This window comes from Cryobacterium inferilacus (assembly GCF_019599185.1).
Classification (GTDB): Bacteria; Actinomycetota; Actinomycetes; order Actinomycetales; family Microbacteriaceae; genus Cryobacterium; species Cryobacterium inferilacus.
Genome location: NZ_JAIEUL010000006.1, coordinates 56,811 through 164,777, shown reverse-complemented (window position 1 = coordinate 164,777; position 107,967 = coordinate 56,811). Strand labels below are relative to the sequence as shown.

Here is a 107,967-nt window from a genome sequence, read left to right as displayed (position 1 = left end):
GCAACTGTCTTCTCGCGTGTGGGGGATTTCGCGAGAGGACACTTGAGGCCCGTTGCGGTCTGGTTTATGGGCCGCAACTGTCTTCTCGCGTGTGGGGGATTTCGCGAGAGGACACTTGAGGCCCGTTGCGGTCTGGTTTATGGGCCGCAAGCGTCCTTTCGCGTGTGAGGGTCGCCGCGAAAGCCCCTCGAACCTGGTTCACCCACGCGGCGCGCTTGTGGGGTGCGGATGCCCGGCCGAGAACGCGGCCCCGGCCCGCGCGGCCAGCTTCTGGGCCGGCAACTCCACCCAGCGGTACATCAGCTGCGCCAGCAGCACGCTCAGCACCACCGACACCAGTGCGCCCCACCACCAGTGCTCTGGCCCGAAGACCTGGCCGAACGTGACCACGATCGGGAAGTGCACGAGGTACAGGCTGAAGCTGATCGCCCCGAGCCAGGCCAGAAGGCGGCCGCTGAGCATCCGTTGCACCGGCGGCCACAGTGCCACGGTCGCCACGATCAGAGCCGCGCCGGGCACCCGCAGGGCCAGGGTCAGCTCGTTCCACGGTTCGGTGAGGATCGGCCGCATCAGCCAGTAGGTGATCAGCAGCAGCGGACCGAGCGCGGCGATGAGCGCCCACACCAGGGTGCCGCCGCGGCGGCGCGATAGCCGGGCCGCCCGGGCCTGCAGGGTGTCGTGGTTGGCGGCGAGCAGGGCGCCGAGGCCGAACGCGGGCAGGTACATCAGCGGTTCGCTGCCGATCAGGTAGCCACCGGTGGAGGTGGCGAGCAGCAGCGCCACCCAGGCGAGCGTCCACCGCCGGGTGGCGACGGCGAAGATCACGCCCACCGGCAGCAGCAGCGAGAACCACATCTCCCAGGCCAGCGACCACAGCGGCGGGTTCACGTCGGGCCGGCCGGTGTAGCCCAGAATGCTCGCCTCCCGCAGCAGGTTGCCGATACCGAGATCGGGGCTGCCCTGCTTCGCCATCCACGCGCCGCCGTCGCCGGTACGCGGCACCAGCAGAATCCACGCGGCGGCCAGCCCCACCGACACGATCACGGGCACCGCCAAACGGATGATCCGGCGCGGGTAATACGCCATCCAGTCGTACGCGTGCGGTGCGGTCGGTGCCGCCTCCGGGGTGGTGTGCTCGGCGGCGGCGGGCGCGGGCGCGCGGGCAGCCGCGTCGGTTGTCTGCTCGGCCGGCGCGGGGGAGTCTGCGGGCTCGGCCGCGGCGGTGCTGGGCGTGCTCGGCCTGGGGTGCCGGGCGGGGCGTTGGGTCCAGGGCCAGCGGCGCAGCGGGGTGAGCACGAGCACGAACCCGCTGAGCACGAAGAACACCAGCACGAACTCGGGGCCGGCGAAGAGGATCTTCAGCGGCGACAGGGTCACCCACCAGGCGGGGGAGAACACGGCCACGTCGGCGCTGGAGTTGTAGGCGGCGGAGATCGCCGGGGAGGTCATCGAGATGTGGTGCACCAGCACGACCACGGCCGCGACGCCACGCAGGGCGTCGAGGGCAACCAGCCGGGTCCGGGGCGCATCGGGTGACATTCGGCCTACCGTAAGTCCCCTTCGTGAACGTTTCCTCCGAGCGACTCGGTGGCGTGCGCCCGCCGGGTGCGGCGCCGGGCGCAGCGGCGCCCGACGCCTCCCGTTCTATCGCATGCTCTCCGAGATGATCTGCATGATCGATGTGTCGGCGAGGGTGGTGGTGTCGCCGATCTCGCGGCCCTCCGCCACATCCCGCAGCAGCCGCCGCATGATCTTGCCCGAGCGGGTCTTGGGCAGCTCGTTCACGATGTGGATCTCCCGCGGCCGAGCGATCGCCCCGATCTGCAGCGTCACGTGTGCACGCAGCACGGCGCTGATATCGGCGTGCGACGCCGCATCCGTCTGGCTGAACTTGATGATCACGAACGCGACCACGGCCTGCCCGGTGGTTTCATCGTGTGCGCCCACCACCGCGGACTCGGCGACCATCGGGTGCGCCACCAGCGACGACTCGATCTCCGCCGTCGACAGCCGGTGCCCCGACACGTTCATCACGTCGTCGACGCGGCCGAGCAGCCAGATGTCGCCGTCGTGGTCGAGGCGGGCGCCGTCGCCGGCGAAGTACAGCGGGCCGTTCGGCGCATCCTTGAACTTGTCCCAGTAGGTCTCGACGAAGCGCTCCGGGTCGCCCCAGATGCCGCGCAGCATCGACGGCCACGGTTCGGTCGCCACGAGCAGGCCACCGTTGCCGTGCCCCACATGCTCGCCGTCCTCGCCGATCACATCCAACGAGATGCCGGGAATCGCGACCTGCGCCGCCCCCGGCTTGGCCACGGTGAGGCCGGGCAGCGCGCTGATCATGATCGCGCCGGTCTCGGTCTGCCACCAGGTGTCCACCACCGGGGTGAGCTGGTTGCCGATCACTTCGCGGTACCACATCCACGCCTCGGGGTTGATCGGCTCACCCACGGAGCCGAGCAGACGCAGGCTGGTCAGGTCGAATTTCTGCGGTTCCTGCCGGCCGATCTTCATGAACGTACGGATGGCGGTGGGCGCCGTGTACAGGATGCTCACCTTGTACTTCTCGATGATCTCCCACCACCGGCCGGGGTGCGGGGTGTCTGGGGTGCCCTCGTAGAGCACCTGGGTGGCACCGTTGGCCAGCGGCCCGTAGACCACGTAGCTGTGCCCGGTGATCCAGCCCACATCGGCGGTGCACCAGAAGACGTCCTTCTCCGGCTTGAGGTCGAAGACGTACTTGTGCGTGAACGCGACCTGGGTGAGGTAGCCGCCGCTGGTGTGCAGAATCCCCTTCGGCTTCCCGGTGGTGCCGGAGGTGTAGAGGATGAAGAGGGGGTTCTCGGCCGGGAAGGCCTGCGCCTCGTGCTCGGCGGCGACCGCGGCGAGTTCCTCGTGCCACCACTTGTCGCGCTCGTTCCACTCCACGTCGCCGCCGGTGCGGTTGACCACGAGCACGGTGCGCACGGAGGAGTCGCCGCTGGCCAGTGCCGCATCCACCGCCGGCTTGAGCGGCGTGGCGCGGCCCTTGCGGTAGCCACCGTCGGAGGTGATGACCACGACGGCCTCGGCGTCGTCGATGCGGGAACGCAGGCTCTCGGCGCTGAACCCGCCGAAGATCACCGAGTGCACGGCGCCGATGCGGGCCACGGCGAGCATCGCCACCACGGCCTCCGGAATCATCGGCAGGTAGATGGCCACCCGGTCGCCGGCCTGCACGCCGAGCTTCAGCAGCACATTCGCGGCCCGCTTGACCTCCTCGGTGAGCTCGGCGTAGCTGATTGCACGGGAATCGCCAGGCTCGCCCTCCCAGTGCAGGGCGATGCGGTCGCCGTTGCCGGCGAGCACGTGCCGGTCGAGGCAGTTGTAGGCCACGTTGAGTTCACCGTCGTCGAACCATTTCGCGAACGGCGGGTTCGTCCAGTCCAGGGTGCGGGTGAACGGTTTGTGCCAGTGCAACAGTTCGCGGGATTGCTCTGCCCAGAAACCAAGGCGATCTGCGGCCGCTTGTTCGTAGAGGGCCTCGGTGGCCACGGATGCGGCGGCGAACTCCGGCGAGGGCGGGAATCGGCGGGACTCGTGGAGAAGATGATCGATTTGCACGCTCATGGTCTGTCGCTCCTTTGCGATTACAGGCGGTGTCGAGGTGCCGCTGGCGGCCTCATCCCTGAACCCTACACGGCGAGGGTGCGCGAATCGGGGTTGTGCCGCAGCGGAATAACCGGCAATTTTCTGGTCCGGATATTTTCGCGAAATGGCCTCTCACAAGCAATTCTTTCCGTGTCCTCATTTAGGGGGACCCAGAGGACTTGCGCATTCGATTTTCCCAAGTATGCTTATCAATGTCTGAACGAAAGTTTTGACCTGTAGTGCGTTCGGTTCCCCCCAATCAACGCACTGCCGAGGCGGCACCTGTTCCCCCCAATAGGTGCCGCCCCCCTTCTTTTAACAGCACGATTCGCGCCTCTCAACGACGCGCTCGCGCTTTCCCCGCCCGGCTCTGACGCCCCCCGCGTGAACCAGGCACCCTGCGTGACCAGCTGTACCGCATCATCGCTGTATCGGCCCCCTCCAGGCAGAACTGTTGCCCGGCCGGACACTTGCGCCCCGCACGCCGGGCGCAGAAGTCCGTCCGGGCAACAGTTGTCTACGGCGCCGGATCGCGGATGCGGCTGCGTCTCTGCGGCGCCGGCGCTGGCGCTCGTCGGGCCCGCGCACCGCGCATCCGTCGCCCCGGTGCTCGCTGCGCCTCGTATGGCTGGATGCGCCCGCTCTAGCGGGTGCATCCACCGACAGGAGGTGCAGCGAACCGGGCGAGACGCGGCCGGGGCCCAATGGGTGCGTAACCCAGCCGCGCCCAGCGATACCGCCCATCGGGTCCGCCCGTCGGTAGGTAGCCACAGCCCCGCCCCCCCCTGAAGGGGAGTGATGCTCCGGAACGTCAGATGCCAGACTCAGACATGACATATCCAGAGCCGGGGGCGGGGTCGACACTTCCGCCTGCCTACGAACCCCCCACCCAGACCCACACCGATCAGCCGGCCACGGCTACCAAGCCGCCGCGCAAGAAGCTCGCACTCGCGGCCCTGATCGTCTCGGTGCTGGGCTTCATCTTCGCCTGTATCCCCGGCGTACTGATTGTGGGTTGGGTGCTGCTGCCCGTGGCGTTCATCCTCGCGATCGTGTCGCTGTTCGTCAAGGGAAGCGGCAAGGGTTTGGGCATCGCCGGGCTGATCATCTCGATCGTCGGAACGATCGTTGCCGCCGTGGTCTTCTTCGCGGTCGTCGCCACCACCTTCAATGACGCCTTCAGCGACGAGAGTGTCGTCATCGAGGCCGGCGAGGAAGCCGCCGAGGAGGCACCCGCAGACGACGCTGCCGCCGAGGAACCGGCCGGCGACGTCGGCACCCGGGAGAACCCCGCAGCAATCGGCTCGACGATCAGCAGCGACGACTGGACCGTCGTGGTCAACGGCTTCAACGCCGACGGCAACGCCGCGGTCGCTGAGGCCAATCAGTTCAATGAGGCCGCACCGGCAGGTTCGCACTACGGCATCGTCAATTACACCGTGACCTACAGCGGCGAGGAATCTACCTACGCCGCCATGGTTGGTATTGACCTGGTGACGGCCTCCGGCAATGTGCTCAACAGCTACGACACGTTCGTTTCCCTGAACGACAGCATGGGTCTCGACGAGCTCTTCACTGGCGCATCGGCCACGGGCTCGGCCGCATTCGTCATCCCCGATGGCGAAGAGGTGGTCATCCGCGTGACGCCCGGCATGCTCGCCGACGACCAGTTCGTGACTCCGTAACTCCTTTCTCAACCTGCGACCTCGGCCTTCGGGCCGGGGTCGCTTTTTTTTTGCCTTGCACCGACTCAGCACTCCTCCACAGCACGGATGCGCGCCGCCCGCCCACAGGTCCGCCCGCCACCCGCCCGGGCCGGCCAGCCCGCGGCTAGCGTGCTCGCATGCCCGAGCCCTTCGTCGCCGTTCCCTCCTATCTGCCGCGCCCCGCCGCATCCGGCCCGGGGGAGAGCTCGACGCCCAGGGGTGCACCCCGACACGCCCATACCCGGCACCTTCGGTCGATCGAGAGGGGTGACCCGCTCGATCCCCGGGGCACGCCCGACCCCGCTGGCTCACTTGAGACGGCGGACTCGACGGCAGGTCCCGGCCGAACCCCGCCACCCGGTTCGACCAGGCAATCCGGCCGAACCACATCGAACACCGTGCCCGATTCACCCGCCCCGCCCGACTCGCCCGCCCCGCGAACCGACCTCTCCGCCCTCGGTCCACTCGCCCGGTTCGCCCACGACGCCGCCGTCACCGACCTGTTCGTCAACGGTGAGGCCGGCCTCTGGGTCGATGCCGGTGCGGGGCTGGAGCGCGCGGCCGACTGGCACGACGACGAGACGGGCATCCGTGACCTGGCCGTGCGGCTGATCGCGCTCGGCGGTCGGCATATCGATGAGGCCAGCCCGTGTGTGGATGTGCGCCTGGCCGACGGCATCCGGGTGCACGCGGTGTTGCCGCCGGTGTCGAGCACGGGCACGCTGCTCTCCATTCGGCTGCCGCGGGTGCGGCGGCTGAGCCTGGACGATCTCTGCGCTGGCGGCCTGTTCGGTTCGGGTGCCGCGGCCGCCGACCAGGTCGCCCGGCTGCGCGCCGCGGTGCACGGCCGGGAGAATCTGCTGGTGACGGGCGCGGCCGGCAGCGGAAAGACCACCCTGCTGGCCGCCCTGCTCGGTGAGGCGCCGCCGGCCGAGCGCATCGTGGTGATCGAGGACGTCGCCGAGCTGCGCATCGACCACCCGCACGTGGTGGCGCTGGAGTCCCGGCAGGCGAACCTCGAGGGCGCCGGCCGGATCGGCCTGGACAGCCTGCTGCGCGAGGCCCTGCGGATGCGGCCGGACCGGCTGGTGCTCGGCGAGTGCCGGGGTGTCGAGATCCGCGAACTGCTGGCCGCGCTGAACACCGGGCACGACGGCGGCGCCGGCACCCTGCACGCCAACTCGCTCACGGATGTTCCGGCGCGGCTGGAAGCCGTCGGCGCGCTCGCCGGCATGAGCGCCACCGCCGTGGCCCGGCAAACCGTGAGCGCCATCAACCTCGTGCTGCACCTCGAACGCCGCGATGGCGCCCGTCGACTCGCCCAGGTGGGCCGGTTTGTGCTCGATGAGGCCGACCGGCTCAGCACGGTGCCCGCATGAGCCGCCCCGCAGCGGTTCCGCCGATCGAGGAGGTGGCCCGGGTGGCCGAACGCCTGGCGGTGCTTCTCGCTGCCGGGGTGTCGCCGGTCTCGGCCTGGGACTACCTCCTTCCTGCCGACCGCGCCGACGGGTCGGGGCGCGCCGATGACGCCGGCGACAAGGACCTGGTCGACCGCCCCGCCCCGCCGCTGTCCCGCCGCGCCAGGGCCGCGGCCGAGACCGAGCGCGCGCAGCTGCGCATCCTCACCGCCGCCGGCCAGGCTGCCAGGGCGGCGACAACGTGGCCGACGCCATCGCCGAGGCCACCGCCGGTCTGCCCGACCAGCTCGGTGACGCCTGGCGCGCGCTCGCCGCCGCCTGGGATGTCGCCACCCGCGCCGGCGCCCCACTCTCCGGATGCCTGCGCGACCTGGCCGCCGCGTTCCGGGAGCTCGGCCAACTGCACCGCGATCTCACCGTGGCCCTCACCGGCCCGCGGGCCACCGCCCGGCTGGTGATGGTGCTGCCCCTGGTCGCGCTGCTGTTCGGCAGCCTGATGGGGTTCGACACCGTGCGCACCCTGTTCCTCACCGGCCCGGGCCTGGTCTGCCTCGCCGCCGGCTCCGTGCTGATGCTCGCGGCCGCACGCTGGAACCGCCGCCTGGTGCGCAACGCCCAGGCCGGCGGCCCAGCCCCTGGCCTCGAACTCGACCTCACCGCCATCGGCATGACCGGCGGCGGTTCCCTCGACGGCGCCCGCCGCACCGCCAGACAGAGCGCCGAACGCTTCGGCCTGCGCCCTCCCGGCACCCACAACACCGCCACGGATGCCGTCATCGACCGGGTTCTCGCCCTCTCCGCCCGGGCCGGCGTGCCCGCGGCCGAACTGCTCCGCAGCGAGGCCGAGCAACTGCGCCGCGACGCCCGCACCGGCGGGCGCCAGCGCGCGGAGACCCTCGCCGTCACTCTGATGCTGCCCCTCGGCGTCTGCGTGCTGCCCGCGTTCATGCTCGTCGGGGTGGCGCCGCTGCTGCTCAGCGTGCTCGCCTCCACCCTCAGCACGTTCTGACGGCCACGACCGGGGCGGCGCCCACAGCCACCCCCGAGGCAGCCCGGTCGACTCCGTTCGCTCGTAGTTCACCCGCCCGGTGCCTGACTCCGGGCAGCTGAGTCTTCCCCGCACCTCCTGTGGGCGACCGCGCCCGCTATAGCGGGCGCGGTGACCGAGAAGAGGCGCAGCGACTGGCCCCACGGGCCCGGCTGCTCGGGGGCCACCTCGCCCGGGCTCACCACGCGCCCGCCGCGGTCACCCGCCCGTGAAGCACCCTCGACCACCCGTTGAGCCGCTCCCTCCTCCACAGCGCGCACCGCCCGGCGACTGCACACCGATACCCGCGGCCCCCTAACCGGCGACCAGCCCGGCGGCAGGGTGGACGTACTCGCGCCGACCGCATCCGCGTCTTGTACGCGAAAGGAGATCCACATGTCCACCGTCAGCAGCCCGTCCATCGCCCCCACCAACCCAGGTTCGCGCACCGAGCGCACCAAACCCACCGAGCCCGACTCGATCCCACAGGCAGGCTCCGCCGCCGGTTCCGTCACCACCGTCACTTCCGTCACCACCGCCCCGCTCACCGACCCCGACATCCGCGACGTAGAAGCGCACGACGCCGCGGCTCCGGCCCGACCCGCGCCCACCCACGGCACCGGGGTGCGGCCGGGAATCATCCGCACCCGCACGGTGCAGTTCAACACCCTGCGGGCCCTGCGCAGAATGCGGGAGGACCGCGGCGCCGCCACCGCCGAGTACATCGTCGCCACGATGGCCGCGGTCGGTTTTGCGGGCCTGCTCATCGTCATCCTTCGCGGGGACGAAGTGCGCGGCATCCTCACCGAGCTGGTGCGCAGTGCCCTCACCGTCGGCTGAGCGCGCGGCGGGCGACGGCCACGCGCCACGAGCAATCAGGCCAACCCTCGCCCGCGAGCGCGGCAGCATCACCGCCGAGTTCGCCGCCGCGCTTCCCGCCGTGCTGGTGGTGCTGGCCTGCTGCCTGGGCGCGGTGCAGGTGGTGGGTCAGCAGGTGCGCATGACGGATGCCGCGGCCGACGTTGCCCGCCTGCTCGCCCGCGGTGACGGCGCGGGCCCGGCGGGCGGAGTGCTGGCCGCGGTGGGGCCGGGCACCGCCCTGGCCCAGGAGCGGCAGGGCGACTTCGTCTGCGCCCGGCTGAGCGGCCCCAGCGCCTTCGCCCCGTTCGCCGCCGCGGGCCTCACCCTCGGCGCCCGGTCCTGCGCCCTGGCCACCGACGTGGCGGGCGCCACCCCGTGAGCGGCCACCCAGTGCCGCTCCGTCTCATGCGGCGCCTCACCCGGCAGCCGAACACCCGGCGCGGATTCTGCTGCTCACACCGCAACTCCGAGCAGGGCTCCGGCTCGATCCTCGTGCTGGCGGTACTGGGCGCCCTCTTCGCCGTCACCGCGGTGCTCGTGCCGGTCCTGGCCCTACTCCCGACCAATCAGGCCGTGCAGGGCGCAGCGGATGCTGCGGCGCTCGCCGCGGCCGACACCGCCTCCGGCCTTCTGCCCGGCGTGCCCTGCGAAGCAGCCACCCGAGCGGCCGAGGTGAACGGGGTTCGGCTGAGCAGCTGCACGGTCGACGACCTGATCGCGACGGTCTCGGTGGCCCACTCCGTGGGGATCATCACGATCGGATCCCGGGCGCGAGCGGGCCCGGCACCCTAACCGAACGCCGGCAGAAGAATCGCTAGCTACTCGCCGACGGAGCGTCGAAGAGCGCCTCGAGGTAGCGGTAGTCCACGGCCGACGGCTGGTCCGGATGCTCGGACGAGTCGAATTCGAGCCCGGCGCCACGGGTGTAGAGGTAGCGCTTGCCCTTCTCGGCCGGGATCTCGATCCGAGGTCGTGGATCACCGGATGCGAGGAACTCGGTGGTGACTGTTTTGCCTTCTAGCGGGCCGTCCGTGAGTTTCGCGGTGTACGTGCCCTGCGCTGGTGTACCCATACCTCTATTGTGCGACTGCGCGGAAACGAGGCAACCCCCAAAAACAAACCCGCCAGCCCGCGGCGCCCGAACTGACCAACTGTGCAGCACGCCAATCCAGCCCGCCCACCTGCCCACCCAGCAACTCGCCGCCAACTCGCCACCAACTCACCCACCACCGCGTTTCCCCACCGGCCACGTCTTGCGACACCCCGAACGGGGACTACCGTGGAAGCAATCGGGGGCACAGTCACGCGGGCTCGATGGGCACACACTCGATTCCTGTGTGTATGGTGTGGCTTGGTCGTTACACCGACCGTTACCTATAAAGAGGAGTCTGGTGCCAGGCACTAAGAAGCTGGTCATTGTCGAGTCACCGACCAAGATGAAGTCGATCGCCGCCTATTTGGGCGACGGATACGAGGTTTTGTCGTCGGTCGGTCACATCCGAGACCTGATCGAGCCCAAGAATCTGCCGCCGGAACTGAAGAAGGGCCCGCTGGGCAAGTTCTCGGTCGACGTGGACAACGGGTTTGAACCGTACTACGTGGTCTCCGACGCCAAGAAGAAAACCGTCAGCGACCTCAAGCGAGCTCTGAAGAACGCCGACGAACTCCTCCTCGCAACTGATGAGGACCGCGAAGGCGAGGCCATTGCCTGGCACCTGCTGCAGGTCCTCCAGCCCAAGGTTCCGGTCAAGCGGATGGTGTTCCACGAGATCACCAAGGACGCCATCATCGCGGCCACCAACAACACCCGAGACCTCGACACCGCCCTGGTGGATGCGCAGGAGACCCGACGCATCCTCGACCGCATCTACGGCTACGAGATCTCGCCCGTGCTCTGGCGCAAGGTCGGCCCCGGCCTGTCCGCCGGCCGAGTGCAGTCCGCTGCCACCCGCCTCGTCGTCGACCGCGAACGCGAACGCCTCGCGTTCGTCGCCGCCGGCTACTGGGACCTCATCGCCCAGCTCGCCCCCGGCGCCAACGGCGAGAACGGCTTCCAGTCCAAGCTCGTGCGTCTCGGCGGCGAACGCATCGCCACCGGCAGCGACTTCGACGACACCGGCAAGCTCAAGCCCAAGCTCGTCGCGGCCACGCTCGACGAGGCATCCGCTCTCGCCCTCGCCGACGCGCTCAAGGTGCCCGGCGTGCCGATCACCGTCACCAAGGTCGCCTCCAAGCCCTACCGTCGCAGCCCCGCCGCGCCGTTCACCACCTCCACCCTGCAGCAGGAGGCGGCGCGGAAGCTCCGCTTCACCGCCAGGCAGACCATGAGCGTGGCGCAGTCGCTGTACGAAAACGGCTACATCACCTATATGCGTACCGACTCGCCGTCGCTGTCGCAGCAGGCCATCAGCGCCGCCCGCAAGCAGGCCGCGTCGCTGTACGGCGCCGAGACCGTGCCAGAGAACCCGCGCCTGTACAAGGGCAAGAGCAAGAACGCGCAGGAGGCGCACGAGGCTATCCGCCCGTCCGGCGACACCTTCCGCACCCCGTCGTCGCTGTCCAGCTCGCTGCGCGGCAACGACTTCAAGCTCTACGACCTGATCTGGAAGCGCACCGTCGCCAGTCAGATGGCCGACGCCACCGGTTCCACCGCGTCGGTCACCATCGCCGCGGGCCCCACCGGCACCGCGGCGCACCCGGCCGCCTCCGAGGCGCTCGCCGAGTTCGCCGCCAGCGGCACCGTCATCACCTTCCGCGGCTTCATGCTCGCCTACGAGGAGTCCAGGGACGAGGAGCGCAACGCGCCCACCGACCCCACCGAGTCGAAGCTGCCGCCGCTGGAGGAGGGCCAGACGCTGACCCTCGTCGAGGTGGAGGCCAAGGGCCACGAGACCAGCCCGGCCGCCCGCTACACCGAGGCCAGCCTGGTGAAGAAGCTCGAAGAGCTCGGCATCGGCCGTCCGTCCACGTACGCGTCGATCATCTCCACCATCGCCGACCGCGGCTACGTCACCCCGCGCGGCCAGGCCCTCGTACCCAACTGGATCGCCTTCTCGGTGGTGCGGCTGCTCGAGGAATTCTTCTCCGACCTGGTGGAGTACGACTTCACCGCCGAGATGGAGGACGACCTCGACCGCATCGCCGGTGGCACCGCCGACCGGGTGGACTGGCTGACCAGCTTCTACTTCGGCTCAGAGAAGCACCGCGGCCTGCGCCAGGTCGTCGACAACCTCGGCGAGATCGACGCGAAGACGATCAACTCGATCCACATCGTCGACGACATCACCCTGCGCATCGGCAAGTACGGCCCCTACCTCGAGGTCGTCGACCCGAGCGCGGGCCCGGATGTCACGCCCCGCCGGGTGAACATCCCGCCGGACCTGGCACCGGACGAGCTCACCCCGGCCAAGGCCCGTGAACTCGTGGACGCCCCCGTCGTCACCGACCGGGTCATCGGCGTGAACCCCGACAACGGCAAGGAGATCGTCGCCAAGGACGGCCGGTTCGGCCCCTACGTGACCGAGCTCGAGCCGCCGGCCGACACCGACGGCCCCGGCGAGACCGTCGACCCGCTCACCGGTGAGGTCACCTCGCTGGCGGATGCCGCAGCGCCGGCCGCCGCCGCAACCGGCGCATCCGCTGCCGCCGTCAAGCCCAAGAAGAAGGCCCCGGCCAAGAAGGCCGCCGCCGCGGTGAAGCCGCGCACGGCGTCGCTGTTCAAGTCGATGGACCTGGCCACCGTGGACCTCGACACCGCGCTGGCGCTGCTGAACCTGCCGCGCGTGGTGGGCCTGGACCCGGAGACGCAGACCGAGATCCTCGCCCAGAACGGCAAGTTCGGCCCGTACCTCAAGAAGGGCGTCGACACCCGTTCGCTCACCAGCGAGGACCAGATCTTCGAGATCGACCTGGCCGGTGCCGTGGAGCTGTACAACCAGCCCAAGTACGGCGCCCGCCGTGCCTCCAGCGCGCTCAAGGACTTCGAAGAGCCCGACCCGGAGAGCGGCAAGGCCATCAAGATCAAGGACGGCCGGTTCGGCGCCTATGTGACCGATGGCATCACCAACGCCACCATCCCCAAGGCCGAGAGTGTCGAAGAGGTCGACTACGAGCGCGCCGTGCAGCTGCTCGCCGACAAGCGCGCCAAGGGCCCGGTTGTCAAGCGCGGCGCCGCGAAGAAGGCGCCGGCCAAGAAGCCGGCCGCGAAGAAGCCCACCGCCAAGAAGGCTCCGGTCAAGAAGGTGGGCGCGGTCACCAAGACCGCCGCCAAGCGGGCTCCGGCCAAGAAGACCGGCACCTCCACCGCCACGCCCACCGTGCGCGCCGAGCGCACCCCGGAGCAGAAGGCGGCCACCGCCGCAAAGGCGGCCGCCACCCGTGCGGCCACCGCGGCAGCGAAGGCGGCCCAGGCGGCCTCGCAGTCGTGACGGATGCGGTGACCCCGGCCGTGCCCGACGCTTCGGCGTCCGGTGCGACGGATGCCGTGACGCCCGGCCTGTTCATCACCCTCGAGGGTGGCGACGGGTCGGGCAAGAGCACCCAGGCTGCGCTGCTGGGGGAGTGGTTGCAGGCCCTGGGGCGCACCGTGGTGCGCACCCGCGAGCCCGGCGGCACCGAGGTGGGCGTGGAGATTCGGGAGATCGTGCTGCACCACCGCGGCGAGGTCTCCCCGCGCGCGGAAGCGCTGCTGTACGCCGCCGACCGGGCACAGCACATCGCCACGAAGGTGCGCCCGGCGCTCGCTCGCGGCGAGGTTGTCATTCAGGACCGTTACCTCGACTCATCCGTCGCCTATCAGGGTGCCGGGCGGGTGCTCGGCGCACCCGAGGTGCGCGACCTCTCGCTCTGGGCGGCCGAGGGCCTGCTGCCGCACCTCACGCTGCTGCTCGACCTCGACGAAACCGCGGCGCGCACCCGCCTCAATGCCGCCAACAAGCGCTTCGACCGGCTCGAGGCCGAGAAGAACGAGTTCCACGCCCGCGTGCGGGCCGCGTTCCTCGAGCTGGCCGCGGCCGAGCCCGAGCGCTTTCTGGTGCTGGATGCGTCGCTGCCGGTCGACGAACTGGCCGCGCTGATCCGCGCCCGCGTCGCCGCCCTGCTCGGGCTCTCGCTCGACTGACAGCAGCTTGTTATGAAGCAGAACGTGCACTTCGTCACCGTCGCCACACCCGACCTGGATGTGGCGCGTGCGTTCTACGTCGCCGCCCTGGGCTGGGTGCCGCTGGTCGACGTGCCCGGTGAGATCATCTTCTTCCAGGTGGCTCCCGGTGCCGTGCTCGGCCTCTTCGACGTCGAGAAGTTTGCGCAAGACCTCGGCACCGGGCCGGCCCACTCGGTCGTGTCGGGGGTGACGCTGTCCCACAACGTGGAGAGTCCCGACGAGGTGCACGCTGTCGTCGCCGCCATGGCCGGCGCCGGTGGCACCGTGCTCAAGGACCCTCAGCCGGGTGCTTTCGGCGGTATCTTCCACGCTCATGTGCAGGCCCCGGGCGGCATCATCTGGGAGATCGCGCACAACCCCGGCTGGCAAATCGGCGTCGACGGCGCCGTCAGCTTCGGCTGAGCCCGCCCGTCGCATCCCCCCGTCGCAGGACCGCGAGAGGGCAGTTGGGGCCAGTTGCTGGGCGCTCCACTGGCCGCAACTGTCCTCTCGCGGGATCGGATGCCCGCGAGAGGACAGTTGAGGCCCGTTGTTGGGCGCTGGACTGGCCGCAACTGTCCTCTCGGTGGGTGGGGCGACCTCCCACCCGGCCGGCGCATCCGCGAAAGGGCAGTTGCGGCCCCTTCACGGGCATCCAAGGGGCCGCAACTGGCAACTCGGCGTCTGGGGGCGGGCGCACCCCGGTGTCACCGGCTGCGGGTACCCTTGACGAATGGCAGTGTGGGATGACCTGACGGGTCAAGCAGACGCGATCGCCATCTTCCGCGCCGCCGCTGAGCGCCCGGGAGCGGTCGCCACACTCGAGCGCCCCGACACGGCCACGGATGCCGCCCCCGGCGCCCCCGCGAGCACCGCCACCCCCAGCGCCGCCACCCCCAGCACCTCCGACTCGATGACCCACGCCTGGCTCATCACCGGGCCGCCCGGGTCCGGGCGGTCCAACCTGGCGTTCGCGTTCGCGACCGCGCTGCTCAGCCCCGGCACCCCGCAGGGTGACGAGACCACCAAGAAGCTCGTCGACGCCCGCACCCACCCCGACCTCACCGTGCTCAGCACCGAGGGCGTCATCATCAAGATGGACTCCGTCAAGGAGGCCGTGGCCCGGTCGCAGTACTCCCCGTCGGTGGGCCGGTACCGGGTGGTCGTGGTCGAAGACGCCGACCGCATGGTCGAGCGCACCTCCAACGTGCTGCTCAAGGCCCTGGAGGAACCGCCGGAGCGCACCGTGTGGATCCTCTGCGCGCCCAGCGAGGCCGACCTGCTGCCCACCATCCGCTCCCGGGTGCGCACCGTGCGCCTACGGGTGCCGAGCATCGATGACGTCGCGGCCCTGCTCATCCGTCGCACCGGCGTCGACCCGGGCGTGGCCGAACAGGCCGCCCGCCAGGCGCAGAGCCACATCGGCATGGCCCTGAGGCTCGCCACCAACGCCGAGGCCCGCGCCCGCCGGGAGGAAACCCTGCGCGCGGCGCTCGGGCTCACCGGCATCTCCAAGGCGGTGAACGCCGCCGCCCGGCTGCTGGCGATCGCCGGCGACGACGCCAAGGCCATCACCCTCGAGCGCGACGCGACCGAACGGGAGGGCGTGCTGCGCTCCCTCGGTGTGGAGCCCGGCCAGTCGGTGCCGCCCGCCCTCCGCGGCCAGATCAAGAACCTCGAAGACGACCAGAAACGCCGCGCCACCCGCAGCCTGCGTGACGGCATCGACCGCATCCTGGTCGACCTCACCTCGCTCTACCGCGACGTGATGATGGTGCAGCTCGGCCGCGAGAACACCATCATCAACCGTGAACTCACCAGCGAACTGCGCCAGGCCGCGGCCGCGTGCGGTCCGGCGGCGACGGTGGCCACGATGGATGCGATCGCGCTGGCCCGCCAGCGCATCGAGGCCAACGTGGCACCCGCCCTGGCGCTGGAGGCAATGCTGGTCTCCATGATCCGACGATGACGCCGACGGTGACCGCGTCAACGGTGCGGCGCATCCTGCAGCACAGAACGGCAGAGCAGAACACGGCACAGCACAGAACGCCTGAGCAGAGAAGAGGAACCCTGTGACCAAGCGCACTCGCGTATTCACGACCGTAGCGGCCGCGGTGGCAGTGACGCTCGGCCTCAGCGCCTGCACGCCCTGGTTCGTGCCGCAGCCGGCCCCGTCCACCTCCACGCCCACCGGCGAAGAGGTGGAGACCGAGCTCGACCCGTTCTACAGCCAGGTGCTCGACTGGACCGACTGCGACGACGGCATGCAGTGCAGCACCGCCTCGGCTCCGCTGGACTGGGACGACCCGGCGGCCGGCGACATCGACCTCGCCCTGGTGCGCCAGCCCGCCACCGGGGATCGTATCGGCTCGTTGCTGCTGAACCCGGGCGGTCCGGGCGGGTCCGGCTACGACTTCGTCAAGGACTCCGTCGATTTCGCCACGGATGCCGCCCTGCAGGCGCGCTTCGACATCGTCGGCTTCGACCCCCGCGGTGTCGGCCGCTCCAGCCCGGTGGCCTGCTACGACCCGGCCGAGATGGACCAGTACCTGTACGGGCTCACCGAGGCCGACCGCGGCACGGATGCCTGGATTCAGGAGCAGGAAGCCAGCGCCATCGGCTTCGCCACCGCCTGCGCCGAGCAGACCGGCGCCCTGCTGGGCGAGGTCGACACCGAGAGTGCCGCCCGCGACCTCGACCTGCTCCGCGCCATCCTCGGCGACGAGCAGCTCAACTACCTCGGCTTCTCCTACGGCACCTTCCTCGGCGCCACCTATGCCGAGATGTACCCCGACAAGGTCGGCCGGCTCGTGCTCGACGGTGCCCTGGACCCCGCCACCAGCAACTTCGAGGTCACCGCCACCCAGGCGCAGGGCTTCGAGAGCGCCCTGCGCGCCTACCTCACCGACTGCCTCGCCGGCACCGAATGCCCCTTCGACGGCACCGTCGACGACGCCATGGGCACCATCCGGGCGCTGCTCGACTCGGTCGACGCCAACCCGATCACCGCCACGGATGGCCGCCAGCTCGGCGCCAACGCGCTGCTCACCGCCATCATCTACCCGCTCTACCAGGCCACCGCCTGGCAGTACCTCAGCGACATGTTCGACACCGTGCTGCAGGGCAGCGCGGATGGCGCGATGCAGTTCGCCGACGCGTACAACGGTCGGAACGCCGACGGCACCTACGCCGACAACTCCACCGAGGCATTCATGGCCATCAACTGCGTGGACTACGCATACGACGACGACCCGGCCGCCATGCGCGCGCAGGCCGCCGAGATCGAGGCGCTGGCGCCCACCATCGGCACCTACATGGCCTACGGCGACATCTCCTGCGCCAACTGGCCGTACGCCTTCACCGGCGAGCGGGAGGAGATCCACGCCGCCGGGGCCGCCCCGATCCTGGTCGTGGGCACCACCAACGACCCCGCCACCCCGTACGTCTGGGCCGAGAACCTGGCCGAGCAGCTCGACAGCGGCCAGCTGGTCACCTACGAGGGCGAGGGTCACACCGCATACAACAAGTCCAACTCCTGCGTGAACGACGCCGTCAACAACTACCTGATCGACGGCACCGTTCCCGCGACAGACCCGATGTGCTGACGTATGGGCGCGCATCCGCACGAATTGGGCCTACGGGAACGCAAGCGGCTGGAGACGCGCCGGCAGATTCAGCGCGCCGTGCTCACGCTCTGCTCGCATCGGGGGATCGACAAGGTCACCGTGGAGGAAATCAGCCGATGGGCAGACATTTCACCGCGCACCTTCTTCAACTACTTCGGGTCGAAGGATGCCGCCCTGGTCGGCGACGAGCTCGAGCTGGCCTGCGACACCGACATCGAACGGTTCGTCGCCGCCGGGCCAGACGGTGACGTGCTGGCCGACCTGGCCACCCTCATCGGCCTGAGCCTGGCCAACACCGACGGCGACCGTGAGATCCACGAGCTGCGCCGCGCGGTGATGAAAGACAACAGCTACCTCTTCACCATGCGCATGGCGACCCTGCGCAACTTCGAAGCCGGACTGCAGCACATCGTCGAGCGCCGGTTCGCGGCCGATGACCCCCGCCTCGCCGAGGACCCCCGGGCCCTGTCCCAGCGGGCGCTGCTCTTCACCCTCGTGGCCATGGCCGCCACCCGGCACGCCTGGCGCTGTTGGGCCGAAGCGGATGACTGCAGCACGCTCTCGGCCTGGGTCGCGAAGTCGTTCCGCGAGCTGTACACCGTGACCGCCCCGATCGAGTAAGCTTGGCTGCTGTGTCACCGCGCGTCTTTCGCAAGGAAGTCTTCGGTCTCACGCCGCCTTAGCTCAGTTGGTAGAGCGATTCACTCGTAATGAATAGGTCATCAGTTCGATTCTGATAGGCGGCCCCATTCTTTCTTCCTGGTCCCGGCCCACGTCGCTGGTCGAGCCTGTCGAGACCTCGTGATCCGTCCGGCGCCGGGGGCCACGCGCATCCGCTGGGCGGTGAAATACGGCGCACGCCCGCGTGGTTGACTCAGGTATGACTGACACAGGGCGCGAACGGGTTGCAACGGATGCGCGAGCGCGCAGACTCGAGATCGACATCGTCGAGCGCCCCGCCGCCGACAGCCTCGAAAGCGCCGCCCGGCTGCTCGGCCTCGAGCCCAGTGGCATCGTCAAGTCGCTCGTGGTGAAGCGCCACGACGGCGACTACATCTTCGTGCTTGTGCCCGGCGACCGGCAGATCAGCTGGGCCAAGCTGCGCGCGCTCGTGGGCGTGAACAAGCTCTCGCTGCCGCACGAAGACCTGGCCCTGGCCGCCACCGGCTACAGCCGCGGCACCATCACGCCGCTGGGCAGCAGCACCGACTGGCCGGTGTTCGCCGACGAACGGATGCGCGGCACCCGGGTAGCCATGGGCGCGGGGGAGCATGGCTACTCGGCGTTCGTCGACGCGGACGCGCTCCTCAGCGCCTACGGGGCTACGGTCGCCGACATCACCGACGAGCTCAAGCCGCGCGCTTGATCCGGCCGTGAGAACGCCTCGGGAGCCGGCGCCCGGGGCCGGAGTCGGGGTCAGCGCGCGGTGACCGGCACGGATGCCACGGGCAGTGCACCCTCGTTCGCCTCCGCCTCGTAGAACATCGCCCGGCCGATCTCCACGACCACGCGCTCGCCCACCAGGTAGCGGCGGCCGGGCACCCGGGAGCGCACGGCGACCCCCTGCCACTGCACGATCACGTCGTTGCTCGCCCGGCCGTAGAGCGACGACGTCACCACGGCATCCGTCGCAGCCCCGGTGCCCGGCCGCAGGGCCACGTCTTCGGGTAACACGGCCAGGGTGCCCGTCCCGTGACCCCCAACGCCGCCTGTCTCGATCCACTCGGTCGGCACCGCGCACGGATGCCCGTCGGCCACGAACCCGGACGCGTCCCGCCGGCCGGTGAACAGCGTGGCGTCGGAGAGGAACCGGGCCACCGCGGCGGTCACCGGCCGGGTGACCAGCTCCACCGGGCTGCCGACCTGCTGGATGCGGCCGCCATCGAGCACCACGATACGGTCGGCCAACGCCAGGGCCTCGGCGCGGTCGTGGGTGACGTGCACCACGGTGAGCCCGATCGACCGGGTGAGCGACTGCAGCTCCAGCCGCAGGCTGTCGCGCAGCGGTTCGTCCAGCGCCGAGAGCGCCTCGTCGAGCAGCAGCACCCGCGGGCGGCCCACGATCGCCCGGGCCAACGCCACCCGCTGGCGCTGCCCGCCCGAGAGCGTGGCCGGGTTGCGCTTACCGAAGCCGGCCAGGCCCACCAGCGCCATCACCTCGGCCACCCGGGCGGCCCGCTCGGCCCGCGGCACCTTCGCCAGCACCAGCGGATAGGCGATGTTGCGCTCCACGCTCCAGTGCGGCCAGACCGCGTGCTGCTGGAACACCATGCCCAGCCCGCGCTTCTCCGGCTCCACCGAGCGGCGGGAGTCGGCCACGACGGTGTCGTCGAGAGAGATCGACCCGGAGCTGGGCGCCAGGAACCCGGCGATCGCGCGCAGCAACGTGGTCTTGCCCGAGCCGGACGGCCCGACCAGGGCCACGAACTCGCCGTCCGCGATGGCCAGGTTGATGCCTTCCAGACCGACGGTTCCATTCGGGTAGACGAGGCCCACATCCGTGAGGGTGACAGATGACATAAGAATCCTTTACGTAACGCGACTAGCGGTCCCGGCGGGCGGCCAGGCCGAGGCCGGCCAACCCCACCAGGGTGATGATGAGCGAGAGAGCCGATGCGGCGTTGTACGCCCCGGCCTGTTGCAAGCTGAATATGTTCACGCCCAGGGTCTGCGCGCCCGGGGCCAGCAGCAGCACCGAGATGGTCAGCTCGCGCACCGCGGTGAGCACGACCAGCACGCTGCCGGCGATGGCGGCGGGCACGGCCATGCGCCAGGAGATGTCGAACAGGGCGCGTAGCCGGCTCGCCCCGGAGATACGGGCGGCCTCCTCGGCCGTCATCGGGGTGGCCGACAGCGGCGCGCTCACCGACTGCACCACGATCGCGATGAACGCCATCACGTAGGCGCAGAGGATTAACCAGGGGGTGTTGAACAGGCCGATCCGCGGGGCGATGACGAGCCAGCCGACCGCGATGACCAGGCCGGGGATGGCCTGCGGCAGCATCGCCACGGTCTTCAGCGCCGTGTTCGAACGCGCCCGGGTGCGGGTGACGACGGTGCCGATGGCCAGGCCGAGCACCCCGCAGATCACGCCGGCGAGCACCGACAGCAGCACAGAGTTGGTCGCGCCGACCAGGGTGGACGGTGCGCTGGTGGCCCGCACAATGTTGTCCAGCGTGAGGTTCGCCCAGGTCAGCGGTACCCCGGGCGCCGGCAGCAACGCCTGGCTGAGCAGGGCCAGAAGCGGCAGCAGTGTGATCGCCAGCACCACCAGCCAGGTGCCCACGGTGAGCGGCAGCCGCGCCACACCCAGCGGCAGCAGCTGCACGGCGGAGGCGGAGTCGTCCAGCTCCCAGCGGGACCGGGAGACCAGCAGGTCCACCACCATCGCCAGCGCCGCCACGACCAGCAGCACCACGCCGATGGTGGCGATCACCTCGAGCGGCGACTCCACCGTGCCCGACTGGATGTACCGGTAGATCAGGGTGGACAGGGTCACATACCGTTCGGGCAGGCCGATGATCGAGGGGATGCCGAAATCGGCCAGGTTACCCACCGCGATCAGGATGAACGCCGACAGCATCGCCGGCTTGAGCAGGGGCAGGGTGATGGTGCGCACCGCCCGCACCGCGGAGGCGCCCGAGATGCGGGCCGCCTGCTCGAGGTCGGTGGGGATGCGCCGCAGCGCCGCCGACACGATCATGTAGGCGATCGGGTAGGAGTGGATGGCCAGCAGCGCGATCACGCCGTCGCCGCCGTAGATGATCCAGAGCGGCCCGCCGAACCAGTCGGTCCAGGCCTTGTTGATCGGGCCGGTGGGCCCCGCGATGCCGATCCAGGCGATCGCGCCCACGAACGGCGGTACCAGCAGCGGGGTGAGCGCGAACAGGCGCAGCACCCGGCGGCCGCGCAGGTCGGTGCGGTCCAGCAGCAGCGCCAGCGCGGTGCCGGCCGCCACGGCGATGGCGGCGGATGCGACGGCCGAGACCAGACTGTTCGTGCCGGCCTGCAGGATGTCGCCGCTGAGCAACAGCGGCAGGTGGTTGGCGCTGAACGCGAGCACCACGATGGCGCCCAGCGGCACGAGCACCACGGCCGCGCAGACCAGCCAGAGGGCCAGGCGCAGCAGGTCGATGCCGGCGACGGTGCGCCGGGCATCCGTTCGCGGCGACGGCCGTGAGGAGGTGAGGGGAAGCCGGGAGCGGGCCCGGTCGGAAACGACCGGGCCCGCCACGGGGGCTTTACTGGAAGAGCTCATTGAACCGCGCGACGGCAGCGGCCTTGGTGTCGTTGATCACGTCGAGGTCGGGGGTGAGGATGGCGATGTCGTCCATGGCCGGGGCGCCCTCGGGGGTGCCGACGTCGTTGCGCACCGGCAGGTAGGACTGCTCGACCGCGAGGGCCTGGCCGTCGGCGCTGACCAGGTAGTCCACGAACGCCTCGGAGGCGGCCTGCTCGTCGGTGTTGGCGAAGATGCCCACCGGCTGGGAGACGTAGGGCACACCCTCGGTGGGGTAGGCCACCTCGATGGGGGAGCCGGCGGCGGCGAGCTCGCGCACCAGGTAGTCCACCACCACGCCAACGGGCTGGGTGCCCGCGGCGACGGCCTGCGAGACCGGGCCGTTGCTGTCGGCGATCACCGGCTGGTTCGCGGCCAGGTCGACCAGCCACTCGTCGCCGAGGTCGGCGTTGTCGAGCCAGACGGCGGCGTTGTACGCGGCGGCACCGGAGACATCCGGGTTGGGCATGGTGATCAGGCCGGCGTAGTCGGTGTCGGTGAGGTCGGCCCAGGAGGTGGGCGGGGAGTCGATCATGCCGGTGTTGTAGGCGATGACGGTGGGGATGATGCGGGTGCCCACATAGAAACCGTCGGGGTCGACGACGTCCTGGTTGAGCGACTCGATGTCGGCGGGGGAGTAGGCCAGCAGCAGGTCGTCGGCCTTGTAGGTCTCGAAGGTGGCGGAGTCGGCGGCGAGCAGGATGTCGGCCTGCACGTCGCCGGTGGTGCGCTCGGCCTCGATGCGGGCGGTGAGGTCGCCGGTGCCGGCCCGGAACACCTCGACGGTGACGTCGGGCTGGTCCACGTTGAAGTCGGCGACGATGGCGTCGATCTTTTCCTGCGGCTCCGAGGTGTACACGGTGATGGTCGCCGGGGCGAGTGCTTCGGCGGCGGATGCCTCCGGTGCGGCCGTGCTGTCGGCCTCAGCGGTGGTGGAGCAACCGGCAAGGGCCAGCCCGAGGGCCACGAGTGTGGCGGCGCTGACGACCTGAGTAGTGCGTGACATGGGGTTCCTTATCGAGTTGTGGTGCTGGTGAGGGAGGAGACGGCAGTGGAGAAGAGGGGGTGCGCGGCCTGCAGGCTGATCGGGGCGCAGCTGACCTGGTCGGCGGTGACTTGCACGAGCGAGAACATGGCCAGGTCGTGGCCGCTGACGGTGCTCGGGCCGGCGTTCATCACCTGGTGGTACGCCAGCGACGGGCCCACCGCCACGGGGATGCCGGCGAACAGCGCGTTCATCGGGTGGTGGTAGTGCCCGGCCAGAATGAGCCGGGTGTCGGATGTCGCCAGCGCGTCGGCGAACAGCTGCGGGTCGCGCAGGCCGATCTTGGACAGGGTGGGCAACGGTGACGGCACCGGTGCGTGGTGCAGGGCCACGACGGTGCCCATCCCGAACGGTTCCGCCAGCGTCTCGCTGAGCCAGGCGCGCTGCGCGGCGTCGAGGATGCCGGAGCTGGAATCGAGCAGCACCAGGCGCAGTGCACCAACGGTGACGACCCGGTAGTGCCCGTCCGTGTGACCGCTGAGCCGGCGGGCCTGGGCGGGGGAGTCGTGGTTGCCCAGCACGGTGAACACCGGGGCGTTCACCCGCTCGCCCAGCTCGCGCAGGGCCTCATCGACCCGGTCGTACGCGGCCCAGTGCCCGCGCTGCACGAGGTCGCCGGTGACCACCACGGCCTCGGGGGTCACGCCGGCGTCGACGACGTAATCGCCCACCTGGCGCAGCCGGGCCAGGCCGTCGACCTGGCCGTAGAGCAGCTCGCCGGCGGTGGCGTGCACATCACTGAGGTGCAAGATGCTGAACTTGAACGGGTCACGCATGCGCGGCCGCCGGGAGAGTGTCGCGCAGGGCCTGCAGGTGCTCGGCCGGCAGGCCGTGCCGCAGCAGGTACGCCGCCGCCCCGCCCTCGGCGGCGAGGGTGCGCAGGGCGTGCTCCATCGCGGCGGGCGGGCTGTCCAGGTGCAGGCGTAGGGAGGAGCGGTGCAGGGCGGCGGGCAGGTCGAGCCCGGCGAGCACCGCGTGGGCGTGTTCGGCGCGGCGGGCGCGCACGACGCCGGTGGACCTGGCGTAGTCGGCCACGACATCCGTCTCGCTGTGCCCGGCGGCGAGCAGGGCCAGGGCGATGACCAGGCCGGTGCGGTCTTTGCCGGCGGTGCAGTGCACGAGCACCGGGCCGGGTGCGGCGGCGATGGCGGCCACGGCTCGGGTGAGTTCGGTGCCGCGCTGCCGCAGCAGAAAGTCGTAGACCTGCTCGAGCGACCCGGTCTGCGGCGGCCCGTCTGGCAGGAGGTAGAGCGGCACCGTCACGACGGGCACGCCGTGTTCGACCGGGCCGCGCTCGGCGTCTTCACGCAGGTCGATGACCCGGCTGAGGCCCAGTTCGTGCAGCGCGGCGGCGCCGCCCTGGCCCAGTTCGTCCAGCGCTGCGGCGCGGGCCAGCCGGTGTTCGCCGGCGTCGCTCCAGCGGGCGTTGTAGGTGCCTTCGATGGTGATGCCGCTCATGCTGTCCCGTCTGATTTCGTTGTTTCATCTGCGATGAAACGTCGTTACAGAGCAAGGTTGCTGGCGGCGAGTGAACGGGCGGTAGACGGCGGGCGACCGCGGAGGCAACATCCGGCGCATCCCCGTATCCGTGGGATGTCGGCCGCCCGACCGGCACGGGCGTCGCACGGTTGTGAGGAGATAGGGCGAAAAATAGGACCGTATGGCCGAATTCGTCCTATCAATTCCACTATCTCCGAAGAATCGGATGTCGGTCCTCAGCCCCGGGGCTATTCGTCGGCGATCAGGGCCTCGGCCACCACGTCGCGCATGGGCGCCGTGCTGCTCGCGGTGCTGCGGGCGTCGAGTGCGGTGTGCAGGGCGTGCAGCACCAGCAGGTGGCTCAGCCGGCTGAGGAACGGGTCCACATCGTGCGTGCGGGTGACCGGACCGGTGACCAGGCTGATGTCGGCCAGCTGGGTGAGCGGCGACCTGGCGAAGCTGGTCACCGCGATCAGTACCGCGCCGCCCTCCTTGGCCGCGCGGCAGGCGCGCAGGGTGTGCGCGTTCGCACCCGAGTAGCTCACGGTGAGGCAGGCATCTTGGTCGGTGAGCGAGCGGGCCGCAAACTGCTGGCCGAGCACGTCACTGGGCGCCTCGACGGCGCGGCCCAGCGTGGCGAACCGCATGGCGGCATCCTGCAGCGGCGGCGCCGAGAAGCCGGTGCCCACCAGCACGAGCCGGCGGGCGGCGGCGAGCACGTCGCCGGCCCGGTCGATGGCGGCCAGGTCGACGCTGTCGCGGCCCAGGCGAATGGCGTCGGCGGCGTCGTCGAAGATGCGGGCCAGCGGATGTGTGTCGGCCGCGGCCGCCACCGGGGGCGCGGCCCTGGCAACCTCCAGGCGCAGGTGCTGGAAGCCGCGGAAGCCGAGGTTCTGGCAGGCGCGCACCACCGTGGCGGTGGAGGTGCCGGCCTCGCCGGCGAGCTCGGCCGTGGACCACTCGGTGACGGCGCCCGGCCGGTCGAGGATCGCCTGGGCGACCCGGCGCTCGCTCGGCCCGAGCATCGGCAGCGCCGCCCGCACGCGCAGCAGCACGGTGCCGTCGACGTGCCGCGGCGAGGGGGAGTCGGGGTCGGTCATGGAGGGCAGCATAGTGACCCCGACGAAACACCAGGCGTCCGCTGGTCGGAGTGGCCGGAGCGCATCCGTCGCCGCAACTGTTGCCAAAGCGGACAATTGCGCCCGGCACACCGGGCACAATTGTCCGCACGGGGACCAGTTAGCGGGGTCCGGCCGGTGCGGGCGCCCGCCGGCAACGCGGTCCTGCTTGTGCGGGGCTGCCGGGAGCTCGCCCACCCGCCGAGGGCTCCTATGCTGGGGCCATGGATACCGGGCCCGCGCGAACCACCCCGCCCGGCGCCGTGCCCCGGCGCCGCTGGCCGCTGTGGCTGCTCGCCGGTGTGGTCGCCGTGGCCGCCGTGGGCGGCCTGGTCGCCGCGGTGGTGCTGGGCGGCGCCGAACGCAGCACCCCCGGAACCCTGCTGCCCACCGCCGGCCCCACGCCCACCATCGCCCCCGGCGACACCGCCGCCGTGTTCCTCGGCGACTCCTACACCCAGGGCTGGGGAGCATCAGAACCGGGCACGCGCTGGTCGGCGCTCGTGGCCGACGGGGCCGGCTGGGTGGAGGTCAACCAGGGCCAGGGCGGCACCGGGTTCGTCACCACTTCCGGGCTCGGCGGCTGCGGCCTGGACTACTGCCCGACCTACCCCGAGCGGGTGCCCGATGTGGTGGCCGTGCAGCCCGATATCGTGCTGATCGCCGGCGGCCAGAACGACCTCTCGGCGCTCGCCGCCGACCCCGACGCGGTGCGCGCGGCCGTCGACGAGACCTACACGCGCATCCGCGAGGGGCTGCCGCAGGCCCGCATCATCGCCGTGGGCCCCTCGACGGCGCAGCCCGGCAACGCGCTGATCGCGGAGCTGGACGGCTGGGTGCAGGCCGCCGCCGCATCCGTGGGCGCCGACTACGTGAGCCTGATCGACCCGGTCGTGATCGAACCCGAGATGGTCGACACGGATGGTGTGCACGTCAACGACGCCGGCCACCGGGCGATCGCGGAGCGGGTGCTCGCCGGCATCGGCGCCCGCTGACCCGCTGCTGCCGTCGGAGCTAGCGTGGCAGCTTGCGGTCCTTGACCACGAGCACCAGGTACACGTACACGCCCACCAGCTGCCACAGCCCCCGAAAGAGCAGGTCAACGGGGGAGTTGCGGGCGGCGAAGACGGGCTCGACCGCGAGAGTGGAGCGCGCCGGAGCGGCCGACGCGGGATCACGTTCGGCCGTGATCGGCACATCCGACCGGCCGATGCCCAACGGATGCGGTTGGTCAACGACCACGGGCTGGGCCGCATCCGCCACCACGGGCTGAGCCCGATCCGCGGGGCGCGGCTGGGCGACGGGACTCGGCTCGGCCCGCTGGTGCGGGGCCGGGCGGCGGTAGAGAAGCAGATTCGCGCTCACGGGCGCCAGCGTACGCGCGCCCGGTGACCGCGCGGCAAACGGCGGGTGACGGTTCGCTGGCCGGGCCCTCTACTCCGTGGGCTTGCCGGGGCGCACCGCCGCGGTGTCGGCGATGTCGATGCGGGTCACGCCGTCGTCGGTCTTCTCCGTGGTCACGCGAGGGGCGGCATCGCCCTCGTCGGCCTTGGGCGCGGTGGTGAGCTGATCGTGGCGCTTCTCGTCGAAGGACTTGTCTGCGGGGTCTTTTTCAGTCATGACCGGCACAATATCACGCGCATCCTGGGCTGCGCCGTGCCGGTTCGCTAGGCTCGTGGCATGACTGATGCACTCCGCTGGGGAATCCTGGCCACGGGCGGAATCGCCCACGCGTTCACCGGCGACCTGGTGAAGAACGGCCTGACCGTGCAGGCCGTCGGTTCCCGCAGCCAGGCCAGCGCGGATGCGTTCGCCGCCGAGTTCGGCATCCCCACGGCGCACCCGAGCTACGAGGCTCTCGTGGCGGACCCCGACGTGGACATCATCTATGTGTCCACCCCGCACCCCTTCCACGCGGCCAATGCCAGCCTCGCGCTCGAGGCCGGCAAGCATGTACTGGTCGAGAAGCCGATCACGGTGAACGCCGGCGAGGCACGGGCGCTCGTGGCGCTCGCCGAGAGCAAGAACCTGCTGCTGCTCGAGGCCATGTGGACGCGGTTCCTGCCGCACATGGGGCGCATCCGGGACATCATCGCCGGCGGCAGCCTCGGCGAGGTGCGCAGCCTGATCGCCGACCACACCCAGGACCTGCCCGACGACCCCAGTCACCGCATCAATGCGCTGGAGCTGGGCGGCGGCGCGCTGCTCGACCTCGGCATCTACCCGGTGTCGTTCGCGTCCGCCCTGTTCGGCCCGCCAGAAACGATCCTTGCCTCTGCCACCCTCAAAGACACCGGGGTGGATGCGCAGATCGCCACGATCTTCCGCTACGCCGGCGGCCAGATCGCGTCGCTGATCTCCGCGAGCGACACCAAGGGACCGAACACCGCCAGCATCCTCGGCACCGACGGCCGGATCGACATCGACGAGGTCTGGTACACGCCCACCTCGTTCCGCGTCTACAACGCCGCCAACGAGGTCGTCGAGGAGTACAGCACGCCCGAGTTCACCGGACGGGGCATGCACTGGCAGGCGCTGGAGGCCGAGCGTCTCGTGGCGGCAGGCCTGCTCACGAGCGAGCTGCTCACCGTGACGGAGTCCGTGCAGATCATGGAGACCCTCGACGAGATCCGCGCCCAGATCGGCCTGGTCTACCCCGGCGAGTAGCACCGCGCGCCGCCGCGCGGGCGCGAGCTGGCCGAGCCTGCCCCACGGATGGGGCGGCATGTGCCGCGAGGCGCGTGGGGCGGGCACTTTCTGGCCGGGCGCACATCCACCCTCGCTAAAATGCCCGGGTGGATACACCAGACCGGCCTGAACCCGAGCGGGGCGACCCCGCCGAGGCAGCGGCCGAGCAGTCGGCCGAGATCCTCGGCGCGCAGCCGGCCACGACGGATGCCGCGCCCGCGGCGACCGCCCCCGGCAGGCGCCGTCGGCTGACGGTGCTCATCGCCGCGGTCGTGACGTTCGTGCTGCTCGGCAGCGGAGCCGTCTGGGCGGGCGCGGCCACCGGCGGCGACGCATCCGGCACCCGCACGACCGCGGCAGACGGCGCTGACCCGGCCACCATCGCCCAGCCCGCCACACCAACACCAACACCAACACCAACACCAACCCCCACCCAAGCAGCCCGCCCGGCCCCCACCATCTCCACCGTCGCCAGCCCGCTGCGCACCTGCTCGGTCGCCGGCCTGGCCGAGGACTCCCGGCTCGGCGAGTTCCAGGCGCAGGTCGTGAACGCCGACACCGGCGAGGTGCTCTTCGACCGGGGCGGCAGCACTGCATCCCGACCCGCCAGCGTGCTCAAGGTGCTCACCTCTGCCGCCGCGCTCAGCGTGCTCGGCGCCGACTACCGGGCCACCACCGCCGTCGTCGCCGGATCCGAGCCCGGCCAGGTGGTGCTCGTGGGCGGCGGCGACCTCACCCTGTCGAGCACGCTCACCGGCGACGAGCCGTTCTACGAGGGCGCCGCGCACCTCGACGCCCTCGCCGAGCAGGCCCGCGCCGCGATGGGCGACACCCCCATCACCTCCGTCGTGCTCGACTCCGGCTACTTCGGCGACCCCGCCTGGGAACCCAGCTGGAACCGTAAGGAGCAGACCCAGGGGTACATGCCGCTGATCACCGCCCTGCAGGTGGACGGCGACCGCGACAACGCCTACAACAGCACCTCCCCGCGCAGCGACGACCCGATCGCCCGGGCCGGCGCCGCGTTCGCCGACGAGCTCGGCGGCGACCCCGCCGTCACGGTCGGCACCGCCCCTGCCGACGCGAAACTGCTGGCCACCGTGCAGTCCCAACCGGTGGGCGTGCTCATCAAGCAGTCACTCATCGTCTCCGACAACGCCGTCGCCGAGATGCTCGCCCGGCTCGTGGCAGTCGAGTCCGGCACCGGCAACACCTTCGCCGCCATCCAGCCCGCCGTGCTCGCCGGCCTGGCCGAGTACGGCATCGACACCACCGGCATCCGCATCGCTGACGGTTCGGGCCTCAGCGACAACAACGCGGTCTCGCCGGCCTATCTGACCAAACTGTTCCGGCAGATCAACGCCAGGGAGGGCAGCCTCGGCGAGATCTTCGACGGCCTGCCCATCGCCGGCGGTCCGAGTGGCTCGCTGTCCTACAGCGACAGGTTCTCCGGCGACAACGCGGATGCCGATGGCTCGGTGTTCGCGAAAACCGGCTGGATCGACACCGGCTACACCCTCTCCGGCATTATCACCGCCGCCGACGGAACCACCCTCACCTTCGCCGTATACGCGCTGGGTGATGTGGGTGATAATGCGAAGCAGGCCATCGATACCATCACGACGGGGTTCTTCCGCTGCGGAAACAACCTCTCGAACAACTGAAATCCCAACGACAGGAGTGCTTCCGTGACCCGCGCACTGATCATCATCGACGTTCAGAACGACTTCACCGAGGGCGGTGCCCTCGCGGTGGAGGGCGGCGCCGCCGTGGCCGGAGCGATCAGCGCGCTGCTCACCGAGCACGCCGGCAGCTACGCGCAGATCTTCGCGTCCCGCGACTGGCACGACGCCGAGGGCGGCAACAACGGCCACTTCGCCACGGATGCCGACCCCGACTTCATCGACACCTGGCCGGTGCACTGCGTCGCCGACACCCCCGGCGCCGAGTACCACCCCGCGCTGAGCCTGCCAGAGAGCACCGTGCACATCCTCAAGGGGCAGGGTCAGCCGGGGTACTCCATCTTCGACGGGATCGACGCGGCGGGCACCAAATTCGGCGAGCTGCTCATCGCCGCGGGGGTGACGGATGTCGACATCGTCGGCCTGGCCACCGACTACTGTGTGCGCGCATCCGGGCTCGACGCCCTGGAGCACGGCCAGCACGTGCGGGTGTTCACCGACCTCGTCGCCGGGGTCGCCGCGGACTCCAGCGACCGGGCCCTCGCCGAGCTGGCCCACGCCGGTGCGGTGCTCACCACCTCCGCCCTCGTCGACCAGCACTAGCCAGCGCCGCCCCCAGCACGCCCGCATCTGCGCGAAAGGTCACTTGGGGCCGGTCGCGCGCCGTAACACTGGCCGCAACTGCCTTCTCGCGCGCCCGGGGCACGCCAACAGAGAGCGCGCGAAACTTTTTCAGCCAGGGTGCATCCAAAAGCGGATGTCCTCCGGAAGTAACGGGTAATGGGACACCGAATTGGTTCCCGCTCTCGTTCCACTGACTGGAGGAAACCATGCGCAAGACCATTGCCGTCGGCGTCGCAGCCGGCGCCCTTGTCGCCCTGGCGGGGATCGCCCCGGCGAACGCCGCCACCGACGTCGCCCAGCTGTCCGTGCTGCACGGGGTGCCCGACCTCACCGTTGACGTGTACGTCAACAATGAGCTCACCCTGGATGACTTCGCCCCCGGCGACCTCGCCGGTCCGCTCGAGCTTCCGCCGGGCACGTACACCGTGGCGATCACCGCCTCGGATGCCGCGGACGCCAGCGCCCCCGCCATCGGCCCGGTCGACCTCCCGCTCGTCGGCGGCGAGAACTACACCGCCGTGGCCCACCTCGACGCGGCCGGGGAGCCCACCGCGACCCTGTTCACCAACGACATCAGCACCGTGGGGGCCGGCGAAGGCCGCCTGACCGTGCGCCACGTCGCAGCGGCCCCTGCCGTGGACATCCTCGCCGGCGGCGCCGCCGTGATCACGAACCTGGTCAACCCGAACGAGTCGATGCTGACTCTGCCGGCCGGCACGGTCTCGGCATCCGTCGCGGCCACCGGAACCACCGACCCGGTGATCGGCCCGGCCGACGTGAACGTGGCCGAGGGCACGAACACCATCGTCTACGCCTGGGGCAGCCTGGAAGACAGCAACCTGGCGCTCGCGATCCAGACCGTCGGCGGACTGCACTCCAACCCCGACGGTGTTCCGGCCGGCACCGCGGGCCTGGCCGCCACCAACCAGCCCGCCGATTCCGGCGTCTGGCTGATCGGCGGCGCGGCCCTCGCCCTGGTTCTGGGCGTGAGCGCGGCAGCGGTCTACGGCACGCGGCGTCTTGAGACGCGGCGCTGACGGTAGCCGGAATATGAGGCGGCGGGTCATGGTGAGCCTGTTCGGGTGGCGAACCGTGGCCCGTTCCGCGCGTCAGGCGCGGCAGCGGCCGGGCCGACGGGGTGGCCGTGTCACCACCCTGGGCCCGGTGCTGGTGGGCGGGCTGCTGGTCGCTCTGCTCAGCGGATGCGGCGCCCCCGGTGCCGGGTCGGCCGGCACTGATCCTGCCGCCGGCGGCTTCACCGGCTCGGGCGGCGTCGCAGCCGGGGCGGGTGCCAGGGGCTCCCAGATCACCGGGGAGCGGGTGCCGCCTGCGCCCGTGCCTTCGCCGGCACCTGGCCAGCCCGCCCCTGGACAGCCCGCACCCACACCGCCGGCCGTGCCCGACGTGCCCCGGCAGTCCGCGGACCTCGCCGGGCAACCCGCTCCGGCCAGCCCGCCGGTGCGGGTGCAGGTGGAGTCGCTCGGCATCGACATGTCGATCGAAGCGGTGGGCCTGGACGGCACCGCCATGGCGCTGCCGGCGAACCCGGCCGTGGCCGCCTGGTACCGGTACGGGTCGGCGCCGCACAGCCCCGCCGGAGCCACCGTCATCGCCGCCCACGTCGACTCCCTGGTCTACGACCTCGGCCCGTTCGCCCGCCTGGCCGACGCGCCCGGCGGCACCGAGATCGTGCTGACCACCGCCGACGGAGCAACGCAGCGGTACGCGATCACCGCCATCGACACCGTCGAGAAGCAGTCGGTGCCCTGGGCGGGGGTGTTCGACCGCGCAGGGCAGCCGCGGCTCACCCTGGTGACCTGCGGCGGCGAGTTCGATTACGAGGCCAAACGGTACCTGTCCAACGTGCTCGTCTCGGCGGTGCCGGTGCCATGACACCCGGGCAGGGGCGCGCAGCAGCTCAGCGGATGCCGTGGGTAGGCAGCCGTGCGGGCGTCCCGACCCGGCAGCCAGGGCACGCGGCGGTCGAGCGGATGCCGGTGACGCGCATCCGTGCCGGTGTCGCACACCGAGACCTGGCGCACCCGCCCGAACGGGGCATGCCCGGATCGGGCGGGGATGGTTATGCTGGTCGCACTCGAGGGTCGGTTCGGCCGGACCGCGAGCACTGAGATGGACACCAGCATGACGCGTGACCGATCCCGGAGGCAGCACGTCCACGTGAGCGCACCCTACGCGAACAGCACCGACGATGAACGCGACCTCGCCAGCCTGGTCGCCGGATTTCGCGCGGGCGACGAACAAGCGCTCGCCGAGGCGTATGCGCGCTGGTCGGCGCTGGTGTACACCCTGGCCGTGCGATCCCTCGGCGATGCCGCCGAGGCCGAGGACGTCATCCAGAAGGTGTTCATCGCGGCCTGGCGGGGGAGGAACGGGTTCGACCCCGACCGGGCGGCGCTGCCGGCCTGGATCGTAGGCATCGCCAGGCACACCATCGCCGACGCGCACGAGGCCCGCAGTCGGCGGCGGCGACTGGAACAGACCCTGGTCGACGACACCGACGGGTACACCGTCGATGAGTCCGCCGATGTGGCCGAACGCCTGCTGCTCGGCGAGGAGCTGAACCGTCTCGAACCGGTGCCGCAGCGGGTCATGCGACTCGCGTTCTATGACGATCTCACCCACGTGCAGATCGCCGATACCCTCGGATTGCCGCTCGGCACCGTGAAAAGTCATATCCGCCGCAGCCTCACCCGGTTGCGCACACGATTGGAGGCGAACGATGACGCATCTTGACCGCGACGCGCTCGCCCTCGTGGCGCTCGCCGAACTCGACCTCAGCCCCGCCGAATCCGAGCACCTGGCGGCCTGCCCCGCCTGCACCGGCGAACTGGATGCGCTGCGGCGCACCGTGCTGATCGGCCGCTCCGCCGGCAGCGTCACGCTCATCGAACCGGCGGATGCGGTGTGGGGCCGCATCCACTCCGCCCTCGGCCTCACCGACGCGGTGGCCACCCCGCCGCGCCTCACCGACCTCGCCGGCGCCTCCGACGCGGCCGCCCTGGCGGCGGCTGCCGCGGCCGGTGCGCCGACGCACGCCCAGCCGAGTGCGGTCGAGCCCGCCCCGGCGGAAGCCCAGCCGCAGTCGGCGACGCCCGCCCCGGCGGATGCCCCGGCGGAGTCGGCCGATTCCGTCCCCGGTTCCCCACCGACCGAGGTTCCGCCGCACCCGGTCGACACCGCTCCGGGGTCCGAGGAGTCGGGACCCACGGCATCCGTCGTCGACCTGGCGGGCCGGCGCCGGGCCTGGTTGCCGGTGGCGGCGGCGGCCTGTGCGGTCGGACTCGTCGGCGGTATCGCGGGCGGCGTCTGGTGGCAATCGACCCGCACGCCCGCCGCGGCGCCGGTGATCGCCGAAGCCCAGCTCGACGCGCTGCCCGGCTGGACGGCCAGCGGCAGCGCCTCGGTGGAGGAATCCGCGGACGGCCGCCGCGACGTCGTGGTGGACGTGTCTGGCGGGGCAGAGGCCGACGGTTTGCGCGAGGTGTGGTTGCTCACCGCCGACGCCACCGGCCTGGTCAGCGTGGGGCTGCTCGACGGCTCGACCGGCCGGTTCAGCATCCCGGCGGGCATCGACCTGGCCGAGTACCCCGTGGTAGACGTCTCGGCCGAACCGGCCGACGGCAACCCGGCGCACTCCGGCGACTCGATCGTGCGCGGCACCCTGTCGGGAATCTGACCCCACCCGCGAGTTGCCCTGCTGCGGACGAGTTGCCCCGGCACAGCGGGGCACCTCGACCGCACGCGGGCACCTCACGCCGACAGCCTCCCAGCGGCGCGCGGGTAGATTGAGGTTCACGACTTCAGGGAGGCATTTGTGACACACGTAACCGAAGCAGAGCTGCTTCAGCACGTACCCAACGAGCTCTACATCAACGGTCGGTGGGTGCCCGCCGCCGACGGCAGCACCCTCACCGTGCACGACCCGTCCACGGGCAAGGTGATCAAGACCATCGCCGACGCCGGCGTCGCCGATGGTCTGGCCGCCCTGGCCGCCGCGGCCGACGCGCAGGATGCCTGGGCGGCGACCCCGCCGCGGGTGCGGGGCGAGATCCTCCGCCGCAGCTTCGACCTGCTGCACGAGCGCCGGCACGAGTTCGCGCTGCTGATGACGCTGGAGATGGGCAAACCGCTCGCCGAATCGTACGGCGAGGTCACCTACGGCGGGGAATTCCTGCGCTGGTTCAGCGAAGAAGCGGTGCGCATCAGCGGCCGCTACGGCACCAACCCCGAGGGCACCGGGCGCATGATCGTGTCGCAACACCCGGTCGGACCGTCGTTCCTGATCACCCCGTGGAACTTCCCGCTGGCGATGGCGACCCGCAAGATCGCGCCGGCGCTCGCCGCCGGCTGCACCGTGGTGATCAAACCCGCCGAGCTCACCCCGCTCACCACCCTCTACCTGGTCAAGCTGTTCGCCGAGGTGGGCCTGCCCGCCGGCGTCGTCAACGTGGTCACCACCTCCACTTCAGCGGATGTCTCCGGGCCGATCATCGCCGACCCGCGCCTGCGCAAGCTCAGCTTCACCGGCTCCACCGCGGTGGGCCAGAAGCTCATCGCCCAGTCCGCCCAGAACGTGCTCCGCACCTCGATGGAGCTCGGCGGCAACGCCCCGTTCCTGGTCTTCGACGACGCCGACATGGACCGTGCGGTCGAGGGTGCCCTGGCTGCGAAGTTCCGCAATGTGGGGCAGGCCTGCACCGCGGCGAACCGGTTCATCGTGCAGGCATCCGTCGCCGACGAGTTCGCCCGCCGGGTGACCCACGCCGTCAGCGAGTTCACCGTGGGCCGCGGCACCGACAGCGGCGTCAAGATCGGCCCGCTGATCAACACGGATGCCGTGGCCAAGGCCGACACCCTGGTGCAGGATGCGCTGGGCCGGGGCGCGACGCTGCTCGCCGGCGGGCACGCCCTCGACGGCACCGGCACCTTCTACGAGCCCACCGTGATCACCGGGGTGAAGCCGGGCAGCGACATCCTGCGCGAGGAGATCTTCGGCCCTGTGCTCTCGATCATCCCGTTCGACGACGAGGACGACGCCGTGCGCATCGCCAACGACACCGAATACGGGCTGGTCAGCTACGTTTTCACGCGCGACCTCGCCCGCGGGCAGCGCATGATCGAACGCCTGCAGACCGGCATGATGGGCCTGAACATGGGCGTGGTCTCCAACGCCGCCGCCCCGTTCGGCGGCGTCAAGCAGTCCGGCCTGGGCCGCGAGGGCGGCGCAGAGGGCATCCACGAGTACCTCTCCACCAAATACACCCTCACCCCCGACCCCTTCATCGACTACGACTGACCCCGCCCGCCTGCCTAGCCCCGGTGCGTGGTGCATAACTCCTGCTAGATTCCGGCGAGCGGCAACGGATGCCCGGAATTCCGGGCATCCGCGGGGCCGGTTGGAGAAATTGCAGGAGTTATGCTCTCGGGGGCAGCTGCACCGGGCGGGCAACGGGCGTCGTTAGGCTCATCTGGTGCCTGTTATCGAGATCCATGACCTGAGCGACCCGCGGCTGGCCGACTACACCCAGGCCACGGATGTGGCGCTCAAGAAGGCGCGCGACACCGAGCACGGCCTGTACATCGCCGAGTCCGCGCTGGTGCTCGAGCGGGCGCTCGGCGCCGGGCACCGCCCGCGCTCGGTGCTCACCCTGGCGAACACCCTCGACGAGGCCGTGGCCCTCGTCGGCGACGACGTGCCCGTCTTCGTGGGGGCGGGCGAGCTGCTCACCGAGCTCACCGGCTACGTGCTGCACCGCGGCCTGATCGCCGCGATGCACCGGCCCGCCCTGGTCGACCCGGCGGTGCTGCTGGCGGATGCGCGGCGCATCCTGATTCTGGAGAACGTCACCGACCCCACCAATGTGGGCGCCATCTTCCGCTCCGCCGGCGCGATCGGGGCCGACGCCATCCTGGTCACCCCGCGCTGCTCCGACCCGTTCTACCGCCGGGCGATCCGGGTGTCGATGGGCACCGTGCTGCAGGTGCCGTGGACCAGGGTGGGCGACTGGCCCAGCACCCGGCAGCTCTTGAGCGAGCACGGCTTCCACGTCGCCGCGCTCGCGCTCACCCCGGATGCCGTGAGCCTGCGTGACTTCCACGGCGACCAGCACGCCCGGCTGGCGCTGCTGCTCGGCGCCGAGGGGGAGGGGCTCACGGCTCAGGCGCTGGAGGCGGCGGACTCCGTGGTGCAGATCCCGATGAAACACGGCATCGACTCCCTCAACGTGGCCGCGGCCAGCGCCGTCGCCATGTGGGCGCTGTCCGGCTGAAGATCCGACTGACTGTCCGGCTGAAGGTCCGGCCGACCGCACGGCCGACTCGCCACCGAGTTGTCAGCGGATTGTCGTTGAACTCCGAGCCCCGCGTTATCTGTTGTTTACACAGCGGGGCTCTCTGGAACATGTTCGAAACAATCCGTTGCGCGGGGTGTAACACGATCCTGTCAGTGTGTGTTTACCCGACGCGAGCCGCTGCGTCCGTGCAGAGAGGTTTTTCACAATGGATCAAGGTAATACTGCTTTCTTGCTGATATGCGCAGCCTTCGTGCTGCTCATGACACCGGGACTCGCGTTCTTCTACGGAGGACTGGTCAAGGCCAAGAGCGTCATCAGCATGATGATGATGAGCTTCGGCGCACTCGGCCTGATCGGTGTTCTGTGGGTGATTTACGGGTACGCCATCGCGTTCCCCGCATCCGAGGGCACCGTCGCACCGTTCGCGATCGACTGGGCCAACATCGGCCTCACCGGCGCCCTGGAAACGCCTGAGGGCGCGGCCTTCCCGCCGCTGGCCTTCGTCGCCTTCCAGGCCACCTTCGCCATCCTCACGGTCGCACTGATCTCCGGTGCCATCGCCGACCGCGCCAAGTTCGGCTCCTGGATGATCTTCGCCGCCATCTGGGCGACGGTCGTCTACTTCCCGGTCGCCAGCTGGGTCTTCAACTTCGGCCTGGCCGACGACGGCAGCTTCGCCTACGGCGGCTGGATCACCCACGGCCTGCAGGAAACCTTCGGCCTCGGCGCGATCGACTTCGCCGGTGGTACCGCGGTGCACATCAACGCCGGTGCCGCAGCTCTCGCCCTGGCCCTGGTCCTCGGCAAGCGCGTCGGCTTCCAGAAGGGCGTGCACGTTCCGCACAACCCGCCCTTCGTGCTCCTCGGCGCCGGTCTCCTCTGGTTCGGCTGGTTCGGCTTCAACGCCGGCTCCGAGCTGGCCGCTGACGGCACCGCCGCCCTCGCCTTCGTCAACACCATCGCGGCACCCTCCGCGGCCCTGCTCGCCTGGCTCGTAGTCGAGAAGGTCCGCGACGGCAAGCCCACGTCGGTCGGCGCCGCATCCGGTGCTGTCGCCGGTCTGGTTGCCATCACCCCCGCCTGCGCCTCGCTGCACCCCATCTGGGCGATCGTGCTCGGTGTGCTCGCCGGTGCGGTCTGCGCCATCGCCGTCGACCTCAAGTTCAAGCTGGGCTTCGATGACTCGCTCGACGTCGTGGGCATCCACCTCGTCGGTGGCCTCATCGGTACCCTCTACCTGGGCTTCTTCGCCAACGGCACCGGCCTCTTCACCGGCGGCGACGGCACCCAGCTGCTCGTCCAGGCGATCGCCGCGTTCGCCGTTCTGATCTACTCGTTCGTGCTCGCCTTCGGCATCGCGTTCGTGATCGAGAAGACCATCGGCTTCCGCGTCAAGAACGAAGACGAAGTCGCCGGTATCGACTCGGTGATGCACGGCGAAGAGGGCTACGTCCTCACCTCCACCAAGTAACACTCGGCACCGAGTTACACGACATGTGCTGGATGGTTCGATCGCGAACCATCCAGCACATTTCTGTGTCGGCGGATGCCCGCCACGACAACCGATGAGCCTCGCCGCGCATGACGGCGCCGGCGCGGACCCGGCGCAGGCGCTGCCGCGCAGCATCCGGTTCACCGAACTGCCCCGTCAGCCGCTCGACCAGGGCCGTGGCAGCGCCAGGGAGATCTGGGCCGACCTCGACCCCGACCTCAGCCTGCGCTGGCAGCTGCGCCTGATCGACATCCGGGATTCCGCCGGCCTGCTGGTGGGCCCTGCCGGCACGAATCACTTCGTGGTCGGCCTCGCCGGCCCGCAGGTGGCGGTGCGCAATTTCGGGTCCAACCGGGTGCTGCGCCGCGACCAGGTGCTGCCGGTGCCGTCATCCACCGTGCAGTTCGAACGGCCCAAACTGCGCCCGCCCGGCGCGAGTTCCCTGCTCGTGCTCACCTTCGCCGACGTCGCCCACCCGCCCGGGTTCAGCATCCACACCGTCGACCCCGACACGGATGCCACCGCCGACCTGGGCGCGGGCGCGCAGCTCGTCGTCGCCCTGCGCGGCACCGTACGGGTGCAGGGGGGAGAGGTGGGGCCGGGGTCTGCGCTGCTGCTGGATCCGGCCGAACGCTACCGACCGCTCGCCGCGGCGCACCTGCTCACCGTGCACCGGCCGGGGGCGGCCGGAGCCGAGAACGGCTGAGGTCGCCGGTGACGGGCATCCGGTCTCGCGGCCCGCATTCGTCGACGTCGGCAACGGTGCGCCTAGGCTGTGCTCATGAGCACTGATGCTGTCATCGTCGACGTTGTCCGCACTCCCTCCGGCCGCGGCAAACCCGGCGGCGCGCTCTCAGAGGTGCACCCGGCCGACCTGCTCGCCGGGGTGCTGAAAGACCTGGTCAGCCGCAACGACCTCGACCCGGCCCTGGTCGACGACGTGATCGGCGGATGCCTCACCCAGGTCGGCGAGCAGAGCACCAACATCACCCGCACGGCGCTGCTGGGCGCCGGGTTCCCCGAGTCGGTGCCCGGCACCACCATCGACCGGCAGTGCGGCTCCAGCCAGCAGGCCGCGACGTTCGCCGCGCAGGGTGTGCTCGCGGGCAGCTACGACATCGTCATCGCCTGCGGGGTGGAATCGATGAGCCGCATCCCGCTCGGCTCGGCGGGCGGTCCCTGGCCGGCCGGCGGCTCCGACGCGGCCGGCCGCAGCGAGGGCTGGGGATCGCCGGCATCCGCGATCGTCAGCCAGGATCCGCACGGCCGCCTCATGCACGCGCGCTACCCGGAGGGGCTCGTCGGGCAGGGCGTCTCGGCCGAGCTGATCAGCGCGAAATGGGGCCTCACCCGCGCGGAGCTCGACGAGTACGCCGCCAGGTCGCACCGGCTCGCCGCCGCGGCCGTCGACCGTGGTGACTTCGACGGTGCCCTGCTGCCGGTGACCCTCGCCGACGGCCGGCTGGTGTCGGCCGACGAGACCATCCGTCGCCGCACCACGGTGCAGACCCTCGCCGACCTGCCGCTCGCGTTCCGCACCGACGAGCTCGCCGCCCGGTTCCCCGAGGTGGACTGGCAGATCACCGCCGGTAACTCCTCGCCGCTCACCGACGGCGCCTCCGCGGCGCTGATCATGAGCGCCGACCGCGCCGCCGCGCTCGGACTCACCCCGCGCGCCCGGTTCCACAGCTTCGCGGTCACCGGCAGCGACCCGCTGCTGATGCTCACCGGCGTGATTCCCGCCACCCGGCGCATCCTGGCCCGCAGCGGGCTCGATATCGACGACCTCGACGCCTACGAGGTCAACGAGGCGTTCGCCTGCGTGCCGCTGGTCTGGCAACGCGAACTGCACGCCGACCTGGCCAAGCTCAACGCGCAGGGCGGCGCGATCGCCCTCGGCCACGCCCTGGGGTCGTCAGGCACCCGGCTGCTCGGCACCCTGCTCGGCACCCTCGAAGCCGGCGGCGGTCGGTACGGCCTGCAGACCATGTGCGAGGGCGGCGGCATGGCCAACGCCACCATCATCGAGCGGCTCTGATGCGCATCCACGGATGCTCCGCCCTCGTCACCGGTGCCGCCTCCGGCCTCGGCCTCGCCACCGCGCGAGCGCTGCACGAGGCCGGCGCCCACGTTGTGCTCGTCGACCTGGCCAGCTCGGCGGGGGCCGATCGGGCCGCGGAGCTGACCGCGGCGGCGGCCGCGCGTTCCGTTGCGGCGGCGGGGGCGAAGGGCTGGTCAGCAGCGGATGCGCCGCGCAGTAGCAGACGTATCGGCGGTGAGGGCCCCGGGTCGCAGGCGTCGCCATCGACCCCCGCTTCGGCCATATTCCTCGCGGGGGATGTAACCTCCGAGGCCGATGTGCAGGCCGCCGTGGCCGCCGCCGCCGCGCTCGGTCCGGTCCGCATCGTGGTCAACTGTGCCGGCATCGCGCCCGCGGCCCGCACCGTGGGGCGGGACGGCCCGATGCCCCTCGCCGACTTCGAGCGGGCGGTGCGGGTGAACCTCCTCGGCACGTTCAACGTGGTGCGCCTCGCCGCGGCGGCGATGCAGGCCACCGAGCCGGTCGGCACACCGTCCCGGGGAACCTCCGAGCGCGGCGTGATCGTGAATACGGCATCCGTTGCGGCGTTCGACGGGCAGATCGGCCAGGCGGCCTACGCCGCGTCGAAGGGCGGGGTCGCGGCGATGACCCTGCCGCTGGCCAGGGAATTCGCGCGCTCACTCATCCGTGTCGTTGCCATCGCGCCCGGCCTGTTCGATACCCCGCTGCTTCAGGGCCTGCCCGAGGAGGCGCGCGAGTCGCTCGGCGCCCAGGTGCCCCACCCCGCCCGGCTCGGCGATCCCGCCGAGTTCGCCGCCCTGGTGCGGCACATCGTGCAGAACCCCATGCTCAACGGCGAGACCATCCGGCTCGACGGCGGCATCCGGATGGGCCCCCAGTAACAGCGACTGATCCTCGCCGATCGCCCTTGACGGGGCCAGTACACTCATCAGAAAACCCCCCTCAGGGAAGGTGCCGGCGTTGACATCATTCGAGACCGAATTGCGTCGGGTCGTGCAGCCGCGCGCCCGGGTCATCATCGACAACGACTTCTCCGGCGACCCCGACGGCCTCGTGCAGCTTGCCCACCACGTGCTGTCGCCGTCGGTGCAGATTCGGGCGATCATCGGCTCGCACCTCAAGCCCGGTGACGCGTTCGACCCGTCAGAATGCACCGCCGACAACGCCGCCGCGGCGGCAACCACCGTGCTCGAACTCCTCGGCCGCGCGGGCACGATTCCCGTGCTGACCGGCTCCAACACAGGGATGCCTGACCCGCTGTCTCCGATCAGATCGGCGGCAACGGATGCCATCATCGCCGAGGCCATGCGCACCGACACCGACCTGCCGCTGTACGTGGCCTGCGGGGCCGGCCTCACCGAGATCGCCAGCGCCTACCTGCTCGAGCCGCGCATCGCCACCCGCCTCACCCTGGTCTGGATCGGCGGTCCCGAACACGACGGCCTGGCCGTTCCGCCGCCCGGGTCGCACGGCCCCGAGTACAACCTCGCCATCGACATCCCCGCCGCCCGGGTGATCTTCGACTCGTTCATGCCGATCTGGCAGGTGCCCCGCGACACCTACCGGCAGACGCTGTTCTCCTGGGCCGAACTGATCACGGATGTGCGCCCGCACGGCGCCATCGGGGCGCACCTGTACGACGCCCTCGCGCGGGTCGCCGTCATGGCCGGCAGCCACGGCCTGCCCCTCGGCGAGACGTACATCCTGGGCGACAGCCCACTCGTGCTGCTCACCGCGCTGCAGTCGTCGTTCGAGGCGGACCCCGCGTCGAGCGCGTACGTCACCCGCACGGTGCCGCGCATCCGTGCCGACGGGTCGTATGACTTCATCCCCCGGCAGGGCCCCCGGCCGATGCGGGTGTACACCCGGCTCGACCTGCGGCTGCTCTTCTCCGACTTCACCACCAAGCTCGCCGCCCACGCCGCCGGCTGACCCCGCCGCCAGCCCCCTCACCGCCGCCCCCTCACCGCAGCGCCGGGCGCATAACTCCTGCAGAATCCCAAAAACTGGCCGAAACCAGCCAGATTCGGGCCGTTTCGGAGAAATTGCAGGAGTTATGCACCCCACCCCATCGGTTCGCTGGTGGAGGGCGGGGTCGGGGCGGGCGTGCCGGCGCCTGACCCACGCATCGGCAGAACCGGGTGATCCAGCGGGTTGTTCAGCCGGGCATCCATCGGCCGGCTCGCCGGGCACCCCAGAACGGGCCCTCGAGCGTGTCGAGGCCGAACGGTGACAACGGTCACTGGGAGGATCGGAGCCATGGACTCACTGACGATCTCCGGCCCGCACGGCTCCATCCCGCTTCGTCTCTACCGGGCCGCGGCGCCGCAGGGCGCGCGGACCCCCGGGCTGGTCTGGGCGCACGGCGGCGGGTTTGCCTGGGGTGACCTGCAGATGCCCGAGGCGCACTGGGTGTCCGAGCAGCTCGCCGCCGGCGGTATCACCGTGATCAGCGTGGACTACCGGCTGGCACCGGTGTCGGCGGCCCTGAGCGCCAGCGAACCGGCCCGCCCCGGGGTGCTCTTCCCGGTCGCCTCCGAGGAGGTCGCCGCGGCCTACCGCTGGGCGTTCGACCAGGCCGAGCAGTACGGCATCGACCCCGACCGGCTGGCACTGGGCGGGGCGAGCGCCGGCGGCGACCTGGCCGCTGGCGTGGGGCTGCGGTTGCGGGACGCGGGCGGCGCGCAGCCGGCGTCGCTGCTACTGGCCTACCCGACCGTGCACAGCGCCCTGCCGCAACCGGCCGCGGAACTGGCGCGGCAGATCGCGGCGCTGCCCGCCGACGCCCGGTTCGAGCCCGACGACGTGCGCGCGATGAACCTCAACTACGTGGGCGACCCCGCCGAGCTCGGCAACCCCTACGCCTTCCCCGGCGGTCACGACCTGGCCGGGCTGCCGCCGACGTTCATCCTCAACTCCGAGCACGACAGCCTGCGAGCCTCGGGGCAGGCCTTCGCCGCCGAACTCGCCTTGGCCGGCGTTGACGTGACCGTCGTGCGCGAGCCGGGCACCCGGCACGGCCACCTGAACGAGCCGGAGAATCCCGGCGCGCACGCCAGCATCCGTCGTATGCTCGCCTGGCTCACCGGCCCGGCCGAGTCGCGCCCCACCGCCCTCGGTGGTGCATAACTCCGGCATTTTCTGCCGGCCGTAGGCACGGATGCCGGAAAGACGCGGGAGCATCCGCCGCCGATCAGGAATTGCAGGAGTTATGCAGCCGCGCCCGGGGTGAGGGCGAGGGTCAGGAAGACGCTGTGCGGGTCGAGGGCGTAGCCGGCGAAGGGTGGGCACTCGGTGAAACCGTGCCGGGTGTAGAGCCGGCGTGCCGGGGCGAAGAACTCCTCCGTGCCGGTCTCCAGGGAGAGCCGCTCGGTGCCCCGCCGGCGGGCCTCGGCCACGATCGAGCTGAGAAGTAGCCCGGCCACGCCCCGGCCGCGCGCGGCGGGCGTGGTGCGCATGGACTTGATCTCACCGTGCACCGCGGTGAGCCGTTTGAGCGCCCCACAGCCCAGCAGGGTGCCGTTCTCGCGGGCCGTCCAGAACGAGATCTCCGGTGCCGACAGGGCCGAGTGGTCGAGGGAATGCACGCTCTCGGCCGGCGACGTGGCGAACATATCGGCCAGGTGCTCGTCGAGCAGCAGCCGCACGTCCTCCCGGGTGGGGTCGTCGAGGTCGATCCGAATCATGTCTGACAATGTACCGGCCGGGTCAGGGCGCCGGAGGCAGCCCGGCGGCAATGGCCTGCAGCGCGGCCACGTGGATGCGCATGGCCGCGATCCCCGCGGCCGTGGCGGTGAGCCAGGTGCGCGGCCGGTTGCCCACATAGCCCTTGCGCACGGTGAGGTAGCCCGCCGCGCTGAGGGTGCTGATGGCCTTGCTCAGGGCCGAATCGTCGGTCTCGAGCAGCTCGCGCAGGGTGGCGAAGTCGATTTCGACATCCGCTCGCAGTGCCGCCATCACCGAGAAGCGAAGCGGGGTGAGCAGCGCATCGTCGAGATTGTGCCGGGGGTGAAGTCCGGCCATCAGGCCTCCCAGATGGGTGCGGGGCGAAACGCCGCCACGACCACCGGGGCCGCGATGAGAATGCCGCCGACGACGCTCACCACGGTGAGGTCCCAGCTGGTGCGGGCCAGCACCACCGAGAGGGTAAGTGTGAACACGTAGGAGCACCCGAACGCGGTCCACTGGGTGCGGCCCCAGTCTTCGGCGAGCCGGTCCAGGCCGATGCGGGTCGAGCGGGTGCCGAACAGAAAGAGAAAGAAGATCGTCGGCACGACTATGCCGGCGAGGCCGAAGGCGGGCGCGGTGACCACGCCGATGGCGCCCAACCAGAGACCGAGGACGGCGGTGCCCGTGCGCCCCGATGCGCTGAGGACGCCGGACAGCGCGGCCTCGGGGCGCCGGACCCCGGCGCGCTTGGCGTGCAGCGCCGACCGGATCGCCAGCACCACGACCGGTGCCGCGGCAACACTCACGACGCTCAGCGCGACAGGCAACGACGCGCCAGGTGCGAAGAACGCCAGGTAGCCGATCGAGAGCAGCGGAAGAACACTGGCGAGGCCATAAACAAAACGGCGCCGTTTCACCGTTGGACGTTTGGCTCGATGCAGGCTCTGGCCGAGTCCGTCGCAGAGCGTGCTGGCCGCCAGGAACGCCGACAGCACCAGAAAGCCCACCGACAGCCCGTCTGTGGGGGTGTGCACGATCCCGGGGATCAGTCCGGTGCCGGAGAACGCGAAGGCCAGCGCATAAAGCAGCACGGCCACAGCCAGCCACGCGTCGATGACGGCCTGCGTCCGCGTGTCGATGGCCTCGCGCACCCGGATACTGACGGCGTCGCTGGCCTGCAGCATCCGTGCGGCCGCATCCGGCTGTGGGCGGTCGTTGATGTACTGGTCGCTCATTGTGTCCCCCCGATCACCGCGACGATCCCGCCGCACGGTCAATCTAGCATCTACTTGCCATCTGGCAAGCGCCCCTCTCCTAACCCGCCGCCACGCATAACTCCTGCAGAATTTCACGGCGAGACGACGGATGCCTCGAATCACGGGGCCGGCGACCCCGGGCATCCGAGAATTGCAGGAGTTGTGCCTCGCGCTTGGGTGAGACCGCGGCGGAGGAGCCGGTTTCGGCGGGCCGGCTGCTCCCGAGGCGCCGCCGCATTGAGCGCCGCCGCTTCTGAATCGCATCGCGGATGGGTGTTGTACTTCTGGAGCGGGCCTCCGTACCGTGAGAGAAGCGCGGCCACGCTGTTGTGGGCCGTCGCCAATCGACGCCTCGCCCGCTCGCGGGCCCTGAGCGTCCAGTCGAAAGGACCCCTCGTGAAGACCTTCACCATGCCAGGCACCGACATCGTCGCCCCCAACATCCTGCTGGGGCTGATGCGCATCGCCGACAAGACCGACGACGAGGTGCGTGAGCTCGTACGCACCGCCCGCGACTCCGGCATCGACTTCCTCGACCACGCCGACGTCTACGGCAACGAACGGCACGGCTGTGAGCGCCGCTTCGCCGAGGCGCTGCAGCTGACGCCCGCGCAGCGCGACGAGTACACCATCCAGACCAAGACCGGTATCCGCGACGGCTACTTCGACTTCTCCTACGAGCACATCATCGAGTCGGTCGAGGGCTCCCTGGCCGCACTGCAGACGGACCGCATCGACATTCTGCTGCTGCACCGGCCCGACGCGCTCGTCGAGCCCGACGAGGTCGCCCGGGCGTTCGACGAGCTCGAGGCCGCCGGCAAGGTGCGAGCCTTCGGCGTCTCCAACCACACGCCGCGCCAGATCGACCTGCTCCGCGCCTCCGTGCGTCAGCCCATCGTGGCCAACCAGCTGCAGCTCTCGATCACGCACGCGCCGATCATCGCGCAGGGCGTGGCGGGCAACATGCTCGCCGAGCAGCAGTCGGTGACCCTCGACGGCGGCGGCATCGTGGACTACTGCCGTCTGAACAACATCACTATCCAGGCCTGGTCGCCGTTCCAGGCCGGCTTCTTCACCGGCGTGTTCCTCGGGTCGCCCGATCACCCCAAGCTCAACGCCGTCATCGACCGGCTCGCCGCCCAGTACGACGTGCCGGCCATCGCCATCGCCACGGCCTGGATCACCCGACACCCCGCGCAGATGCAGGTCGTGCTGGGCACCACCAGCCCCGAGCGGGTCGCGGGCGCCGCGCAGGGCTCCGACCTGGTGCTCACCCGAGCCGAATGGTACGAACTGTTCCGCGCCGCTGGCCACATCGTTCCATAGCCGGCACCGGCGTGGTCGCCCTACAGCCGCAGCTCCCCGGCGACGAGCTGTCTGGCGACCACGCTCAGTGACATCTGTTGGGCGCGTGCGTGCCCACGGATGCGTTCGAAGGCCGCATCCATCGACAGCTGGTGGGTCTCGGCGATGACCCCCTTGGCCTGCTCGATCACGATCCGGCTCGACAGCGCCTGCTGCAGCTGATCGCGAATCGTCGAGGCGTCACGGATGGTGCGCTCCTGCAGGATCCCGATCGTCGCCACATCCGCGAGGGCCTGTGCCGCCCGGATGTCGTGCCGGCCGAGTTCCCCGCGCTCGTTGCGCATCAGGTTGAGCGTGCCGATCGTCGTCTCGCGCAGTCGCAACGGGATGGCGTAGACGGAGTGGATGCCCTGGGCGCTGGCGGTGCGGCTGAAGTCGGGCCAGCGGTCGACGTCGACGTCGATGTCGGGCACCGAGACCACGGTGCGGGTCGTGAACGACTCCAGGCACGGGCCGGCGTTGGCATCCAGCTGCATGATCTCCACCAGGGTGTTCGCCTCGCTCGTGGACGCCACCACCTCCAGATCGCCGGTTTCGTTCATCAGCAGGATGCCGGCGGAGTCGACGTCGAGCAGGTCGTGGCAGTACTCCACCAGTGATTGCAGCAGATCGAGCACGTCGTAGCCGACCACGAGGGTGTCGGCGAGTGTCGCAAAGGCGTCGAAAAGTTGTTCGGTGTGCGTCGTCTCGATCACGGTGTTACCTCGTCAGTCTCCGAAAGGTCGCCGAATCGGATGCGGCGGTTGATGATGTCCTCGGCGACCTCACGCATCGGACGGTCGTCGGCGAATGCCCTGGCCTGAATGAGCAGGTAGGCATCGTCGGCGGTCGACCCCACCTGGGCGAGCACCATGCCCGTGGCCTGGTGGATCAGCCGGCGGGAGAACGTGGTCGTCTCGGGCGTGGTGGCTTCGCTGATGGCGTGCCGCAGGAGAATACGGCTGACGACCGCCGACAGCACCAGGGCCTGCTTCTGCTGCCGGGCGGTCAGGGTCCCCGGCGTGGACGAGTACAGGTCGACGGCACCGATCTCCAACGGCCCGAACATCAGCGGGAACGCGAAAATGGCGGCGACGTCCTCCTGCCGGATCGCAGGCGTGAAAGCCGGCCAGGAGGCGCTGGTGGCGAAGTCCGGCTCGAGCACGGGCGCCCGGGTAGCCAGGGCGTCCCAGCACGGTCCTTCGCCGAGGTCGAACTGCAGCTCGTCCACCCGCTGCGCCCGGGCATCCGTGGCCGAGATCGTCTCGGCGCTGAGCAGCGACCCAAAGGTCGAGACCGAGGCGCCGGTTACGGGGAGGAAGCGCACGAACGGGCGGGCGAGTTCGGTGAGGTTTCCACCGGATTCGGACAGCGCCTCGGATGCGGTTCGGAATGGGTCGACGGTCATCGCTCCACCTCGTCTCTTTTTGGCAACCCTACGCTGCGCTGAAACTGACACAAGTACTTGACTTTCGGGTGCGGATGCCTGACGCACAACTCCTGCAATTCTCGTGCCGCGGGCGACGGATGCCCGTGATTCTGCGGGTGCCGGCTCGGCCGAACCAGAAACAGCAGGAGTTATGCATCCGCACCTCGGCATCCTCGCCGGCGGGCTACTGGTCGGCGTGCGCCTCGAGGAATTCGTAGACCTCGGTGTCGTCGACGCCGGGGAAGGTGCCGGAGGGTAGCGGGGAGAGCACGTGCGCGTGTAGCCGGGCGCTGGGCCAGGCCTGCCCGGCCCAACGCGCGGCGACGGCACCGGAGGGGCGTCGGCAGCAGGACTCGTCCGGGCAGCGGGACACCGCGCGCTGCGTGGTCTCCCGGCCGCGGAACCACTTGGCTTGCGCGAATGGGGCACCGACGCTGATCGAGAATTCGCCATCCGCGGTGCTGCCGGTCTGGGTGGCGCACCAGAACGTGCCGGCCGGGGTGTCGGTGTACTGGTAGAACTCGGTGGTGCGGTTGGTGTGCGTGAATGCGCTGCGGGCGCTCCACTGCTTGCAGACCAGCTGGCCCTCGATCGAACCGGTGACGTCGGCGGGCAGCGGCAGGCCGTCGTTCTCGTAGCCCTTCTGCAGCGCGCCGTCTCCGGAGACCCGGAGGAAGTGCACGGTCATGTCCAGGTGTGTGGTGGCCAGGTTGGTCAGCCGCAGGGCCGCGGCCTCGTGGGTGACCCCGAACGCGTCGCGCAGGTCCTCCACCGAGAGCACCCGGTCGCGTTTGGCGTTCTGCAGGAAGGAGCGGGTCGCCTCGAGCGGCATCAGGCAGCAGGCCGCGAAGTAGTTGATCTCCAGCCGCTGCCAGAGGAACTCGGCGTAGCTGGCGGGCCGTTCGTGGCCGAGAAGCCGGTGCCCCATCGCCTGCAGCGCCATCGACCGCAGCCCGTGCCCGCCGGGAATCGACGCCGGCGGCAGGTAGATCCGGTGGTTGGCCAGGTCGGTCACCGAGCGGGTGGAGTGCGGCAGGTCGTTCACGTAGATCAGGGTGAAGCCGAGCTGCTCGGCCATGACGCTCACCTCGCGGTGGGTGAGCGCGCCAGAGACATGCCCGGAGGAGCGCACCCGCTCCTCGGCGAGCTTCTCGATGTCGGGCATGTAGTTGCCGCGCTGGCGCATCCGTTCACGCAGCTCGGTGTTGGCCCGGCGGGCCTCCTCCGGTGTAGCGATGGCCTCGCTGGCCCGGCGGGCCAACTCGCGATGCAGCCCCACGAGCGATTCGATCGCCGGCAGCGGCATGCCCTTGGTGATCTTCACCTGCGGCAGGCCGAGCGCCCCGTAGAGCGGGTTCTTCTGCGCCCTGGCCAGCTCGATCTCCAGCGCCGCCCTGGTGTTGGGTGCCTCGCCGCTCAGCAGCTCGGCCAGCGGCACCGCCAGGGCCTGCGCCAGGCTCTGCAGGGTGGAGAGCTTGGGCTCGCGCCGGCCGTTCTCGATCAGGGAGAGCTGGCTGGCCGCCAGGCCCACCCGCTCGCCGAGCTGGTCCAGAGTGAGCGCGCGCTCGCTGCGAAAGTGACGGATGCGATGACCCAAGGTGACGAGGTCGGAGGCCGGCGTTGGCATTCCTTAAGCATACGTAAAGAACCGTGATTCTTAACGATGTTTTTTCCGTTCTGGGCGCGGATTGGGCCGCATTCTTGAGGAACAGGACGAAATTAGCGTTCCTGCCCGACACTTTCCGCCCCGTCCGCACACTGAGGAAGGCCAGACCATGACCGTCACGCACCCCGGCCCCGACACGATCCGCGCCCACACCCCCGCCGTCCAGACCGCCGGGGGCGCGCCCCTCTACGGCGCCCCGACCGGCACGACCGACCCCGCCCTGCAGGCCTGGGTCGACGAGATGGCCCGCCTCACCCAGCCCGACGATATCGTCTGGTGCACCGGCACCGCGCAGGAGGCCGACGTGCTGTCCAAGCAGCTCGTCGCCGAGGGCAAGCTCATCCGGCTCAACCCGGAATGGCGGCCCAACAGCTTCCTCGCCCGCACCAGCCCGACCGATGTGGCCCGGGTGGAGGACCGCACCTTCATCTGCTCCACCCTGCGTGAGGATGCCGGCCCCACCAACAACTGGGCCGACCCCGCCCAGATGCGCGCCGAGCTGAACGGGGTCTTCGCCGGCAGCATGCGCGGCCGCACGATGTACGTGGTGCCGTTCTCGATGGGTCCGCTCGGTGGCCCCATCTCGCAGCTCGGCGTGGAGCTCACCGACTCGCCCTACGTGGTGCTGAACATGGGCATCATGACGCGGATGGGCCGGGCCGTGCTACACCAGATCGAGGCCGGCACCCCGTGGGTGCGCACGGTGCACAGCGTGGGCTTCCCGCTCGTCGACGCACTGGGCGCCCGCCGGGCCGACGTCACCTGGCCCTGCAACGACACCAAGTACATCGTGCAGTTCCCCGAATCCCGCGAGGTCTGGTCGTTCGGCTCCGGCTACGGCGGCAACGCGCTGCTGTCGAAGAAGTCGTTCGCGCTGCGGATCGCCTCGGTGATGGCCCGCGACGAGGGCTGGCTGGCCGAGCACATGCTGCTGATCAAGGTCACGTCCCCGGAGGGCGGCACGTACCACGTGGCCGCCGCGTTCCCGTCGGCCTGCGGCAAGACCAACCTGTCGATGCTGCAGCCCACCATCACCGGCTGGAAGGTGGAGACCATCGGCGACGACATCGCCTGGCTGCGGCCCGGCGACGACGGCCGGCTCTGGGCGATCAACCCCGAGGCCGGGTTCTTCGGCGTCGCCCCCGGCACCGGCGAGACGACCAACCCCACCGCCGTGCAGACCGTGTGGGGCAACACCATCTTCACCAACGTCGCCCTCCGCGACGACGGCGACGTCTGGTGGGAGGGCCTGACCGACACCCCGCCCGCGCACCTCACCGACTGGGAGGGCAACTCCTGGACGCCCGGGTCCGGTCGCCCCGCCGCGCATCCCAACTCCCGCTTCACCGTGCCGGCGGCGCAGTGCCCGTCGATCGCCGACAGCTGGGAAGACATCGGTGGGGTCCCGATCGACGCCATTCTGTTCGGCGGCCGCCGCGCCACCAACGTGCCGCTGGTCGCGGAGGCCCGCAGCTGGAAGCACGGCGTGTTCATGGGCGCCACCATCTCCTCGGAGAAGACCGCCGCCGCAGAGGGCACCGTGGGCGAGCTGCGCCGGGACCCGTTCGCGATGCTGCCGTTCTGCGGCTACAACATGGCCGACTACTGGGCGCACTGGCTGCGGGTCGGCCGGGGCCTTGGCGCGAAGGCGCCCGCGATCTTCCAGGTCAACTGGTTCCGCAAGGGCGAGGACGGCAGCTTCCTCTGGCCGGGCTTCGGCGAGAACTCCCGGGTGCTCGAGTGGATCATTCGCCGGGTCGAAGGCAGTGTCGACGCCGTCGACACCCCGATCGGCCGGATGCCGGTGCCCGGCGCCATCAACGTCGACGGTCTCGACCTGACACCGGATGCCCTCGAGCAGCTGTTCCGCATCGACCCGGCCTCCTGGCTGGCAGAGTGCGACCTCACCGAGGAGTTCTTCGGCCGGTTCGGCGGCCGGGTGCCGCCCGCGCTGCGCTCCGAGCTCGCCAGCCTGCGCTACCACCTGGCCACCTAGCGGCGCGTAGCCCGCGCACCTCGCGGCGGCCTGCGCTCAGTGGTTTGCCTCGGTGACGGAATAGGATTTAGTCATCCCGAGGTAAGCGATGAGGTGGATCCGTGGTTCCAGATGGTGATCTGCGGGCGCGGCGTGGCACGAACCTGCCCCGGATGGGCGACTTCAATACCGCCGTCGTGCTCGACGCGATCCGCCGCTCGGTCAACGGCCTCAGCCGGGTGGAACTGGGGCACTCCACCGGGCTGTCCGCGCAGACCGTCTCCAACATCTGTCGCCGGCTGCTGGACCAGGACATGGTGCTCGAAGCCGGCAAGGCCAGCAGCGGTCCCGGCAAGCCGCGCACGATCCTGAAGCTGAACCCCGGCGGCGTGTATGCCGTTGGCGTGCACCTCGACCCGGCGGTGATGACCTTCGCGATCCTCGACCTCACCGGAGCCGTCGTGCACCGATCGCGCAGCGCCACACCCGCGGCCAGCGACCCTGAACACGTCATCCGTCACATCTCGGAGGAGATCGAACGGCTGATCCGTGAGGCCGGAGTGGACCGCGCCAAGATCGCCGGGCTCGGCGTCGCGACGCCGGGGCCGATCGACCCCGAGCGGGGAACCGTCGTCGATCCGCCGCACCTGCTCGGCTGGCACCTGGTGCCGCTGCGTGATGCCCTCGCCCAGGCGACCGGCTTCGAGGTGCTCGTCGACAAGGACGTCACCGCGGCCGCCGTGGCCGAAATGTGGGCGGGCGGGCCCAGCGGGGTGGGCAGCTTCGTGTTCTTCTACCTCGGCACCGGCATCGGGGCTGGCGTGGTGCTGCGCGACGAGGTCGTGCGCGGCAGCTCGCACAACTCCGGAGAAATCGGCCACATCATCGTCGATCCCGACGGTCCGCAATGCGGTTGCGGGCTTCGGGGCTGTGTCGCGGTCACCTGCACCCCGCAGAGCCTGGTGCGGGCGGCGATCGGGCTCGGCGTGCTGACCGCGTCGAAGCCGAACGCGGATGCCCGAGAGACCGATGTGCAGTTCTCGGCCCTGTGCTCGCTCGCCGAGGGCGGGTCGGCCGCGGCGCTGACCGTTCTGGAGCAGTCCGCCGGCCGGGTCGCGAAAGCGGTGTCCGTGCTCACAAACCTGCTCGACGTCGACCGGGTGGTCTTCGGCGGGCCGTACTGGTCGCGGCTGAGCCGGGTGTACCTGCGCCGGATACCCGGCCTGTTGGACGAGCTGACGGTCGCCAGGAGCATCCACCGCATCGAGGTGACGGGCACGGGTGTCGGCGAGGACGTCGGCGCGGTCGGCGCCGCCTGCCTGGTGCTTGACCACGCGCTCGCACCACGCGCGGCCCGGCTGATCCTCGGTTAGTCACAGCTCGATAAAGGTGCCGCCAGGCCCTTGTGCGAATTTATCCATTCGATTTAGTATTCCTGTATGCCACCTGCCGGTAACTGGGCCGGTCAGCGTTTGGGGGGCACGAGCTGGAGCAAAGGAGCACCATGCATCGCAACGCAAAACTCGCCCTGTCCGTGTTGGCGGCAACCTCGATGGTTGCGCTGGCGGGCTGTACGGCTGCCGGGGGCAACGCCGACGGTGACAGCCAATCTCTGAAGATCGTGTACCAGAAGACCGATTCCTTCACGGCTCTGGACGAGCTGTTCACCAAGATCAAGCCGGAGTTCGAGGCCGCGAACCCCGGAGTCACCGTCGAGCTCGAGCCGATCCAGGCCAATGACGACGACTACTCCACCAAGCTCGCGCTCTCGCAGAAGTCCGCCGAGACCGCACCCGACGTGTTCTACGAGGACACCTTCCGGCTGCGCTCCGACATCGACGCGGGATACCTGCTCAACATCGACGACCAGCTCGCCGACTGGGACGAGTGGGGGCAGTTCAGCGAGGGCGCCAAGGCCGCCGGGATGGGCGATGACGGCAGCGTCTACGCCGTTCCGCTGGGCACCGACACCCGGGGCATTTGGTACAGCAAACCGGTCTTCGCCGCCGCGGGCATCGAGCTGCCGTGGCAGCCGGAAACCTGGGACGACATCCTGACCGCGGCCCGCGCCATCCAGGCCAGCCAGCCCGATGTGGTGCCGTTCAACATGTACGCCGGCAAGGGCACCGGGGAGGGCACCGTGATGCAGAGCTTCTACGAGCTGCTCTACGGCACCGGCGACACCCTCTACAACGAGGACGACCAGAAATGGGTGGTCGAATCCCAGGGGTTCAAGGACTCCCTCGAGTTCCTGCAGACGCTCTACACGGAGAAGCTCGCCCTGGACCCGTCCGAGGCGCTGGACCCGAACGTGTGGAAGAAGGTCTTCGGCGAGCTGTTCCCGCAGGGCAAGCTCGGCGGCACCGTCGAAGGCTCGTACACCCCGTCGTTCTGGCAGAGCGGCGGCTCCTACGAGTGGCCGGCGTACACCGAGGACATGGCCGTCGCGACGTTCCCCACCCAGAACGGTGAGGCACCCGGGGGCGTGAGCATGTCGGGCGGCTGGACCCTCGCCGTGGGAGCGAAGACGGCCGACGCCGACCTCGCGTTCGACTTCCTCGCCCTGGCCGTGAGCCAGGAGAACGCACTCTGGTACGCGATCAACAATTCCCAGATCGCCGTGCGCACGGATGTCGCCAGCGAACCGACCTACCTCGCCGCCAACCCGTTCGTGGCCGACGTGACCGCGCTGGTCGACGTGACCCACTACCGGCCGGCGACGAGCGACTACTCCAAGATCTCCGCCGAAGTGCAGGCGGCCACCGAGGCCGTCATCACCGGGCAGATGAGCGTGGATGAGGCGGCGGCCGCGTACGACACCGCCGTGGAGGGCATCGTGGGCGCCGACAAGGTCACCACGAAGTAGTCCATGTCAGCCGAGACCGTATCCCGCTCTCCCCGTGAGACCGCGACCGGGCCGGGACCTTCGGGTTCCGGCCCGCGCCGGCGGCCCCGGGGACGCACCCTGACCCGGGTGCTGCCCCTGGCGCCGGCCGTCGTGCTCCTCGCGATCTTCCTGCTCGGGCCGGTCATCTGGTCGTTCTACGGGTCCTTCACCGACGCGGCCCTCACCGGCTCGAGCGCGCAGGACCCGCAGTGGGTGGGCCTGGACAACTACCTCACCCTGTTCAAGGACCCGGTCTTTCCGCTGTCGCTGTGGCTGACCTTCGTGTTCGTGGTCGCCTCAGCCATCGTCGGACAGAACTTCCTCGGCCTGGGCATCGCCCTGCTGATGAACCGGGCCAGCACGGTGGTCAGCGCCGTGGTCGGCACGGCCGTCGTCGCGGCCTGGGTACTGCCCGAGATCGTCGCCGCCTTCGTCGCCTACGCCTATTTCAGCGAGGACGGCACCCTGAACCAGGTGCTCGCCGCGGCGGGGATGACCGGACCGAACTGGCTGTACAGCTTTCCGATGCTGTCGATCATCCTGGCCAACGCCTGGCGGGGCACCGCGTTCTCGATGATGGTCTACCGGGCGGCGCTGAACGATGTGCCGGTGGAGGTGACGGAGGCCGCCATGATCGACGGCGCCGACGGCATCAAGCGCCTCACCTGGATCACCATCCCGATGATCAAGAACAGCATCGCCACCAACCTGATGCTGATCACCCTGCAGACGCTGTCGGTGTTCACCCTGATCTGGGTGATGACAGCCGGCGGACCCGGCAACGAAAGCACCACCCTGCCGATCATGGCGTTCCAGGAGGCCTTCAAGTTCGGGGACATCGGCTACGGCACCGCCATCGCGACGGTCATGCTGCTCATCGGCGCCGCCTTCTCGCTGGTCTACATTCGGGCGCTGCGCCCAGAAAAGGTCTGAACCGATGACCGTCAGCACCCTCGCCAGCTCGGTCGCCTCGCCCCGCAAGGCCACCGCCGCGATCCTGGCCAACGCCGTACTCATCGTGATCGCGCTGTGCTTCCTGCTGCCGTTGGCCTGGCTGGTCCTGGCCTCCCTCGATGTCAAGGCCACCTACCAGACCCAGATCCCCGAGCAGCTGTCCCTGGCCAACTTCGCCGCGGTGTTCAACCCCGAGCTGACCTTCCTGCCGCTCTGGAACAGCCTCCTGCTCTCCGGCGGCGCCGCCGTGGTCACCGTGTTGGCGTCGGTGCTGGCCGCCTACCCGCTCTCCAGGTACACCATGCGGTTCAACAAACCGTTCATGTACGGCGTCCTGTTCGGCACCTGCCTGCCCATCACCGCGATCATGGTGCCGGTGTACAGCCTGTTCGTCCGGCTGAATCTGCTGGATTCGATTCCCGCCACGATCTTCTTCATGGCCGCGACCTCGCTGCCGATGGCCATCTGGATGACCAAGAACTTCATGGACTCGGTCCCGGTCAGCCTGGAGGAAGCCGCCTGGGTCGACGGGGCATCCGCGATGAACGCCCTCCGGCGCATCGTCGTGCCGCTGATGCGGCCGGGTCTGAGCGTGGTGTTCATCTTCGTGTTCATTCAGGCCTGGGGCAATTTCTTCGTGCCGTTCGTGCTGCTGCTCTCGCCGAGCAAGCAGCCGGCCGCGGTGAGCATCTACAGCTTCTTCGGCCAGTACGGGGCCATCGCCTACGGTCAGCTCGCCGCGTTCTCGGTGCTGTATTCGGTTCCGGTGATCCTGCTCTACGTCCTCGTTTCCCGCGGCATGGGCGGGTCATTCACCATGTCAGGCGCGATCAAGGGTTAGGGAGCGGTACCAGTCATGCATGATGACAGCACACTCGTGGAGTTGCGGATCAGCCGGTTCGTGCGGGAACGGCTCCGCCCAGCCCTCAACCGGGCCGCCGCGCCCCTGACCGTTGAATCCTGGGATGCCCCGGGTGAGCCGGTGCCGTTCGCCGACGCCATCCGCCAGGACTACAGCCCCTTCGGCACCGGCCGGGCCTGGGGCCGCCCGTGGGGGACGACCTGGTTGCACGTCACCGGCAGCGTTCCGGCCCAGTGGCCGGTCGATGACGCCCTCCGGGTCGAACTACAGGTCGATCTGGGCTTCAGCACGGCGACACCGGGTTTCCAGGCCGAAGGCCTGGTCTGGTCCCCGGACGGCGTCATCCTCAAGGCCGTCGAGCCCCGCAACCGCAACGTGCCGCTGACGACGGGACCCGGCGGGCGCATCGACCTCTACATCGAGGCGGCCGCCAACCCGGATGTCACCTCCGGTTTCACCTTCGTCGCCACCGACAAGGGCGACCCCGCCACGGCCGGGGCCACCCCGATCTACCGGCTTCGGCAGGTGGACGTGGTCCTCACGGACCAGACCGTGTGGGAGCTCCTGCAGGACTTCTGGACCCTGACGGGTCTCATGCGGGAACTTCCCCAGGGTCTGGCCCGGCGGGCGGAGATCCTGCGGGCTCTCGAACGCAGCATCGACGCCGTGGACCCGGATGACGTGGTGGGCACCGCCGAGCGGGGTCGCGCCGCGCTCGCCGAGGTGCTCGCCCGACCGGCGAACGCGAGCGCCCACCACCTGCACGCCGTTGGGCACGCGCACATCGACAGCGCCTGGCTCTGGCCGGTGCGGGAAACCGTGCGCAAGGTCGCCCGCACCTTCTCCAACGTGCTGGCCCTGATCGAGCAGAACCCCGACTTCACCTTCGCCGCCTCATCCGCTCAGCAATACGCCTGGCTCAAGGAGCACTACCCGGAGCTGTTCGCCAGGGTCAAGGCGCAGGTCGCGGCCGGCACCTTCGTGCCGGTGGGCGGGATGTGGGTCGAGTCGGACACCAATATGCCCGGCGGCGAGGCCCTGGCCCGCCAGTTCGTGGCCGGGAAGCGCTTCTTCATGGAGGAATTCGGCGTCGAACCCCTCGAGGTGTGGCTGCCGGACTCGTTCGGCTACTCGGCGGCGTTGCCGCAGATCGTGGCGGCGGCCGGGTCCCGCTGGTTCCTGACCCAGAAGACCTCGTGGAACGAGACCAACCTGATGCCGCACCACACCTTCCGGTGGGAAGGCATCGACGGCACCCAGATTTTCACACACTTCCCTCCCGTCGACACGTATAACGCGGAGTTGTCGGGGGAGGAGCTGGCTCGAGCGGAGCACCAGTATGCCGAAAAGGGGACGGCCAACACATCGCTCGTGCCATTCGGATGGGGGGACGGCGGCGGCGGACCGACCACGGAGATGATCGCCGCCGCCCGCCGAACCGCGTCGCTGGAAGGCTCGCCGACGGTTGAACTGTCTAGCCCGCGCCGCTTCTTCGAGGCGGCCGAAGCGGAGTATCCCGAACCGCCGGTGTGGCTCGGCGAGTTGTACCTCGAGTTCCACCGGGGCACCTACACCTCCCAGGCGCGCACCAAACGCGGCAACCGCCGCAGCGAGCACCTGCTGCGCGAGGCCGAACTGTGGGCGGCCACGGCAGCCGTGCGCTCGGGCGTCGCGTACCCCTACGACCTGCTCGAGCAGACCTGGCACACCGTGCTGCTGCAACAGTTCCACGACATCCTGCCCGGCTCCTCCATCGCCTGGGTGCACCAGGAAGCCGAACGCAACTACGCCGCCGTCGCGGCCACGCTGACCGAGCTGATCGAGACGACGGTGCGGCAGCTGTGCTCCGCCGGCGACGGCACCGTGCTGCTGAACGCGGGCCCGTATTCCCTCGACGGCGTGGCGGGCCTGGCCGGCGCGGATGCCGCCCACCCCGATCCGGCGGCGCCGGCGGCCGACGTCACCCTGACCCGCACGGCGGCGGGCCTGGTGCTCGACAATGGGCTCGTGGCCGTCACCATCGACGCCGACGGGCTGTTCAGCTCGGTCTGGGATGTCATCGCGCAACGCGAGCTGGTGCCGGCGGGCGCCCGGAGCAACCTGCTGCAGCTGCACCGGGACACCCCCACCCAGTGGGACGCCTGGGACATCGACGAACACTACAAGCGCAACACCGTCGACCTGACCGCGGCCGAGTCCGTCGAGGTGATCCTGGACACGCCCGAACGGGTCCGAGTGCGGGTCACCCGTTCCTTCGGTTCGTCCCGCGTGGTCGAGGACATCACCCTGTCGGCGGGGTCGCCGGCGGTGGACCTGCACTTCGACCTGGACTGGCACGAACGGCAGAAGCTGCTCAAACTGGCGTTCCCGCTCGACGTGATTGCCGACCGGGCCGCCTCGGAGATCCAGTTCGGCCACGTCTTCCGGGCCACGCACACCAACACCTCCTGGGATGCCGCCCGCTTCGAGACCGTCGCGCACCGCTGGGTGCACGTGGGCGAGCCCGGCTACGGGGTGGCCGTGGGCAACGACTCCACCTACGGGCACGACATCAGCCGGTCCCCGGACGGCGCGGGCCGGTCCGCGACCACGGTGCGTTTGTCGCTGCTGCGCGCGGCGGTGTTCCCCGACCCCGCCGCCGACCAGGGCCGGCACGAGCTGCAGGTCTCCCTGCGGGTGGACTCCGGTATTCCCGAGGCCGTGGCCGAGGGCTACCGGCTGAACCTGCCGGTCCGCACCGTGACCGGGGTGGCCGATGCGACCGTCGAGGCCCTGCTGCGGATCGACAATCCGGCCGTGGTGGTCGAGGCGGTCAAACTCGCCGAGGACCGGAGCGGCGACCTGATCGTGCGGCTCTACGAGGCGCACGGCAACCGGTCGACGGCGCGGCTCATCCGGCACTTCGAGGCGACGGATGTGGTCGAGACCGACCTGCTCGAGCGCCCGCTGGCCGAGCCCCGCGTCGAGCTCGCCGAGGGAACCCCGCCGGCCGAGGAGTCGTCCGAGCCGCAACTCCCCGGGCTGTCGCAGGAGCTCACCCTCACCCTGCGCCCGTTCGAAATCGTCACCCTGCGCTTCATCCGCCCCTAGCCGTCTCGCGAGAGCGGCGAAGTGGTTGCTTCGTGGGTGCCGAAGCAGCCACACGGCCGCTTTCGCGGGGGTGGTTAGACCAGCAGCTGGTGCTTGGCGAGGTCGCGGTACAGCGGCGTGGAGAGCACCAGCTCGGAGTGGGTGCCGGTGCCGACGACCTCGCCGTGGTCGAGCACCACGATCTGGTCCGAGTCCACCACGGTGGAGAGCCGGTGCGCGATCACGATCAGGGTGCGGTCCACCGCGACGGCGTCGATGGCCTCGCGCATCAGCTGTTCGTTCATGCCGTCCAGGCTCGAGGTCGACTCGTCCAGCAGCAGGATCGGCGGCGCCGCGAGCAGCGCCCGGGCGATGGCCAGGCGCTGGCGTTCGCCGCCGGAGAGCTTGACGCCGTCCTCGCCGACCGCCGCGCCGAGCCCGGCCGGGTCGCGGTCGAGCACCTCGCCGAGGTTCACGGCGTGCAGCACGGCCACGCACTGCTCGTCGGTGGCATCCGGCGTGGCCAGGGTGAGGTTGTCGCGCAGCGACCCGGCCAGCACGGGAGCGTCCTGCTCCACGTAGCCGATCTGCGCGCGCAGGTCGGTGCGGTCCAGGCTGCGGATGTCGAGGCCGCCGAGTCGCACCACGCCCGAGTCGGCGTCGTAGAACCGCTCGATCAGGGCGAGGATGGTGCTCTTGCCGGCGCCGGACGGGCCGACCAGCGCGGTGCGGAGGCCCCGCGGGGCGCTGAACGAGACTCCGCGCAGCACCGGCGTCGGGGCGGCGGGGGCGGCTTCAGCGGCGGCAGCCGGGCCGGCGAACTCGGTCGTGGCGTCGGGGGTGGTGCCGTCCTCGGCGGCGAGGACCGCCTGGGCGACCGGCCCCGGCTGCACGAGCGGCTCGCCGGTGACGGCATCCGTTGTGGCGAGCACGGTGGGCGCGTAGTGGAACCGTACGTCCTCGAACGAGATCGCCGGGGCCTCCGGGTTGACCTTGGCGTTGGCGGCGCCCACGACAATGGCCAGCGGCGCGATGTCGCGGTCGAACTGGTCTTCGCTGGGCAGGTCGATGATCTCCTGGATGCGGCCGAGCGCACCGAGCGCCGAGTTCACCGAGGTGATCGCGCCGAAGAACTGGCCCAGCGGCATGATCATCATGAACAGGAACAGGATGAACGAGACCAGGTTCGCGATGGTGATGCTGCCGTCCGCGACCCGGAAGCCGCCGACGCCGAGCACCACGAGCAGCGACACCTGCAGGGCGATGCCGGCGATCGGCACGACCAGGGCCGAGACCTTGGCGACCTTGATGCCCATCTGCCAGGCACCCTCGGCGTCCTTCTCGACCACCGCGATCTCGCGCGCGGTGGCGTTGGCGGCGCGCACCGTGCGCACGGCGCTGATGGCGCGTTCGATGCTGGCGGCCAGGTCGCCGACCTTGGTCTGCGCGGCCAGGCTGGCGGTGCGGATGCGCCGGGACAGCAACACCACCGTGACCACCGACACCGCGATCACGAGCACCGTCAGGCCCAGCAGCACCGGGTCGATGATGAGCATCGCGATGATCGCGCCGATGAAGGTGAGTGAGCCGCCGATGGCCTCGACCGCGCCCTGGGTGAGTACGGCGCGCAGCAGGGTGGTGTCCGAGCTCACCCGGGAGACCAGGTCGCCGGTGCGGCGGGCGTCGAACTGGCTGATCGGCAGGTTGAGCATCCGCCCGATCAGGCGGCGGCGGCTGGAGAGCACCACACCCTCGCCGGTGCGCTGCAGCAGGTAGTGCTGGTAGCCGCTGATCAACGCGGAGACCACGACGAGCGCAACGAGGGCGCCGACGATGCCGTCGAGCGGGTCGTTGGCCTCGACGAGGGTGATCACCTGGCTCACCAGCAGCGGCTGGGCCAGGCTCGCGGCGGCGCCGAGCACGCTGAGCACCACAACCACGCTGAGCACGGCCTTGTGCTCGGTCAGGTAGGGCAGCAGCTGGCTGAAGGATGCCCGCGGCCCCTCGGCCGGTGCGCCGCGACGGCCCATCCGGGAACGGGATTTCGGTGCGGGGGTCTCGGACGAGGCGGTGCCGGGGGATGTCGTACTCACCAGTCGAGCTTAACTCGCGCGTTGCGCGGTCCCGTGCGGCCTGTGCCCGGCGGTGCGCGGGCATAACTCCTGCTGTATTTCGGCCGATCCCGGTCAGGCGGCAAATCTGGAGGAGGTTTCGAGGGATCTGCAGGAGTTGTGCACCGGGGAGCCCACGAGAGGGCTGATCGGTGGCCCGTGCGGGTCGGGAAAATCAGTCCTTGCGGCGACTGCCGCCATACTTCTTGTGCACGGCCTGCCGGGAGACCTCGAGCGCCAGGGCGATCAGCTGCCAGGAGGCGTTCGCGTTGCGTGCCCGCCGCACCGCGAGGGCCTCGGCGCGGTCGAGCTCGTGGCGTTGGGCTTTGATCGCCCGCAGCACGTCGATCGGGTCGCGCGAGCCCGCGTCACCCACCAGGGTTCGTCCAGTGTCATCCAACATGTGTCAACCGTAATTGACACGGATGCCGACTGTCAACCGGCGTTGACGCGCCAGGACTGCGCTCCATTCTTCTCGCGGCGCACTTTATGTGTCGTGGCGGACCTTGTGTCTCGTGGCGCACCTTTCGTCTCGCGGCGCACCTTACGTCTCGTGGCGCACCTTACGTCTCGTGGCGCATCTTATGTCTCGCAATAACCTGCGCCGCGAGCAACAACCTGCGCCGCGAGCAACAACCTGCGCCGCGAGCAATAACCTGCGCCGCGAGCAACAGCTGCGCGCCGCGACGACGAAGTGCGCCGCGACCGAAGTCGCGGCGCACTTCAGGTGCGAACCAGGGCGGGTCTGCCGCGCCGGTTAGCGCTCGAGGTCGAGGTCGCGGGTCTCGCGGCTCAGGTACAGCGCCACCAGGGTGATCAGGCCCATCACCGAGAGGTAGATGCCCACCCAGAACGGGCTGCCCTCGCCGAGGGTCCACAGCCACACCGCGATGAACGGGGCCACGGCCGCGCCGAGGATCGAGCTCATGTTGTACGCGAACGCGGAGCCGGTGTAGCGCACCTGGGTGGGGAACAGCTCGGGCAGCAGCGCGCCCATCGGGCCGAACGTCATGCCCATCAGGGTGAAGCCGAGCACCAGGAACACCATCACGCCGAGGAACCCGGCGCCCAGCAGCGGCACGAAGAGGAACCCGAACACCACGATGCCCGCGGTCACCCAGAGCAGCGTGCGGCGGCGGCCGAACCTGTCGGCCCAGGGGCCGGAGGCGAGGGTGAAGATGCCGAAGAACACGACGCCGCCGATCATCATCAGCACGAAGGTCGTGTAGCTGTAACCCAGGCCCGCCACCGGCGCATCCGTTGCGGCACGGCCGTAGCTGAGGCTGAACGTGGTCATCAGGTAGAACAGCACGTAGGTGGCCAGCATGATGAAGGTGCCCAGGATGAGTTCACGCCAGTTGGACTTGAAAACCGCGGCGAGCGGCAGCTTGGCGACCTTCTTGGTGGTGACGATCTTGGTGAACGCGTCGCTCTCCACCAGGCGCAGGCGCACCCAGAGGCCCACGATCACCATGAACGCGCTGAACAGGAACGGGATGCGCCAGGCCCACTCGAGGAACGCGTCCGACGGCCGGGTCGGGTCGTCGGAGGGCAGCAGCACGGCGATGAGCAGGAACAGGCCGTTCGCGATGATGAAGCCCAGCGGCGCGCCGACCTGCGGGAAGGTGCCGTACCAGGCGCGCTTGCCCTTGGGTGCGTTCTCGGTGGCGACCAGGGCCGCGCCGCTCCACTCGCCGCCGAGCGCGAAGCCCTGGGCCAGGCGCAGGATCACCAGCATCGCCGGGGCGAGCCAGCCGACCATGGCGTAGGTGGGCAGCAGCCCGATCAGGAAGGTGGCGATGCCCATCGTGAGCAGCGCGCCGACCAGGGTGGCCTTGCGGCCCTTCTTGTCACCGAAGTGGCCGAAGAACAGGGCGCCGAGCGGGCGGGCCACCATGGCGGCGCCGAACACCGCGAACGAGGCGAGCAGGGCCGCGGTCTCGTTACCGGACGGGAAGAACAGGTGCGGGAAGACCAGGACCGCGGCGGTGGCGTAGACGTAGAAGTCATAGAACTCGATCGTGGTGCCGATGAGGCTGGCCAGGATGACTCGACTGCGCGGGTTCGTGGGCGCGGGGGCGGCGGCTGTGGCCGCCGCGGTGGATGCTGACATAGGTGTGGCGCTCCGAAAGAAGGGGATGGCGTGGCTGAGTCTGGGCGCGAGACGGCGGTCAGTCGTCTGGGGGCGGACGGGGACGTTTCAGGACGAGGGCGGCCGCTTGTGGCGGCCGGATTCAGCCTACATTCGCGCCGCGGCGCCCGACGAATCGGCCGCGGGGGCAGCGGCGCTCGCGATGCGCAGCGCCGGGACACGGGGGAGGGCGACGGTGACGTGGGTGCCGGTGCGTCCGTCGGACTGCAGGTCGATGGTGCCGCCGAGCCTGTCGACGAGTCCCTTCGTGAGGGGGAGCCCCAGTCCGGTGCCCGCCAGCAACTCGGCGCTGGCCGATCTGAAGAACCTGTCGAAGACCCGCTCGATGTCCTGCGGCGGGATGCCGACGCCGTTGTCGCTGACGGTGAGCAGCACGCCGTCGGCGTCGACGGTGCAGCCGACCCAGACCTGGCCGTGCGGGGGCGTGAACTTGACGGCGTTCGAGACCAGGTTCGTGAGCACCCGGCGCAGGTCGGACACCGAACTGCGCACGTTGAACGGTCCGGCACCGAACTCGGCGGTCAGACGTACCCCGGCGGCGTGCGCCTGCGGGGCCAGTTCCTCGACGCACTCGGTCACCAGCGCCGCCAGGTCAACCGGTTCGGCCTGGCCGGCGTCGGTCTGGGTGCTCATCTTGGAGAGGTCGAGCAGGTCCTCCACCAGCTGCGCCAGCCGGTGCGAGTTGCGCACGATCACCCGGGTGAACCGGGCCTGGTCGGCGTCGAGCGCGGTGTCCTCGAGCTCCTCGGCGAAGCCCAGGATGCTCGTGATCGGGGTGCGCAGCTCGTGGCTGACCGACGAGACGAAGTCGTCCTTCTGCCGGTTGAGCTCGCGCAGGGCCTGCACCACGTCCCGTTCCCGGGCGAGCAGGTCGTCCCGCTGCGCCAGCTCGGCAGCCAGCAGCAGCATTGAGCTGGCGAAGGTGACCAGGAAGATCTGAACGAAGGACCCGGTGGTGCCGATGGCGGTGCCCTGGCCGGAGGTGAAGTAGCCGATACCCATCGACGTCAGGCCCGACGCGACCAGCGCCGTGCCGCACAGCTCCCAGGCCACGATCCTGATGCCGAACCTGAATGCGGCCCAGGTCAGCAGCGGCAGGATCAGGAAGGAGATCGGCAGTGACCGGCCCGGTCCGTACGCCACGCCGAGCACCAGCAGCAGCACACCCACATGGATGAGCAGCTCCAGGCGGCGCTCCGGCCGGCCGCGGCCCTTCTGCACCAGGGCGAGCGGAACGAGCACGAAGACCGCGAACGCGTGTGAGGGGATGGCCGAGAGCAGCACCGCGCCGAAGTCGGCATCCGCGAACAGGACCAGGGTGCTCGCGGCGACGAGCCCGATGGTCACGGCCCCGCAGAGCACCGCGATCACGAAGCCGAGCACGTCGCGCACGGTGTGCAGCCGGGCCGGTTCGTCGCGGGACGCCAGAATGCCGGTGACCACGACCGCCTCGAGCGCGTTGGCCAGCCCGAAACCGAGGGCCACGGGCAGGGCGCGGCCGCCGCCGAGGTTCGAGGCCACGCTGACCAGGGCCACCAATAGCGCCACCGCCCAACGTTCCCGGCCCCTGGCCACACACATGGCGAGCACGCTAGCCGCGGCGGCGGGCCACCAGGCGGCGACCCCGAACTCGGCGTTGGGCGCGGCCAGCGCGGCAACGCCGAGGCCGTAGGCCACCACCAGCAGCAGGAGTATCGCCGCGTACCGCCACTGGCGCGGCGCGGCCCAGAGTGACGCGACGAGATTGTTCACCGGCGTGGTGTCTCCCCCTGTGAAACCGACCGCGGCGCGATTGGATAATGTCAACGTAGCGTGTCGTGTGCCCAGTGCGGGTGACAGGCGCGAAAGATCGAACGCCGAACCAGGGGACACGCCGCATGCCACGCATTTTGATCGTCGAGGACGACGAGGACGTCAGGGCCCTGATCGGCCACAAGCTGCGCCGTGCCGGGCACGAGGTGTCCGAGGCCGGCGACGGCGAGGAGGGCCTCGCGGCCGCCCGAGCCGGCTCGCCCGAGCTGATCGTGCTGGACTGGATGATGCCCAAGCTCACGGGCATCGAGGTGTGCGCGCAGGTTCGCGCCGACACCGCGCTGACCCAGCCGCGCATCCTGCTGCTCACCGCCAAGTCGCAGGACAGCGACATCGCCCTGGCCATGGCGACGGGCGCGGATGGCTACCTGATCAAGCCGTTCCGCGCCAACGACCTGCTCGAACGGGTCACCGCGCTGCTGGAACCCCGCTAGGGCCTAGCGCTCGCTCCCCGCTCCCCAGTCCCGCCCAGTGCTCTGCCCCGTCCGGCCCTGCTGCGCCTGGCCCGTGCCGTGACGCATAACTCCTGCAGATTCTTGTCGCGGGGCCGCACTCCCGCGTGATTCCGGGCCCGGATGCGCGTCATCCGAGAAATTGCAGGAGTTATGCACCAGAAAGGCCGGGAACGGCCGGGACTGAGTGCAGGGCGGGTGGCGGCTCCCGAGACAGCTAGGGCCTAGCGCTCGCGCAGGGCCTTGAGCAGCACGGCCGTGGCCAGCGCCGCGGTCGCGGCCTCCTCGCCCTTGTCCTCCTTCGAGCCGGGCAGCCCGGCCCGGTCCAGGCCCTGCTGCTCGTCGTCGAGGGTGAGCACGCCGAAACCCACCGGCTTGCCGGTGTCCAGCGCCACCCGGGTGAGGCCGTCCGTCGCCGCCGCCGAGACGTACTCGAAGTGCGGGGTGCCGCCGCGGATGATGACCCCCAGCGCCACGACAGCGTCGGCGCCGCTGTCCAGCGCCACCTTGCTCGCCACGGGCAGCTCGAAGCTGCCGGGCACCCGCACCAGCGAGTACCGGGCCCCGGAGGCCTCGAGCACCCGGGTGGCCCCGGCGATGAGGCCGTCGGTGATCACGTCGTGCCAGCGGCCGGCGATGATCACGACCTCCAGTCCGGTGCCGTCGACAGCGATGTCGGGGGAGCCTGCTCCACTCATAGTGCGAGTCCTTTCACGATCTGGTGTGCTGAGATGTCGTGGCCCATGCGGTCACGTTTGGCGGCGAGGTAGTCCTCGTTGTGGCTGCCGACGCCCACGACCAGCGGCACCCGTTCGGTGACCGTCACGCCGTAGGCCTGGAGCTGGCGCGCCTTCTCCGGGTTGTTGGTGAGCAGCCGCACCGAGCCCAGGCCCAGTTCGTCGAGGATGGCGGAGGCCGCGCCGTAGTCGCGGGAGTCGGCCGGCAGGCCCAGCGCGAGGTTCGCGTCGAGGGTGTCCAGGCCGTCCTCCTGCAGCTTGTAGGCGCGCAGCTTGTTGATCAGGCCGATGCCGCGACCCTCCTGGCCGCGGAGGTAGACCACGACGCCGCCGTCGCGGTCGATGGTGTCCAGCGCGGCCTGCAGCTGCGGCCCGCACTCGCACTTGAGCGAGCCGAAGGCCTCGCCGGTGAGGCATTCGGAGTGCACCCGCACGAGGGCGCCGTCCCGCGGGGTGCCGGAGACGATGGCGACGTGGTCGGCCCCGGTCATCCGGTCGCGGTAGGCGCGAATCTGGAACGCGCCGTGCTCGGTGGGCACCGTGGTCTCCACCTCGAAGTCCACCCGCGGCGATTCGCGGATCGGACTGACCGAGGCGAGGTCGTCGTCGCAGTGGAACTCCTGCAGGTGCGCGATGAGGTCGGCGATGGTGATCACCGGCACGCCCTCGCGCTCGCCGAGCACGAGCAGCCCGGGCAGGCGCATCATCTCGCCGTCCTCGGCGACGATCTCGGCGATGCCGGCGACGGGGATGAGCCCGGCCAGCTTCATCAGGTCCACCGCGGCCTCGGTGTGGCCGTCGCGTTCCCGCACCCCGCCGTCCACGGCCCGCAAGGGCAGGATGTGGCCGGGCCGGTTGAGGCTGGCCGGCGTGGACGTCGGCTCGGCCAGCACCCGCAGGGTGTGCGCCCGGTCGGCGGCGCTGATGCCGGTGCTCAACCTGTCGGCGGCGTCGACGGTGACCGTGTAGTTGGTGCCGCGCGGGTCCTCGTTGTTGAGCACCATCACGGGTAGGTCGAGGGTGTCGGCGATGTCGTTGGTCATCGGCGCGCAGATGAAGCCGCTCGAGTGCCGCACCGTCCAGGCGATCCACTCCTGGGTGGCCAGCTGGGCGGAGATGATCACGTCGCCCTCGTTCTCGCGGCCCTCGTCGTCGGCGACGATGACGGGCTTGCCGAGCCGGAGTGCCGCCAGTGCGGTGGGGATGTCGGCGAGGCTCATGAGGTGCTCCTTAGAACTGCGGATGGTACGGATGCTTCGGTCGAGGGGGCGGCGGCGCTCGCCGCGAGGGCGAGCATCCGCTGCACGTGCCGGGCGAGGATGTCGGTCTCCAGGTTGACCCTGTCGCCCACGGTCAGGCCGCCCAGCGTGGTGGCGGCGAGGGTCTCGGGGATCAACGACACCTCGAACCACTGGTCGGGCAGCTCGGGCGGCGAGATGGTGCTCACCGTGAGGGAGACCCCGTCGATGGCGATGGAGCCCTTGTCCACCACCAGCGGCGCCAGAGCCGCATCGAGGCTGAACCGCACGACGCGCCAGGCGTCGCCGGGCACGACGGCCAGCACCGTGCCGGTGCCGTCGATGTGGCCCTGCACGATGTGGCCGCCGAGGCGGCCGCCCACCAGGGCGGCGCGTTCGAGGTTCACCGGGGTGCCCTCGGTGACACCGGCGAGCGTGGACATCGACAGGGTCTGCGCCATCACGTCGGCGGTGAAGGTGTCGCTGGTCTGCTCCACCACGGTGAGGCAGACGCCGCTGACCGAGATGGAGTCGCCGTGCCCGGCGCCGTCGACCGCGCGGGGGCCGCGGATGGTGAGGCGGGCGGCATCCGCCGTGCGCTCGATGCGCTCGACGGTGCCGAGTTCCTCAATGATTCCGGTGAACATCTGGTCCTTAGCTCGTCGGGGCCGTGTCGGCCCTGGTGGTGGTGTGGTCGGTCTGGTCGGTGGGGGTGGTCTGGTCGGTGTCGGCCGGCCGGGCGACCAGGAGAAGGTCGTCGCCGAGCCTGTGCAGCTGATCGATCCGCAGCCGACGCTGGGCGTCGATGCCGGCGACGCCGATGTCGCCCAGGGCGAGCCTGTCGCCGCCGAGCAGGGTGGGCGCCAGGTAGACGAGGTACTCGTCGACCAGGCCGGCCCGCACGAAGGCGCTGGCCAGGGTGGGGCCGCCCTCCACGAAGACCCGGCGGATGCCGCGCTCGTGCAGCTCACGCAACAGCGCGGCCACGTCGTGCCCGGCCGGAAACCACGGGGTGAGCGGATGCCGGTGCACGGCCGCGTCGGCCGGCACCGGTCGGCGCCCCACCACCACGGGTCGCGGCTGGTGCGGCAGCAGGGTGCCGTCGTCGGATCGGGCGGTCAGCGACGGGTCGTCGGCCAGGGCGGTGCCGGTGCCCACCAGGACCGCGTCGGCGCGGGCGCGGCGTTCGTGCACGTCCCGGCGGGCGGCCGGCCCGGTGATCCAGCGGCTGGAGCCGTCGGCGGCGGCGGCGCGGCCGTCGAGGCTGGAGGCCCATTTCACGGTCACGAACGGTCGGCCCAGGCGCGCCGAGACCAGCCAGTCGGCCAGGAAGGCCGCCACCTCGTCGGCGAGCAGGCCGCCGGTCACGTCGATGCCGGCCGCGCGCAGCCGGTCGCCGCCGCCGGAGGAGTGCGGTCCGGGGTCGGCGACGGCGTAGACCACCCGGCCGATGCCGGCGTCGATGAGCGCCAGAGCGCACGGGCCGGTGCGGCCGGTGTGGTTGCAGGGTTCGAGGGTGACCACGGCGGTGGCGCCGTGGGCGGCGGCCGGGTCGAGCCGGGCGAGGGCATCCACCTCGGCGTGGCAGGTGCCGGCGCCGCGGTGCCAGCCCTCGGCGATGATCTCGCCGGCCGGGCTGAGGATCACGCAGCCGACGCGGGGGTTGACGCCCTCGGCCGGGCCGTTGCCGGCCAGCTGCAGGGCTCGGCGCATCGCGCGCTCAAGCGTGTGCTGCTGGTGCATTCCCTCTCCCGTCGTTTGGACGCTCCGGGAGGGGATTTCGCGTACGCGAAAACCGTCGACGGTCCACGAGGAACCATCGATTCGTGCGCCTCCCATCCGGACTTTAACCGTCGGTGCTGGAGTTTCACCAGCTCAACCGAAACCCAAACATCGGGTCTCAGCTCGCGGACTGTAACCGCCGGTTCGGATTCTCACCGACCCCGGAGCACGTATCTACTGTCAGTTATATCTCAACGCGTGCCGCTCCGGGGTATTCCCGACGTAACCCGACGTCGTCCGCGGCGGGTCAGATATTGGCGACCAGGGCCCGGGCGGTACTCTCGTCCACGAACAAATCGGTGATCAGGTCGGCTTTCAACGCGCCGCGGAGGCTGGCGAGCTTGGCCGTTCCCGATACCACGCAGAGCCGGCGCGGTGTCTGCCTGAGCACGGTGAAGTCCGGGCCGGTGCCGCGGGCGTTCAGCTGGATGCCGTCGGTGGAGCCGTCGGCCCGGTAGAAGATGGTGGCCACATCGCCCACCACGCCGGAGCGGCTGAGCGAGGCGTAGTCCGGCTCCTCGAGGTACCCGCCCGCGTAGACGTGGCTGGGCACCTCGGAGAACGGCGAGCCGAGGCCGAACAGGGCCACGTCCATCCGGGCCTGCATCTCCAGCAGCCGGCTCACGCTGCGTTCGCGCCAGAGCGCCTGCTTGGTCGCGGGGCTGTCGAAGAAGGCCGGCACCGGAAACTGGTGAACGTGCGCGCCGAAGGCATACCCGAACCGGCCGAGGATCTCGCTGGCGTAGCTGAGGCCGGTGGTGCGCATATTGCCCGCGCCGTTGAGCTGGATGATCTGCGAGCCGTGGGTCTGCTTGGGCGTGACATGGCGGCTGATCGCGTTCATCGTCGACCCCCAGGCGATGCCCATCACCATGTTCGAGTCGAAGAACTGGCCGAGAATCCGTGCAACCGAAAGCGCCACCCGCTCCAATCTGTCCACATCCGTGGCGTGATCGGGCACCGGAACGACGTGCGCGGTGATGTGGAAGCGCTCCTGGATGAGCAATTCCAGGCGGCTCGGCGCGTCCAGGGGAGAGCGGATCTGGATGTCGACCAGGCCGGTGGCGCGGGCGTGGCTGAGCAGGCGGGACACCGAGGAGCGGGAGGTGTGCAGCTCGTGGGCGATGGCATCCATGGTCAGGTCCTGCATGTAATACAGGTGCGCGGCCGTGAGGGCATCCCGCACCCGATCGGACTGCGCTGACTCGTCAACGAGGCTCACAGCCCCTCCTTGCACGTTTGTTCACCCAGCTTGACCGGATGTGATTGATCTACTCAAGCTTGATTAATCCACATGGAGGGCCCCCGCGCAAACCCGGCTGGGCCGTCCGCACCAATTCGGCCGGCACCACCGGGTCTCCCGTCCGGCCGAAGAACGAACAAAGGTAGTGCACAGTGCAGTCCAACTCCCATTCCTCGCCCGCCGATTCCGCCCGATCCGCACTGGCCGCGCGTCCCTGGGCGAAGGTCCTCATCATCGGCGCCGGCATCAACGGCATCGCCACCTTCCGCGACCTGGCACTGCAGGGTGTTGACGTCACCATCGTCGACCGGGGCGACTTCGTCTCCGGCGCCTCCGCGGCGTCCTCGCACATGATCCACGGTGGCATCCGCTACCTGGAGAACGGCGAATTCAGGCTCGTGAAGGAGTCGGTCACCGAGCGCAACAGCCTGCTCAAGATCGCCCCGCATTACGTGAAGCCGCTGAAGACCACGGTGCCGATGTTCTCCGCCCTCTCCGGCGTGCTCGCCGCGCCGCTGCGCTTCCTCACCCACAAGCAGGGCAAGGCCCAGGAGCGCGGTGCGCTGCTGATCAAGGTCGGCCTGGTGCTCTACGACTCCTTCTCCCGCGACGGCGGCTCGGTGCCCAAGCACGAGTTCCACGGCCGCAAGAAGTCGCTCGAACGCCTGCCGCGGCTGAACCCCGGCCTCAAGTACACCGCCACCTACTACGACGCGTCGATGCACGACCCGGAGCGCCTGGCCCTGGACGTGCTCCGCGACGGCCTCGACACCGGGCCGCACGCCCGCGCCGCCAACTACGTCGAAGCCGTGGGGATGGACGCCGACGGCGTGCGCCTGCGCAACACCACAACCGGCGAGGAATTCAGTTTCGCCGCCGACGTCGTCGTGAACACCTCCGGACCGTGGACCGACCTGACCAACTCGGCGCTCGGCCAGGCCAGCACCTACATGGGCGGCACCAAGGGGTCGCACATCGTGCTCGACCACCCGGAGCTGCTCGCCGCGACCGGCGGCGGCGAAATCTTCTTCGAGAACAACGACGGCCGCATCGTGCTGATCTACCCGCTCGCCGGCCGGGTGCTCATCGGCACCACCGACCTCGAGCACGACATGAGCCAGCCGATCCGCACCACCGAAGACGAGATCGACTACTTCTTCGACCTGGTCAAGCACGTCTTCCCCGACATCGTGGTGGACCGTTCGCACATCGTGTTCAGGTTCTCCGGCGTGCGTCCGCTGCCCCGGCACGACGACGAGGCGCCCGGCTTCGTGTCGCGGGACTACCGCATCGAGTCCAGCCCGCTGGGAGCGCGCCCCGGCACCCTGCTCAGCCTGGTCGGCGGCAAGTGGACCACCTTCCGCGCCCTGGCCGAACACCTCAGCGGCGACATCCTCACCCTGCTCGGCCTGCCGCGCACGGTGTCCACCGAGGGGCTCGCCATCGGCGGCGGCAAGGACTTCCCGGCCACTCCGGCCGCGCACACCGTCTGGCTCGCCGCGCACGGCGACGAGGTCGGCCGGGCCCGCGCCCAGGCCCTGCTCACCCGGTACGGCACCCGGGCCGGCGCGATCATCGACTTCCTCACGGAGCAGCCGGATGCGCCGCTGGCGCACAACCCGCTCTACACCCGCCGGGAGATCGAGTACCTGGCGCGCGAGGAGTCGGTCACCCACCTGATCGACCTGCTGCTGCGCCGCACGTCCCTCGCCTTCGTCGGCGGGCTCAGCCTGGCCCTGCTCGACGAGCTGGCCGGGGTGCTCGCACCCGTGCTGGGCTGGGATGCCGCCACGAGCGCCGCCGAGGTGGCCCAGGCCACCCTGGAGCTGCGTGAGGTGCACGGCGTTGACCTGGCCGCCGCGGACGCGGTGCACTCGCTGTAATTCTTCGAATGTGAGGGAGCGGAGGACTTCTCCGCTCCCCACTGCTGCACGACGGTGTGCGCGGAACCTTCCGTGTGCGCCGAAACACGAAAGGTCAATGTGGACAATCTCGGAGTTGTATTCCTCGCGGAGGTGGTGGGCACCGCTCTCCTCGTCCTGCTCGGCTGTGGCGTCGTCGCCAACGTCGCCCTCACGAAGAACAAAGGCTTCGGAGCCGGCTTCCTCATGGTCACCATCGGTTGGGGCCTCGCGGTCTTCGCCGGTGTGATCGTCTCCTACAACTCCGGCGCGCACCTGAACCCGGCGGTGACACTGGGCCTCGTGGCCTCCGGCGCCACCGAGTTCGGCTCGGGCGTGCCGGTGAACGTGCTGTCGGTGCTCGTGTACATCGCCGCGCAGATGATCGGCGCGATCCTCGGCGCCGTCTTCGTCTGGTTGGCGTACAAACAGCACTTCGACCAGGAGACCGACCCGGCCAACAAGCTCGGCGTGTTCGCCACCGGGCCGGCCATCCGCTCGTACGGTTGGAACCTGGTCACCGAGATCATCGGCACCTTCGTGCTGGTGCTGGTGATCATCGGCTTCAGCGACGGACGTCAGGGCGAAAACGGCGGCATGGCCGCCCTCGGCGCCCTGCCGGTAGCCTTCCTGGTGATCGTGATCGGCACCTCGCTGGGCGGACCGACCGGTTACGCCATCAACCCGGCCCGCGACCTGGGCCCCCGCATCGCCCACGCCCTGCTGCCCATCCCGGGCAAGCGCGGCTCCGACTGGGCCTATTCCTGGGTTCCCGTCGCCGGCCCGGTCATCGGCGGAGTGCTCGCCGGCTGGGCGTCGCTGGTGCTGCTGCCCATCCTCACCTGATCCACCCCTCGATTCAGCCATCAATCTCATCAGCTCAATCTCACACAACCGCGTCCCAACACAGGAGTTCCGACATGAGTGACAAGTACATCTTCGCCATCGACCAGGGCACCACGAGCACCCGCGCCATCATCTTCGACCACGCCGGCTCGATCATCTCCACCGGTCAGCTCGAGCACGAGCAGATCTTCCCCCGCGCCGGCTGGGTCGAGCACGACCCGATGGAGATCTGGGGCAACACCCGCCAGGTCATCGGCCAGGCGCTGTCCAAGGCCAACCTGACCCGGCACGACATCGAGGCCGTCGGCATCACCAACCAGCGCGAGACCGCCGTGGTCTGGGACCGCACCACCGGCCTGCCGGTCTACAACGCCATCGTCTGGCAGGACACCCGCACCCAGCCCATCGTCGACCGTCTCGCCGCGGATGGTGGCGGTGACCGGTTCAAGGCCACCGTCGGCCTGCCCCTGGCCACCTACTTCTCCGGCACCAAGATCGTCTGGATCCTGGAGAACGTGGAGGGCGCCCGCGAGAAGGCCGAGCGGGGCGACCTGATGTTCGGCACGACAGACACCTGGGTGCTCTGGAACCTCACCGGCGGCCTGGAGGGCGGCGTGCACGCCACCGACGTCACCAACGCCAGCCGCACCCTGTTCATGAACCTCGAGACCCTCGAATGGGACGACGAGATCCTTGCCGAATTCGGCGTGCCGCGCTCGATGATGCCCGAGATCCGCTCCTCCAGCGAGGTCTACGGCACCGTCAACGAGCACAGCCTGCTGCGCGAGGTGCCCATTGCGGGCATCCTCGGTGACCAGCAGGCCGCCACCTTCGGTCAGGCCGCGTTCGACCAGGGCGAGGCGAAGAACACCTACGGCACCGGTAACTTCCTGATCTTCAACACCGGCACCGAGATCATCCACTCCAAGAACGGCCTGCTCACCACGCTGGGTTACAAGCTCGGCGACGCCGAACCGCACTACGCCCTCGAGGGTTCGATCGCCGTCACCGGGTCGCTGGTGCAGTGGCTGCGCGACAGCCTGGGCCTGATCTCGTCGGCGAGCGAGATCGAGACCCTGGCCCGCACCGTCGACGACAACGGCGGCGCCTACTTCGTGCCGGCGTTCAGCGGCCTGTTCGCGCCGTACTGGCGTGCGGATGCCCGCGGTGCGCTGGTGGGCCTGACCCGGTTCGTCAACAAGGGCCACATCGCCCGGGCGGCGCTGGAGGCCATCGCGTTCCAGACCCGCGAGGTCATCGACGCCGTCAACGCGGACTCCGGCGTGCCGCTGACCGAGCTCAAGGTCGACGGCGGCGCCACCGGCAACAACCTGCTGCTCCAGTTCCAGGCCGACATCCTCGGCGTGCCCGTGGTGCGCCCGGTCGTGGCCGAGACCACCGCGCTCGGCGCCGCGTACGCGGCCGGCCTGGCCGTGGGCTTCTGGAGCGGACTGGGCGAGCTGCGCACCAACTGGCAGGAAGACGCCCGCTGGGAGCCCGACATGGAGGACGCCGAGCGCGCCCGCCTGCTGCGCAACTGGAAGAAGGCCGTCACCAAGACCCTCGACTGGGTCGACGAAGACGTCCTGTAGCCCCGCCCGCCCCCCCCGCCCCGCCCCGCCCGTCAACGTGAGGGTGGGGCGCATAACTCCTGCTATTTCTCTGCCGGCCGGCTGCCGGCCCCGCAATCACGGGGCTGGGCATCCGGCCGGCGGTCGTATTGCAGGAGTTATGCAGACGTCGAGCGGGTGACCGGCGGACGGATTGTCACTGACTGCGGGGGCCGCTCGCCAGATCGACGGTGGTGGGTGTTCTCCACAGGTGATGGTCGGGCCCGGTTGTGCACAGACTGGCCGCCTCTTGGTCAGCGGATGCGCACCTGCCGCACCGTACCGGTATGCCTCCCGTCTACCTCGCCTACCTGTTCGGCTCCCGCCGCATCATCCACCGCATGGACCTGCGTCGGAGCGGTATGAGCGGTGGGGCGATCACGGCAGCTGTGCGCAACGGCGACATCATCCGCGTGCGCCGCGATCACTACGCCCGACCCACCCTCGACCAACACACCCTCGAGGCCGTGCGAGTGGGCGGTCGGCTGGCCTGCGTCTCGGCCGCAGCAGAGCTTGGACTGTTCGTCTTCGACGACAGCCACACCCACCTGCACTTGGATCGGGAGGCCTCCCGGCTTCGCAGCCCGCACACCCGGTTTCGGCCTCTCGCCGAGCTGCCGCGCGACGGTGTGCAACTGCACTGGTGGCCGCTGATCGACGAGAGCGAGGGTACCGAGTTCTGCGTGGGCGTGCGGGACGCCCTCGTGCAGATCATCCGCTGCCAGGAGCCACGCTTCGCCCTCGCAGCGCTGGATCTCGCGCTGCACGAGCGGCGCATCCGTCATCACGACCTGGCTGAAATATTCGCCAGGGTGCCCGCTGCGCACCAGAGTCTGCGTCCGCGGATCAACGCCCGATCAGAGGCGGGCCAGGAGACCGTCTTGCGCGAGGTGATCCTCAACGCCGGACTGCAGTGCGAGATTCAGGTCGTCATCGACGGGGTCGGCCGGGTCGACACGCTCGTTGAGGGCTGCGTTGTGGTCGAGGCCGATAGCCAAGGATTTCACAAGGAGTGGGAGCAGCACGTCCGCGACCGTAGTCGTGACCTGCTCCTGGCCGAGCGGGGCTATGTGTCCCTGCGGGTGCTGTACCAGCACATCATGTTCGAGCCGGAGACCGTGGTGGCGGCCATTCGTCATCTGGTCGAGATCAGCCGCGGCGGCGCCGCGCGGCCCTGACCGCCCCCCAGCCCTCTCCTGCCCGGCCGTCCAAGACCTGCAGCGTGCATAACTCCTGCAGTTCTCGAGTTCGGATGCAACCCGCCGCGTCTTTACGGGGCAGCTGCGCCGAGGTAGTCGGGAATTGCAGGAGTTGTGCAGCGCTCGGCGGCGGAGGACGCATCCAACTCGGCGACGTCAGCACCAGCCCGCAGACGGTCCCCACGTCGACTTGCGGAGCTTGGGCGAGCATAACTCCTGCAATTCTCGAGTCTTGATACTGGCAGCCGCGTGATTCCGGGACCGGCGCGCACGCAAGCTGAGAATTGCAGGAGTTATGCCCACCGCCCGGGGCGTGCCGGGGCCTGGGTGTCGCCAGGGATGGTCGAGCGGTTAGTAGGGGGTCAGGGCGTTCGGCAGTGCGTCGAGGGTGCTGAGACGGATGACGCCGAGCCGGCGGGCCTCGGCCAGGTCGGCCTCGGTCGGGGGAGGGCCGGCCGTGCCCACGCGGTCCAGCCACACGCCGGTGAGCCCCGCGGCGGCGGCCCCGATCGCGTCGGTGCGCAGCCGATCACCCACGTACACGACCGACGCCGGGTCGGCCCCGAACAGGCCGGCGGCGTGCAGGAAGATCTCCGGCCGGGGCTTGGCCAGGCCGAACTCCGCCGAGGTGACCACCTGCTCCACCCGGGCGTCCAGGCCGGTGTCGACCAGTTTCACACTCTGGTAGGCCAGCTCGCCGTTGGTGATCAGCCCGAATCGCACGCCAGGGATGCGCAGAGCCAACTCGTCCAGGCAGGGCAGGGCGTCGTCGTGCAGGCGCCAATTCGCCCGGTAGTGCAGGAAGTAGTCCTCGAACCAGGCCGCGGCCTCCGCGGCCGAGAGCTGCACCCCGTGGGCGGCCGCGAAGTCGCGCGCCCTGGCACCGCGCTGCCCGGCGAAGTCCAGATCGCCGGCGAGGTAGGCGTGATAGTGCTGCTCCTCGAGGGCATTCCACAGCGTGACGACCTCGTGCGGGTCGGCGGCCGCACCGCGGCCGCCCTGCGCGGCGACGTGGCCGAGGATGCCGGCCGCCACGGCCTCCCGGTGCGCGAAGAGGGTGTCGTCGAGGTCGAACAGCACCAGAACGGGCGTAGCCACACCGCCCCCACCCGTCACAGCAGCCTCACCGGCCACAGCAGCCCGCAGGAGCGCACGGCGGCGCTCACGCGCCCACGACCTCGGCCGGCCACCCCTGGGCCGGTGTGCGGTCGTCGGCGGCGTGCAGCTCGCCCTTCCACGACGGCGGATGCGTGCCGTCGCGATACGCGATCCCGGCCGGACCCAGCCCGGTGTAGCGAAACCCGGCCTTCCGGGCGGCCCTGGCCGACGCGAGGTTGCCCGCGACGGCTTCCCAGCGCACGCTCTCGCAGAGGCCGGTCGTGAAGCCCCAGTCGAGCACCAACCGCTGGGCCTCCACCATCAGGCCCCGGCCGCGATGCTGCGGGCCCAGCCAGAACCCGATCGAACTGGCCCGGTCGCCACCGACCGGCACGGTCAGGCTGATCACACCCAGCAGCGGAGACACAGACGCCGACGACGCAGCCGATGCCGGCCCGCGCAGCGCCCAGGTGTACTCCTGGTCGTCCGCCCAGGCCGCCGGCACGTACCCGGTCAGAAAGTCGGTCGCATCCGTCACCCGGTACGGCCAGGGCAGGCGCGCCAGGTAGCTCGGCATGACCGGGTCCTGGCAATACTCGACCACCCGGTCGGCATCGGCGCCCTGCGGCGCATCCAACCGCAACACCCCAGAAGACAACTCGACCGGCAGCATCCGCACACCCCCGCGCACGCCTCAGCGGCGCGCCAGGAACCCCATCCGGTCGAACGCGTTCGCCAGCGTGACGTCGGCCACGGCCGCGGCCCGGTCGGCGTTGCCGGCCAGAATCCGGTCCAGCTCGGCCGGGTCGTCGAGCAGCTCGAGCACGCGTGCGCGAATGCCGCCGAAGGTCTCGGTGACCACCTCGGCCAGGCCCTTCTTGAAATCGCCGTAACCGCGACCCGCGTATTCGTCCTCCAGAGACTGCACCGAACGCTCGGCCATCACGGAGTAGATCGTGAGCAGGTTGGCCACGCCGGGCTTGTTCTCCCGGTCGAAGACCACGCCGCCCTCGGCATCCGTCACGGCCCGCATGATCTTCTTCGCCGTCACGGATGGCTCGTCGAGCATCCAGATCACGCCGGCGTGCGACTCGGCCGACTTCGACATCTTCGCGGTCGGGTTCTGCAGGTCGTAGATCTTCGCGGTGTCACGGATGATCGAAGCGGTCGGCACCGTGAAGGTCTCGCCGAACCGGGAGTTGAAGCGGGCGGCCAGGTCGCGGGTGAGTTCGACGTGCTGGCGCTGGTCCTCGCCCACCGGCACGATCTCGCTCTGGAACAGCAGGATGTCCGCGGCCATCAGCACCGGGTAGGCGAACAGCCCCACCGTGGTGGCGTCAGCTCCTTGCTTCACCGACTTGTCCTTGAACTGGGTCATCCGGCTGGCCTCACCGAATCCGGTGAGGGTGTTCAGCGCCCAGGCCAGCTGCGCGTGCGCGGCCACGTGCGACTGCACGTACAGCGTCGATTCGGCCGGGTCGATGCCCGCGGCGATGTACTGAGCGGCGGTGGCGCGGGTGTTCTCGCGCAGCTTGGCCGGGTCCTGCGCCACGGTGATGGCGTGCAGGTCCACGATCGAAAAGAACGCGTCGTGGGTCTGCTGCAGCTTCTTCCAGTTCAGCAGCGCACCGATGTAATTGCCGATCTGCAGCGAATCGGCCGACGGCTGCATGCCGGAGTAGAGGCGGGTCTTGGTCATAGGGGAGTCTTTCGTCAGGTTCAAGGCCGCAGCAGCGGCAATACAAAAATCAGATGTTGTAGTCGACGACCACGGGCGCGTGGTCGCTCCAGCGCTGGTCGTAGGCGTCCGCCCGGTCGACCGTGTAATTCACGACGGATGCCGCCAGTGCGGGCGTCGCGAGCTGGTAGTCGATGCGCCAGCCGGTGTCGTTGTCGAACGCCTGGCCCCGCCAGGACCACCAGGTGAACGGCCCGTCGATCTCACCTGCCGCCTTGCGGCCCACGTCCACCCAGCCGAGGCCGGCGCCGTTGTTGTAGTCGGCCTCGTCTTCGGCGCCGAGGATTCGGTCGAAGTAGGCGCGTTCCTCCGGCAGGAAGCCGGCGCGCTTGACGTTGCCCTTCCAGTTCTTGATGTCGAACTTGCGGTGGCCCACGTTGAGGTCGCCGAGCACCACGACCCGGTCGCTGTGCGCGGCGAGCTCGGGCAGCCGGGTGAGCATGGAATCGAGGAAGGTGAACTTCTCCACCTGCTTGGGGGTGTCCACCTCACCGGAGTGCACGTAGGTGCTCACCACGGTGACGATCTTGCCGTTGACCTCGTAGTCGGCCTCGAGCCAACGGCCGGCGCTGTCGAAGTCGGGGTGGCCCAGCTCCACCCGGTGGATCGACGCGCTCTTGCGGCTGGCGATGGCCACACCGGCGCGGCCCTTGGCCGACGCGGCGTCGTGCAGAATGTTCCAGTCCGGGCCGAGCAGGGCCTCGATGTCCTCGGTCGCGGCGCGCACCTCCTGAATGGCCAGGATGTCGACGTCCCTGGTGGCGAGCCAGTCGCCCATGCCCTTACGGAAGGCGGCACGGATGCCGTTGGTGTTGATGCTGGCGATGCGCAGGGGCGCAACGGTGGAGTCTGAGGGAGAAAGCGGCATGCGCCGATTCTACCGAGTGCCCCCGACGCCGGGGCCTGGCCGAGACGTCAGCGCACCGCCGTGGTCGCGCTCGGCTCGTACTTCGCCGCTCGTTTCTCCGCCCGGCGCAGCCGTCGGGTCGCGCTGGGGCGTTGATACCAGGACGCCTCCGCCAGCGCCTCCCGCGCCTCGCGCAGTTCCGCGGCAGCCACGAGCCGTTTCGCCTCCGCCTCCTTCTCCTCGGCGAGCTTCTTGGCCTCGTCCGCGCTCAGCGTCGACGGCGGGATTCCGGCGTCCTGCATGCCCACGGCGATCCAGGCCGCGGCGAGCAGGGTGACGGTGGAGGTGAGGTTGAACCAGATCAGCAGACCGATGATCACCGCGAAACCGGCCAGCAGCGGGTTCCTGGCTGCGCCGCCGAGCAGGGCGGCACCGAGCACCTTGAGCACTCCGAGCGCCACCGCGCCGAGCACCGACCCGACCAGCAGGTTCCGGAACGGGATGCGCACGCGGGACAGCACCCGGAACAGGGCGGCCAGGGTGATGGTGTCGATGATCAGCACGATGAGCAGTCCCACCGAGGTGCTGGAGGCCTGGAACCAGAACGAGTCCCTGCCCTGGCCGAAGAAACCCAGGAACACCTCGAGCAGCTGCGACGACACCAGCGAGATGACCGCGGAGACCACGAGGGCCAGGCCGAAGAGCAGGCCGAGACCGAGCTCACGCAGCTTCACCAGCACGAAGAAGGTGGTCTCCTGACCCATGCCGAAGATGCCGCGCACGGCCTGCGAGGTCGTGTTCAGCCAGGCCAGGGTGGTGGCGAGCAACCCCACCAGCGCGATGGCGCTGGCCCAGCTGAACGCGTCGGTGTCCGCGAGGGTCTCGGCATTGACCACGCCGTCGGAGCCGTCCGTGCCGATCAGCCCCGGCACCGACTGGTTGATCAGCACGAAAAGCTGGTTCATCAGCTCCGGGTTGCTGGTCAGCCAGAGGCCGGCGATGGAGAAAACCAGCCAGAGGGCGGCGAAGATCGCGAAGATCGCCTGGTAGGCCATCCCGGAGGCGAGAACGTTCCCGCGGCTCTGGGTGAAATGGGTGAACACGCGCACGGGGCGGGTGGCCATGATGCGCGTGACAAGGTCGCCGATCTTCATCGACCCAGCCTAGTCAGCGGGTGCCCGGCGGCCGGTGCGAAACGACGAACGGCGGCCCGTGGGCCGCCGTTCGTGAGGAAACCGTCAGAGGTTACGGCTTGCCGCGCATGATCGCCTGCTTGACCTCGGCGATGGCCTGCGTCACCTGGATGCCACGCGGGCAGGCTTCGGTGCAGTTGAAGGTCGTGCGGCAGCGCCACACGCCTTCCTTGTCGTTGAGGATGTCGAGGCGCACGGCGGCGCTCTCGTCACGGGAGTCAAAGATGAACCGGTGTGCGTTCACGATCGCGGCCGGGCCGAAGTACTGCCCGTCGGTCCAGAACACCGGGCAGCTCGACGTGCACGCGGCGCAGAGGATGCACTTGGTGGTGTCGTCGAACCGCTCGCGCTGGGCGACGGTCTGGATGCGCTCCTTGCCGTCCTTGGGCGTGTTCTGGGCCATCAGGAACGGCTGCACCTCGCGGAAGGAGGCGAAGAACGGCTCCATGTCCACGATCAGGTCCTTCTCCAGCGGCAGACCCTTGATGGCCTCCACCGTCACCGGCTTGGTGATGTCGAGGTCCTTGATCAGGGTCTTGCAGGCCAGGCGGTTGCGCCCGTTGATGCGCATCGCATCCGAGCCGCAGATGCCGTGCGCGCAGGAACGACGGAAGCTCAAGGACCCGTCCTGTTCCCACTTGATCTTGTGCAGGGCATCCAGGATGCGGTCGGTCGCGTACATCTGTACGTCGTAGTTCTCCCAGTGCGGGTCTTCGTCGAGCTCCGGGTTGAACCGGCGCACCGACAGGGTGACCGTGAACGACTGGATCTCTTCGGGAACCGCGGGGGGCTTCTCGAGGGTGGGGGTGCTCACTAGTACTTCCTCTCCATCGGCTGGTAGCGCGTAATGGTGACGGGCTTCCAGTCGAGCGAAATGTGGTCGGCAGCATCCGCCGACAGGGCGTCGCCCGACAGGTAGGCCATGGTGTGCTGCAGGTAATTGACGTCGTCGCGCAGGGGGAAGTCGTCGCGCATGTGACCGCCGCGGCTCTCCTTGCGGTTGCGGGCGGAGAACACGACCACCTCGGCCAGGTCGAGCAGGAAGCCCAGCTCAACGGCCTCGAGCAGGTCGGTGTTGAACCGGCGGCCCTTGTCCTGCACGCCGATGTTCTTGTAACGCTCGCGCAGGGTGTGGATGATCTCGGTCACCTCGCGCAGGGACTCGTCGGTGCGGAACACCTGGGCCTTGGCGTCCATGACCTCCTGCAGCTCGCGGCGGAGCACGGCGATGCGCTCGGTGCCGGTGGAGGTGCGGATGGTGGCGAGCAGTTCGCGCACGAACTTGGCCGGGTCTTCTGGCAGCGGTACGAACTCGGCCGTCTTGACGTACTCGACGGCGTTGTTGCCCGCGCGCTTGCCGAACACGTTGATGTCCAGCAGCGAGTTGGTGCCGAGCCGGTTGGAGCCGTGCACCGAGACGCAGGCGCATTCGCCGGCGGCGTACAGGCCGGGCACGACGGTGGTGTTGTCGCGCAGCACCTCAGCCTTGACGTTGGTGGGGATACCGCCCATCGCGTAGTGCGCGGTGGGCATCACGGGTACCGGCTCTGTGACCGGGTCGACACCGAGGTAGGTGCGGGCGAACTCGGTGATGTCCGGCAGCTTGGTCTCGAGCACCTCGGCGCCCAGGTGGGTGCAGTCCAGGTAGACGTAGTCCTTGTTGGGGCCGGCGCCGCGACCTTCCGCGACCTCCTTGACCATGCAGCGGGCCACGATGTCACGCGGGGCGAGGTCCTTGATGGTGGGCGCGTAGCGCTCCATGAACCTCTCCCCGGAGGCGTTGCGCAGGATGGCGCCCTCACCGCGGGCGCCCTCGGTGAGCAGGATGCCCAGGCCGGCCAGGCCGGTCGGGTGGAACTGGAAGAACTCCATGTCCTCCAGCGGCAGGCCCTTGCGCCAGATGATGCCCACGCCGTCGCCGGTGAGGGTGTGCGCGTTCGAGGTGGTCTTGTAGATCTTGCCGAAACCGCCGGTGGCGAAGATGAACGCCTTGCCGGAGAAGACGTGCAGTTCACCGCTGGCGAGGTCGTACGCGACCACGCCGGAGGGCTGGTCGACACCGTCGACGTTGGTCATGATCAGGTCGAGCACGTAGAACTCGTTGAAGAAGTTGATGCCGCGCTTGACGCAGTTCTGGTACAGCGTCTGCAGGATCATGTGGCCGGTGCGGTCGGCGGCGTAGCAGGCGCGGCGCACCGGGCTCTTGCCGTGATCGCGGGTGTGACCGCCGAAGCGGCGCTGGTCGATCTTGCCCTCGGGGGTGCGGTTGAACGGCAGGCCCATGTTCTCGAGGTCGATGACGGCGTCGATGGCTTCCTTGGCCAGGATCTCCGCCGCGTCCTGGTCAACCAGGTAGTCGCCGCCCTTGACGGTGTCGAAGGTGTGCCACTCCCAGTTGTCTTCCTCCACGTTCGCCAGGGCGGCGGCCATGCCGCCCTGCGCCGCACCGGTGTGTGAGCGGGTGGGGTAGAGCTTGGAGATCACGGCGGTGGATGCGTTCGGGCCGGCCTCGATGGCGGCTCGCATGCCGGCGCCTCCCGCCCCGATGATCACGATGTCGAACTGGTGGTAGTGCACGCCGTCGACGATGGTGGACTCGGCGGGCTTGGTCACAGGTGCATCCGTCATGAAAGTTGTTTACAGCTCCTCGAGGGCCTAAAGGGCCTGGCAGAAAGTGGGCAGGAGATCGGCGGGCTGGCCGACCGGGCAGGCGTCGAAGGTGAAGACCACGAGCGTGCCGAGCACGATCAGGATGACCACTGCGGCGAGGATCGCGGACTTGAGGATGCCGCGGGAGACGCGGGTGGTGGCGTAGTCGTTCACCAGCGTGCGCATGCCGTTGCCGCCGTGGATCAGCGCGAGCCAGAGCATCGCCACATCCCACCACTGCCAGAACGGGTTGGCCAGCTTGCCGGCGACGAAAGCGAAGTTGAGGGCGCTGACGCCCTCGCCCACCATCAGGTTCACGAACAGGTGGCCGAAGATCAGCACCACCAGCACGATGCCGGAGACGCGCATGTAGATCCAGCCCCACTTCTCCCAGTTCACGCCGCGCTTCTGCGGGGTGCGGGCGTAGGGGCTGCGGGGGGCGGCGAGTGTCGAGGTCATGATCTGTCGCCTCCTAGTGGCTGAACACGTTGATCAGGTGACGGGGAGTGAACGCGAGCATGGTGACCACCCAGAGGCCGATCACCACGTAGAACAGCACCCGCTGGTACTTCGCGTTCCAGAAGTCGATGGCGATGATGCGCAGGCCGTTGAAGGCGTGGAACACGATCGCGCCGACGAGCGCCACTTCGCCCAGGCCCATGATGGGCGTCTGGTACTGGCTGATCACGGCGTTGTACGCCTCGGGGCTGACCCGCACGAGGGCGGTGTCGAGGATGTGCACGAGGAGGAAGAAGAAGATCGCCACCCCGGTGATGCGGTGCAGAACCCACGACCACATGCCCTCACGGCCGCGGTAGAGCGTTCCGGCCGGGCGACGTGACGTCGTCCTCCGCTGAGCTGTCAGGGCCCCTGCCGATTTTGGCATGACCAACCCTCCCTGGCTGAGTCGCGACCCCTGCGAACGAGGCGTCATCGTTGAACAAACACGTTCGACCATTGTATGTCTCGACAACGAGATAAGCCGGTTAGGGCGTCCTAACCGAACAAGCGGGTCGACGGCCAGAGGCTAAGGGCCCAACCGGGTCGAACGGATGTCTCAGCGCCGTTGGGCGAGGGGCACGAGCGTTTCCGCGCGCCGCGACAGGCCCTCGTCGATGACCGTGCCGTAGTGGTCGAACAGGGTGGCGCACACGTTTTCCCAGCTGCGGCCGAGCACGGCCCGGCGGCCGGCCTCGCCCATCCGGTGCCGCAGTGGCCCGTCGGCGACGAGTGCGGCCACGTGCCGGCGCAGGTCGTGGTCGTCGTCCGGGGTGAAGAGGAACCCGTCGACGCCGTGCTCGACCAGGTCGATCGGCCCGCCGGCCCGCGGGGCCACGACGGGCAGCCCGGCGGCGTGCGCCTCCTGCAGGGTCTGCCCGAAGGTCTCTTCGGTGCCGGCGTGCACGAACACGTCGAACGCGGCATAGGCGTGCGCGAGCTCCTCGCCGGCCAGCCGGCCGAGCCAGGTGACCGGCAGCCCGGCCAGCGCGCGGGCCACCAGGGGAGTGGACGGCCCGTCACCGACCAGGGCGATGCTGATGCCGGGCACACCCCGCAGGGCCCGCAGCCGTTCCACCTGCTTCTCCGGGGCGATCCGCCCGACATACCCGATCACGACCTCACCGTTCGGCGCGAGCCGGTCACGCAGGGCCACGGCGAGGGGGTGCCTGCGGTGATTCGGGTGGTACCCGGCCAGGTCGACACCCCGGGTCCAGCGCGCCAGGCGGGGCACACCCACGCGGCCCAGCGCCGCCATCGAGGCCTCGGAGGGAACCAGGGTGAGGTCGGCGCCGTCGTGCACCCACTTGACGAAGCGCCAGGCCAGTCTGGTGGCCTGGCCGAGGTGGTTGCGGCGGGCGTAGCCGGCCACATCCGTTTGGAATACGGCCACGCTGGGCACCCCGAGTCGGCGGGCGGCGGCGATGCCCTGCGCGCCGAGCAGGAACGGCGATGCCGCGTGCAGCACATCGGGCCCGAAATCGGCGAGCAGCTTGAGCACCCGGGGGTTGGGCAGGCCCACCGGGAACTGCCGGTACGACAGCGCGGGCACGGTGTGCACCGGAAACCCGGCGTATTCGGCCGGGGCTCCCGACGGGGCGATCACCAGGGCGTCGTGCCCCAGGCGGCGCAGCTCGTCCAGCACCTTGCAGACGCTCGTGGTGACCCCGCTGATAGTGGGGAGGAAGCTTTCACTGATGACGGCAACCCTCATGCCGCCAGAGTAGGCAGGGCAGGCGTCCACACGATGAACCCTCGGTGAACAGGCTCGGCCGAGCTGTAGTCTGGCGCAATGCCTACCTCCAGCGACGCCCTCGACCGCTTCTACAGTGTCATCCCCGCTGGCGGGATCGGTTCCCGGTTGTGGCCGCTGTCCCGCGCCGACGCCCCCAAGTTCCTGCACGACCTCACCGGCAGCGGGCAGACCCTGCTGCGCGCCACTTGGGACCGGCTCGCGCCGCTCTCCGGCGACCAGCGCATCATGGTCGTCACCGGGCGCGCGCACCGCGCCGCCGTCGAGGAGCAGCTGCCGGAGCTGGCCGACCTGAACGTGGTGCTCGAGAGCGAACCGCGCGACTCCTCGGCCGCGATCGGCCTGGCCGCCGCCATCCTGGAACGCCGCGAACCCGGTGTGATCATCGGCTCGTTCGCCGCCGACCACGTGATCAAGGGCCCGGCCGCGTTCCGCCAGGCCGTGGTCGAGGCCATCGCCGCCGCCGACACCGGGCTCATCGTCACCATCGGCATCCAGCCCACAGAGCCGGCCATCGGCTTCGGTTACATCAAGACCGGCGCGACCCTGGACATCCCGGGCGCCCCGAGCGCGCAGTCGGTCAACTCCTTCGTCGAGAAGCCCAGCCCGGCCACCGCCAAGCGGTACCTCTCCAGCGGCCAGTACCTCTGGAACGCCGGCATGTTCATCGCCCGCGCCGACCGGCTGCTCGAGGAGATCGGCGCCACCGAGCCGGAACTCCTCGCCGGTCTGCTTGAACTCGCCGAGGCCTGGGACACCCCGCGCCGTGGCGCCGTCGTCGACAAGGTCTGGCCCAAGCTCACCAAGATCGCCATCGACTACTCCGTCGCCGAACCTGCCGCCGCGCAGGGCAAGCTGGCCGTCATCCCCGGCCAGTTCGACTGGGATGACGTCGGAGACTTCGCCTCCATCGCCAAGATCCACGCCAACGGCCGCAAGCGCGACCTGGCGATCCTCGGCGAGGGCGCCCGGGTGCTCGCCGACTCCTCCAGCGGAATCGTGGTCAGCCACACCAAGCGCATGATCGCGCTGATCGGCGTCGACGATATCGTCGTCGTCGACACCCCGGATGCGTTGCTGGTCACCACCAGCGCGAACGCCCAGAAGGTCAAGGCCGTCGTCGACGCGCTGCGGCTCTCCGGCAGCTCGGACGTCCTCTGACAGCCAGACGGCCCTCGGCGAGGGTTCCTCAGGAATAGCCCCGACCAGGTGACGAATTGTGTCGTCGGCATTTCCGGAATGTCGCGGCTTGATAACCATTTGGCTACAGTGTCGGTTTGCTCATGTGAGCCGGGATCTTCTGGGTAACGTGTAAGCCATATAGCAGCCCGCGCGATCCCACGCCGGGCCTCATCTGGAGGTCAATCTTGACAATCACGACCCGCAAGGCAACGCTCGGCGGCCTTGCCTCTCTCGGCGTTCTCGCTCTGCTCGCGGCGTGTGCGCCGGCCCCCACTGAGGACGGCGCAGCCGACGACGCTGCGGTTGACTTCACCCCCTGCATCGTCTCCGACTTCGGCGGCTTCGACGACAGGTCGTTCAACCAGTCCAGCTACGAGGGCATCTCGGCAGCGTCCGACGAGCTCGGCGTCGACTTCCTCGAGGCCGAATCCGCTTCAGCCGACCAGTACGACGGCAACGTCACCAGCATGGTCGACCAGGGCTGCGACTTCATCCTCACCGTCGGCTTCGCACTCGCCAACGCCACCCGCGACGCGGCCCTGGCCAACGAGGACATCAACTTCGCGATCATCGACTCCGCGCTCTCCAACGACGACTTCAGCCCGCTGGAGCTCGACAACGTCAAGCCGGTCCTCTACGACACCGCGCAGGCCGCGTTCCTCGCCGGCTACCTCGCCGCAGGCACCACCACCACCGGCACCGTCGGCACCTTCGGCGGCATGCAGTACCCGTCCGTCACCATCTTCATGGACGGCTTCGCCGACGGCATCGACTACTACAACACCGAGAACGGCGCCGACGTGCAGCTCTCCGGCTGGAACAAGGAAACCCAGGAAGGCCTGTTCGCGGGTGGCTTCGAAGACATCAACCAGGGCAAGACCCTCAGCCAGGGCCTGATCGACGCCGGTGCCGACATCATCCTCCCGGTCGCCGGACCGCTCTTCCAGGGCACCGCGCAGGCCATCACCGAATCCGGCAAGGACGTTGCCATCGTCGGCGTCGACAGCGACCTGTTCGAGACCGCCCCGGACTTCGCCGACCTGTACTTGACCTCGATCATGAAGTCGATGACCGACGCCACCCAGCAGATCATCACCGACGCGGCCGCCGATGACTTCACCAGCGAGCCCTACGTCGGCACCCTGGAGAACGAGGGCGTTGGCCTGGCCCCGCTGCACGAGTGGGAGTCCAAGGTCGACCCCGCCGTCGTGACCGCACTGGACGAGATCGAAGCCGCCATCATCAGCGGTGACATCGTCGTCGAGTCCGAAGCAACGCCGTAATCAGAACGCAGTAACACGACCGAATCCGCACGTCGCGGTTCGCCGGTCAGGAATCGGGGAGGTCAGCGCATTCGCTGGCCTCCCCGCTTCTGTGCGTGACGCCCCGGGCGAGCGGCCCGGCCCGGGCGATACCTCAATAGAATCGAAGACTATGAAGCTCGAACTTCGCGGCATTACGAAGAGATTCGGTGCCCTGGTTGCCAATGACGACATCAACCTCACCGTGGAAGCAGGCGAGATCCACGCCCTCCTCGGCGAGAACGGGGCAGGCAAGTCCACCCTGATGAATGTGCTCTACGGCCTGTACCGAGCTGAGGAGGGCGAAATCCTGCTCGACGGGGTCGCCCAGCACTTCGCCGGACCCGGCGACGCGATGGCCGCCGGCATCGGCATGGTGCACCAGCACTTCATGCTCATCCCGGTCTTCACCGTTGCCGAGAACGTCATGCTCGGACACGAGGAGACCACGCTCGGCGGACGTCTTGACCTGGCGGCCGCGCGCGTGCGGGTCAAGGAGATCTCCGACCGGTTCGGATTCCACGTGGACCCTGACGCCCTCGTCGAGAACCTCCCCGTCGGGGTGCAGCAGCGGGTGGAGATCATCAAGGCGCTCTCCCGTGACGCCAAGGTTCTGGTCTTCGACGAACCCACCGCCGTGCTCACGCCGCAGGAGACCGACGAGCTGATGGTCATCATGCGCCAGCTCAAGGATGCGGGCACCTCCATCGTCTTCATCACCCACAAACTGCGCGAGGTGCGCGAGGTGGCCGACCGGATCACCGTCATCCGCCTGGGCAAGGTGGTCGGTGAGGCCTCGCCCACCGCAGACAACGAAGAGCTGGCCACCCTCATGGTGGGTCGGGCCGTCGACCTCACCGTGGACAAGGCGCCCGCCACACCGGGCGCTCCTGCCCTGGTGGTCTCCAACCTCACCGTGGTCGACCGCACGGGTCAGGTGCTCGTCAACGACGTCTCCTTCGACGTCAAGGTCGGGGAGATCCTCGCCATCGCCGGTGTGCAGGGCAATGGCCAGACCGAACTCACCGAGGCCCTGATGGGCCTGCAACCGCGGGTGCTGGGCGAGATCAGCCTCGACGGCAAGTCGCTGCGCAACCGTTCGGTTCGGCAGGTGCTCGACGCCGGTGTCGGGTTCGTGCCAGAGGACCGCACCAGGGACGGCCTCGTCGGCGCGTTCACCATCGCCGAGAACCTCATGCTCGACCGCTCCAACAAACTGCCGTTCGTCAAGCGGTTCAACCTGCAGCTGTCCTACCTCGCCGACTTCGCCCGCAGCAAGGTGCGGGAGTTCGACGTGCGGTCCCAGGGCATCGAGACCCCCGTCGGCCGCCTCTCCGGCGGTAACCAGCAGAAGGTGGTCCTGGCCAGAGAACTCAGCCGGGACCTGCGACTGTTCATCGCCGCCCAGCCCACCCGCGGCCTCGACGTCGGCTCGATCGAATTCGTGCACGAACGCATCGTCGCGACCAGGGATGCCGGCACGCCGGTGATCGTGATCTCCACCGAACTCGACGAGGTCGCCGCCCTCGCCGACCGCATCATGGTGATGTACCGCGGACGCATCGTGGGCATCGTGCCCGGCGACACCCCCCGATCCGTTCTGGGTCTGATGATGGCGGGCGCAAACCCCCAAGAAGGAGCCGCAGCATGAGCGCCGTCCAGGAACCACCCGCCCCGGGGCGCACCCCCACGCCGGAGCCGGTCGAGGAGTCCCGCTGGCACGGCATCTTCCGGGAGATCACCACCGGTAACGCCATCATCTCGGTGCTCGCCGTCGTCATCGCCCTCGCCGTGGGCGCGGTCATGATCGCGTTCACCAACGAAGACGTGCAGGAGAGCGCCGGGTACTTCTTCTCCCGGCCCACCGACCTGCTCAGCGCCGTCTGGCAGGCCGTGTCCGGCGCCTATTCGGCCCTGTTCCAGGGGTCGATCTACAACTTCCGCCGCGACACCTTCGCCGACGGCATCCGCCCCCTCACCGAAACCCTGACGTACGCCACCCCGCTGATCGCGGCCGGTCTCGGTGTCGCGCTCGGGTTCCGGGTGGGCCTGTTCAACATCGGTGGGCGCGGTCAGATGCTCATCGCCGCCACCCTCGGCGGCTGGGTCGCCTTCGCGCTGGAGCTGCCCGCCGGCATCCACATGGTCGCCGCCCTCGTCGCCGGTGTCGCCGGTGGCGCCCTCTGGGGTGGTCTGGTCGGGCTGCTCAAGGCCCGCACCGGTGCGCACGAGGTGATCACCACGATCATGCTCAACTACATCGCCTTCTACCTGGTCAGCTACCTGCTGCGGGACGGGTTCCTCAAGACGCCCGGCTCCAACAACCCGCAGAGCCCGGCCTCCAAGCCCAACTCGGTGTTCTTCGACCTGCTCGGCCCCGGCTACAACCTGCACTTCGGGTTCATCCTCGTCATCGCCGCCACGGTGTTCACCTGGTGGCTGCTGGGCCGTTCCAGCCTGGGCTTCAAGTTCCGTGCCGTCGGCGAGAACCCCAACGCCGCCAAGGTGGCCGGGATCAGTGTGCAGCGCATGTACGTCTACGCCATGCTCTTCTCCGGCGGGCTCGTCGGCCTGGCCGGCATCAACCAGGTGATCGGCACCACCACCAGCGGCTTCGGCGCCGGCATCGACTCCGGCATCGGCTTCGACGCCATCACCGTGGCCCTGCTCGGCCGCTCCAAGCCGTGGGGCGTGTTCGCGGCAGGCATCCTGTTCGGCGCGTTCAAGGCCGGCAGCTTCTCGATGCAGGCGGCAGAGGGCGTGCCCATCGACATCGTCCTGGTCGTGCAGTCGCTCATCGTGCTCTTCATCGCCGCGCCGCCGCTGGTGCGGGCGATCTTCCGCCTGCCGACCCCCGGCGCTCCCCGCCGCAAACCGGTACCGAACGTGACCCAGGAGGTGGTGGCGAAATGAGCACGATCGCTCCCGTGAACCAGCCCACGCAGCCGCACGACCCCGACAACGGGCCGGCCACCACGGTCATCAAGAGCTGGAAGGCCCCGATCGTCCTCGGTGTCTTCACCGTGCTCGGCTTCCTGCTGCTGGTGGTGTTCGGCCGTTCAGGCGTCAGCACCATGTCGTTGTCCACCTCGAGCGACCTGATCCAGCTGCCCGACGTGCTGCTGCCCACCAGGGAGACCGGCATCGTCGTCACCGTCCTGCTCGCCGCCATCACCGGCGTCAGCGTGTGGATGGTGCAGAGCTCCCGCAAGGTGCCGATCTGGCTGTACTCGGTGTTCGCGTTCCTGCTCCTGCTCGGTTTCCTCGCCTGGGCATCCGCCGACGAACGCATCCCGGTGCCCGGCCTGCTGTTCGGCTCGCTGAGCCTGGCCGTACCGCTGATCTTCGGTGCCCTCGGCGGCGTCATCTCCGAGCGGGTCGGCGTGGTCAACGTGGCCATCGAGGGCCAGCTGCTGGCCGGGGCGTTCACCTCCGCCGTGGTCGCCTCCGTCACCCAGCAGCCGTTGCTCGGCCTGCTCGCCGCCATGATCGCCGGTGTGCTGGTCTCGTTCGTGCTCGCGGCGTTCTCGATCAAGTACTTCGTCGACCAGGTCATCGTCGGTGTGGTGCTCAACGTGCTCGTCACCGGCCTCACCGGGTTCCTGTTCTCGCAGCTGCTGGCACCCAACAAGGCGCTGCTCAACCAGCCGCCCAAGTTCGAGCGCATCAACATCCCGCTGCTCAGCGAGATCCCCATCGTCGGCCCGGTGTTCTTCCGCCAGACCCTGATCGTCTACATCATGTACATCGCCGTCGCGGCCGTGTACTTCGGTATCTTCCACACCAAGTGGGGCCTGCGCCTGCGCGCGGTCGGCGAGCACCCTCAGGCCGCAGACACCGTGGGCATCAACGTCACCGGCACCCGGTTCTGGAACGTGTCCCTCGCGGGCGCCGTCGCCGGTCTGGGAGGCGCGTACTTCACGCTGGGCTCTGTGGGCGCCTTCGGCAAGGAGATGACGGCCGGCGCCGGCTTCATCGCCCTCGCGGCGGTGATCTTCGGCCGATGGGACCCGATCAGAGCCACCCTCGCGGCGCTTTTGTTCGGCTTCGCCAGCAACCTGCAGAACGTGCTGAGCATCATCGGTTCGCCGGTGCCCAGCGAGTTCATGCTGATGCTGCCCTACCTGGTCACCATCTTCGCCGTGGCCGGTCTGGTGGGCACCTCGCGGGGCCCGGCGGCATCCGGCAAACCCTACATAAAATCGTGACGGAGACGACCGTGACCGCTACCCCCACCTCCGGCGAGATCGACTGGGGCGTGCTGCGCACCGCGGCCGCCGAGGCGATGACGCACGCGTACGTGCCGTACTCCAAGTTCCCCGTCGGCGCGGCCGCCCTGGTCAGCGACGGCCGGGTGATCAGCGGATGCAACGTGGAGAACGCCTCCTACGGTCTCACCCTGTGCGCCGAGTGCGCGCTGGTGTCCGTGCTGCACCTCACTGGCGGCGGCCAGCTCGTGGCGTTCTCCTGCGTCGACGGCGACGGCAACACGCTGATGCCGTGCGGTCGCTGCCGCCAGCTGCTCTACGAACACTCCGCGCCAGGCATGCTGTTGGAGACCGTCTCCGGCGTGCGCACCATCGACGAGGTCCTGCCGGACGCCTTCGGGCCCCGCCAGCTCGCCGCCTATCGGGAAGACCACTAAATGAGCTCCACCGCCCGCACCATCGAAGCCTTCGACGCCGTCGACCTGATCCACGCCAAGCGTGATGCGGGCGAGCTGTCGACGCCGCAGATCAACTGGCTGATCGACGCGTACACCCGCGGCTACGTGGGCGACGAGCAGATGGCCGCCATGACCATGGCGATCTTCCTCAACGGCATGACCCGCCGGGAGATCCGCGACCTGACCATGGCCATGATCAACTCGGGCGAGCGGATGAGCTTTGCCGACCTGGGCAAGCCGACCACCGACAAGCACTCCACCGGTGGTGTCGGCGACAAGATCACCCTGCCGCTGATGCCCCTCGTGGCCGTTTTCGGCGCCGCGGTGCCGCAGCTCTCCGGCCGGGGCCTCGGCCACACCGGCGGCACCCTCGACAAGCTCGAGTCCATCCCGGGCTGGCGCGCCAACCTCAGCAACGAGGAGATGTTCCGGCAGCTGCAGGACGTCGGCGGTGTGATCTGCGCCGCCGGCAGCGGCCTCGCTCCGGCCGACGGCAAGCTCTACGCCCTCCGCGACATCACCGGCACCGTCGAGGCGATCCCGCTGATCGCGTCGTCGATCATGTCGAAGAAGATCGCAGAGGGCACCGGCGCGCTGGTGCTCGACGTCAAATTCGGCTCCGGCGCGTTCCTCAAGGACATCGAACGTTCGCGTGAACTGGCCCGCACCATGGTCGCGCTCGGCGAGGACGCCGGGGTGGCCACCTCCGCCCTGCTGACCAACATGAACGTGCCCCTCGGCCTGGCCATCGGCAACGCCAACGAGGTGCGCGAGTCCCTCGAGGTGCTCGCCGGCGGCGGCCCCGCCGACGTTGTCGAGCTCACCGTCGCGCTGGCCCGCGAGATGCTCACTCTGGCCGGCATCGTCGATGTGGACGTGGAGGCGGCGCTCAAGGACGGCCGCGCCATGGACAAGTGGAACGCCGTGATCCGTGCGCAGGGCGGCGATCCGACCGCGCCCATGCCCGTCGCTCGCGAAACCCACGTGGTGCTCGCCGACCGTGACGGTGTGCTCGTCGAGCAGCAGGCGCTGCCTTTCGGCATCGGCGCCTGGCGCCTCGGCGCCGGCCGCGCCCGCAAGCAGGACCCGGTGCAGCACGCCGCCGGCATCGACCTGCACGCCAAGCCCGGTGACACCGTGCGTATGGGTGAGCCCTTGTTCACCCTCAGCGCCGACGAGCCCGAGCGTTTCGCGCGGGCCCTCGAGGCCGTCGAGGGCGCCTGGCGCATCGGCGACCCCGGTGACCCGATCCTCGACGGTGGCCCCCTGATCGCCGAGCGCATCACCAACTAGCCCGCCACCCGCAGGCCCCGGCCTGCGAGTGGTCACTTGTGGCCCGTGTAGAGGCTCGCGACGGGCCGCAACTGTCCTCTCGCCTGGGTGTCCTCTCGCGAGTGGTCACTTGTGGCCCGTGTGGAGGCTCGCGACGGGCCGCAACTGTCCTCTCGGCGTGGGGAGTTCGGGGCGCCAGCCCCGGGCGCGAAGAGCCTCGTCGAGCCGTGACAGGATCTTGGCGGGTCGGCTGAACTTCGCCGCCCGAATGACCCGCCAGCCTGCCGCAGCCAGATCGTCGAGGCGTTCCAGGTCACGCGCGTACTGCGCGTCGTCGGTGCGATGCTGCTCGCCGTCGTACTCCACCAAAATCTTGTACCGCATGTAGACCAGGTCTCCGCGTGCCCGCTTGCGGCCGGCGGGTAGATGCAGATCGAGGTTGGTGTCGGGCTCGGGGAATCCTGCGCGCACCACCAGCAGTCGCAGGCGGGTCTCGCGCGGGGACTCGACCCGGGGGCGCACCCATTCCAGCGCCTCGCGCAGCCGGTGGACCCCGCGTCGGCCGGCCCTCGCCGCAACGGCCGCACCAAGCTCGTCCATCGAGGCCGCCGGCTCGAGCTTGCCGAGAAGGTGATCGCCAACGGCAATGAGGTCGTCAAGCCCGAGGCTCACGGCGAGGTCACACCAGGTGGTTACAGGGTCTGTCACCGGGAGCCCGTTGACGATCCACAGTCCGGGACGATGCTGCAGTGAATGACCCGCAACACCGCGCATCCGGAGCGCTCGCCCGGGAGACAGGACGCTCACGTGCAGCCTTGGATCGTTCTCGAGCCGCCGCGGCAGCGGAAGACCGAGCAAGAGCGCCGCCGTGGTGTGGCTGAAGAAATGGTCGGTGGGCATCCGAGCGGCGTAGGCCCGAGCACGCCCGGCTACCGCATCCCCGCTGCCCGCCACCGCACGCACCCCGCGGAACGGCATCTCCAGGTCGCGTGCGCGCGTGCGCTTACGGCTGACACCGGCTGCCCGGGCGTCGGCCACGGTGAAACCCTCCGGGGGAAGACCGCGGGGCAATTCTGATCGACGAGACATTCCAGCACCGTGCCAGCTCCCTCGCCGGCGCGTCAGAGTTATCCACCGCCCGCTCAATCAAGCCCCGTCGAGTGGACAGTTCCGGCCCGTCTGCAGCCCGCTGACGGGCCCCAACTGCCCACTCGCAAAATCCCAATTCGGCGAACGGACAGCATTGGCCCGTCGCGGCCCAAATAGTGGGCCCAAAGTGTCCGTTCGCGTGGCGATTGGCGCGATACGGGCGGTTCGGGCTTCGACCAGGGGCGGATGTGGCCGCATCGGGGCGCACCCAGCGGCGGAGCGATAGATTGGACGGGTGAATACCAGCTCTGAGGAATATCTGATGCCCGGCAGCGGCATCAGCATCAACACCCTGCCCAAAGTTTCCCTGCACGATCACCTCGACGGCGGCCTGCGGGCAGCGACGATCATCGAGCTGGCAGAGGCCATCGACCTCGACCTTCCGGCATCCACCGAGCCAGACCTGGCGGACTGGTTCGTCAGCCAGTCCACCACCGGCTCGCTCGAGGACTACCTCAAGACCTTCGACATCACCGTCGCCGTCATGCAGACCCACGACGCCCTCGTGCGCGTCGCCCGCGAGTTCGTCGAAGACCTCGCCCTCGACGGCGTCATCTACGCCGAGGTGCGCTGGGCTCCCGAGCAGCACCTCGCCGGCGGCCTCACCCTCGACCAGGCTGTCGATGCCGTGCAGGAGGGCATCGAGGCGGGCATCGCCCGTGTCGCCCAGGCCGGCATCACCATCAAGGTCGGTCAGCTGATCACCGCGATGCGGCACGCCGACCGCTCGCTCGAGGTCGCCGAACTCGCAGTGCGTCACCGTGACCTCGGCGTGGTCGGCTTCGACATCGCCGGCGCCGAAGCCGGCTTCCCCGCCGCCAAGCACCGGGTGGCGTTCGACTACCTCGCCCAGAACCTCTTCCCGGTGACCGTGCACGCCGGTGAAGGCGACGGCCTGGCCAGCATCCGCGGCGCCCTCATCGACGGCCGTGCCCTCCGTCTGGGGCACGGGGTGCGCCTGGCCGAAGACATCGAGATCGGCCGCGAAGACCAGGACAACACCTACGTCACCCTCGGCCCGCTCGCCCAGTGGGTGCGCGACCGGGAGATCCCGCTGGAGCTCAGCCCGTCGTCCAACCTGCAGACCGGCGCCATCGCCGCCTGGGGCGACGACATCCTCGACCACCCGTTCGACCTGCTCTACCAGCTCGGTTTCCGCGTCACCGTCAACACCGACAACCGGCTGATGAGCGGCACAACGCTCAGCCGCGAACTCGCCCTGCTGTCGGACGCGTTCGGGTACGACCTCGATGACCTCGAGGCCCTGCAGCTCAACGCGGCGTCGAGCGCATTCCTCCCGCTCGAGGAGCGCGAGGAACTCGCCGATGCCATCGTCGCCGGCTTTGCCGACGTCTAGTTCGACCCAACCCACCGTGAAAGCAGCCATGTCGCTTCCCCCGCTTCCCCTCGACGCCATCGACGTCGGCCTGCACGTGCCCGATTGGCGGGCAGCCATCGGCGCCGCCGGAGACGCCCTGGAGCGCAGTGGCTCCACCGCCCCCGGCTACACCGCACGGATGGTGGGGGTCATCGAGGAATTCGGCGCCTACGTCGTGATCGCGCCAGGACTGGCCCTCGCGCACGCCCGGCCTGGCCCCGATGTGCTCACCGAGGGGCTGAGCGTGGTCACACTGGCCGAACCGGTCGCGTTCGGGCATCCGCACAACGACCCGGTCAATGTGGTCCTTGGCCTGGCCGTGACCACCGGGGACGAGCACGTGCACTTCGTGGCCGAGCTCGCCAACGTGTTCAACGATTCGAGCATCATCCCGGCGCTGGCAGCGGCTCCGGACGCAGCAACCGTTCGCTCGCTCCTGGGCATCGCGGCACCAACCGGCGAAGACGCCAGCACGGAGGAAACATCATGAAGATCGTCGCACTGTGCGGAGTCGGTATCGGCACGTCAGCCATCCTCAAGGTCAACGCCGAACGCGCCCTCGAGCGCCTGGACATCGAGGCCGATGTCACCGCGGCCGACATTGCCAGCGTCAAGCTGGCCGCCGCAGACGCGCAGGTCATCCTGACCTCGTCTGAGCTGGTGCCGTCGATCGGCAAGACCAACGCCGACGTCATCATCATCGACAACTTCTTCGACCTCGACGAACTCACCGCCAAGCTCGAAGCCGCCCTGGGTTAGGCGCCGTCCGCGGATGCCCGGCCAGGGCATCCGCCGCACAAACGATCAGCCGATCAGCGCGCGCATGCCCCGGTCGAGTTCGGCGAGGGCAGCGGATGCGGCCTCGCGCCGTTCGGCGAGCGTGCCGGTGGTGCTGTGCGTGTCGAGGTAGACCTTGAGCTTGGGTTCGGTGCCGCTGGGCCGCACCATCACCCGGGAGCCGTCGGCGAGCACGATCCGGAGCACGTCGCTCGGCGGCAGACCGTTGAAGCCGCCGGAGAGGTCGTCGATGTGGTCGACGGTGCTGCTGCCGATCATCGCGGGCGGGCTCTGCCGCAGGCGCGCCATCACCAGGTCGATCTCGGTCAGGTCGGTCACGCGCACCGAGATCTGGCTGGACGCGAAGAAGCCGAACCTCTCGGCGAAGGCGTCGAGGTGGTCTGCGAGGGTCAACCCCTCGGCCTTGAGCTCGCTGACCAGGGACAACAGGGCGACGGCGGCCGAAATGCCGTCCTTGTCGCGCACCGTGCCGGGGTTGACCAGGTAGCCGAGGGCCTCTTCGAACCCGTAGACCAGACCGTTGGCGCGGGAGACCCACTTGAACCCGGTGAGGGTGTCGGCGAAGCGCATCCCGTAGGCGTCTGCGACGGCCTTCAGCGCCGGCGTGGACACGATCGAGCAGGCCAGCGTGCCGTCTGCACCGCCGTCGCCAGGCGCGTTGGCGGCCAGCTCGGCCGCCCGCCAGCCCAGGACGGCGCCGATCTCGTTGCCGCTGAGGCGCCGGTACCCTTCCGGTGCGTCGGTGTCGGGGATGGCGATGGCGAGCCTGTCGGCATCCGGGTCGTTGGCGATGATCAGTTCGGCGTTCACCTCGCGCGCGGTCTCGTAGGCGAGGTCCATCGCGCCGGGTTCCTCGGGGTTGGGGAACGCGACGGTGGGAAACGCGGAGTCAGGGGCGATCTGTGCGTCGACGAGGGTGGGCAGGGCGAATCCGGCCGCGTCGAGTACGCGGCGGGTGGTGTCCCAGCCGACGCCGTGCAGCGCCGTGTAGACGGTTTTCACCTGTGCGCGCGGCGCGGGGGCGACGGCGGCAGTGGCGTCGACGTAGGCCTGCACGACCGACTCTGGGGCGGTCTCGTACGCGGCCCGCGGCAGCTCGGTGACGAGCTGGGTGTCTGCGACCTTCTGGATCTCGGCGGCGATGGTCACGTCGTCGGGGGAGACGATCTGCGAACCAGCGTCGGCGTCACCGAGGTAGACCTTGTAGCCGTTGTCGTTGGGCGGGTTGTGCGAGGCCGTGACCATCACACCGGCGCTGGCGCCCAGGTGACGTACGGCGAACGCCAGCACCGGGGTGGGCAGCAGGCGCGGCAGCAGCACGGCGCGCACGCCGGCTCCGGCCATGATCGCGGCGGTGTCGGTGGCGAAGACGTGCGAGTTGCGGCGGCCATCGTAGCCGATCACCACGGAGGGGATGCTGCCTGGGCGGCGCTCGGCGGCGGCGGTGAGCAGGAACGCGGCCAATCCGGCGGCGGCCTGGCTGACCAGCACCCGGTTCATCCGGTTGGAGCCGGCGGCGATGGCCCCGCGGAGACCGGCGGTGCCGAAGGCGAGACGCTCGTCGAAGCGGGAGTGCAGGTCGGCGACGGCGGCCGGGTCGCGGTCCTGGGCCTGCTGGATGAGCAGGCGCAGCTCAGCGCGGGTCTCCGGGTCGGGATCCTGGGCGAGCCAGGCCGTCGCGGTCACGAGCAGCTTGTTGACCGGGTCGGTGGCGGTGGTGTCCAGCACCGCGGTGGCGGCGAGGACCTCGCCGTCCTCGACGGTGTCCAGTACCGCGGTGCGGGGTGCGCTCTCGGCGTCAATCGTGTCGACGGTGTCCAACACGGCCGTCTGCGGCTCTGCCTCGTCGGCCGGCTCCGTCGCGGGGGCATCCGGCAGGTCAGCGGATGCTGCGGCGTGCGCCCCGCGCGGCCGCATGGCGGCGGGGTCGACCGGGGTCTCGTCGTCGTGGCTCACAGCGCGGCCACAATGTTGGCGAGGAGGGCGCTGATGGTGGCCTCGGCGGCCTGGCCGGCCTCGAGCACCTCACCGTGGCTGAGCGGGGTCTTCTGGATGCCGGCGGCCAGGTTGGTGATCAGCGACATGCCGAGCACCTCCATGCCGGCCTGGCGGGCAGCGATGGCCTCCAGCGCGGTGGACATACCCACGATGTGGCCGCCGATGGCCTTGGCCATCTGCACCTCGGCGGGCGTCTCGTAGTGCGGACCGCGGAACTGGCAGTACACGCCCTCGTCGAGGGTGGAGTCGATGCCGCGGGCGAGGTCGCGCAGACGCTGGGAGTACAGGTCGGTGAGGTCGACGAAGGTGGCGCCCTCGAGCGGCGAGTCCGCGGTGAGGTTGATGTGGTCGCTGATCAGCACCGGGGTGCCCGGCGTCCAGGTCTCGCGGATGCCGCCGGCACCGTTGGTGAGGATCATGGTCGTGGCACCCGTGGCGGCGGCGGTGCGCACGCTGTGCACCACCCGGCGAACGCCGTGGCCCTCGTAGTAGTGCGTGCGGGCGCCGATCACGAGCGCGCGCTTGCCGCTGGGCAGCAGCACCGACCGCAGCATGCCACCGTGGCCGGCGAGGGCCGGAGCGCTGAACCCGGTGATGTCCTGCGCCGGGATGGTGTGGGTGGTCTCCCCGATCAGGTCGGCAGCCTTGCCCCAGCCGCTGCCCAGGGTGAGGGCGATGTCGTGGTGGGCGACGCCGGTGGCGTCAGCGATGTCCTGGGCGGCGGTCCTGGCTACGTCGAAAGGGTTGGTTTCCGGCGCGTCAAGAGGATTGATCTCGGTCGTGAGCATCCTCCTACTCTAATTGCCCGTGAGGTCGCACGGTTTGGCGGGTCGCGTGCGGGAGGACAGAATAAGTGAATGCCTTACGAGTTCGAACGAAAACAGCGCATCGCGATCATCGGCGGCGGCCCCGGCGGCTACGAAGCCGCACTCGCCGGCGCCCAACAGGGTGCAGAGGTCACGCTGATCGAACGCGTCGGCGTCGGCGGAGCTGCCGTGCTCACCGACGTGGTGCCCTCCAAGTCGCTGATCGCGACCGCTGAGGCGTCGAACTCGATCCGCGAGGCCAGCGACCTGGGTGTGCAGTTCTTCGCCCGCAACGAGGCCGGCAAGCCGCTGCACCCCGAGGTGGCGATCAACCTGGCCGCCGTGAACAAGCGCCTGCTGGGGTTGGCCAGGGAGCAGTCCCGCGACATGCGGGAAAGCCTCGTCAAGGCCGGCGTGAAGCTGCTCAGCGGCCACGGCCGGCTCGACGGCAGGGACGCGGTGATCGTCTCCACCGGAGACGACGGCTCCGGCACCGACTTCGACCGGGTCGAGGCCGACACCATCGTGCTGTCGGTCGGCGGCAGCCCGCGCACCCTGCCGAGCATGATGCCCGACGGTGAACGCATCCTCACCTGGACCCAGCTGTACAACCTCAAGTCCGTGCCCAAGCACCTGATCGTGGTCGGCTCCGGCGTCACCGGCGCGGAGTTCGCCTCCGCCTACCGGGCGCTCGGCGCCGAGGTCACCCTCGTCTCCAGCCGCGACCAGGTGCTGCCGGGCGAAGACGTCGACGCCGCCGCCGTGATCGAGAACGTGTTCAAGCGCAACGGCATGGTGGTGCTGAACAAGTCCCGCGCCGCCTCCGCCGAGCGCACCGACAGCGGCGTGCTGGTCACCCTCACCGACGGTCGCACCGTTGAGGGCAGCCACTGCCTCGTCGCCGTCGGCGCCGTGCCGAACACCGCGGGGCTGGGCCTGGCGGAGGCCGGTGTGCAGCTGACCGAGTCCGGCCACATCCGGGTGAACCGGGTCGCGCGCACCTCGATCCCCAACATCTACGCCGCGGGTGACTGCACCACGGAGATGCCGCTGGCCTCCGTCGCATCCATGATGGGCCGCACCGCGGTGTACCACGCCATGGGCGACGCCGTGAATCCGATCGAGATCCGCAACGTGGCCGCGAACATCTTCACCCAGCCGGAGATCGCCACGGTCGGCTGGACCCAGAAGGAGATCGAGGAGGGCGCCCGCCGCGGCGAGGTGCACAAGATGCCGCTCGAGTCGAACCCGCGCGCCAAGATGATGGGCATCAAGGACGGCTTCGTCAAGCTCATCGCCTCTAGGGGCACCGGCACCGTCATCGGCGCCGTCATCGTCGGGCCCAAGGCCAGCGAACTGATCTTCCCGCTCACCCTGGCCGTCGAGCACGGTCTCACCGTCGACGAGGTCGCCGAGGCGTTCACCGTGTACCCGTCACTGACCGGTTCGATCACGGATGCCGCGCGCGCCATGCACAAGGTGCACTACTGACCCAGCACCCATATCCGCAACTAACTGTTCCCCGTGCGGACAATTGCACCCGGTGTACCGGGACCAGTTGTCCGCACGGGGAACAGTTGCGTGCGAGCCGCTAGGCGACCGTCATCAGCAGGTGACCTGAGGAGACCGTGGCCCCGACGTCGGCGCCGATCGCGCCGATCACGCCGTCCTTGTGCGCGGTCAGCGGCTGCTCCATCTTCATGGCCTCGAGCACCAGGAGCAGGTCGCCCTTGACGACGGAGTCGCCCTCGGCGACGAGGATCTTGACGATGGTGGCCTGCATGGGCGCCTTGACGGCGTCACCGGTGGCGCTGCTCACGGCGTGGGACGCGGTGCGTCGGCGGGGTGCGGGTCCGCCGGTCTTCTCCGACGCGGCGCCTGGCAGCAGCTTGCTCGGCAGGCTCACCTCGATGCGGCGGCCGTCCACCTCGACGACGACGCTGTGGCGTGCGGCGGTGTGGGCGCGGTCCTCGACGGAACCCGTCCACGGTTCGATGGTGTTCTCGAACTCGGTCTCGATCCACCGGGTGTAGATCGAGAACGCGGCGCCGTCCACAGGGGCGAAGGCCGGGTCGCGCACGATCATGCGGTGGAACGGCAGCACGGTGGGCAGACCGGCGACCTCGAACTCGTCGAGGGCGCGGCGGGCACGCTCCAGGGCCTGCTCGCGGGTGGCGCCGGTGACGATGAGCTTTGCCAGCAGCGAGTCGAACGAGCCCGAGATCACATCGCCGGACTGCACACCGCTGTCCACGCGCACGCCGGGTCCGCCGGCGGGCTTGAACACGTGCACGGGGCCGGGGGCCGGCATGAAGCCGCGACCGGCATCCTCACCGTTGATGCGGAATTCGAAGGAGTGGCCGACGGCCACCGGGTCGTCGTAGTCGAGCACGCCGCCCTCGGCGAGGCGGAACTGCTCGCGCACCAGGTCGATGCCGGTGATCTCCTCCGACACGGGGTGCTCCACCTGCAGACGGGTGTTCACCTCGAGGAAGGAGACGGTGCCGTCCTGACCGATCAGGAACTCACAGGTGCCCGCGCCGACGTAGCCGACCTCCTTGAGGATGGCCTTCGACGCCCGGTACATCTCGGTCGTCTGCGCCTCGGTGAGGAACGGCGCCGGCGCCTCTTCGACGAGCTTCTGGTGGCGGCGCTGCAGGGAGCAGTCGCGGGTGGAGACGACGACGACGTTGCCGTGCGCATCCGCCAGGCACTGGGTCTCGACGTGCCGGGGCTTGTCGAGGTACTTCTCCACGAAGCACTCGCCGCGGCCGAACGCCGTGACGGCTTCGCGCACGGCGGAGTCGAAGAGCTCAGGCACCTCGTCGCGGGTGCGGGCCACCTTGAGGCCGCGGCCACCGCCGCCGAAGGCCGCCTTGATGGCGACGGGCAGGCCGTGCTGGTCGACGAAGGCGAGCACCTCGTCGGCGTCGGCGACGGGGTTGAGGGTGCCTGGCGCCATCGGCGCGTGCACCTTCTCGGCGATGTGCCTGGCCGACACCTTGTCGCCGAGCTGCTCGATGGCGGTGGGCGACGGGCCGATCCAGATCAGGCCGGCGTTGATCACGGCCTGGGCGAAGGCGGCGTTCTCGGCCAGGAAGCCGTAGCCGGGGTGCACGGCGTCTGCCCCGGAGCGGCGGGCGATGGAGAGGATCTTCTCGATCACCAGGTAGGTCTCGGCGCTCGACGTGCCGTCCAGCCCGTAGGCCTCGTCGGCGAGGCGGGCGTGCAGGGCGTCCCGGTCCTGGTCGGCGTACACGGCGACCGACAGGATGCCGCTGTCCTTCGCTGCTCTGATCACTCTGACGGCGATCTCGCCCCGGTTGGCGATGAGGACCTTCGTTATACGCGACATAGGTACTGAGCTTATTGGTCAGGACCGCCGCATTTTTGGTTCTTTCCCACAAGAAGCTTTGTCTAATCAGTGAGGTCGCCTACAACGGACTCCGGATGCCGGTCACTCCGGTAGGGCCGAAGTACCCCGATTCCACAGGCTGGGCCAGTCATAGCCCAGCCGAGAGACCAATCGGCGCAACGTCGGCAGGGAGAGACCGACCACCGTGGACGGGTCTCCCTCGATCCGCGTGATGTACGGCGCGCCGAGGCTGTCGATGGTGAACGCCCCCGCCACGAACAGGGGTTCGCCGGTGGCGATGTATGCGTCGAGTTCGGCGTCGGGGATGTCGTCGGCGAAGGTCACCGAGGCCTCGGCGACGGCGCCGACGGCCCGGCCGATACGGCCGTCGGTGTGCTCGATCAGCCAGTGCCCCGAGTACAGGATGCCCGTGCGCCCGCGCTGCTGCTGCCAGCGTTCCCTGGCTCGCTGCGGCGTGTGCGGCTTGCCGTAGATGACGCCGTCGAGCACGAACACCGAGTCGCCACCGAGGATCAGGCCGTCGATGCCGAGGGCGGCGCCGGTGCTGGCCACGGCCTCCGCCTTCGCCCGCGCCAACAGCTCCACCACGTGGTGCGGTGTGAGCGGGGCGCCCAGGCGCGCCGCCTCGGCGGCGGCCACGGCATCCTCGTCGACCTCTGGCGAGATCGTGACCGGTTCGATGCCCGCCGCGCGCAGCAACGACAGCCGGGCGGGGGAGGTGGAGGCGAGGTGGAGGCGCATGGAACCCTTCAGGCGGCAGGCAGATGTGGGATGCTCATTCAATGGGCACCAACACTAATCGTCAGGCTAATCAGAGCATCCCCGAAGGCGAGGTCGGCACCGAGCTCGAACTCGACGTCACCAACGTAGCCCACGGCGGCATCTTCGTTGCCCGGCACGAGGGCCGCGTGGTCTTCGTCAGCGACACCCTCCCGGGCGAGCGGGTGCGAGCCCGGTTGACCGAGGCGAACAAGAAGAGCTTCTGGCGTGCAGAGACCGTCGAGGTCCTCGAGGCCGCCCCCGAACGCCAGCCGCACATCTGGGCCGCAGCGGCCATCGACCGCGACCCCGCCGACCGCGCCGGCGGCGCCGAGTTCGGGCACATCGAACTGGGCCACCAGCGGGAGCTCAAGCGTCAGGTGCTCGCCGACGCGCTGCACCGCATGGCCGGTGTCGACACCGACGTCGCCGTCGAGGCCGTGCCGGTGGCGGCGGATGCGTCGCCGGGCGACGCCATGGACGGCACCGGCTGGCGCACCAGGGTTCGCTTGCACGTCACCGAGAGCGGCATCATCGGCCCGTACGCGGCCCGGTCGCACAAGGTGATCCCTGTCGACGACCTGCCGCTGGCGGTGCACGCCCTGGAAATGGCCGCGCCGTTGGACAAGCTGTTCGCGGGCGCCGCATCCGTGGACGTCATCGCGCCCAGCACCGGCCCGGTGCAGATTCTCGTCGCCGAGCAGGATGACAAGGGCCGCCGGCGCCGCACCGCGCCCAAGCCGATCACCGAATTGGTCGGCGACCGCGAGTTCCGGCTCGACGCCGCCGGCTTCTGGCAGGTGCACGCCCGCGCCGCAGAGACCCTGTTCGCCGCGGTGCAGGACGCCATCGACCCCGACCTGTTCGACCCCAAGGCCGCGAACCTCGATCTCTACGGCGGTGTGGGCCTGCTGGCCGCTGCCGTCGGCGCCAAGTTCGGGCCTGACGTGCGCATCACCTCGGTGGAGAGCGACGCTCAGGCCACCGGCTTCGCCGCCGAGAACCTGGCCGAGTGGGTCGGCGCCAGCGCCCACACCGACAGGGTCGACAGGTTCCTGGCCGGACTCACCCGGGACGCCACCGCGTCGAACCGGGGCCGGCAGCAGGCCGCAACCGTGGTGCTCGACCCGCCGCGCGCCGGGGCAGGGGCCGATGTCGTCGACAAGCTCGCCGAGCTGTCGCCCGCCCAGATCGTCTACGTGGCCTGCGACCCCGTCGCCCTGGCCCGCGACGTGGCCCTGTTCGCCGGGCACGGCTACACGCTCAGCAGCCTGCGCGCCTTCGACCTGTTCCCCAACACCCACCACGTCGAGGCCGTCGCACTCCTCACCCGATAGTTATCCTTGGTTGGCAGCCCCTAATGAAAGAGCACACCGTGACCGAGCCCGATCCAGCACCGAGCGTGCTCGACCATCCCGTCCGCGTGGGAATCGCCGACGACCATGAGTCGGTGCGGCTGGGCATCAAGGCCGCCTGCGAGAACGCCGGGTTCGACGTGGTCGACGCTGCGGCGACGGTACGGGAGCTCGTCGACGGCATCGCCGACCGTCCGGTGGACATCATCGTGCTCGACCTGTCGCTGGGCGACGGGTCCCTCGTCACCGACAACGTGCACCTCGCCCGCAGCACCGGCGCCGCCGTGCTCGTGCACAGCATCGCCGACCGGGTCGCCCTGGTGCGGGAGGCCCTCGCGGCCGGAGCCGCCGGCGTCATCCCCAAGTCGTCACCCACCACGACCGTCATGGCCGCCGTCGCATCCGTCGCCCGCGGGGACGTGCTCAACAACCTGGAGTGGGCCACCGCGATCGACGCCGACCGGGACTTCGCCAAGGCCCAGCTCGGCCGCAGGGAACGCGACGTTCTGCACCTCTACGCCTCCGGCCTGCCGCTGAAGATGGTGGCCATGCAGCTCGGCATCGCGCACTCCACCGCGAGGGAGTACCTCGACCGCATCCGGGTGAAGTACGTCGAGGTCGGCCGGCCGGCGCCCACCAAGGTGGACCTGCTGCGACGGGCCGTGGAAGACGGCATCCTGCCCGGGCTGGACCCGGATGGCGGGGATGGCCGCGGCTAGGCCCGCGGAGGCAGCGCCGGTCCGATCGTTCAGGCTCGCGCAAGGACCTAGCGTGTCCGACCAGCTCGGTGCCGACCTCCTCAACGAGTCCAAGACGCCGCGGAAGCCGATCAGCCGGGCGCAGATCGAACGGGTGGTGTCCCGCGCCGTCGGCGGCGTCGGGCTGATCTTCGCCCTGCAGACCTACCCGGCGATGCTGGACCAGCTGGACGTACTTAGGCCTGGCCTCGGGGTCATGCTCACCGCCCTGATCTTCGCCGCGCTGGCCATGGCGATCCTGGCGACCCTGGTGAAAACCTTCATCCGCGTCACCGCCGGCGTGTTCGCGATGGTCTACCTGGTCGCCCTGATCGCCTGGCCGACGATGCTGATCTCCCCGAACGCCGTACTCGACGGCAAACCGTGGCTCTGGTACCTCTGCACCGTCGCCACCGCCTGCGCGGCCGTGTCATTCCCGCTCTGGTGGGCGATGATCTACACGATCCTCGCCCCGCTCGCCTACGGCATCGTGCGAGTGCTCCCGGCCGGCGGCGGCGCGGAGCCGATGCTCGGCTTCCTCGACGCCTTCTACGCGATCCTGCTCGGCCAGGTGGTGCTCATCATCATCACCATGCTGCGCCAGGCCACGGCCGCCGTCGACACCGCCCAGACCACGGCGCTGTCCACCTACGCCGCCGCCGTGCGGCAGCACGCCACCGAGGTGGAGCGGGTGCAGGTCGACTCGATCGTGCACGACAGCGTACTGGCCGCCCTGCTGTCCGCCGCCGCGGCGACCACTCCCAAGGCCGCCGAACTGGCCGCGACCATGGCGGAGGATGCCATCACCCAGCTCACCGAGGCCGGGGCCGTTCCGGCCGGTGACGACAGCATGGTCTCCTTCGGTCGCCTCAAGAGCGAGATCCGGGCCATCGCCACCCGGTTCGAGGAACCGATCGAGTTCATCGACTGCGACGCCGAAGACCTCAGCCTGCCGACCTACGCGAGCGAAGCGCTCATCGCGGCCAGCGCCCAGGCGATCGTGAACAGCATCCAGCACGCCGGCACCGACGC

The 107,967-nt window shown here is 69.8% G+C and carries 96 protein-coding genes, 1 tRNA gene and 1 riboswitch (1 of these 98 cut by a window edge); of the genes, 56 read left to right on the top strand and 41 right to left on the bottom strand.

The window, feature by feature from the left end:
* Nucleotides 1-198: 198 nt before the first annotated feature.
* Together K2F54_RS07810 and acs are read right to left on the bottom strand one after the other, a co-directional pair.
* Entirely contained in the window at nucleotides 199-1,539 is a 1,341-nt protein-coding gene (locus K2F54_RS07810) for an acyltransferase family protein (RefSeq protein ID WP_220605298.1), read from the bottom strand.
* A 105-nt stretch (nucleotides 1,540-1,644) separates the two neighbouring features.
* On the bottom strand, nucleotides 1,645-3,606 hold the full coding sequence (gene acs, locus K2F54_RS07805) for an acetate--CoA ligase (RefSeq protein WP_220605297.1): 1,962 nt from the start codon (nucleotides 3,604-3,606) through the stop codon (nucleotides 1,645-1,647).
* Nucleotides 3,607-4,457: 851 nt separating this feature from the next.
* On the opposite strand from acs, the gene K2F54_RS07800 reads away from it, so the two are divergent.
* The 6 genes from K2F54_RS07800 to K2F54_RS07775 all read left to right on the top strand — a co-directional run bounded on the left by K2F54_RS07800 (nucleotide 4,458) and on the right by K2F54_RS07775 (nucleotide 9,431).
* Entirely contained in the window at nucleotides 4,458-5,312 is an 855-nt protein-coding gene (locus K2F54_RS07800) for a DUF4190 domain-containing protein (protein WP_220605296.1), read from the top strand.
* Nucleotides 5,313-5,731: 419 nt separating this feature from the next.
* Nucleotides 5,732-6,712: a TadA family conjugal transfer-associated ATPase gene (locus K2F54_RS07795; protein ID WP_308287571.1), complete on the top strand. Its 981-nt coding sequence runs from the start codon at nucleotides 5,732-5,734 to the stop codon at nucleotides 6,710-6,712.
* Nucleotides 6,713-6,992: 280 nt separating this feature from the next.
* Nucleotides 6,993-7,760: a hypothetical protein gene (locus K2F54_RS07790; protein ID WP_220605294.1), complete on the top strand. Its 768-nt coding sequence runs from the start codon at nucleotides 6,993-6,995 to the stop codon at nucleotides 7,758-7,760.
* A 414-nt stretch (nucleotides 7,761-8,174) separates the two neighbouring features.
* Complete coding sequence (locus K2F54_RS19690; RefSeq protein WP_255576830.1) at nucleotides 8,175-8,618, top strand: DUF4244 domain-containing protein; 444 nt, start codon at nucleotides 8,175-8,177, stop codon at nucleotides 8,616-8,618.
* Nucleotides 8,599-9,018, top strand: coding sequence for a TadE family type IV pilus minor pilin (locus K2F54_RS07780; RefSeq protein WP_220605293.1), 420 nt, complete (start codon nucleotides 8,599-8,601; stop codon nucleotides 9,016-9,018). The genes K2F54_RS19690 and K2F54_RS07780 overlap by 20 nt, the downstream gene beginning before the upstream one ends.
* 26 nt (nucleotides 9,019-9,044) lie before the next feature.
* The gene (locus tag K2F54_RS07775; RefSeq protein WP_220605292.1) at nucleotides 9,045-9,431 is read left to right on the top strand and encodes an Rv3654c family TadE-like protein; all 387 of its coding nucleotides are present in this window, start codon (nucleotides 9,045-9,047) and stop codon (nucleotides 9,429-9,431) included.
* 22 nt (nucleotides 9,432-9,453) lie between these two features.
* Here the strand turns inward: K2F54_RS07775 and K2F54_RS07770 are convergent, their stop codons facing one another.
* The gene (locus K2F54_RS07770) at nucleotides 9,454-9,711 is read right to left on the bottom strand and encodes a hypothetical protein (RefSeq protein ID WP_220605291.1); all 258 of its coding nucleotides are present in this window, start codon (nucleotides 9,709-9,711) and stop codon (nucleotides 9,454-9,456) included.
* Nucleotides 9,712-10,030: 319 nt separating this feature from the next.
* Between K2F54_RS07770 and topA the strand changes: the two genes are divergently transcribed.
* From topA to K2F54_RS07730, 8 genes are all read left to right on the top strand, one after another.
* Nucleotides 10,031-13,066 (top strand): type I DNA topoisomerase, encoded by a 3,036-nt coding sequence (gene topA, locus K2F54_RS07765; protein WP_220605290.1) that lies wholly within the window; start codon nucleotides 10,031-10,033, stop codon nucleotides 13,064-13,066.
* 56 nt (nucleotides 13,067-13,122) lie between these two features.
* A complete protein-coding gene (gene tmk / locus K2F54_RS07760; RefSeq protein WP_220605327.1) occupies nucleotides 13,123-13,758 on the top strand; it encodes a dTMP kinase in 636 nt (211 codons plus the stop codon).
* A gap of 12 nt (nucleotides 13,759-13,770) precedes the next feature.
* The gene (locus tag K2F54_RS07755) at nucleotides 13,771-14,202 is read left to right on the top strand and encodes a VOC family protein (RefSeq protein WP_220605289.1); all 432 of its coding nucleotides are present in this window, start codon (nucleotides 13,771-13,773) and stop codon (nucleotides 14,200-14,202) included.
* Nucleotides 14,203-14,512: 310 nt separating this feature from the next.
* Nucleotides 14,513-15,748 carry a DNA polymerase III subunit delta' gene (locus K2F54_RS07750; protein ID WP_220605288.1) on the top strand — a complete coding sequence of 412 codons (1,236 nt, stop codon included), beginning with the start codon at nucleotides 14,513-14,515 and terminating at the stop codon, nucleotides 15,746-15,748.
* Nucleotides 15,749-15,851: 103 nt separating this feature from the next.
* Nucleotides 15,852-17,384 (top strand): alpha/beta hydrolase, encoded by a 1,533-nt coding sequence (locus K2F54_RS07745; RefSeq protein ID WP_220605287.1) that lies wholly within the window; start codon nucleotides 15,852-15,854, stop codon nucleotides 17,382-17,384.
* Between the two features lie 3 nt (nucleotides 17,385-17,387).
* Nucleotides 17,388-18,026 carry a TetR/AcrR family transcriptional regulator gene (locus K2F54_RS07740; RefSeq protein WP_220605286.1) on the top strand — a complete coding sequence of 213 codons (639 nt, stop codon included), beginning with the start codon at nucleotides 17,388-17,390 and terminating at the stop codon, nucleotides 18,024-18,026.
* A gap of 52 nt (nucleotides 18,027-18,078) precedes the next feature.
* A tRNA-Thr gene (locus K2F54_RS07735) sits at nucleotides 18,079-18,154 on the top strand.
* 131 nt (nucleotides 18,155-18,285) lie between these two features.
* Nucleotides 18,286-18,771, top strand: coding sequence for an aminoacyl-tRNA deacylase (locus tag K2F54_RS07730; RefSeq protein ID WP_220605285.1), 486 nt, complete (start codon nucleotides 18,286-18,288; stop codon nucleotides 18,769-18,771).
* Between the two features lie 50 nt (nucleotides 18,772-18,821).
* Here K2F54_RS07730 and K2F54_RS07725 read toward each other — a convergent pair whose 3' ends face one another.
* The 6 genes from K2F54_RS07725 to K2F54_RS07700 all read right to left on the bottom strand — a co-directional run bounded on the left by K2F54_RS07725 (nucleotide 18,822) and on the right by K2F54_RS07700 (nucleotide 25,308).
* Entirely contained in the window at nucleotides 18,822-19,925 is a 1,104-nt protein-coding gene (locus K2F54_RS07725; protein ID WP_220605284.1) for an ABC transporter ATP-binding protein, read from the bottom strand.
* A gap of 22 nt (nucleotides 19,926-19,947) precedes the next feature.
* Nucleotides 19,948-21,663, bottom strand: coding sequence for an ABC transporter permease (locus K2F54_RS07720; RefSeq protein WP_220605283.1), 1,716 nt, complete (start codon nucleotides 21,661-21,663; stop codon nucleotides 19,948-19,950).
* Nucleotides 21,647-22,690 (bottom strand): ABC transporter substrate-binding protein, encoded by a 1,044-nt coding sequence (locus K2F54_RS07715; RefSeq protein ID WP_220605282.1) that lies wholly within the window; start codon nucleotides 22,688-22,690, stop codon nucleotides 21,647-21,649. Before K2F54_RS07715 ends, K2F54_RS07720 begins: the two co-directional genes overlap by 17 nt.
* A gap of 8 nt (nucleotides 22,691-22,698) precedes the next feature.
* Complete coding sequence (locus K2F54_RS07710; protein ID WP_220605281.1) at nucleotides 22,699-23,505, bottom strand: metallophosphoesterase; 807 nt, start codon at nucleotides 23,503-23,505, stop codon at nucleotides 22,699-22,701.
* Nucleotides 23,498-24,187 (bottom strand): tyrosine-protein phosphatase, encoded by a 690-nt coding sequence (locus tag K2F54_RS07705; protein WP_220605280.1) that lies wholly within the window; start codon nucleotides 24,185-24,187, stop codon nucleotides 23,498-23,500. Before K2F54_RS07705 ends, K2F54_RS07710 begins: the two co-directional genes overlap by 8 nt.
* 269 nt (nucleotides 24,188-24,456) lie before the next feature.
* Nucleotides 24,457-25,308, bottom strand: coding sequence for a MurR/RpiR family transcriptional regulator (locus tag K2F54_RS07700; protein ID WP_220605279.1), 852 nt, complete (start codon nucleotides 25,306-25,308; stop codon nucleotides 24,457-24,459).
* A 242-nt stretch (nucleotides 25,309-25,550) separates the two neighbouring features.
* Between K2F54_RS07700 and K2F54_RS07695 the strand changes: the two genes are divergently transcribed.
* On the top strand, nucleotides 25,551-26,321 hold the full coding sequence (locus K2F54_RS07695) for an SGNH/GDSL hydrolase family protein (protein WP_220605278.1): 771 nt from the start codon (nucleotides 25,551-25,553) through the stop codon (nucleotides 26,319-26,321).
* Between the two features lie 19 nt (nucleotides 26,322-26,340).
* Here K2F54_RS07695 and K2F54_RS07690 read toward each other — a convergent pair whose 3' ends face one another.
* A complete protein-coding gene (locus K2F54_RS07690) occupies nucleotides 26,341-26,691 on the bottom strand; it encodes a hypothetical protein (RefSeq protein WP_220605277.1) in 351 nt (116 codons plus the stop codon).
* Nucleotides 26,692-26,760: 69 nt separating this feature from the next.
* Nucleotides 26,761-26,946: a multidrug transporter gene (locus K2F54_RS07685; RefSeq protein WP_220605276.1), complete on the bottom strand. Its 186-nt coding sequence runs from the start codon at nucleotides 26,944-26,946 to the stop codon at nucleotides 26,761-26,763.
* Between the two features lie 60 nt (nucleotides 26,947-27,006).
* Here K2F54_RS07685 and K2F54_RS07680 point away from each other — a divergent pair, with 60 nt between their 5' ends.
* From K2F54_RS07680 to K2F54_RS07610, 15 genes are all read left to right on the top strand, one after another.
* Nucleotides 27,007-27,993 carry a Gfo/Idh/MocA family protein gene (locus K2F54_RS07680; protein WP_220605275.1) on the top strand — a complete coding sequence of 329 codons (987 nt, stop codon included), beginning with the start codon at nucleotides 27,007-27,009 and terminating at the stop codon, nucleotides 27,991-27,993.
* A 128-nt stretch (nucleotides 27,994-28,121) separates the two neighbouring features.
* Entirely contained in the window at nucleotides 28,122-29,678 is a 1,557-nt protein-coding gene (gene dacB / locus K2F54_RS07675; protein WP_308287570.1) for a D-alanyl-D-alanine carboxypeptidase/D-alanyl-D-alanine endopeptidase, read from the top strand.
* Nucleotides 29,679-29,702: 24 nt separating this feature from the next.
* Nucleotides 29,703-30,299 (top strand): isochorismatase family protein, encoded by a 597-nt coding sequence (locus K2F54_RS07670; protein WP_220605274.1) that lies wholly within the window; start codon nucleotides 29,703-29,705, stop codon nucleotides 30,297-30,299.
* Nucleotides 30,300-30,526: 227 nt separating this feature from the next.
* Nucleotides 30,527-31,357 (top strand): DUF4397 domain-containing protein, encoded by an 831-nt coding sequence (locus K2F54_RS07665; protein WP_220605273.1) that lies wholly within the window; start codon nucleotides 30,527-30,529, stop codon nucleotides 31,355-31,357.
* 55 nt (nucleotides 31,358-31,412) lie between these two features.
* On the top strand, nucleotides 31,413-32,213 hold the full coding sequence (locus K2F54_RS07660; RefSeq protein WP_220605272.1) for a class F sortase: 801 nt from the start codon (nucleotides 31,413-31,415) through the stop codon (nucleotides 32,211-32,213).
* Nucleotides 32,214-32,498: 285 nt separating this feature from the next.
* Complete coding sequence (locus tag K2F54_RS07655) at nucleotides 32,499-33,074, top strand: RNA polymerase sigma factor (RefSeq protein WP_308287569.1); 576 nt, start codon at nucleotides 32,499-32,501, stop codon at nucleotides 33,072-33,074.
* Entirely contained in the window at nucleotides 33,061-34,017 is a 957-nt protein-coding gene (locus K2F54_RS07650) for an anti-sigma factor domain-containing protein (protein WP_220605270.1), read from the top strand. Before K2F54_RS07655 ends, K2F54_RS07650 begins: the two co-directional genes overlap by 14 nt.
* A gap of 138 nt (nucleotides 34,018-34,155) precedes the next feature.
* Nucleotides 34,156-35,637 carry an NAD-dependent succinate-semialdehyde dehydrogenase gene (locus K2F54_RS07645; protein ID WP_220605269.1) on the top strand — a complete coding sequence of 494 codons (1,482 nt, stop codon included), beginning with the start codon at nucleotides 34,156-34,158 and terminating at the stop codon, nucleotides 35,635-35,637.
* 175 nt (nucleotides 35,638-35,812) lie between these two features.
* Complete coding sequence (locus tag K2F54_RS07640; RefSeq protein ID WP_220605268.1) at nucleotides 35,813-36,610, top strand: TrmH family RNA methyltransferase; 798 nt, start codon at nucleotides 35,813-35,815, stop codon at nucleotides 36,608-36,610.
* Nucleotides 36,611-36,839: 229 nt separating this feature from the next.
* On the top strand, nucleotides 36,840-38,105 hold the full coding sequence (locus tag K2F54_RS07635; RefSeq protein ID WP_220605267.1) for an ammonium transporter: 1,266 nt from the start codon (nucleotides 36,840-36,842) through the stop codon (nucleotides 38,103-38,105).
* Between the two features lie 94 nt (nucleotides 38,106-38,199).
* The gene (locus tag K2F54_RS07630) at nucleotides 38,200-38,832 is read left to right on the top strand and encodes a hypothetical protein (RefSeq protein ID WP_220605266.1); all 633 of its coding nucleotides are present in this window, start codon (nucleotides 38,200-38,202) and stop codon (nucleotides 38,830-38,832) included.
* 75 nt (nucleotides 38,833-38,907) lie between these two features.
* Nucleotides 38,908-40,164 carry a thiolase family protein gene (locus K2F54_RS07625; RefSeq protein WP_220605265.1) on the top strand — a complete coding sequence of 419 codons (1,257 nt, stop codon included), beginning with the start codon at nucleotides 38,908-38,910 and terminating at the stop codon, nucleotides 40,162-40,164.
* Complete coding sequence (locus K2F54_RS07620) at nucleotides 40,164-41,069, top strand: SDR family NAD(P)-dependent oxidoreductase (protein WP_220605264.1); 906 nt, start codon at nucleotides 40,164-40,166, stop codon at nucleotides 41,067-41,069. The genes K2F54_RS07625 and K2F54_RS07620 overlap by 1 nt, the downstream gene beginning before the upstream one ends.
* 79 nt (nucleotides 41,070-41,148) lie before the next feature.
* Nucleotides 41,149-42,120, top strand: coding sequence for a nucleoside hydrolase (locus tag K2F54_RS07615; protein ID WP_220605263.1), 972 nt, complete (start codon nucleotides 41,149-41,151; stop codon nucleotides 42,118-42,120).
* A gap of 327 nt (nucleotides 42,121-42,447) precedes the next feature.
* A complete protein-coding gene (locus tag K2F54_RS07610; protein WP_220605262.1) occupies nucleotides 42,448-43,317 on the top strand; it encodes an alpha/beta hydrolase in 870 nt (289 codons plus the stop codon).
* 80 nt (nucleotides 43,318-43,397) lie between these two features.
* Here K2F54_RS07610 and K2F54_RS07605 read toward each other — a convergent pair whose 3' ends face one another.
* Genes K2F54_RS07605 through K2F54_RS07595 form a run of 3 tightly spaced genes read right to left on the bottom strand, consistent with a single transcriptional unit; the run spans nucleotide 43,398 to nucleotide 45,092 of the window.
* Entirely contained in the window at nucleotides 43,398-43,874 is a 477-nt protein-coding gene (locus K2F54_RS07605; protein WP_220605261.1) for a GNAT family N-acetyltransferase, read from the bottom strand.
* A gap of 22 nt (nucleotides 43,875-43,896) precedes the next feature.
* A complete protein-coding gene (locus K2F54_RS07600) occupies nucleotides 43,897-44,211 on the bottom strand; it encodes a transcriptional regulator (RefSeq protein ID WP_220605260.1) in 315 nt (104 codons plus the stop codon).
* Complete coding sequence (locus K2F54_RS07595; protein WP_220605259.1) at nucleotides 44,211-45,092, bottom strand: hypothetical protein; 882 nt, start codon at nucleotides 45,090-45,092, stop codon at nucleotides 44,211-44,213. Before K2F54_RS07595 ends, K2F54_RS07600 begins: the two co-directional genes overlap by 1 nt.
* 417 nt (nucleotides 45,093-45,509) lie before the next feature.
* On the opposite strand from K2F54_RS07595, the gene K2F54_RS07590 reads away from it, so the two are divergent.
* Nucleotides 45,510-46,439 (top strand): aldo/keto reductase, encoded by a 930-nt coding sequence (locus K2F54_RS07590; protein ID WP_220605258.1) that lies wholly within the window; start codon nucleotides 45,510-45,512, stop codon nucleotides 46,437-46,439.
* Between the two features lie 20 nt (nucleotides 46,440-46,459).
* Here K2F54_RS07590 and K2F54_RS07585 read toward each other — a convergent pair whose 3' ends face one another.
* The 3 genes from K2F54_RS07585 to K2F54_RS07575 all read right to left on the bottom strand — a co-directional run bounded on the left by K2F54_RS07585 (nucleotide 46,460) and on the right by K2F54_RS07575 (nucleotide 49,513).
* Nucleotides 46,460-47,173 (bottom strand): ANTAR domain-containing protein, encoded by a 714-nt coding sequence (locus K2F54_RS07585; RefSeq protein ID WP_220605257.1) that lies wholly within the window; start codon nucleotides 47,171-47,173, stop codon nucleotides 46,460-46,462.
* Entirely contained in the window at nucleotides 47,170-47,865 is a 696-nt protein-coding gene (locus tag K2F54_RS07580; protein WP_220605256.1) for a GAF and ANTAR domain-containing protein, read from the bottom strand. Before K2F54_RS07580 ends, K2F54_RS07585 begins: the two co-directional genes overlap by 4 nt.
* Nucleotides 47,866-48,070: 205 nt before the next feature.
* Complete coding sequence (locus K2F54_RS07575; protein ID WP_220605255.1) at nucleotides 48,071-49,513, bottom strand: helix-turn-helix domain-containing protein; 1,443 nt, start codon at nucleotides 49,511-49,513, stop codon at nucleotides 48,071-48,073.
* Nucleotides 49,514-49,661: 148 nt separating this feature from the next.
* Here K2F54_RS07575 and K2F54_RS07570 point away from each other — a divergent pair, with 148 nt between their 5' ends.
* The 6 genes from K2F54_RS07570 (at nucleotide 49,662) to K2F54_RS07545 (ending at nucleotide 59,320) form a co-directional block, all read left to right on the top strand.
* Complete coding sequence (locus tag K2F54_RS07570) at nucleotides 49,662-51,548, top strand: phosphoenolpyruvate carboxykinase (GTP) (protein ID WP_220605254.1); 1,887 nt, start codon at nucleotides 49,662-49,664, stop codon at nucleotides 51,546-51,548.
* A gap of 152 nt (nucleotides 51,549-51,700) precedes the next feature.
* On the top strand, nucleotides 51,701-52,900 hold the full coding sequence (locus tag K2F54_RS07565; RefSeq protein ID WP_220605253.1) for an ROK family protein: 1,200 nt from the start codon (nucleotides 51,701-51,703) through the stop codon (nucleotides 52,898-52,900).
* Nucleotides 52,901-53,031: 131 nt separating this feature from the next.
* Entirely contained in the window at nucleotides 53,032-54,393 is a 1,362-nt protein-coding gene (locus K2F54_RS07560) for an extracellular solute-binding protein (RefSeq protein WP_220605252.1), read from the top strand.
* A gap of 3 nt (nucleotides 54,394-54,396) precedes the next feature.
* A complete protein-coding gene (locus K2F54_RS07555; protein WP_220605251.1) occupies nucleotides 54,397-55,347 on the top strand; it encodes a carbohydrate ABC transporter permease in 951 nt (316 codons plus the stop codon).
* 4 nt (nucleotides 55,348-55,351) lie between these two features.
* On the top strand, nucleotides 55,352-56,209 hold the full coding sequence (locus tag K2F54_RS07550; RefSeq protein ID WP_219901900.1) for a carbohydrate ABC transporter permease: 858 nt from the start codon (nucleotides 55,352-55,354) through the stop codon (nucleotides 56,207-56,209).
* A gap of 15 nt (nucleotides 56,210-56,224) precedes the next feature.
* Nucleotides 56,225-59,320: an alpha-mannosidase gene (locus tag K2F54_RS07545; RefSeq protein ID WP_220605250.1), complete on the top strand. Its 3,096-nt coding sequence runs from the start codon at nucleotides 56,225-56,227 to the stop codon at nucleotides 59,318-59,320.
* A gap of 74 nt (nucleotides 59,321-59,394) precedes the next feature.
* On the opposite strand, the gene K2F54_RS07540 is transcribed toward K2F54_RS07545, so the two are convergent.
* The 4 genes from K2F54_RS07540 to K2F54_RS07525 all read right to left on the bottom strand — a co-directional run bounded on the left by K2F54_RS07540 (nucleotide 59,395) and on the right by K2F54_RS07525 (nucleotide 65,314).
* The gene (locus K2F54_RS07540; RefSeq protein ID WP_220605325.1) at nucleotides 59,395-61,329 is read right to left on the bottom strand and encodes an ABC transporter ATP-binding protein; all 1,935 of its coding nucleotides are present in this window, start codon (nucleotides 61,327-61,329) and stop codon (nucleotides 59,395-59,397) included.
* Nucleotides 61,330-61,585: 256 nt separating this feature from the next.
* Nucleotides 61,586-61,813 (bottom strand): hypothetical protein, encoded by a 228-nt coding sequence (locus tag K2F54_RS07535; RefSeq protein WP_220605249.1) that lies wholly within the window; start codon nucleotides 61,811-61,813, stop codon nucleotides 61,586-61,588.
* Nucleotides 61,814-62,167: 354 nt separating this feature from the next.
* Nucleotides 62,168-63,523, bottom strand: a complete 1,356-nt coding sequence (locus tag K2F54_RS07530; RefSeq protein ID WP_220605248.1) for an MFS transporter — start codon at nucleotides 63,521-63,523, stop codon at nucleotides 62,168-62,170.
* A gap of 126 nt (nucleotides 63,524-63,649) precedes the next feature.
* Entirely contained in the window at nucleotides 63,650-65,314 is a 1,665-nt protein-coding gene (locus K2F54_RS07525; protein ID WP_220605247.1) for a sensor histidine kinase, read from the bottom strand.
* A gap of 125 nt (nucleotides 65,315-65,439) precedes the next feature.
* Between K2F54_RS07525 and K2F54_RS07520 the strand changes: the two genes are divergently transcribed.
* Nucleotides 65,440-65,808, top strand: a complete 369-nt coding sequence (locus K2F54_RS07520; RefSeq protein WP_220605246.1) for a response regulator transcription factor — start codon at nucleotides 65,440-65,442, stop codon at nucleotides 65,806-65,808.
* A 242-nt stretch (nucleotides 65,809-66,050) separates the two neighbouring features.
* On the opposite strand, the gene ribH is transcribed toward K2F54_RS07520, so the two are convergent.
* The 5 genes from ribH to K2F54_RS07495 all read right to left on the bottom strand — a co-directional run bounded on the left by ribH (nucleotide 66,051) and on the right by K2F54_RS07495 (nucleotide 70,733).
* Entirely contained in the window at nucleotides 66,051-66,524 is a 474-nt protein-coding gene (gene ribH, locus K2F54_RS07515; protein WP_220605245.1) for a 6,7-dimethyl-8-ribityllumazine synthase, read from the bottom strand.
* Nucleotides 66,521-67,783, bottom strand: coding sequence for a GTP cyclohydrolase II (ribA, locus tag K2F54_RS07510; RefSeq protein WP_220605244.1), 1,263 nt, complete (start codon nucleotides 67,781-67,783; stop codon nucleotides 66,521-66,523). The genes ribH and ribA overlap by 4 nt, the downstream gene beginning before the upstream one ends.
* A complete protein-coding gene (locus tag K2F54_RS07505; RefSeq protein ID WP_220605243.1) occupies nucleotides 67,780-68,448 on the bottom strand; it encodes a riboflavin synthase in 669 nt (222 codons plus the stop codon). The genes ribA and K2F54_RS07505 overlap by 4 nt, the downstream gene beginning before the upstream one ends.
* Before the next feature lie 7 nt (nucleotides 68,449-68,455).
* Nucleotides 68,456-69,544, bottom strand: coding sequence for a bifunctional diaminohydroxyphosphoribosylaminopyrimidine deaminase/5-amino-6-(5-phosphoribosylamino)uracil reductase RibD (gene ribD / locus K2F54_RS07500; RefSeq protein WP_255576826.1), 1,089 nt, complete (start codon nucleotides 69,542-69,544; stop codon nucleotides 68,456-68,458).
* A gap of 80 nt (nucleotides 69,545-69,624) precedes the next feature.
* A riboswitch (FMN riboswitch) is annotated at nucleotides 69,625-69,756 on the bottom strand.
* Between the two features lie 74 nt (nucleotides 69,757-69,830).
* Nucleotides 69,831-70,733: a sugar-binding transcriptional regulator gene (locus K2F54_RS07495; protein ID WP_220605323.1), complete on the bottom strand. Its 903-nt coding sequence runs from the start codon at nucleotides 70,731-70,733 to the stop codon at nucleotides 69,831-69,833.
* Between the two features lie 245 nt (nucleotides 70,734-70,978).
* Between K2F54_RS07495 and K2F54_RS07490 the strand changes: the two genes are divergently transcribed.
* From K2F54_RS07490 to K2F54_RS07475, 4 genes are all read left to right on the top strand, one after another.
* Nucleotides 70,979-72,709, top strand: a complete 1,731-nt coding sequence (locus tag K2F54_RS07490) for a glycerol-3-phosphate dehydrogenase/oxidase (RefSeq protein WP_220605242.1) — start codon at nucleotides 70,979-70,981, stop codon at nucleotides 72,707-72,709.
* Between the two features lie 99 nt (nucleotides 72,710-72,808).
* The gene (locus K2F54_RS07485; protein WP_220605241.1) at nucleotides 72,809-73,573 is read left to right on the top strand and encodes an MIP/aquaporin family protein; all 765 of its coding nucleotides are present in this window, start codon (nucleotides 72,809-72,811) and stop codon (nucleotides 73,571-73,573) included.
* Between the two features lie 74 nt (nucleotides 73,574-73,647).
* Complete coding sequence (glpK, locus tag K2F54_RS07480) at nucleotides 73,648-75,165, top strand: glycerol kinase GlpK (protein WP_220605240.1); 1,518 nt, start codon at nucleotides 73,648-73,650, stop codon at nucleotides 75,163-75,165.
* A 305-nt stretch (nucleotides 75,166-75,470) separates the two neighbouring features.
* Entirely contained in the window at nucleotides 75,471-76,361 is an 891-nt protein-coding gene (locus K2F54_RS07475) for a DUF559 domain-containing protein (RefSeq protein WP_220605239.1), read from the top strand.
* Nucleotides 76,362-76,733: 372 nt separating this feature from the next.
* Here K2F54_RS07475 and K2F54_RS07470 read toward each other — a convergent pair whose 3' ends face one another.
* The 10 genes from K2F54_RS07470 to K2F54_RS07425 all read right to left on the bottom strand — a co-directional run bounded on the left by K2F54_RS07470 (nucleotide 76,734) and on the right by K2F54_RS07425 (nucleotide 86,119).
* Nucleotides 76,734-77,480, bottom strand: a complete 747-nt coding sequence (locus K2F54_RS07470; protein ID WP_220605238.1) for an HAD family hydrolase — start codon at nucleotides 77,478-77,480, stop codon at nucleotides 76,734-76,736.
* 64 nt (nucleotides 77,481-77,544) lie between these two features.
* Nucleotides 77,545-78,153 carry a GNAT family N-acetyltransferase gene (locus K2F54_RS07465; RefSeq protein ID WP_220605237.1) on the bottom strand — a complete coding sequence of 203 codons (609 nt, stop codon included), beginning with the start codon at nucleotides 78,151-78,153 and terminating at the stop codon, nucleotides 77,545-77,547.
* A gap of 21 nt (nucleotides 78,154-78,174) precedes the next feature.
* Nucleotides 78,175-79,179 (bottom strand): tryptophan--tRNA ligase, encoded by a 1,005-nt coding sequence (gene trpS / locus K2F54_RS07460; RefSeq protein ID WP_220605236.1) that lies wholly within the window; start codon nucleotides 79,177-79,179, stop codon nucleotides 78,175-78,177.
* Between the two features lie 49 nt (nucleotides 79,180-79,228).
* Nucleotides 79,229-80,086, bottom strand: coding sequence for an exodeoxyribonuclease III (locus tag K2F54_RS07455; protein WP_220605235.1), 858 nt, complete (start codon nucleotides 80,084-80,086; stop codon nucleotides 79,229-79,231).
* Nucleotides 80,087-80,133: 47 nt separating this feature from the next.
* Nucleotides 80,134-81,219: a YhjD/YihY/BrkB family envelope integrity protein gene (locus K2F54_RS07450; RefSeq protein ID WP_220605234.1), complete on the bottom strand. Its 1,086-nt coding sequence runs from the start codon at nucleotides 81,217-81,219 to the stop codon at nucleotides 80,134-80,136.
* Nucleotides 81,220-81,310: 91 nt separating this feature from the next.
* Complete coding sequence (locus K2F54_RS07445; RefSeq protein ID WP_220605233.1) at nucleotides 81,311-82,072, bottom strand: succinate dehydrogenase iron-sulfur subunit; 762 nt, start codon at nucleotides 82,070-82,072, stop codon at nucleotides 81,311-81,313.
* Nucleotides 82,072-83,886, bottom strand: coding sequence for a succinate dehydrogenase flavoprotein subunit (sdhA, locus tag K2F54_RS07440; RefSeq protein ID WP_220605232.1), 1,815 nt, complete (start codon nucleotides 83,884-83,886; stop codon nucleotides 82,072-82,074). Before sdhA ends, K2F54_RS07445 begins: the two co-directional genes overlap by 1 nt.
* A gap of 27 nt (nucleotides 83,887-83,913) precedes the next feature.
* The gene (locus K2F54_RS07435) at nucleotides 83,914-84,366 is read right to left on the bottom strand and encodes a succinate dehydrogenase hydrophobic membrane anchor subunit (protein ID WP_220605231.1); all 453 of its coding nucleotides are present in this window, start codon (nucleotides 84,364-84,366) and stop codon (nucleotides 83,914-83,916) included.
* Nucleotides 84,367-84,379: 13 nt separating this feature from the next.
* Complete coding sequence (sdhC, locus tag K2F54_RS07430; RefSeq protein ID WP_220605230.1) at nucleotides 84,380-84,793, bottom strand: succinate dehydrogenase, cytochrome b556 subunit; 414 nt, start codon at nucleotides 84,791-84,793, stop codon at nucleotides 84,380-84,382.
* Between the two features lie 171 nt (nucleotides 84,794-84,964).
* A complete protein-coding gene (locus tag K2F54_RS07425) occupies nucleotides 84,965-86,119 on the bottom strand; it encodes a glycosyltransferase family 4 protein (protein ID WP_220605229.1) in 1,155 nt (384 codons plus the stop codon).
* Between the two features lie 78 nt (nucleotides 86,120-86,197).
* Between K2F54_RS07425 and K2F54_RS07420 the strand changes: the two genes are divergently transcribed.
* From K2F54_RS07420 to K2F54_RS07390, 7 genes are all read left to right on the top strand, one after another.
* Nucleotides 86,198-87,319 carry a mannose-1-phosphate guanylyltransferase gene (locus K2F54_RS07420; RefSeq protein ID WP_220605228.1) on the top strand — a complete coding sequence of 374 codons (1,122 nt, stop codon included), beginning with the start codon at nucleotides 86,198-86,200 and terminating at the stop codon, nucleotides 87,317-87,319.
* A gap of 206 nt (nucleotides 87,320-87,525) precedes the next feature.
* Nucleotides 87,526-88,623: a BMP family lipoprotein gene (locus K2F54_RS07415; protein ID WP_220605227.1), complete on the top strand. Its 1,098-nt coding sequence runs from the start codon at nucleotides 87,526-87,528 to the stop codon at nucleotides 88,621-88,623.
* Between the two features lie 151 nt (nucleotides 88,624-88,774).
* The gene (locus tag K2F54_RS07410) at nucleotides 88,775-90,292 is read left to right on the top strand and encodes an ABC transporter ATP-binding protein (protein ID WP_220605226.1); all 1,518 of its coding nucleotides are present in this window, start codon (nucleotides 88,775-88,777) and stop codon (nucleotides 90,290-90,292) included.
* Nucleotides 90,289-91,554 (top strand): ABC transporter permease, encoded by a 1,266-nt coding sequence (locus tag K2F54_RS07405; RefSeq protein ID WP_220605225.1) that lies wholly within the window; start codon nucleotides 90,289-90,291, stop codon nucleotides 91,552-91,554. The genes K2F54_RS07410 and K2F54_RS07405 overlap by 4 nt, the downstream gene beginning before the upstream one ends.
* Nucleotides 91,551-92,849: an ABC transporter permease gene (locus K2F54_RS07400; RefSeq protein WP_220605224.1), complete on the top strand. Its 1,299-nt coding sequence runs from the start codon at nucleotides 91,551-91,553 to the stop codon at nucleotides 92,847-92,849. The genes K2F54_RS07405 and K2F54_RS07400 overlap by 4 nt, the downstream gene beginning before the upstream one ends.
* 11 nt (nucleotides 92,850-92,860) lie before the next feature.
* A complete protein-coding gene (locus tag K2F54_RS07395) occupies nucleotides 92,861-93,286 on the top strand; it encodes a cytidine deaminase (protein ID WP_308287568.1) in 426 nt (141 codons plus the stop codon).
* A complete protein-coding gene (locus tag K2F54_RS07390) occupies nucleotides 93,287-94,600 on the top strand; it encodes a thymidine phosphorylase (RefSeq protein WP_220605223.1) in 1,314 nt (437 codons plus the stop codon).
* Between the two features lie 105 nt (nucleotides 94,601-94,705).
* On the opposite strand, the gene K2F54_RS07385 is transcribed toward K2F54_RS07390, so the two are convergent.
* The gene (locus K2F54_RS07385; RefSeq protein ID WP_308287567.1) at nucleotides 94,706-95,617 is read right to left on the bottom strand and encodes a DUF559 domain-containing protein; all 912 of its coding nucleotides are present in this window, start codon (nucleotides 95,615-95,617) and stop codon (nucleotides 94,706-94,708) included.
* A 373-nt stretch (nucleotides 95,618-95,990) separates the two neighbouring features.
* Here K2F54_RS07385 and K2F54_RS07380 point away from each other — a divergent pair, with 373 nt between their 5' ends.
* The 3 genes from K2F54_RS07380 to K2F54_RS07370 are packed head-to-tail and all read left to right on the top strand — an operon-like array spanning nucleotide 95,991 to nucleotide 97,865.
* Nucleotides 95,991-97,085 carry an adenosine deaminase gene (locus K2F54_RS07380; protein WP_220605321.1) on the top strand — a complete coding sequence of 365 codons (1,095 nt, stop codon included), beginning with the start codon at nucleotides 95,991-95,993 and terminating at the stop codon, nucleotides 97,083-97,085.
* A 28-nt stretch (nucleotides 97,086-97,113) separates the two neighbouring features.
* On the top strand, nucleotides 97,114-97,596 hold the full coding sequence (locus tag K2F54_RS07375; protein WP_220605221.1) for a PTS sugar transporter subunit IIA: 483 nt from the start codon (nucleotides 97,114-97,116) through the stop codon (nucleotides 97,594-97,596).
* The gene (locus K2F54_RS07370) at nucleotides 97,593-97,865 is read left to right on the top strand and encodes a PTS sugar transporter subunit IIB (RefSeq protein WP_220605220.1); all 273 of its coding nucleotides are present in this window, start codon (nucleotides 97,593-97,595) and stop codon (nucleotides 97,863-97,865) included. The genes K2F54_RS07375 and K2F54_RS07370 overlap by 4 nt, the downstream gene beginning before the upstream one ends.
* Before the next feature lie 45 nt (nucleotides 97,866-97,910).
* Here the strand turns inward: K2F54_RS07370 and K2F54_RS07365 are convergent, their stop codons facing one another.
* Together K2F54_RS07365 and K2F54_RS07360 are read right to left on the bottom strand one after the other, a co-directional pair.
* Nucleotides 97,911-99,860, bottom strand: coding sequence for a phospho-sugar mutase (locus K2F54_RS07365; protein WP_308287566.1), 1,950 nt, complete (start codon nucleotides 99,858-99,860; stop codon nucleotides 97,911-97,913).
* On the bottom strand, nucleotides 99,857-100,690 hold the full coding sequence (locus tag K2F54_RS07360; protein WP_220605219.1) for a purine-nucleoside phosphorylase: 834 nt from the start codon (nucleotides 100,688-100,690) through the stop codon (nucleotides 99,857-99,859). The genes K2F54_RS07365 and K2F54_RS07360 overlap by 4 nt, the downstream gene beginning before the upstream one ends.
* A 69-nt stretch (nucleotides 100,691-100,759) precedes the next feature.
* Here K2F54_RS07360 and K2F54_RS07355 point away from each other — a divergent pair, with 69 nt between their 5' ends.
* Nucleotides 100,760-102,199 carry an NAD(P)H-quinone dehydrogenase gene (locus tag K2F54_RS07355; protein ID WP_220605218.1) on the top strand — a complete coding sequence of 480 codons (1,440 nt, stop codon included), beginning with the start codon at nucleotides 100,760-100,762 and terminating at the stop codon, nucleotides 102,197-102,199.
* 100 nt (nucleotides 102,200-102,299) lie between these two features.
* Here the strand turns inward: K2F54_RS07355 and K2F54_RS07350 are convergent, their stop codons facing one another.
* Nucleotides 102,300-104,063: an acetyl/propionyl/methylcrotonyl-CoA carboxylase subunit alpha gene (locus K2F54_RS07350; RefSeq protein WP_220605217.1), complete on the bottom strand. Its 1,764-nt coding sequence runs from the start codon at nucleotides 104,061-104,063 to the stop codon at nucleotides 102,300-102,302.
* A gap of 102 nt (nucleotides 104,064-104,165) precedes the next feature.
* A complete protein-coding gene (locus tag K2F54_RS07345; protein ID WP_220605216.1) occupies nucleotides 104,166-104,825 on the bottom strand; it encodes a Maf family protein in 660 nt (219 codons plus the stop codon).
* 41 nt (nucleotides 104,826-104,866) lie between these two features.
* On the opposite strand from K2F54_RS07345, the gene K2F54_RS07340 reads away from it, so the two are divergent.
* The 3 genes in view from K2F54_RS07340 to K2F54_RS07330 are tightly spaced (at most 52 nt apart) and all read left to right on the top strand, a layout consistent with a single transcriptional unit that may run on beyond the window.
* Entirely contained in the window at nucleotides 104,867-106,180 is a 1,314-nt protein-coding gene (locus K2F54_RS07340; RefSeq protein ID WP_220605215.1) for a class I SAM-dependent RNA methyltransferase, read from the top strand.
* Nucleotides 106,181-106,203: 23 nt separating this feature from the next.
* Nucleotides 106,204-106,917 (top strand): response regulator transcription factor, encoded by a 714-nt coding sequence (locus tag K2F54_RS07335; protein ID WP_220605214.1) that lies wholly within the window; start codon nucleotides 106,204-106,206, stop codon nucleotides 106,915-106,917.
* A 52-nt stretch (nucleotides 106,918-106,969) separates the two neighbouring features.
* On the top strand, nucleotides 106,970-107,967 hold the 5' portion of the coding sequence (locus K2F54_RS07330; protein WP_220605213.1) for a sensor histidine kinase. 238 nt of this gene lie beyond the right edge of the window; only the first 998 of its 1,236 coding nucleotides appear in the window; its start codon is at nucleotides 106,970-106,972; the stop codon falls past the right edge of the window.

What these genes read in the sequence shown, in the direction of transcription:
- K2F54_RS07505 (WP_220605243.1), bottom strand. Translation starts at nt 68,448, where the DNA reads ATGTTCACCGGAATCATTGAGGAACTCGGCACCGTCGAGCGCATCGAG.
- K2F54_RS07335 (WP_220605214.1), top strand. Translation starts at nt 106,204, where the DNA reads ATGAAAGAGCACACCGTGACCGAGCCCGATCCAGCACCGAGCGTGCTC.
- K2F54_RS07555 (WP_220605251.1), top strand. Translation starts at nt 54,397, where the DNA reads ATGTCAGCCGAGACCGTATCCCGCTCTCCCCGTGAGACCGCGACCGGG.
- K2F54_RS07425 (WP_220605229.1), bottom strand. Translation starts at nt 86,119, where the DNA reads ATGAGGGTTGCCGTCATCAGTGAAAGCTTCCTCCCCACTATCAGCGGG.
- K2F54_RS07635 (WP_220605267.1), top strand. Translation starts at nt 36,840, where the DNA reads ATGGATCAAGGTAATACTGCTTTCTTGCTGATATGCGCAGCCTTCGTG.
- K2F54_RS07715 (WP_220605282.1), bottom strand. Translation starts at nt 22,690, where the DNA reads ATGTCACGCACTACTCAGGTCGTCAGCGCCGCCACACTCGTGGCCCTC.
- K2F54_RS07540 (WP_220605325.1), bottom strand. Translation starts at nt 61,329, where the DNA reads ATGGGCCGTCGCGGCGCACCGGCCGAGGGGCCGCGGGCATCCTTCAGC.
- K2F54_RS07405 (WP_220605225.1), top strand. Translation starts at nt 90,289, where the DNA reads ATGAGCGCCGTCCAGGAACCACCCGCCCCGGGGCGCACCCCCACGCCG.
- K2F54_RS07580 (WP_220605256.1), bottom strand. Translation starts at nt 47,865, where the DNA reads ATGACCGTCGACCCATTCCGAACCGCATCCGAGGCGCTGTCCGAATCC.
- K2F54_RS07550 (WP_219901900.1), top strand. Translation starts at nt 55,352, where the DNA reads ATGACCGTCAGCACCCTCGCCAGCTCGGTCGCCTCGCCCCGCAAGGCC.
- K2F54_RS07435 (WP_220605231.1), bottom strand. Translation starts at nt 84,366, where the DNA reads ATGACCTCGACACTCGCCGCCCCCCGCAGCCCCTACGCCCGCACCCCG.
- K2F54_RS07600 (WP_220605260.1), bottom strand. Translation starts at nt 44,211, where the DNA reads ATGGCCGGACTTCACCCCCGGCACAATCTCGACGATGCGCTGCTCACC.
- K2F54_RS07610 (WP_220605262.1), top strand. Translation starts at nt 42,448, where the DNA reads ATGGACTCACTGACGATCTCCGGCCCGCACGGCTCCATCCCGCTTCGT.
- K2F54_RS07465 (WP_220605237.1), bottom strand. Translation starts at nt 78,153, where the DNA reads ATGCTGCCGGTCGAGTTGTCTTCTGGGGTGTTGCGGTTGGATGCGCCG.
- K2F54_RS07340 (WP_220605215.1), top strand. Translation starts at nt 104,867, where the DNA reads ATGGGCACCAACACTAATCGTCAGGCTAATCAGAGCATCCCCGAAGGC.
- K2F54_RS07375 (WP_220605221.1), top strand. Translation starts at nt 97,114, where the DNA reads ATGTCGCTTCCCCCGCTTCCCCTCGACGCCATCGACGTCGGCCTGCAC.
- K2F54_RS07710 (WP_220605281.1), bottom strand. Translation starts at nt 23,505, where the DNA reads ATGCGTGACCCGTTCAAGTTCAGCATCTTGCACCTCAGTGATGTGCAC.
- trpS (WP_220605236.1), bottom strand. Translation starts at nt 79,179, where the DNA reads ATGACCAAGACCCGCCTCTACTCCGGCATGCAGCCGTCGGCCGATTCG.
- K2F54_RS07625 (WP_220605265.1), top strand. Translation starts at nt 38,908, where the DNA reads ATGAGCACTGATGCTGTCATCGTCGACGTTGTCCGCACTCCCTCCGGC.
- K2F54_RS07605 (WP_220605261.1), bottom strand. Translation starts at nt 43,874, where the DNA reads ATGATTCGGATCGACCTCGACGACCCCACCCGGGAGGACGTGCGGCTG.
- K2F54_RS07495 (WP_220605323.1), bottom strand. Translation starts at nt 70,733, where the DNA reads ATGCAGGACCTGACCATGGATGCCATCGCCCACGAGCTGCACACCTCC.
- K2F54_RS07650 (WP_220605270.1), top strand. Translation starts at nt 33,061, where the DNA reads ATGACGCATCTTGACCGCGACGCGCTCGCCCTCGTGGCGCTCGCCGAA.
- K2F54_RS07730 (WP_220605285.1), top strand. Translation starts at nt 18,286, where the DNA reads ATGACTGACACAGGGCGCGAACGGGTTGCAACGGATGCGCGAGCGCGC.
- K2F54_RS07350 (WP_220605217.1), bottom strand. Translation starts at nt 104,063, where the DNA reads ATGTCGCGTATAACGAAGGTCCTCATCGCCAACCGGGGCGAGATCGCC.
- K2F54_RS07475 (WP_220605239.1), top strand. Translation starts at nt 75,471, where the DNA reads ATGCCTCCCGTCTACCTCGCCTACCTGTTCGGCTCCCGCCGCATCATC.
- K2F54_RS07630 (WP_220605266.1), top strand. Translation starts at nt 38,200, where the DNA reads ATGAGCCTCGCCGCGCATGACGGCGCCGGCGCGGACCCGGCGCAGGCG.
- ribD (WP_255576826.1), bottom strand. Translation starts at nt 69,544, where the DNA reads ATGCACCAGCAGCACACGCTTGAGCGCGCGATGCGCCGAGCCCTGCAG.
- K2F54_RS07390 (WP_220605223.1), top strand. Translation starts at nt 93,287, where the DNA reads ATGAGCTCCACCGCCCGCACCATCGAAGCCTTCGACGCCGTCGACCTG.
- K2F54_RS07720 (WP_220605283.1), bottom strand. Translation starts at nt 21,663, where the DNA reads ATGAGCTCTTCCAGTAAAGCCCCCGTGGCGGGCCCGGTCGTTTCCGAC.
- K2F54_RS07420 (WP_220605228.1), top strand. Translation starts at nt 86,198, where the DNA reads ATGCCTACCTCCAGCGACGCCCTCGACCGCTTCTACAGTGTCATCCCC.
- K2F54_RS07565 (WP_220605253.1), top strand. Translation starts at nt 51,701, where the DNA reads ATGGGCGACTTCAATACCGCCGTCGTGCTCGACGCGATCCGCCGCTCG.
- K2F54_RS07560 (WP_220605252.1), top strand. Translation starts at nt 53,032, where the DNA reads ATGCATCGCAACGCAAAACTCGCCCTGTCCGTGTTGGCGGCAACCTCG.
- K2F54_RS07705 (WP_220605280.1), bottom strand. Translation starts at nt 24,187, where the DNA reads ATGAGCGGCATCACCATCGAAGGCACCTACAACGCCCGCTGGAGCGAC.
- K2F54_RS07725 (WP_220605284.1), bottom strand. Translation starts at nt 19,925, where the DNA reads ATGTCATCTGTCACCCTCACGGATGTGGGCCTCGTCTACCCGAATGGA.
- glpK (WP_220605240.1), top strand. Translation starts at nt 73,648, where the DNA reads ATGAGTGACAAGTACATCTTCGCCATCGACCAGGGCACCACGAGCACC.
- K2F54_RS07750 (WP_220605288.1), top strand. Translation starts at nt 14,513, where the DNA reads ATGGCAGTGTGGGATGACCTGACGGGTCAAGCAGACGCGATCGCCATC.
- sdhC (WP_220605230.1), bottom strand. Translation starts at nt 84,793, where the DNA reads ATGCCAAAATCGGCAGGGGCCCTGACAGCTCAGCGGAGGACGACGTCA.
- K2F54_RS07620 (WP_220605264.1), top strand. Translation starts at nt 40,164, where the DNA reads ATGCGCATCCACGGATGCTCCGCCCTCGTCACCGGTGCCGCCTCCGGC.
- K2F54_RS07680 (WP_220605275.1), top strand. Translation starts at nt 27,007, where the DNA reads ATGACTGATGCACTCCGCTGGGGAATCCTGGCCACGGGCGGAATCGCC.
- K2F54_RS07700 (WP_220605279.1), bottom strand. Translation starts at nt 25,308, where the DNA reads ATGACCGACCCCGACTCCCCCTCGCCGCGGCACGTCGACGGCACCGTG.
- K2F54_RS07685 (WP_220605276.1), bottom strand. Translation starts at nt 26,946, where the DNA reads ATGACTGAAAAAGACCCCGCAGACAAGTCCTTCGACGAGAAGCGCCAC.
- K2F54_RS07740 (WP_220605286.1), top strand. Translation starts at nt 17,388, where the DNA reads ATGGGCGCGCATCCGCACGAATTGGGCCTACGGGAACGCAAGCGGCTG.
- K2F54_RS07370 (WP_220605220.1), top strand. Translation starts at nt 97,593, where the DNA reads ATGAAGATCGTCGCACTGTGCGGAGTCGGTATCGGCACGTCAGCCATC.
- ribH (WP_220605245.1), bottom strand. Translation starts at nt 66,524, where the DNA reads ATGAGTGGAGCAGGCTCCCCCGACATCGCTGTCGACGGCACCGGACTG.
- K2F54_RS07400 (WP_220605224.1), top strand. Translation starts at nt 91,551, where the DNA reads ATGAGCACGATCGCTCCCGTGAACCAGCCCACGCAGCCGCACGACCCC.
- K2F54_RS07410 (WP_220605226.1), top strand. Translation starts at nt 88,775, where the DNA reads ATGAAGCTCGAACTTCGCGGCATTACGAAGAGATTCGGTGCCCTGGTT.
- K2F54_RS07755 (WP_220605289.1), top strand. Translation starts at nt 13,771, where the DNA reads ATGAAGCAGAACGTGCACTTCGTCACCGTCGCCACACCCGACCTGGAT.
- K2F54_RS07810 (WP_220605298.1), bottom strand. Translation starts at nt 1,539, where the DNA reads ATGTCACCCGATGCGCCCCGGACCCGGCTGGTTGCCCTCGACGCCCTG.
- K2F54_RS07455 (WP_220605235.1), bottom strand. Translation starts at nt 80,086, where the DNA reads ATGCCGCTTTCTCCCTCAGACTCCACCGTTGCGCCCCTGCGCATCGCC.
- K2F54_RS07380 (WP_220605321.1), top strand. Translation starts at nt 95,991, where the DNA reads ATGCCCGGCAGCGGCATCAGCATCAACACCCTGCCCAAAGTTTCCCTG.
- K2F54_RS07575 (WP_220605255.1), bottom strand. Translation starts at nt 49,513, where the DNA reads ATGCCAACGCCGGCCTCCGACCTCGTCACCTTGGGTCATCGCATCCGT.
- K2F54_RS07360 (WP_220605219.1), bottom strand. Translation starts at nt 100,690, where the DNA reads ATGCTCACGACCGAGATCAATCCTCTTGACGCGCCGGAAACCAACCCT.
- K2F54_RS07345 (WP_220605216.1), bottom strand. Translation starts at nt 104,825, where the DNA reads ATGCGCCTCCACCTCGCCTCCACCTCCCCCGCCCGGCTGTCGTTGCTG.
- sdhA (WP_220605232.1), bottom strand. Translation starts at nt 83,886, where the DNA reads ATGACGGATGCACCTGTGACCAAGCCCGCCGAGTCCACCATCGTCGAC.
- K2F54_RS07775 (WP_220605292.1), top strand. Translation starts at nt 9,045, where the DNA reads ATGCGGCGCCTCACCCGGCAGCCGAACACCCGGCGCGGATTCTGCTGC.
- K2F54_RS07570 (WP_220605254.1), top strand. Translation starts at nt 49,662, where the DNA reads ATGACCGTCACGCACCCCGGCCCCGACACGATCCGCGCCCACACCCCC.
- K2F54_RS07800 (WP_220605296.1), top strand. Translation starts at nt 4,458, where the DNA reads ATGACATATCCAGAGCCGGGGGCGGGGTCGACACTTCCGCCTGCCTAC.
- K2F54_RS07355 (WP_220605218.1), top strand. Translation starts at nt 100,760, where the DNA reads ATGCCTTACGAGTTCGAACGAAAACAGCGCATCGCGATCATCGGCGGC.
- K2F54_RS07530 (WP_220605248.1), bottom strand. Translation starts at nt 63,523, where the DNA reads ATGTCAGCATCCACCGCGGCGGCCACAGCCGCCGCCCCCGCGCCCACG.
- ribA (WP_220605244.1), bottom strand. Translation starts at nt 67,783, where the DNA reads ATGAGCCTCGCCGACATCCCCACCGCACTGGCGGCACTCCGGCTCGGC.
- K2F54_RS07545 (WP_220605250.1), top strand. Translation starts at nt 56,225, where the DNA reads ATGCATGATGACAGCACACTCGTGGAGTTGCGGATCAGCCGGTTCGTG.
- K2F54_RS07665 (WP_220605273.1), top strand. Translation starts at nt 30,527, where the DNA reads ATGCGCAAGACCATTGCCGTCGGCGTCGCAGCCGGCGCCCTTGTCGCC.
- K2F54_RS07595 (WP_220605259.1), bottom strand. Translation starts at nt 45,092, where the DNA reads ATGAGCGACCAGTACATCAACGACCGCCCACAGCCGGATGCGGCCGCA.
- K2F54_RS07770 (WP_220605291.1), bottom strand. Translation starts at nt 9,711, where the DNA reads ATGGGTACACCAGCGCAGGGCACGTACACCGCGAAACTCACGGACGGC.
- K2F54_RS19690 (WP_255576830.1), top strand. Translation starts at nt 8,175, where the DNA reads ATGTCCACCGTCAGCAGCCCGTCCATCGCCCCCACCAACCCAGGTTCG.
- acs (WP_220605297.1), bottom strand. Translation starts at nt 3,606, where the DNA reads ATGAGCGTGCAAATCGATCATCTTCTCCACGAGTCCCGCCGATTCCCG.
- K2F54_RS07520 (WP_220605246.1), top strand. Translation starts at nt 65,440, where the DNA reads ATGCCACGCATTTTGATCGTCGAGGACGACGAGGACGTCAGGGCCCTG.
- K2F54_RS07535 (WP_220605249.1), bottom strand. Translation starts at nt 61,813, where the DNA reads ATGTTGGATGACACTGGACGAACCCTGGTGGGTGACGCGGGCTCGCGC.
- K2F54_RS07450 (WP_220605234.1), bottom strand. Translation starts at nt 81,219, where the DNA reads ATGAAGATCGGCGACCTTGTCACGCGCATCATGGCCACCCGCCCCGTG.
- K2F54_RS07695 (WP_220605278.1), top strand. Translation starts at nt 25,551, where the DNA reads ATGGATACCGGGCCCGCGCGAACCACCCCGCCCGGCGCCGTGCCCCGG.